The organism is Streptomyces durhamensis (genome assembly GCF_000725475.1).
In the GTDB taxonomy this organism is placed as follows: Bacteria; Actinomycetota; Actinomycetes; order Streptomycetales; family Streptomycetaceae; genus Streptomyces; species Streptomyces filipinensis.
Genome location: NZ_KL647046.1, coordinates 1 through 115,343, shown reverse-complemented (window position 1 = coordinate 115,343; position 115,343 = coordinate 1). Strand labels below are relative to the sequence as shown.

Annotated in this window: 94 protein-coding genes, 1 rRNA gene, 1 pseudogene and 1 riboswitch; of the genes and pseudogenes, 65 read left to right on the top strand and 31 right to left on the bottom strand. The window is 72.6% G+C overall.

The window, feature by feature from the left end; genetic code table 11:
* Positions 1 to 5 precede the first annotated feature (5 nt).
* Positions 6 to 2,165: a primosomal protein N' gene (locus tag IO33_RS0142995; protein WP_031174483.1), complete on the top strand. Its 2,160-nt coding sequence runs from the start codon at positions 6 to 8 to the stop codon at positions 2,163 to 2,165.
* A 201-nt stretch (positions 2,166 to 2,366) separates the two neighbouring features.
* Here IO33_RS0142995 and IO33_RS0142990 read toward each other — a convergent pair whose 3' ends face one another.
* Entirely contained in the window at positions 2,367 to 2,900 is a 534-nt protein-coding gene (locus IO33_RS0142990) for a hypothetical protein (protein WP_031174482.1), read from the bottom strand.
* Between the two features lie 261 nt (positions 2,901 to 3,161).
* Here IO33_RS0142990 and fmt point away from each other — a divergent pair, with 261 nt between their 5' ends.
* Positions 3,162 to 4,094: a methionyl-tRNA formyltransferase gene (gene fmt / locus IO33_RS0142985; RefSeq protein WP_031174481.1), complete on the top strand. Its 933-nt coding sequence runs from the start codon at positions 3,162 to 3,164 to the stop codon at positions 4,092 to 4,094.
* Positions 4,095 to 4,174: 80 nt separating this feature from the next.
* Positions 4,175 to 5,602, top strand: coding sequence for an RsmB/NOP family class I SAM-dependent RNA methyltransferase (locus IO33_RS0142980; protein ID WP_031174480.1), 1,428 nt, complete (start codon positions 4,175 to 4,177; stop codon positions 5,600 to 5,602).
* Between the two features lie 20 nt (positions 5,603 to 5,622).
* Here the strand turns inward: IO33_RS0142980 and IO33_RS46475 are convergent, their stop codons facing one another.
* From IO33_RS46475 to IO33_RS0142960, 4 genes are read right to left on the bottom strand one after another with little or no spacing between them, the layout of a single operon-like run.
* The gene (locus IO33_RS46475; RefSeq protein ID WP_157858103.1) at positions 5,623 to 8,358 is read right to left on the bottom strand and encodes a lipase family protein; all 2,736 of its coding nucleotides are present in this window, start codon (positions 8,356 to 8,358) and stop codon (positions 5,623 to 5,625) included.
* Positions 8,355 to 9,329 (bottom strand): hypothetical protein, encoded by a 975-nt coding sequence (locus IO33_RS45580; RefSeq protein ID WP_051927321.1) that lies wholly within the window; start codon positions 9,327 to 9,329, stop codon positions 8,355 to 8,357. Before IO33_RS45580 ends, IO33_RS46475 begins: the two co-directional genes overlap by 4 nt.
* A complete protein-coding gene (locus tag IO33_RS0142965; protein WP_051927320.1) occupies positions 9,329 to 10,285 on the bottom strand; it encodes an AAA family ATPase in 957 nt (318 codons plus the stop codon). Before IO33_RS0142965 ends, IO33_RS45580 begins: the two co-directional genes overlap by 1 nt.
* Before the next feature lie 16 nt (positions 10,286 to 10,301).
* Positions 10,302 to 11,546, bottom strand: coding sequence for a toll/interleukin-1 receptor domain-containing protein (locus IO33_RS0142960; protein WP_157858102.1), 1,245 nt, complete (start codon positions 11,544 to 11,546; stop codon positions 10,302 to 10,304).
* Positions 11,547 to 11,695: 149 nt separating this feature from the next.
* On the opposite strand from IO33_RS0142960, the gene IO33_RS0142955 reads away from it, so the two are divergent.
* The 8 genes from IO33_RS0142955 to IO33_RS0142920 all read left to right on the top strand — a co-directional run bounded on the left by IO33_RS0142955 (position 11,696) and on the right by IO33_RS0142920 (position 20,211).
* The gene (locus tag IO33_RS0142955) at positions 11,696 to 12,781 is read left to right on the top strand and encodes a hypothetical protein (RefSeq protein ID WP_157858101.1); all 1,086 of its coding nucleotides are present in this window, start codon (positions 11,696 to 11,698) and stop codon (positions 12,779 to 12,781) included.
* 159 nt (positions 12,782 to 12,940) lie between these two features.
* Positions 12,941 to 13,627: a ribulose-phosphate 3-epimerase gene (gene rpe, locus IO33_RS0142950; protein ID WP_031174474.1), complete on the top strand. Its 687-nt coding sequence runs from the start codon at positions 12,941 to 12,943 to the stop codon at positions 13,625 to 13,627.
* Between the two features lie 90 nt (positions 13,628 to 13,717).
* Positions 13,718 to 14,761 carry a sugar-binding transcriptional regulator gene (locus IO33_RS0142945; protein ID WP_031174473.1) on the top strand — a complete coding sequence of 348 codons (1,044 nt, stop codon included), beginning with the start codon at positions 13,718 to 13,720 and terminating at the stop codon, positions 14,759 to 14,761.
* A gap of 829 nt (positions 14,762 to 15,590) precedes the next feature.
* Positions 15,591 to 16,001: a guanyl-specific ribonuclease gene (locus IO33_RS53360; protein WP_037687744.1), complete on the top strand. Its 411-nt coding sequence runs from the start codon at positions 15,591 to 15,593 to the stop codon at positions 15,999 to 16,001.
* A complete protein-coding gene (locus IO33_RS0142935; protein WP_031174471.1) occupies positions 15,998 to 16,336 on the top strand; it encodes a barstar family protein in 339 nt (112 codons plus the stop codon). Before IO33_RS53360 ends, IO33_RS0142935 begins: the two co-directional genes overlap by 4 nt.
* A 132-nt stretch (positions 16,337 to 16,468) precedes the next feature.
* Positions 16,469 to 17,911: a GuaB1 family IMP dehydrogenase-related protein gene (locus IO33_RS0142930; protein WP_031174470.1), complete on the top strand. Its 1,443-nt coding sequence runs from the start codon at positions 16,469 to 16,471 to the stop codon at positions 17,909 to 17,911.
* Between the two features lie 332 nt (positions 17,912 to 18,243).
* Positions 18,244 to 19,731, top strand: coding sequence for an amino acid permease (locus IO33_RS0142925; protein ID WP_031174469.1), 1,488 nt, complete (start codon positions 18,244 to 18,246; stop codon positions 19,729 to 19,731).
* 27 nt (positions 19,732 to 19,758) lie between these two features.
* Positions 19,759 to 20,211: an Lrp/AsnC family transcriptional regulator gene (locus IO33_RS0142920; protein WP_031174468.1), complete on the top strand. Its 453-nt coding sequence runs from the start codon at positions 19,759 to 19,761 to the stop codon at positions 20,209 to 20,211.
* Between the two features lie 101 nt (positions 20,212 to 20,312).
* On the opposite strand, the gene IO33_RS0142915 is transcribed toward IO33_RS0142920, so the two are convergent.
* Positions 20,313 to 21,053: a GntR family transcriptional regulator gene (locus tag IO33_RS0142915; protein ID WP_031174467.1), complete on the bottom strand. Its 741-nt coding sequence runs from the start codon at positions 21,051 to 21,053 to the stop codon at positions 20,313 to 20,315.
* 213 nt (positions 21,054 to 21,266) lie between these two features.
* Between IO33_RS0142915 and IO33_RS0142910 the strand changes: the two genes are divergently transcribed.
* The 8 genes from IO33_RS0142910 (at position 21,267) to IO33_RS0142875 (ending at position 30,713) form a co-directional block, all read left to right on the top strand.
* Positions 21,267 to 22,427 carry an ABC transporter substrate-binding protein gene (locus tag IO33_RS0142910; RefSeq protein ID WP_031174466.1) on the top strand — a complete coding sequence of 387 codons (1,161 nt, stop codon included), beginning with the start codon at positions 21,267 to 21,269 and terminating at the stop codon, positions 22,425 to 22,427.
* Positions 22,424 to 23,323, top strand: coding sequence for an ABC transporter permease (locus IO33_RS0142905; RefSeq protein WP_031174465.1), 900 nt, complete (start codon positions 22,424 to 22,426; stop codon positions 23,321 to 23,323). Before IO33_RS0142910 ends, IO33_RS0142905 begins: the two co-directional genes overlap by 4 nt.
* The gene (locus tag IO33_RS0142900; RefSeq protein WP_031174464.1) at positions 23,308 to 24,126 is read left to right on the top strand and encodes an ABC transporter permease; all 819 of its coding nucleotides are present in this window, start codon (positions 23,308 to 23,310) and stop codon (positions 24,124 to 24,126) included. The genes IO33_RS0142905 and IO33_RS0142900 overlap by 16 nt, the downstream gene beginning before the upstream one ends.
* A gap of 5 nt (positions 24,127 to 24,131) precedes the next feature.
* Positions 24,132 to 25,202: an ABC transporter ATP-binding protein gene (locus tag IO33_RS0142895; protein WP_107069514.1), complete on the top strand. Its 1,071-nt coding sequence runs from the start codon at positions 24,132 to 24,134 to the stop codon at positions 25,200 to 25,202.
* A gap of 14 nt (positions 25,203 to 25,216) precedes the next feature.
* A complete protein-coding gene (locus IO33_RS0142890; protein ID WP_031174462.1) occupies positions 25,217 to 26,683 on the top strand; it encodes an HAD-IA family hydrolase in 1,467 nt (488 codons plus the stop codon).
* A 95-nt stretch (positions 26,684 to 26,778) separates the two neighbouring features.
* Positions 26,779 to 29,895 (top strand): sensor histidine kinase, encoded by a 3,117-nt coding sequence (locus IO33_RS0142885; RefSeq protein ID WP_078964173.1) that lies wholly within the window; start codon positions 26,779 to 26,781, stop codon positions 29,893 to 29,895.
* The gene (locus tag IO33_RS0142880; protein WP_078964172.1) at positions 29,885 to 30,322 is read left to right on the top strand and encodes a roadblock/LC7 domain-containing protein; all 438 of its coding nucleotides are present in this window, start codon (positions 29,885 to 29,887) and stop codon (positions 30,320 to 30,322) included. Before IO33_RS0142885 ends, IO33_RS0142880 begins: the two co-directional genes overlap by 11 nt.
* Before the next feature lie 7 nt (positions 30,323 to 30,329).
* Positions 30,330 to 30,713, top strand: a complete 384-nt coding sequence (locus IO33_RS0142875) for a DUF742 domain-containing protein (RefSeq protein ID WP_031174459.1) — start codon at positions 30,330 to 30,332, stop codon at positions 30,711 to 30,713.
* A gap of 31 nt (positions 30,714 to 30,744) precedes the next feature.
* On the opposite strand, the gene IO33_RS0142870 is transcribed toward IO33_RS0142875, so the two are convergent.
* A complete protein-coding gene (locus IO33_RS0142870) occupies positions 30,745 to 31,296 on the bottom strand; it encodes a hypothetical protein (RefSeq protein WP_031174458.1) in 552 nt (183 codons plus the stop codon).
* Positions 31,297 to 31,633: 337 nt separating this feature from the next.
* On the opposite strand from IO33_RS0142870, the gene IO33_RS0142865 reads away from it, so the two are divergent.
* Both IO33_RS0142865 and IO33_RS0142860 read left to right on the top strand, forming a co-directional pair.
* The gene (locus IO33_RS0142865) at positions 31,634 to 32,422 is read left to right on the top strand and encodes a carbon-nitrogen hydrolase family protein (protein ID WP_031174457.1); all 789 of its coding nucleotides are present in this window, start codon (positions 31,634 to 31,636) and stop codon (positions 32,420 to 32,422) included.
* A 50-nt stretch (positions 32,423 to 32,472) separates the two neighbouring features.
* Entirely contained in the window at positions 32,473 to 34,170 is a 1,698-nt protein-coding gene (locus IO33_RS0142860; protein ID WP_031174456.1) for a flavin monoamine oxidase family protein, read from the top strand.
* Positions 34,171 to 34,209: 39 nt separating this feature from the next.
* On the opposite strand, the gene IO33_RS0142855 is transcribed toward IO33_RS0142860, so the two are convergent.
* Positions 34,210 to 35,139: a TIGR03619 family F420-dependent LLM class oxidoreductase gene (locus IO33_RS0142855; RefSeq protein WP_031174455.1), complete on the bottom strand. Its 930-nt coding sequence runs from the start codon at positions 35,137 to 35,139 to the stop codon at positions 34,210 to 34,212.
* Between the two features lie 95 nt (positions 35,140 to 35,234).
* Positions 35,235 to 35,921 carry a DUF5995 family protein gene (locus IO33_RS0142850; protein WP_031174454.1) on the bottom strand — a complete coding sequence of 229 codons (687 nt, stop codon included), beginning with the start codon at positions 35,919 to 35,921 and terminating at the stop codon, positions 35,235 to 35,237.
* A 179-nt stretch (positions 35,922 to 36,100) separates the two neighbouring features.
* On the opposite strand from IO33_RS0142850, the gene IO33_RS0142845 reads away from it, so the two are divergent.
* Complete coding sequence (locus IO33_RS0142845; RefSeq protein ID WP_031174453.1) at positions 36,101 to 37,240, top strand: glycoside hydrolase family 6 protein; 1,140 nt, start codon at positions 36,101 to 36,103, stop codon at positions 37,238 to 37,240.
* Here the strand turns inward: IO33_RS0142845 and IO33_RS0142840 are convergent.
* Positions 37,213 to 38,607, bottom strand: a complete 1,395-nt coding sequence (locus tag IO33_RS0142840) for a uracil-xanthine permease family protein (RefSeq protein ID WP_031174452.1) — start codon at positions 38,605 to 38,607, stop codon at positions 37,213 to 37,215. The genes IO33_RS0142845 and IO33_RS0142840 overlap by 28 nt on opposite strands.
* 134 nt (positions 38,608 to 38,741) lie before the next feature.
* Between IO33_RS0142840 and IO33_RS0142835 the strand changes: the two genes are divergently transcribed.
* Together IO33_RS0142835 and IO33_RS0142830 are read left to right on the top strand one after the other, a co-directional pair.
* On the top strand, positions 38,742 to 39,998 hold the full coding sequence (locus IO33_RS0142835) for an alginate lyase family protein (protein ID WP_031174451.1): 1,257 nt from the start codon (positions 38,742 to 38,744) through the stop codon (positions 39,996 to 39,998).
* A gap of 75 nt (positions 39,999 to 40,073) precedes the next feature.
* The gene (locus tag IO33_RS0142830; RefSeq protein WP_031174450.1) at positions 40,074 to 40,532 is read left to right on the top strand and encodes an acyl-CoA thioesterase; all 459 of its coding nucleotides are present in this window, start codon (positions 40,074 to 40,076) and stop codon (positions 40,530 to 40,532) included.
* Here IO33_RS0142830 and IO33_RS0142825 read toward each other — a convergent pair.
* Positions 40,492 to 41,706 carry an MFS transporter gene (locus tag IO33_RS0142825; protein WP_031174449.1) on the bottom strand — a complete coding sequence of 405 codons (1,215 nt, stop codon included), beginning with the start codon at positions 41,704 to 41,706 and terminating at the stop codon, positions 40,492 to 40,494. The two genes, IO33_RS0142830 and IO33_RS0142825, sit on opposite strands and share 41 nt — an antisense overlap.
* A gap of 130 nt (positions 41,707 to 41,836) precedes the next feature.
* Here IO33_RS0142825 and IO33_RS0142820 point away from each other — a divergent pair, with 130 nt between their 5' ends.
* Positions 41,837 to 43,117, top strand: coding sequence for an ROK family transcriptional regulator (locus IO33_RS0142820; protein ID WP_031174448.1), 1,281 nt, complete (start codon positions 41,837 to 41,839; stop codon positions 43,115 to 43,117).
* A gap of 456 nt (positions 43,118 to 43,573) precedes the next feature.
* Here the strand turns inward: IO33_RS0142820 and IO33_RS0142815 are convergent, their stop codons facing one another.
* A complete protein-coding gene (locus tag IO33_RS0142815; protein WP_031174447.1) occupies positions 43,574 to 44,317 on the bottom strand; it encodes an SDR family oxidoreductase in 744 nt (247 codons plus the stop codon).
* 359 nt (positions 44,318 to 44,676) lie between these two features.
* A riboswitch (FMN riboswitch) is annotated at positions 44,677 to 44,807 on the top strand.
* A gap of 162 nt (positions 44,808 to 44,969) precedes the next feature.
* Between IO33_RS0142815 and IO33_RS0142810 the strand changes: the two genes are divergently transcribed.
* The 9 genes from IO33_RS0142810 to IO33_RS0142770 all read left to right on the top strand — a co-directional run bounded on the left by IO33_RS0142810 (position 44,970) and on the right by IO33_RS0142770 (position 52,308).
* Positions 44,970 to 45,578, top strand: coding sequence for a riboflavin synthase (locus IO33_RS0142810; RefSeq protein ID WP_031174446.1), 609 nt, complete (start codon positions 44,970 to 44,972; stop codon positions 45,576 to 45,578).
* A complete protein-coding gene (locus IO33_RS0142805; RefSeq protein ID WP_031174445.1) occupies positions 45,575 to 46,216 on the top strand; it encodes a nicotinamide mononucleotide transporter family protein in 642 nt (213 codons plus the stop codon). The genes IO33_RS0142810 and IO33_RS0142805 overlap by 4 nt, the downstream gene beginning before the upstream one ends.
* A complete protein-coding gene (locus IO33_RS0142800; protein ID WP_031174444.1) occupies positions 46,213 to 47,502 on the top strand; it encodes a bifunctional 3,4-dihydroxy-2-butanone-4-phosphate synthase/GTP cyclohydrolase II in 1,290 nt (429 codons plus the stop codon). Before IO33_RS0142805 ends, IO33_RS0142800 begins: the two co-directional genes overlap by 4 nt.
* Before the next feature lie 22 nt (positions 47,503 to 47,524).
* Positions 47,525 to 48,010 carry a 6,7-dimethyl-8-ribityllumazine synthase gene (gene ribH / locus IO33_RS0142795; protein WP_031174443.1) on the top strand — a complete coding sequence of 162 codons (486 nt, stop codon included), beginning with the start codon at positions 47,525 to 47,527 and terminating at the stop codon, positions 48,008 to 48,010.
* Between the two features lie 34 nt (positions 48,011 to 48,044).
* Complete coding sequence (locus tag IO33_RS0142790; protein WP_031174442.1) at positions 48,045 to 48,317, top strand: phosphoribosyl-ATP diphosphatase; 273 nt, start codon at positions 48,045 to 48,047, stop codon at positions 48,315 to 48,317.
* A 54-nt stretch (positions 48,318 to 48,371) separates the two neighbouring features.
* Complete coding sequence (gene hisG, locus IO33_RS0142785; RefSeq protein ID WP_031174441.1) at positions 48,372 to 49,220, top strand: ATP phosphoribosyltransferase; 849 nt, start codon at positions 48,372 to 48,374, stop codon at positions 49,218 to 49,220.
* Between the two features lie 15 nt (positions 49,221 to 49,235).
* Positions 49,236 to 49,700: a PH domain-containing protein gene (locus IO33_RS0142780; protein ID WP_031174440.1), complete on the top strand. Its 465-nt coding sequence runs from the start codon at positions 49,236 to 49,238 to the stop codon at positions 49,698 to 49,700.
* 203 nt (positions 49,701 to 49,903) lie between these two features.
* Entirely contained in the window at positions 49,904 to 51,238 is a 1,335-nt protein-coding gene (locus tag IO33_RS0142775) for a hemolysin family protein (protein ID WP_031174439.1), read from the top strand.
* Entirely contained in the window at positions 51,235 to 52,308 is a 1,074-nt protein-coding gene (locus IO33_RS0142770) for a hemolysin family protein (protein ID WP_031174438.1), read from the top strand. The genes IO33_RS0142775 and IO33_RS0142770 overlap by 4 nt, the downstream gene beginning before the upstream one ends.
* A gap of 78 nt (positions 52,309 to 52,386) precedes the next feature.
* Here the strand turns inward: IO33_RS0142770 and IO33_RS0142765 are convergent, their stop codons facing one another.
* Together IO33_RS0142765 and IO33_RS0142760 are read right to left on the bottom strand one after the other, a co-directional pair.
* On the bottom strand, positions 52,387 to 54,249 hold the full coding sequence (locus IO33_RS0142765; RefSeq protein ID WP_031174437.1) for an AAA family ATPase: 1,863 nt from the start codon (positions 54,247 to 54,249) through the stop codon (positions 52,387 to 52,389).
* A 427-nt stretch (positions 54,250 to 54,676) separates the two neighbouring features.
* Positions 54,677 to 55,297, bottom strand: coding sequence for a uridine kinase family protein (locus IO33_RS0142760; RefSeq protein WP_078964171.1), 621 nt, complete (start codon positions 55,295 to 55,297; stop codon positions 54,677 to 54,679).
* Between the two features lie 260 nt (positions 55,298 to 55,557).
* Between IO33_RS0142760 and IO33_RS0142755 the strand changes: the two genes are divergently transcribed.
* From IO33_RS0142755 to IO33_RS0142735, 5 genes are all read left to right on the top strand, one after another.
* Complete coding sequence (locus IO33_RS0142755; protein ID WP_209439029.1) at positions 55,558 to 56,514, top strand: hypothetical protein; 957 nt, start codon at positions 55,558 to 55,560, stop codon at positions 56,512 to 56,514.
* A 76-nt stretch (positions 56,515 to 56,590) separates the two neighbouring features.
* The gene (locus IO33_RS0142750; protein WP_245236086.1) at positions 56,591 to 58,120 is read left to right on the top strand and encodes an amino acid permease; all 1,530 of its coding nucleotides are present in this window, start codon (positions 56,591 to 56,593) and stop codon (positions 58,118 to 58,120) included.
* A 293-nt stretch (positions 58,121 to 58,413) separates the two neighbouring features.
* Positions 58,414 to 59,784, top strand: coding sequence for a peptidase C39 family protein (locus tag IO33_RS0142745; protein WP_031174433.1), 1,371 nt, complete (start codon positions 58,414 to 58,416; stop codon positions 59,782 to 59,784).
* Between the two features lie 101 nt (positions 59,785 to 59,885).
* Positions 59,886 to 60,026: an SCO1431 family membrane protein gene (locus IO33_RS50135; RefSeq protein ID WP_107069516.1), complete on the top strand. Its 141-nt coding sequence runs from the start codon at positions 59,886 to 59,888 to the stop codon at positions 60,024 to 60,026.
* A gap of 74 nt (positions 60,027 to 60,100) precedes the next feature.
* Complete coding sequence (locus tag IO33_RS0142735) at positions 60,101 to 60,796, top strand: TetR/AcrR family transcriptional regulator (protein ID WP_390991228.1); 696 nt, start codon at positions 60,101 to 60,103, stop codon at positions 60,794 to 60,796.
* Between the two features lie 54 nt (positions 60,797 to 60,850).
* On the opposite strand, the gene IO33_RS0142730 is transcribed toward IO33_RS0142735, so the two are convergent.
* Complete coding sequence (locus IO33_RS0142730; RefSeq protein WP_031174431.1) at positions 60,851 to 62,083, bottom strand: glycoside hydrolase family 18 protein; 1,233 nt, start codon at positions 62,081 to 62,083, stop codon at positions 60,851 to 60,853.
* 357 nt (positions 62,084 to 62,440) lie between these two features.
* On the opposite strand from IO33_RS0142730, the gene IO33_RS0142725 reads away from it, so the two are divergent.
* The 3 genes from IO33_RS0142725 (at position 62,441) to IO33_RS0142710 (ending at position 66,167) form a co-directional block, all read left to right on the top strand.
* Positions 62,441 to 63,613, top strand: coding sequence for an acyl-CoA dehydrogenase (locus IO33_RS0142725; RefSeq protein WP_031174430.1), 1,173 nt, complete (start codon positions 62,441 to 62,443; stop codon positions 63,611 to 63,613).
* 342 nt (positions 63,614 to 63,955) lie between these two features.
* Positions 63,956 to 65,056, top strand: a complete 1,101-nt coding sequence (locus IO33_RS0142715) for an Rv3169 family protein (protein WP_031174428.1) — start codon at positions 63,956 to 63,958, stop codon at positions 65,054 to 65,056.
* Between the two features lie 13 nt (positions 65,057 to 65,069).
* Positions 65,070 to 66,167 (top strand): phosphotransferase family protein, encoded by a 1,098-nt coding sequence (locus IO33_RS0142710; RefSeq protein ID WP_031174427.1) that lies wholly within the window; start codon positions 65,070 to 65,072, stop codon positions 66,165 to 66,167.
* Between the two features lie 7 nt (positions 66,168 to 66,174).
* On the opposite strand, the gene IO33_RS0142705 is transcribed toward IO33_RS0142710, so the two are convergent.
* Positions 66,175 to 66,594, bottom strand: a complete 420-nt coding sequence (locus tag IO33_RS0142705) for a hypothetical protein (RefSeq protein WP_031174426.1) — start codon at positions 66,592 to 66,594, stop codon at positions 66,175 to 66,177.
* A gap of 244 nt (positions 66,595 to 66,838) precedes the next feature.
* Here IO33_RS0142705 and IO33_RS0142700 point away from each other — a divergent pair, with 244 nt between their 5' ends.
* The 4 genes from IO33_RS0142700 to fxsA all read left to right on the top strand — a co-directional run bounded on the left by IO33_RS0142700 (position 66,839) and on the right by fxsA (position 71,086).
* A complete protein-coding gene (locus tag IO33_RS0142700; protein WP_031174425.1) occupies positions 66,839 to 67,279 on the top strand; it encodes an Lrp/AsnC family transcriptional regulator in 441 nt (146 codons plus the stop codon).
* A gap of 134 nt (positions 67,280 to 67,413) precedes the next feature.
* On the top strand, positions 67,414 to 69,036 hold the full coding sequence (locus IO33_RS0142695; protein WP_031174424.1) for an amidohydrolase: 1,623 nt from the start codon (positions 67,414 to 67,416) through the stop codon (positions 69,034 to 69,036).
* A gap of 554 nt (positions 69,037 to 69,590) precedes the next feature.
* Complete coding sequence (locus IO33_RS0142690) at positions 69,591 to 70,388, top strand: polyprenol monophosphomannose synthase (RefSeq protein ID WP_031174423.1); 798 nt, start codon at positions 69,591 to 69,593, stop codon at positions 70,386 to 70,388.
* Positions 70,389 to 70,528: 140 nt separating this feature from the next.
* Entirely contained in the window at positions 70,529 to 71,086 is a 558-nt protein-coding gene (fxsA, locus tag IO33_RS0142685) for an FxsA family membrane protein (RefSeq protein ID WP_031174422.1), read from the top strand.
* A gap of 96 nt (positions 71,087 to 71,182) precedes the next feature.
* On the opposite strand, the gene IO33_RS0142680 is transcribed toward fxsA, so the two are convergent.
* The 4 genes from IO33_RS0142680 to yczE form a co-directional block, all read right to left on the bottom strand.
* A complete protein-coding gene (locus tag IO33_RS0142680; RefSeq protein ID WP_003977404.1) occupies positions 71,183 to 71,557 on the bottom strand; it encodes an RNA polymerase-binding protein RbpA in 375 nt (124 codons plus the stop codon).
* Between the two features lie 278 nt (positions 71,558 to 71,835).
* Positions 71,836 to 73,185, bottom strand: a complete 1,350-nt coding sequence (locus IO33_RS0142675; RefSeq protein ID WP_031174421.1) for an MFS transporter — start codon at positions 73,183 to 73,185, stop codon at positions 71,836 to 71,838.
* Positions 73,186 to 73,239: 54 nt separating this feature from the next.
* Positions 73,240 to 74,016 (bottom strand): glycerophosphodiester phosphodiesterase family protein, encoded by a 777-nt coding sequence (locus IO33_RS0142670; RefSeq protein WP_031174420.1) that lies wholly within the window; start codon positions 74,014 to 74,016, stop codon positions 73,240 to 73,242.
* Positions 74,013 to 74,666, bottom strand: a complete 654-nt coding sequence (gene yczE, locus IO33_RS0142665) for a membrane protein YczE (protein ID WP_031174419.1) — start codon at positions 74,664 to 74,666, stop codon at positions 74,013 to 74,015. Before yczE ends, IO33_RS0142670 begins: the two co-directional genes overlap by 4 nt.
* A gap of 101 nt (positions 74,667 to 74,767) precedes the next feature.
* Here yczE and IO33_RS0142660 point away from each other — a divergent pair, with 101 nt between their 5' ends.
* The gene (locus IO33_RS0142660; RefSeq protein WP_031174418.1) at positions 74,768 to 76,276 is read left to right on the top strand and encodes an SCO1417 family PLP biosynthesis transcription factor; all 1,509 of its coding nucleotides are present in this window, start codon (positions 74,768 to 74,770) and stop codon (positions 76,274 to 76,276) included.
* A 162-nt stretch (positions 76,277 to 76,438) separates the two neighbouring features.
* Here IO33_RS0142660 and IO33_RS0142655 read toward each other — a convergent pair whose 3' ends face one another.
* Positions 76,439 to 78,040, bottom strand: a complete 1,602-nt coding sequence (locus tag IO33_RS0142655) for a P-loop NTPase family protein (protein WP_031174417.1) — start codon at positions 78,038 to 78,040, stop codon at positions 76,439 to 76,441.
* Positions 78,041 to 78,080: 40 nt separating this feature from the next.
* Complete coding sequence (locus tag IO33_RS0142650) at positions 78,081 to 78,275, bottom strand: hypothetical protein (protein ID WP_031174416.1); 195 nt, start codon at positions 78,273 to 78,275, stop codon at positions 78,081 to 78,083.
* Between the two features lie 311 nt (positions 78,276 to 78,586).
* On the opposite strand from IO33_RS0142650, the gene IO33_RS0142645 reads away from it, so the two are divergent.
* The 9 genes and pseudogenes from IO33_RS0142645 to IO33_RS0142605 all read left to right on the top strand — a co-directional run bounded on the left by IO33_RS0142645 (position 78,587) and on the right by IO33_RS0142605 (position 92,691).
* Complete coding sequence (locus IO33_RS0142645; protein WP_031174415.1) at positions 78,587 to 78,979, top strand: ankyrin repeat domain-containing protein; 393 nt, start codon at positions 78,587 to 78,589, stop codon at positions 78,977 to 78,979.
* 301 nt (positions 78,980 to 79,280) lie between these two features.
* Complete coding sequence (locus IO33_RS0142640) at positions 79,281 to 80,699, top strand: hypothetical protein (RefSeq protein WP_031174414.1); 1,419 nt, start codon at positions 79,281 to 79,283, stop codon at positions 80,697 to 80,699.
* 185 nt (positions 80,700 to 80,884) lie between these two features.
* Positions 80,885 to 82,012, top strand: coding sequence for a glycosyltransferase family 4 protein (locus IO33_RS0142635; protein WP_031174413.1), 1,128 nt, complete (start codon positions 80,885 to 80,887; stop codon positions 82,010 to 82,012).
* Positions 82,009 to 83,184, top strand: a complete 1,176-nt coding sequence (locus IO33_RS0142630) for a glycosyltransferase (RefSeq protein ID WP_031174412.1) — start codon at positions 82,009 to 82,011, stop codon at positions 83,182 to 83,184. The genes IO33_RS0142635 and IO33_RS0142630 overlap by 4 nt, the downstream gene beginning before the upstream one ends.
* Positions 83,181 to 84,008: pseudogene (locus tag IO33_RS0142625) on the top strand (SGNH/GDSL hydrolase family protein); the annotation flags it as partial. The gene IO33_RS0142630 and the pseudogene IO33_RS0142625, both read left to right, overlap by 4 nt.
* Before the next feature lie 525 nt (positions 84,009 to 84,533).
* Complete coding sequence (locus IO33_RS0142620) at positions 84,534 to 85,223, top strand: GntR family transcriptional regulator (RefSeq protein WP_031174410.1); 690 nt, start codon at positions 84,534 to 84,536, stop codon at positions 85,221 to 85,223.
* A 132-nt stretch (positions 85,224 to 85,355) separates the two neighbouring features.
* Positions 85,356 to 86,885, top strand: a complete 1,530-nt coding sequence (locus tag IO33_RS0142615; RefSeq protein WP_031174409.1) for a hypothetical protein — start codon at positions 85,356 to 85,358, stop codon at positions 86,883 to 86,885.
* A gap of 133 nt (positions 86,886 to 87,018) precedes the next feature.
* Positions 87,019 to 87,897 carry a hypothetical protein gene (locus IO33_RS0142610; protein ID WP_031174408.1) on the top strand — a complete coding sequence of 293 codons (879 nt, stop codon included), beginning with the start codon at positions 87,019 to 87,021 and terminating at the stop codon, positions 87,895 to 87,897.
* 57 nt (positions 87,898 to 87,954) lie between these two features.
* Entirely contained in the window at positions 87,955 to 92,691 is a 4,737-nt protein-coding gene (locus IO33_RS0142605) for a collagen-like triple helix repeat-containing protein (protein WP_031174407.1), read from the top strand.
* Positions 92,692 to 92,796: 105 nt separating this feature from the next.
* Here IO33_RS0142605 and IO33_RS0142600 read toward each other — a convergent pair whose 3' ends face one another.
* Complete coding sequence (locus IO33_RS0142600) at positions 92,797 to 93,327, bottom strand: hypothetical protein (RefSeq protein WP_031174406.1); 531 nt, start codon at positions 93,325 to 93,327, stop codon at positions 92,797 to 92,799.
* A gap of 419 nt (positions 93,328 to 93,746) precedes the next feature.
* Between IO33_RS0142600 and IO33_RS45575 the strand changes: the two genes are divergently transcribed.
* The 4 genes from IO33_RS45575 to IO33_RS0142580 all read left to right on the top strand — a co-directional run bounded on the left by IO33_RS45575 (position 93,747) and on the right by IO33_RS0142580 (position 98,897).
* On the top strand, positions 93,747 to 97,163 hold the full coding sequence (locus IO33_RS45575; protein WP_031174405.1) for a nitrate- and nitrite sensing domain-containing protein: 3,417 nt from the start codon (positions 93,747 to 93,749) through the stop codon (positions 97,161 to 97,163).
* Positions 97,160 to 97,594, top strand: coding sequence for a roadblock/LC7 domain-containing protein (locus IO33_RS0142590; RefSeq protein ID WP_031174404.1), 435 nt, complete (start codon positions 97,160 to 97,162; stop codon positions 97,592 to 97,594). Before IO33_RS45575 ends, IO33_RS0142590 begins: the two co-directional genes overlap by 4 nt.
* Positions 97,595 to 97,603: 9 nt before the next feature.
* On the top strand, positions 97,604 to 97,999 hold the full coding sequence (locus tag IO33_RS0142585; protein WP_031174403.1) for a DUF742 domain-containing protein: 396 nt from the start codon (positions 97,604 to 97,606) through the stop codon (positions 97,997 to 97,999).
* A 292-nt stretch (positions 98,000 to 98,291) separates the two neighbouring features.
* Positions 98,292 to 98,897, top strand: coding sequence for a GTP-binding protein (locus IO33_RS0142580; RefSeq protein WP_031174402.1), 606 nt, complete (start codon positions 98,292 to 98,294; stop codon positions 98,895 to 98,897).
* An 87-nt stretch (positions 98,898 to 98,984) separates the two neighbouring features.
* On the opposite strand, the gene glpK is transcribed toward IO33_RS0142580, so the two are convergent.
* The 5 genes from glpK to IO33_RS0142555 all read right to left on the bottom strand — a co-directional run bounded on the left by glpK (position 98,985) and on the right by IO33_RS0142555 (position 105,099).
* Complete coding sequence (gene glpK, locus IO33_RS0142575) at positions 98,985 to 100,505, bottom strand: glycerol kinase GlpK (protein WP_031174401.1); 1,521 nt, start codon at positions 100,503 to 100,505, stop codon at positions 98,985 to 98,987.
* Between the two features lie 85 nt (positions 100,506 to 100,590).
* Complete coding sequence (locus IO33_RS0142570) at positions 100,591 to 101,340, bottom strand: MIP/aquaporin family protein (protein WP_031174400.1); 750 nt, start codon at positions 101,338 to 101,340, stop codon at positions 100,591 to 100,593.
* A 342-nt stretch (positions 101,341 to 101,682) separates the two neighbouring features.
* Complete coding sequence (locus IO33_RS0142565; RefSeq protein ID WP_031174399.1) at positions 101,683 to 103,332, bottom strand: GGDEF domain-containing protein; 1,650 nt, start codon at positions 103,330 to 103,332, stop codon at positions 101,683 to 101,685.
* A 133-nt stretch (positions 103,333 to 103,465) separates the two neighbouring features.
* On the bottom strand, positions 103,466 to 104,656 hold the full coding sequence (locus tag IO33_RS0142560) for a lipid-transfer protein (RefSeq protein ID WP_031174398.1): 1,191 nt from the start codon (positions 104,654 to 104,656) through the stop codon (positions 103,466 to 103,468).
* A complete protein-coding gene (locus IO33_RS0142555; protein ID WP_031174397.1) occupies positions 104,653 to 105,099 on the bottom strand; it encodes a Zn-ribbon domain-containing OB-fold protein in 447 nt (148 codons plus the stop codon). Before IO33_RS0142555 ends, IO33_RS0142560 begins: the two co-directional genes overlap by 4 nt.
* 166 nt (positions 105,100 to 105,265) lie before the next feature.
* Here IO33_RS0142555 and IO33_RS0142550 point away from each other — a divergent pair, with 166 nt between their 5' ends.
* The gene (locus tag IO33_RS0142550; protein WP_031174396.1) at positions 105,266 to 106,075 is read left to right on the top strand and encodes a M15 family metallopeptidase; all 810 of its coding nucleotides are present in this window, start codon (positions 105,266 to 105,268) and stop codon (positions 106,073 to 106,075) included.
* Positions 106,076 to 106,121: 46 nt separating this feature from the next.
* Positions 106,122 to 106,658, top strand: a complete 537-nt coding sequence (locus tag IO33_RS0142545) for an NUDIX domain-containing protein (protein ID WP_031174395.1) — start codon at positions 106,122 to 106,124, stop codon at positions 106,656 to 106,658.
* Between the two features lie 174 nt (positions 106,659 to 106,832).
* On the opposite strand, the gene IO33_RS0142540 is transcribed toward IO33_RS0142545, so the two are convergent.
* Positions 106,833 to 109,193, bottom strand: coding sequence for a glycoside hydrolase family 31 protein (locus IO33_RS0142540; RefSeq protein ID WP_031174394.1), 2,361 nt, complete (start codon positions 109,191 to 109,193; stop codon positions 106,833 to 106,835).
* Between the two features lie 215 nt (positions 109,194 to 109,408).
* Between IO33_RS0142540 and IO33_RS0142535 the strand changes: the two genes are divergently transcribed.
* Positions 109,409 to 111,385, top strand: coding sequence for an acetoacetate--CoA ligase (locus IO33_RS0142535; RefSeq protein ID WP_031174393.1), 1,977 nt, complete (start codon positions 109,409 to 109,411; stop codon positions 111,383 to 111,385).
* Positions 111,386 to 111,526: 141 nt separating this feature from the next.
* Positions 111,527 to 112,420, top strand: a complete 894-nt coding sequence (locus IO33_RS0142530; RefSeq protein ID WP_031174392.1) for a hypothetical protein — start codon at positions 111,527 to 111,529, stop codon at positions 112,418 to 112,420.
* Between the two features lie 115 nt (positions 112,421 to 112,535).
* Here IO33_RS0142530 and ptsP read toward each other — a convergent pair whose 3' ends face one another.
* Together ptsP and IO33_RS0142520 are read right to left on the bottom strand one after the other, a co-directional pair.
* Entirely contained in the window at positions 112,536 to 114,206 is a 1,671-nt protein-coding gene (ptsP, locus tag IO33_RS0142525; RefSeq protein ID WP_031174391.1) for a phosphoenolpyruvate--protein phosphotransferase, read from the bottom strand.
* Between the two features lie 79 nt (positions 114,207 to 114,285).
* The gene (locus IO33_RS0142520; RefSeq protein ID WP_031174390.1) at positions 114,286 to 114,735 is read right to left on the bottom strand and encodes a PTS sugar transporter subunit IIA; all 450 of its coding nucleotides are present in this window, start codon (positions 114,733 to 114,735) and stop codon (positions 114,286 to 114,288) included.
* Between the two features lie 531 nt (positions 114,736 to 115,266).
* Here IO33_RS0142520 and IO33_RS0142515 point away from each other — a divergent pair.
* Positions 115,267 to 115,343 (top strand): 16S ribosomal RNA (locus IO33_RS0142515); the annotation flags it as partial.

Genomic DNA, 115,343 nt, shown 5'->3' with positions numbered 1-115,343 from the left:
CAAGGGTGAGCAGCGAGAACGGGGTGCCCCGGGCAGAGGGGGACGGCGGGGCCGAAGGGGCGCCGCCGGAGCAGCTCGCGCTCATCCGGGAGAGTGTGCGCAAGGCCCGGACACCCCGGGCCAAACCGCGGACCTGGCGGGGGGCCGCGCTCGCCAAGGAGCTGCCCGTCGCCCGGGTCCTGGTCGACAAGGGTGTGCTGCACCTCGACCGGTACTTCGACTACGCGGTGCCCGAGGAACTGGACGAGCAGGCCCAGCCCGGCGTGCGGGTGCGGGTGCGGTTCGGCGCCGGGCGCGGCCGGGTGCGCGAGGGACGCCGCGAGGGCGGCGGACTCATCGACGGGTTCCTCGTCGAGCGCCGGGCCGAGTCCGACTACTCGGGGCCGCTGGCCGCGCTGGCCCAGGTCGTGTCACCGGAGCCGGTGCTCGGCGAGGAACTGCTCGCACTCGCCCGGGCCGTGGCCGACCGGTACGCCGGAAGCCTCGCCGACGTGCTCCAGCTGGCCGTGCCGCCGCGCAGCGCGCGAGCCGAACAGCGACCGTCGCCCGCGCCGCTGCCACCGCCGAAGGCGCCCGAGGCGGCCTCCTGGCGGCGGTACGAGCACGGGGGAGCGTTCGTCGAGGCGCTGGCCTCCGGCGGATCGCCGCGGGCTGTCTGGAACGCGCTGCCGGGTCCGCTGTGGAGCGAGGAGATCGCCGTCGCCGTCGCCGCCACCCTCGCCTCGGGACGCGGCGCCCTCGTCGTCGTACCGGACGGGCGGGCCGCCGCCCGGGTCGACGCCGCGCTCACCGCGCTGCTCGGCGAAGGCCGGCACGCGCTGCTCACCGCCGACGCCGGGCCCGAGAAGCGGTACGGCCAGTGGCTCGCCATACGCCGGGGCTCCGTACGGGCCGTGGTCGGGACGCGGGCGGCGATGTTCGCGCCCGTGCAGGACCTGGGACTCGTCGCCCTCTGGGACGACGGCGACGACAGCCACAGCGAGCAGCACGCCCCGCAGCCGCACGCGCGCGACGTGCTGCTGTTGCGCGCCGCGCTGGACAAGTGCGCCTTCCTGCTGGGCGGAGTCGCCTGCACCGTGGAGGCCGCACAGCTCGTGCAGAGCGGCTGGGCCCGGCCGCTGGTCGCCGGACGGGACCAGGTGCGCCGGGCCGCGCCGCTGGTCCGGACGGTCGGGGACGAGGACCTCGCCCGCGACGAGGCCGCGCGTGCCGCCCGGCTGCCGACCCTCGCCTGGCAGGCGGCCCGCGAGGGGCTGCGGCACGGCCCGGTGCTGGTGCAGGTCCCCCGGCGCGGCTACGCCCCCCGCATGGCCTGCGACCGGTGCCGGGCGCCCGCCCGGTGCCGGCACTGCGCGGGACCGCTCCAGGGACAGGACGCGGGAGTTCTGGGGTGCGGCTGGTGCGGACGAGAGGAGAGCGCGTGGCACTGTCCGGAGTGCGGCGGCTTCCGGCTGCGCGCCCAGGTCGTGGGGGCGCGGCGGACGGCCGAGGAACTGGGGCGCGCCTTTCCCGCCGTCCCGGTGCGCACCTCGGGGCGGGAGCACGTGCTGGACACGGTGCCGGGCACCCCCGCGCTGGTCGTCAGCACCCCGGGGGCCGAACCGGTCGCCGAGGGCGGCTACGCGGCCGCCCTCCTGCTCGACGGCTGGGCCATGCTCGTCCGGCCCGACCTGCGGGCCGGTGAGGACGCGCTGCGCCGGTGGCTCGCGGCGGGAGCGCTGGTGCGGCCGCAGAGCGAGGGCGGCACGGTGGTCGTGGTGGCCGAGCCGACGCTGCGTCCCGTGCAGGCGCTGGTGCGCTGGGACCCCGTCGGGCATGCGGTGCGGGAGCTGGCCGAGCGGGCCGAGCTGGGCTTCCCGCCGGTGTCGCGGATGGCGGCGGTGTCGGGGCCGCCCGCGGCCGTCGCCGATTTCCTGGGCTCGGTCGAACTACCGCCGGACGCCGAGGTGCTGGGCCCGGTGCCGATGCCGGCCACGCCGCCCGGCCGGCCCCGCAGGCCCGGAGCGCCGCCGCCGGGCGAGCACTGGGACCGGGCCCTGGTCCGCGTACCGCCGGGCAGTGGGGCCGCGCTGGCTTCCACGCTGAAGACCGCTCAGGCCGCGCGCATGGCCCGGGGGAGCGAGGAGCCGGTGCGGGTGCGGATCGATCCGGTGGACATCGGGTGAGGGGAAGTCCGGTGGACATCGGGTGGGGGGTCCGGTGGCTATCAGGTGGGGGACTTCCGGCGGACTTCGGGTGAGGGGGAGGCCGGCGGACTTCGCACGAGGAAAGGCCGACTGTTCCGTGCCGCTTCCTCGGTGTCCGTGCGCTCCCGCGCAGGTGCGTCAGCCCTCCCGGACGCTCCCGGGAGGGCGGGGACAGGACCGTCAGCCGTTGCGCGGACCGGGGAAAGCCGTCGAGCGGGCGTCGTCGCGCAGGGTCTGGCTGCCGGCGGTCGGCTGCTGGGGCATCGAGCGGGCCGCGGGGACCGTGGGCAGGCCGGTGTTGACGCTGAGCGTGCGGGTACCGGACGGCTCCGTGCTCCGCTCGGCCTCGGCGGCCGCCTGGGTCGCGGCGCGGCGGGCGCCGTAACGGCGGTGCACCGCCTGCTTGGTGACACCGAGCGCGGAGCCCACAGCGTCCCACGAGAAGCCGAGCGAGCGGTCGAAGTCCACGGCGGCCGTGACCAGGGTTTCGACGCTGTCCCGGAGTTCCTGGGCGAGGCGCACCGTCGGGGCGGGAGCGCGTCCGTAGACGACGAAGCCCGTGGACGGGCCGGAGCGGCGCGGGCGGTAGACGTTGCCCAGCTGGGCGGTGAGCGTGCGCAGCGCGTCCACCTGCCGGCGGACCCGCTCGATGTCCCGCACCAGCAAGTGCAGGCTGGCCCGGGCCTGGGCGTCGTGGGTTGCGTGGTCGGCCATGAACAAGCCTCTCGAACCGGCGTTGAAAGGAATCGGGCCACGAAAAGGCCCTGGGTGGTCAACTCTCTCTTGACCAACGCGTGTGCGCTCCGCTGGTCACGGGGTGGGGGCGTACGGGCATATGCATACGCCGGGCGGTGGCTCGCGCGCCCGCCTGCGGTGCCAGGTGCGTGCGTCCGTGGGCATGACCCGTCCCGCCGCCGGTGGTCATAGACTGGTGCGCTGCCCGTCGACCCCCGCCCGAGAGGCCCGATCCCGCCCATGAAGCTTGTCTTCGCCGGTACCCCCGAGGTCGCCGTTCCCGCTCTGGACGCCCTGATCGCCTCCGGGCGGCACGAGGTGGCCGCCGTCGTCACGCGGCCCGACGCGCCGGCCGGGCGCGGGCGCAGGCTGGTCGCGTCACCCGTGGCCCAGCGCGCGGAGGAGGCCGGGATCGAGGTGCTGAAGCCCCTCAGGCCGCGCGACCCGGAGTTCCTGGAGCGGCTGAAGGAGATCGCCCCGGACTGCTGCCCGGTCGTCGCCTACGGCGCCCTGCTGCCCAGGGTCGCCCTCGACATCCCGGCCCACGGCTGGGTCAACCTGCACTTCTCGCTGCTGCCCGCCTGGCGTGGGGCGGCGCCGGTGCAGCACGCCCTCATGGCGGGCGACGAGATCACCGGCGCCTCCACCTTCCTCATCGAGGAGGGGCTCGACTCGGGGCCGGTGTACGGCACCGTCACCGAGGAGATCCGGCCCACCGACACCAGCGGCGACCTGCTCACCCGGCTCGCCTTCGCCGGTGCCGGACTGCTCGCCGCGACCATGGACGGCATCGAGGACGGCACCCTGAAGGCCGTACCGCAGCCGGCCGAGGGCATCACCGCCGCACCGAAGATCACCGTCGAGGACGCCCAGGTCGACTGGGCCACGCCCGCGCTGCGCGTCGACCGGGTCGTGCGCGGCTGCACCCCGGCGCCCGGCGCCTGGACCACCTTCCGCGGCGAGCGGCTCAAACTCATCCACGTCACGCCCGTGCCCGAGCGCACCGACCTCGCGCCGGGGCGGATGGCGGTCGGCAAGAACAGCGTGCACGTGGGCACCGGTTCGTACGCCGTCGAGCTGCTCTGGGTGCAGGCGCAGGGCAAGAAGCCGATGCGCGCCGCCGACTGGGCACGCGGCGTGCGCATCGCCGAGGGCGAGACGCTCGGCGGCTGAGCCCGGGCGGCGGTGGTGACGGTGTCCCGACGTACGCTGGACACCGCACCCTCCTCTTTCACATCCGGAGCACCTTTTTCGTGAGCGAGCAGTCCCGGCGGCCGCGCAAGCCTGCCAAGCCCTATCGCCGTCCCCAGAAGGACCCCGTCCGCATCCTGGCCTTCGAGGCGCTGCGCGCGGTCGACGAGCGGGACGCGTACGCCAACCTCGTGCTGCCCCCGCTGCTGCGCAAGGCGCGCGAGAAGGAGGGACCGGAGAAGTTCGACGCGCGGGACGCCGCCCTCGCCACCGAGCTGGTGTACGGCACGCTGCGGCGCCAGGGCACGTACGACGCGGTGATCTCCGCCTGTGTCGACCGGCCGTTGCGTGAGGTCGACCCGCCGGTCCTCGACGTGCTCAGCCTCGGTGTGCACCAACTGCTCGGCACCCGCATTCCGACGCACGCCGCCGTGTCCGCCTCCGTGGAGCTGGCGCGCGTCGTGCTCGGCGACGGGCGGGCCAAGTTCGTCAACGCCGTGCTGCGCAAGGTCGCCCAGCACGATCTCGACGGGTGGCTGGAGAAGGTCGCGCCCCCCTACGACGAGGACCCCGAGGACCACCTCGCCGTCGTGCACTCGCATCCCCGGTGGGTGGTCTCCGCGCTCTGGGACTCGCTCGGCGGTGGCCGCGCCGGCATCGAGGACCTGCTGGAGGCCGACAACGAACGGCCCGAGGTGACGCTCGTCGCGCGGCCGGGGCGGGCCACCGCCGAGGAGCTGCTGCGCGAGGAGGCCGCCGTACCGGGGCGCTGGTCGCCGTACGCCGTGCGGCTCGCCGAGGGCGGTGAGCCGGGCGCCGTGGAGGCCGTGCGCGAGGGCCGGGCCGGGGTGCAGGACGAGGGCAGTCAGCTGGTCGCGCTCGCGCTCGCCAACGCGCCGGTCGAGGGCTCCGACAGCAGATGGCTGGACGGGTGCGCCGGTCCCGGCGGCAAGGCCGCGCTGCTGGCCGCGCTCGCCGCCGAGCGGGGCGCCACGCTCCTCGCCTCCGAGAAGCAGCCGCACCGGGCGGGCCTGGTCGCCAAGGCGCTGGCCGGCAACCCGGGGCCCTACCAGGTCATCGCCGCCGACGGCACCCGGCCGCCGTGGCGGCCCGGCACCTTCGACCGTGTGCTGATGGACGTGCCCTGCACCGGGCTCGGCGCGCTGCGCCGACGCCCCGAGGCCCGCTGGCGGCGGCGCCCGGAGGACCTGGACAACTTCGCGCCCCTCCAGCGCGCCCTGCTGCGCACCGCGCTCGACTCGGTGCGTGTCGGCGGAGTCGTCGGCTACGCCACCTGCTCGCCGCATCTCGCCGAGACCCGCGCGGTCGTCTCCGACGTCCTCAAGCAGCTCCCGGGGGCCGAGCTGATCGACGCCCGTCCGCTGCTGCCGGGTGTGCCGGCGCTCGGCGAGGGCCCGGACGTACAGCTGTGGCCGCATCTGCACGGGACCGACGCGATGTACCTGGCGCTCATCCGGCGCACCGGCTGACCCGGCGCCGGCCTGCGCGGTCAGCGGATGGACGGGGAGCGGGCGGTGATCGCCGCAGCGACGGTGTCCAGTACGTGCGGGTGGGCGTGGAGGTTGTCGCTCCGAGCCTGAACGCGGAAGAGCGGGGGGAGGGATTCCCCTGGGCGGAGGGTGCTGAGCAACGGCACCGTCGAGTCGCCGGAGAAGTCCTCTCCCTGGTACGTGTCGAGCAGGGTGACCACGCCGTCCGTGATCCGGATGGTCGTGGGGGTGGGCTGACCTGTGCCGATGATGCGCCGCTCGCTGGGCCGGTCGTCGGCGGAGGAGGACTCGGCCACCAGGAGCTCTTCGGTGAAGAGCATGCCGTCCCGCACCCGCGCGGGGTCGAGCGGGGGAAGGGACACCTCGTCGATGCGGAACAGCTCTTCGCCGCGCTCCACGCACGCGTACTGGGGCAGTACCTGGTACGCGGCCGGCAACGTGCGCAGGAGGGAGCCGATGCGCTCCCCGAACACGCGCGGTCCGCTGCCGTGGACCATCTGGCGCACCATCTTGGGAACGCCCCGCAGGGGAGTGCCGATCGTGATCACGCGCCGGGTGATGGCGGCCCCGCCGAGCACCGAGACGTACCAGCGCGCGGGAAGACCGCCCGTCCCGTGGCAGACGAAGACGACCTTCGCGTCGTCGTAGGGGCCGCCCTGGGCACGCCAGCGCTCCAGCGCCGGCTCCACGAGCGTGCCCAGCCACCTCCCGACCCATCGGTGGGACAGCCTCCAGTCGTAGGCGATCGGCAGGAGGTTCCCCGGCGGCGAGGCGCGATCGGCGGAGACGTCACGACAGCCGAGATGGCGAAGACGGGCGAGCAGTCTGTCGTACCCCGTGGACAGGGTGACCAGGCCGGGCAGCAACTGCGCCGTGGGCTGCAGGCGCACCGGCACGATCCCGTCGTCGGCCGGCCCGTCGCCGATGCCCGGGGCGAGCGAGAGAGCGCGCAGGGATCGATCGGGCCGGGTTCCCCAGCGCAAGGCGGTTCGGGAACTGAAGTCCCAGACCGGTTCGTCTCCGCGCCGCAACGTGCTGCCCATGAAGGTCGGCAGGACCACCACCAGGTCCGTCACCGCCGGGAGGTCCGCCCGCCGACCGGGTGCGGGCCGGGACGGTTCCGCAGCGGCAGGCGGTCGTACCGTGGGGCGGAACAGAGGGTTCCGGAAGAGTGCCACGGGCTGTCCGGCCGTGAACTGGGCGCTCCACCGGCCCGAGCGGGTGCTCGCGTCATCTGAGCGGAGCGCCTGGAACAGCTCCTCACCGGTGATGTACTCCTGGTCCGGGGCCCAGCCGACGAGCCCTGGCGAGGACGGGCCGTCGCTGAGGAGCGCGCAGAGCTGTCCGGCCAGGGACGGGACACGGTCGCTCTCCGGCGCATGGTGAGCGACGATCACACCACGCCATTCACTGTGTCCTTCCGCGGTCGGCCGGGCGATTTCGGGCGCGTCGCCGCCGGGGGTGTCACGCAGGTCCAGGAGCAGCAGGCCCCGCTCCGCGGACGCGGGGCTGAAGCGCGCGCGCAGTTCGTCTAGGACGATCGACCGGCCGCGACCCGTCGAACGGGCGGTGGGGACCTGGCCGTCCGAGCCGTCCAGGGTCACGAACTTCTGTCCGTCGGCGGTTTGCCGAAACGCGTGACCGCTGATCAGGACGACGAGGGACGACAGACTTTCCAGGAGGCTCCGCAGGTTCCGCAGGCCCAACAGGTCATCCGCCATGCGCGTCTCGTACCCCGAGTCCCGCAGGACGGCCGCCAGGCGCTGCACGTCGGAGTGCTCGCGTGCGCCGGGGCCCGAGTCCGCCCACGTGCCGATCGCGAGGAACAGCCGACGACCGCCCCGCGGGGCGAAGAGCTCGTACTCGACGCCGCGTGCCGTGCGCAGGCGAAGCGGCTGTGGGCCCACCGGACGGCTGACCACCGCGCCGGGGTCGATGACAAGGTGCTGGTCGGCGGTGCCGGAGGGGGCCACGAGGGTCAGGAGCCTCGGTGAGGTGTCGGGTACGGCGATGGAGTACCCGTCGGTCCCGGCGCGCAGGTCGCCGACCTCAAGGCGCTCCGCGGTCCTGCGTACACCGATGTCCACGTCCTGCAGCAGATGCACCACGTCGTAGAGATCGGAGGCTGCCATGGCGGGTGGGGGGACGAGCGGAGTCACCGTCGACGGGCGACGGTCCAGGGCCACATGGGCCAGCTTCCAGGCGGCGGGCGTCTGCTGGGCGGCCGGGGGCAGGCGGTCCCAGGCCGAGGCGAACCACTTGGCCACACCTCCGCGTTCCTGGACGATCACCGCCTTGAGGGCGGGGGCGAGCGCGGCGTCGATCTCGTCCGGGCGGCCCGACAGGGCCAGCCAGGTGAGGTGCTCCTCCAGCCGCAGCGCCGGGGACAGGTGGGCGTGCACACGGTCGATGCAGGACCATGCGGTGTGCAGGCGGTCGGCCGGCGGCCGGGCCGCCAGCAGCTGGGCCAGATGGGCATGCAGGTTGCGCCGCGCCTGCGGTTCGAGGAGGACGCCCTTCGTACCCCGCGAGACGACCAGGTCGCTGAACCAGAAGTCCGCCTCCGCGTCCACGTCCAGCCAGGGGAACAGGCTCCTTCGGACGGTTCTGACCAACTCGGGCTCGATACGGACCGCGACGCTCAGCACCGACGCCATGTCGTACAGCGGACGTGGCAGCCCTGGCGACGTGCTCTCCAGGGCCCGCCGCAGACCGGGAGACGGCCGGCTCGTCACCGGCGCTCCGCGGCGAGCGCGGCGGCGACCGTGTTGACCGTGGTCCGTTCGGACCAGGGGATGACCGGCACCCGCGAACGCAGCCGGTGCGGGACGCGGTGCTTCGGATAGGGGACGAGCGCGACCGGGGCACAGCCCGCTCGCCTGACGAGGTGCGTCAGCCGCGACCACTCGGCGGCCGAGGCGCGTCGCGGATCGAGCGGATCACCGCCGATCCCCAGGTCGGACACGATGAGGACGCGGGTCCCCCGGGACGGCGGACGGTAGGGCCCCCAATGACGCCGTTGTCCCGGGCCGGCGCCGCGCAGCGGTGAGTCGGAGAAATAGCGGACACCGACGAGGTCGGGCCCCATCAGCGCCCGTATGTCGTTCAGCAGCCGCCTCTGGTCCCTCAGGAAGGGCCGCATGCCCTCCCCGAGATCCATCAGCACCTGCACGCCGAACCGCAGGGTCGGACGCGGGGTCCGTGGCAGACGCGCACATGGCTTTCCCTGCGCACAGGCCTTCACCAGGGCGTCGACCCGTACGGGTCCGCTCCGGCCGTCCGGCATGGTCAGCGTGGTCTGCAGGATGGCCCGGGCGGACCGTGCCGGGAACAACGGCTCCGGGTCAGGCGGGGAGGCCGCCGCCTGTGGGGGCACCTCCGGCAGGGATGGCACCGCCGTCCAGTCGGGCCCGGCCGGTGCGTTCCGGGCCACCGGGACGAGGGCGGGCAGCGCGGCTCGCGGATGTCCCTCCCGCGGTGGGCTGTCGTGCCCCGCCGCGGCGGACGCCGGCCACTCGGCGTCGAACGCGGCGCTCCAGGTGTCCCCGGCCGCGTCCGCGAGCGGATCCTCCTCGGGCTCCACGGCGTCGGCCGGATCACCGAGAAGACCGAGGAGCCGTGCGATGTCCCCGGTGGCGGAGCGGTGGGGGTGCGATGCCAGGGCGCGCACGAGATCGCCCAGCCACACCTGCGAGGAACGCGGCATCAGTCCATACCCGGGTCCTTGATCAAGGCCATTTCCTTCAGCCACGTCCACTCCTTGCTCCGAGGGGTGATGCGCAGGCGCAGGCACGCGTGCAGCGCGTCGAGGTATTCGGCGGTACTGGGGGCCCGCACACCTGCCGCGTGTGCTTCGGCGCGCAGCACGAGCACCGTCCGCGCCAGTTCGTCAGCCAGTTCCAGGGCGTCGGCGGACACCTCACCCGCGGACACCTTCAGATGGCGGCGGGCGATGTCCACCAGCTGTGGCGCGTCCGGCGCCGGCAGTGTCACGGTGAGGCAGCGGCGCAGGAACGCCGTCGGAAGTTCCCGTTCCTCGTTCGTCGTCACCACGATGAGTGGGGAGCCGGACGGCCGGGTGGCGGCGTGCCCGCGTTCGACGTGGATCGCGTCGCCCGTCTCGCTCACGACGAAGGAACGGCAGCCCAGCGGGGACAGCAGGCCGTTGGGTACGTCCGGGTCCGCCTTGTCGATCTCGTCGATGAGGACGACGGCTCCTTGCCCGGGCGGCCGGCGGTGGCCCGTGGGCATCCGGGGATCGTGAGCCACCCGTTCGACGAGGTTCCGCGCGTGGCCCCGGAGCATGGCGGACCGCGGGGCCAGAGCCCACCACAGCACGCCGGGCTCGACGTACGCGCGGTCGTCCTCCGCCAGGCGATGGGCCTGGGCATCCGCGAGACGACGCACCAGGTCGAAGGTCCACAGCAGATCCCGTGCCTCGGTGCGGGAGGTGACGACGTGCTCGTAGTACCGCCAGTTGCGCCGGTACGCCGCGTAGGACGCGAAGGAGGACTTCCCCGTGCCCGGTTCGCCGCGCAGCAGGAGCGGCCTCCCGGTGGCGAGAGCCACCTTGACGGCCAGACGCAGCTGTTCCGACGGGACGTACGTCCTTCCGTCGCGCGCGTCCGGACCGGCCATGCCGTCGATGGGGCCTGTCGTCACAGTGCGGACTCCCTCGTCATGCTCCGGCCCTCCTCATGAGACTCTCCATGGCCTTCGCCGCCCGTTCCGCCTCGGACTCGTCCTTCGCCCTCATGGCGGGCCGCAACACCTTCAGCCAGTCCAGACCCAGGTCGGCGGCCCATACGTGGTCCCGCGACGGGTGGCCGGTGAGAACCACGATGTTCAGCCAGGGGAACCGGTCACCGAGGACGGTGACCAGGACTCCCACGTCGTCCAGGGGCACGCTCTGCGGGTCGATGACGAGATACACGACCTCGTTCGCGAAGGGCTCCACGTCGTCGAGGGGATCGTCCTCGCCCAGGTGGGCGAGCCGCCTGATGGCGTCCTCGCACGCGGCCATGAACTCCTCCTGCTGACCCTCCCCGGCCACGAGGCTCACCGTCTCGAACCAGTGGCTGTACGAGCAGCAGGCCGCCCGGTCTATGTACTGCCCCGCGGTGGCCGGGCGCGCGGTGTTCAGCGCCGCGATCACGCGGCCGTTGGAGGGCAGCAGCCACCTGGCCGCCTCGGCGTCGATCCACACGGGCCGGAGCAATCGCCCGAGCCGCGGCAGGTCGGCCGTCCTGATCTTCCCGACGAGGCGGGTCAGCGCCTCGTGGACCAGTTCGCCGTTCCGGTGGCCGAGGAGCTGGTGGGCGACGCAGCGGCGCCCTTCGTGCGCCGTCGGGAAGTGCCGGTCGTCGTTCGCGGTGAGCAGCCGAGCCGCGGCGTGCAGGGGGTCCTCGGGGACGCCGTTCAGGTAGCAGATGATGTCCTCGGTCCAGTTCCTCATCCGCGACAGCTCGGCGCTGTCCCGGACGAGGTCGGGGATCTGCGGGAGCAGGCCGACGACCCGCGAGGCGATTCTCGTCGGGGTCCCGCCTCGCTTGCCGGGACGCTGGACCAGGAGCTGCAGTGCGGAGAGCTGCGACAGCTCCGACCTTCGGACGTCGGCCGGCGCCATGTCCTCCAGCAGGACGGGAATCAGGGTGACCGGCGAGCCGAGGGCCCGGCGCCAGAGAAGGAAGTTCGCCTCCCTGCGCACCCAGGTCGACTTCATGGCGGCGGAGCTGAGCAGGATCACCGCCGCATCGCATTCGGCCACCCAGTGGTAGAGAACGGACCGCCAGTCGTCCCCCGGCTGCAGCGCGTCCATGTCGACCTTGACGGTCCAGCCGTTCTTCTCGAGGGCGGCCTGGACGGCCTGGCGGACCGCGTTGGCGTTCGCGTCCCCTCGTGAGCTGTGGCTGATGAAGGCCATCACCATCGAACGCCGACCACCCCGCTTGTCCCCCTGGTGCGACGAGATTCCCAGCTCCCGGCTCCTGCAGTCAATCGGAACACGGCTTTTGACGGTTCATCATGAAAACGGGGGCGGTCGGGGTGCCGGTTCGCTAGGCTCCCGAGCCGATGACATCGCAGCCGCGCAGCAGACCGCTCATAGCGGTGGTCGGCAGTATCGAGCCCGACAGCCGCATCACCCCACCGATCAAGGCGGCGGACGGCGCACGCGCGGCCTGCCGCGCGCTGGGCGGCGAACTGGCGAGGGCGGGCTGCGATCTGGCTGTCTTCTCCAGCAAGCCGCACTATGCCGAACCCCATGTGGTCGAGGGCTATGCGGCGCCCGGCGGTGAGGGGCGGTCCGGCGTCGTCTTCGCGCACGTTCCCCGGCAGCGCGACCTCGGGTTCGCGCTTCCCGAGGGAAGCCCCGCCGAACTGAGGACGGTCAGGGACAGCAGCACCGAGTGGGAGGTCTCCTTCTACCGCACGCTCCTGTCCTGTGACGGCGTGATGCTGATCGGTGGCGGACAGTCCACCCGTGCCGCCGGCGTGGTGGCGATGTCGCAGCGGATCCCGGTGCTGCCCGTGGCCGCGTTCGGCGGCGGTGCCAGCCTGGTGTGGGCCAACCTGGACAAGGTGCGCAACGACACCCTCGACGAGGACATCTCCCTCCTGGGCGGCGACTGGACCGAGACGTCGGCCGCCGACCTGACGGCCTGCCTGTTGCGGCAGCGGGACCGGCGCCTGGCAGCCCGGCGACGGGAGGAGGAAGGGCTGCACCGGCGGGTGGTGCGGGAGAGACTCGGACTCGGCGTGGCCGTTCTCTTCGTGCTCGCCTCGCTCGTGGCCCTGGTGCTGGCCGGGGACCCCGGTCCCGCCGACGGCCGTTCCCTGGCGACCCTGGTGAGCGCGCCGCTGCTGGCGTCCATGGGCGGAGCGATCATTCGCAACTCCTTCGAGGAGAACGCCCGCGGACTGCTCGCGGCCGTCCGAGGGCTGGGCGCGGGGCTCGTCTCCGTCTTTCTGTACGTGGCCTCCCAGCTCCTCGCGCTCCCGGGTCTCCTGGACCAGCTCGACGTCCGCAGACTGCTCTTCTTCGTGATCCCCCTCGGTTTCAGTTCGGGTTTCACTTTCGACCTGGTGTACGAGCGGCTGCGCAACGGCGGCACGCCGCCGTCGCTGGATCCGCCGCCCGGGACCTCTGCCGGTGGCTGACCCCGCGCTCCGGTGCTCCCGGGCCCGTGGAGCCGGGCAGGTGATCGCTCGGCCGCACGACCCCGGCGGCATGGACACCAGGCCGGGCGGGCATCGGTCGAAGGCCCGGCCTGTGGACCGGCGCGAACATCAGTGCTCCGGACATGGCAGGCTTGGGGCATGGCCGTGCAGATCAACCCCAGCATCCTGTCCGCCGACTTCGCCCGCCTCGCGGAGGAGGCCAAGGCGGTCCAAGGCGCCGACTGGCTCCATGTCGACGTCATGGACAACCACTTCGTCCCGAACCTCACGCTCGGCGTGCCGGTCGTGGAGTCCCTGGCCCGTGCGACGGACACCCCGCTGGACTGCCACCTGATGATCGAGGACCCCGATCGCTGGGCGCCCCAGTACGTCGAGGCGGGCGCGTCCTCCGTCACCTTCCACGTGGAGGCCGCCGCCGCCCCCGTCCGGCTCGCCCGGGAGATCCGTGCCAAGGGCGCCCGCGCGTCCATGGCGCTCAAGCCCGCGACACCGATCGAGCCGTTCGAGGACCTCCTGCCGGAACTCGACATGCTGCTGATCATGACGGTCGAGCCCGGCTTCGGCGGCCAGGCCTTCCTCGACATCATGCTGCCCAAGATCCGCCGCACCCGTGAGCTGATCAGCAAGCACGGCCTGCAGCTGTGGCTCCAGGTGGACGGCGGTGTCTCGGCCTCGACCATCGAGCGGTGCGCGGACGCGGGAGCGGACGTGTTCGTGGCCGGCTCGGCCGTGTACGGGGCGAAGGACCCGGCGGATGCGGTCCACGCACTGCGCGCACAGGCGGCGGCGGCCACCGCCAAAGCGTCCTGGGCATGCGACCACTGAGCCACAGGTACATGAACGGTTAAGTGAACGGCGCCCTTCAGGGCGGATCAGTCGCCCCGAATCTGCAAGGATGAACGGCGAATCCAGAGTGTGAACAGCAGTGAGGAGATCGCCGTGTCGGGTATGTCGGCGGGCCGGTCAGCCATGCGGATGGGACCCGCTGAGCTGGTGCAGGCGGCGGCCATGGCCCGCCGCTTCTACCTCGAGGGCAAGTCCAAGATCCAGATCGCGGAGGAGTTCGGCGTCAGCCGCTTCAAGGTGGCACGGGTCCTGGAGACGGCTCTCGAACGGGATCTCGTGCGCATCGAGATCCGTGTCCCGGCCGAGCTGGACGCCGAGCGCTCCGACGCGCTCCGCGCCCGCTACGGCCTGAGGCACGCCGTCGTGGTCGAGTCCCCGGCCGAGGCCGAGGAGACCCCCGACCCCGAGAACCTCGGCGAGGTCGCCGCCGACCTGCTCGGCGAGCTCGTCAACGAGGGGGACGTGCTCGGGCTGGCCTGGGGCCGGTCCACCATTCACATGGCGGCGGCGCTCGACCGGCTGCCGCCCTGCACGGTCGTGCAGCTGACGGGTGTGTACGACGCCGGCACCTCGGAGCGCGGCTCGGTCGAGGCCGTACGCCGCGCGGCCCAGGTGTCGGGCGGCGACGCCCACCCCATCTACGCGCCGATGCTGCTGCCGGACGCGGCCACCGCGGTGGCGCTGCGCAGCCAGACCGGGCTCGCCCGGGCCTTCGAGTACTTCGACAAGGTCACGGTCGCCTGTGTCTCCATCGGCTCCTGGGAGCCGGGCATCTCGACCGTGCACGACATGCTCAGCGACGAGGAGCGCGCCCACTACGCCTCGCTCGGGGTCGCCGCCGAGATGGCCGCGCACCTCTTCGACGCCGAGGGGCGCCGGATCGGGCGTGACCTGGGGGAGCGGTGCATCACGGTCAAGGCCGACCAGCTGCGCCGTATCCCGGAGGTCGTGGCGATCGCCGGCGGGCAGCGCAAGGCGTCCGCGATCGACGCGGTGCTGCGGTCCGGGCTGGTCACCAGTCTGGTCACGGACACCTCCGCCGCGGACTACCTGATGACGGCCGGCCCGGCCCCGAAGCCCGCGCTCAGCCGCTCGGACCCCGACGGGGCCTGAGGGCCGCGCAGCGGGTTCCGCGGCGGCGCCGTGACGCTCGGGCCCGGTGAGCCGCGTCGACACGGTCCACGCCGGGCGACGTCCGCCGGCCCGCCACCGTCCGGTGGCGGGCCGACGTAGCGGCGCCGGTCCGACTTCCCGGCGGCCGCTCTGTCGTCCAGCGGCTGGGCGGCTGGGCCGAGGGCTGGCTGGGCCGTTAGATCGTTCGCCGGACTGGCGCGCCTGGACAGCCGTGGCAGCCATGGCGCTGAGAGGCCTGACGGGGCCCTGGTGCTGGTCGTGGACGGGATGCCGTGCGGTGCTGGTCGTGGGCGGAACGCTGTGGCCGGAACGGCCGTGGGCAGGACAGCCGCGGCGGGGTCGGACGTGACAGGACGGGCGTGGCAGCATCGTCGGCATGCTGCCGCGGTACGTTCCCCACGCACCCAGAAGGTCCCCGACACCGCCCCCTCGGCAGAACCTGCCGCCGTCCCACGCTCCCGGGCGGCCGCCGTCGTCGTCCGACATGCCCGGGCCGTCCTCCACGCCGGCCCGCACACCGTGCTTGCCGCCGCCCGCCCCCGCGTCCAGGGCGCTCGGCACGCCTCTCCAGACCCCCACACCGAGCCTGCCTCCCGACCCTGCGCCTGCGCCCAGGCCGCTCCTCACGCCACCCCACGCACTCACACCGCCCCTGCCGCACACCCACCCGCCCACGCCGGCCCCCACGCCGCCCCGCGGGCCCAAACGGACCCCCGCACTGCCCCGCGGGCCCCAACGGACCCCGGCACCGCCCCGCGCGGCCAAAGAGACCCCCGTACCGACCCGCGCGCCCAAGCGGGCCCAGGCGCTGACCCGCGTGCTCGCGGGGCTGCTGGCGTTCGTGCTTGCCGTGCTGCTCGGCGGATGCTCGTCCGGGGCGCACCCGGGCCCGGGCTCGCGTCCGTCCGGTACCGGCGTGTCCGGCCCGGCGTGGGCGCACGGAACGGCCACGGTCAGGGAGGCGCAGCTGCCGGCCGAGGCCCGCGGGACGCTCGCCCTGATCGACAAGGGCGGCCCCTACCCGTACGCCAAGGACGGTGTCGTCTTCGGGAACTTCGAGGGCCGGCTGCCGAGGCACCAGCGCGGCTACTACCGCGAGTACACCGTCACGACGCCCGGCTCCCACGATCGCGGGGCCCGGCGCATCGTCACCGGCCAGGGCGGGGAGATCTACTACACCGATGATCACTACAACTCGTTCCGGGCGGTGCTGAGATGAACGAAGACCCGACAGAGCTGACGGGGCGGCTCGTCGTGACCCTGGACCTGGACGGCGTCACCGACAAGGCCGGACTGATGGACCGCACCGCGCGGGCCCTCACGCTGCCCGACTGGTTCGGCCGCAACTGGGACGCCCTGGTCGACTCCCTCTCCGACCACGGCGTCTGGCCCGAGGGAGCCGTCGAACAGGGGCTGCTGATCGTGGTCCGCGGCTGGCAGCCGTACGCCGAGGCGCGTCCGGGTGAGTGGCGGACCGCCCAGGACGTGTTCGCCGAGGCGGTGGACCGGACGCCCACGCTCGCCGTCGTCCTGGCCCTTGGAGGATCCTCCTAGGTGATCGGCGCTCACCCTGGAGGTTCCGTGGGGGCGTCGCAACGGCCCCGACATGGGACAATGAAGTACGTGCTCTTTCCCCCTGGCGCACCCGTCCGGGGGTCACCTCTGATCGACTGGGATGTGCAGCACGTGCGTTTCCTCAATGACATCCAGCCCGCGTACGACCTGACGTACGACGACGTGTTCATGGTGCCGAGCCGCTCCGCGGTGGGCTCGCGTCAGGGCGTGGACCTCGGCTCGCCGGACGGCACGGGCACCACCATCCCGCTCGTCGTCGCCAACATGACCGCCATCGCCGGCCGACGCATGGCCGAGACGGTGGCCCGCCGGGGCGGCCTGGTGGTCATCCCGCAGGACATCCCCATCGACGTCGTCACCGACGTCGTCTCCTGGGTGAAGAGCCGCCACCTGGTGCTCGACACTCCGATCGTGCTGGCCCCGCACCAGACCGTCGCCGACGCCCTGGCCCTGCTGCCCAAGCGTGCCCACAACGCCGGTGTGGTGGTGGACGAGAACCAGCGGCCCGTCGGTGTCGTCACCGACCAGGACCTGACCGGCGTCGACCGCTTCACCCAGCTCGAAGTGGTCATGTCCAAGGACCTGCTGCTGCTCGACGCGGACATCGACCCGCGCGAGGCCTTCAACACCCTCGACCAGCACAACCGCCGCTACGCCCCCGCCGTCGACCAGGACGGCAAGCTGGCCGGCATCCTCACCCGCAAGAGCGCCCTGCGCGCCACGCTGTACACGCCGGCCGTCGACGCGCAGGGCAAGCTGCGCATCGCCGCCGCCGTCGGTATCAACGGCGATGTGGCGGGCAAGGCCAAGCAGCTGCTCGACGCGGGCGTGGACACGCTCGTCATCGACACCGCGCACGGCCACCAGGAGTCGATGATCAGCGCCATCAAGCTGGTGCGCGCGCTCGACCCGCAGGTGCCGATCGCCGCCGGCAACATCGTCTCCGCCGAGGGCGTGAAGGACCTGATCGACGCCGGCGCGGACATCATCAAGGTCGGTGTCGGCCCCGGCGCCATGTGCACCACCCGCATGATGACCGGTGTGGGCCGGCCGCAGTTCTCCGCGGTGCTGGAGTGCGCCGCCGAGGCGAAGAAGTACGGCAAGCACGTGTGGGCCGACGGTGGTGTCCGCCACCCGCGCGACGTGGCCATGGCCCTCGCGGCCGGCGCGTCCAACGTGATGGTCGGCTCCTGGTTCGCGGGAACCTACGAGTCCCCCGGCGACCTCCAGCACGACGCCAACGGCCGTGCGTACAAGGAGTCGTTCGGCATGGCCTCCGCGCGTGCCGTGGCCAACCGCACGTCCGACGAGTCGGCGTACGACCGCGCCCGCAAGGCGCTGTTCGAGGAGGGCATCTCCACCTCCCGGATGTTCCTCGACCCGGCCCGGCCGGGCGTCGAGGACCTGATCGACTCGATCATCGCGGGCGTCCGCTCCTCCTGCACCTACGCCGGTGCCGCCTCCCTGGAGGAGTTCGCCGAGAAGGCCATCATCGGCATCCAGAGCGCCGCAGGCTATGCCGAGGGCAAGCCGCTGCACGCCAGCTGGAGCTGACCCTGCGCGTCCCGCACGGCCCCCGTTCTTCCCGCGCCGGGAAGGGCGGGGGCCGTCGGCTTTCCCAAAGGCTCATCCGTGCGGGCGGGGATGCCTGCGAGGGGCCGTGCAACGGTCGACAGCCCGCGCGCAACGATTTGGCGTTCGGGGCGGATGAACGCAATGATCATCCGGGGACGCGCAAGGTTGCTGCATTACGCCCGTGAAGGCCCGCCTCATAGGGTGCTCGTCTGTACGTGGTGTGGCGGGGACCCCGCTCGGTGGGCTCCTGCCTTCGCAGGGCTGCCATCGGTCCCCGTCCGCAATGACCGGCAGGAATAAGGAGCCAGCGCGTGCTCGATCAAGGCGCACCCTCGCACGACCGCACAGCGACCGCCCCCGCGTCCCCGGGCCTCGCCGCGCGCCTCATGCGGCGCAAGCCCGTGGAACACCTGGTCGCTGAGGGCGGCCAGGGCGAGGGGGGCTCGCTGCGGCGCTCCCTCGGGCTGTGGCAGCTGACCATGATCAGCATCGGTGCCACGCTCGGCACCGGCATCTTCGTCGTCCTCGGCAACGCCGTCCCGAAGGCGGGCCCGGCCGTCACCCTCGCCTTCGTGATCGCCGGTCTCACCGCGCTGTTCTCGGCCCTGTCCTACGCCGAGCTGGCGGGCACCATCCCGGTCTCCGGCTCCTCGTACTCGTACGCATACGCAACCTTGGGCGAACTGATCGCCTGGGTCTGCGGCTGGTGTCTGCTGCTGGAGTACGGCGTCTCGGTGGCCGCCGTGGCCGTCGGCTGGGGCGAGTACCTGAACGAGCTGCTGGACGGCACGATAGGCGTGACCATTCCGACGGCCCTGTCGGCGCCGCCCGGCGACGGGGGCATCTTCAACCTGCCGGCGCTGATCGTCGTGATCCTCGCGATGGTGTTCCTGCTCGGCGGCGCCAAGGAGTCCGCGCGGGCCAACACCATCATGGTGTGCGTGAAGATCGCCGCGCTGATCCTGTTTTGCGCGATCGGCTTCATGGGCTTCAAGTCCGGCAACTACTCGAACTTCATGCCGCTCGGCATGGCGGGCGTCAGCGGCGCCGCCGGCACGCTGTTCTTCTCCTACATCGGCTTCGACGCCGCCTCCACCGCCGGTGAGGAGGCGAAGAACGCCCAGCGCGACCTGCCCCGCGCGATCATGCTGTCCCTCGTCATCGTGACCGCCCTGTACGTGCTGGTGGCCGCCGTCGCCGTGGGAGCCAAGCCGTGGCGGAGCTTCAACGGCTCCGAGGCCGCGCTCACCGAGATCATGAAGGACGTCACCGGGCAGAGCTTCTGGGGCACCCTGCTGGCCGCCTGCGCCGTCGTCGCCATCGCGAGTGTCGTCCTGACCGTGGTCTACGGCCAGACCCGCATCCTGTTCGCCATGTCCCGCGACGGCCTGGTGCCCAAGATCTTCTCCAAGGTCCACCCGAAGACCGGTGCGCCCCGTGCCAACACGGTGATCGTCTCCGTGTTCTGCGGTGTCCTCGCCGCCGCGATCCCGCTCGGTCAGCTGGCGGACGCCACCAGCATCGGCACGCTGTTCGCCTTCGCGCTGGTCAACGTCGCGGTCGTGGTGCTGCGCCGGACGCGCCCGCAGATGCACCGCACCTTCCGCGTCCCGCTGTCGCCGGTGCTGCCCGTGCTGGGCTTCGCCTTCTGCATCTGGATGATGGGCAGCCTGTCGACCGTCACGTGGATCGTGTTCGGTGTCTGGATGGCTGTCGGGCTCGTGTTCTACTTCGTGTACGGCTATCGCCGTTCCCGTCTCGCGGCCGGTGAGGATCTCGCGGTGGCGGCAGAGAAGTGACCGAACCGAAGAAGTGAACCACCCCCTGTGCTGAACGATCTCGACGAACGCATCGTGCACGCCCTCGCCGAGGACGCCCGCCGTTCCTACGCGGACATCGGGCAGATGGTCGGCCTGTCCGCGCCCGCCGTGAAGCGGCGCGTGGACCGGCTGCGCGCCACCGGAGCGATCACCGGATTCACCGTGCGGGTGGATCCGGCGGCGCTCGGCTGGGAGACCGAGGGGTACATCGAGATCTACTGCCGGCGCAACACCTCGCCGGACACCATTCAGCGGGGGCTGGAGCGGTACCAGGAGGTCGTGGCCGCGTCGACCGTCACCGGTGACGCGGACGCGATCGCCCAGGTCTTCGCGTCCGACATGCGTCACTTCGAGCGGGTGCTCGAGCGGATCGCCGGGGAGCCGTTCGTCGAACGGACCAAGTCGGTGCTGGTGCTGTCGCCGCTGCTGCGCCGCTTCTCCTCCGGGGCGCCGGGGTAAGGGCGGCTTCCGGCTCGGGCGCGTTGCCGTGTGGGGTGCGGTCGACCGTGGCGAGGAACCACCACGCACCGGCACTCGGCGACGGCGAATTGGCCCGAGCTCTATTCCGCCGTCTTCCGAGCCAACGCGTTGTTCCCGATCGAGTTGTACACACTGAAACTCACCGCGTCCGAGCGGTACCGGTCGTCCGACCACTCCACCGGGCGCCCCTCGCGGGTCGTCGTCACGCGCCGCACCCGCAGCAGCGGGCTGGTACGGCGCACACCCAGCAGCTCGGCGTCCTGCGCACCGGCGGCGACCGCGTCGATCACATGCTCCCCGTACGCGAAGACCAGGCCCGTGTCGTCGTACAGCCGCTGGGTGACCGAGGGGCACTCCGGCTCGATCGCCTCGACCGCCGGGGAGATCCAGTCCGCGTACACGGTCCGTTCCAGCAGCACCGGTTCGCCGTCCAGGCCGCGTACCCGCAGCACGTGCAACACCGGCGTGCCGGAGGGAAGTTGGAGGCGTACGGCGTCCTCGTGGGTGGCCGGGCGGTACTCCTGCGTCACCACGTGGCCCGTGGCCTCGCGGCCCATCGCGCGGGCCCACTGGGCGAAGCTGCGCAGTTCCTCGAAGCTCTGGCTGCGGCGGCTGGCCAGCACGACGCGCCGGGCGCCCTGACGGGAGCCGATCAGGCCCTCGGCGGTCAGGGTCGCGACGGCCTGGCGGACCGTGCCGCGTGAGACGCCGTAGTGCGTGGCGAGTTCCGACTCCGAGGGCAGGCGGCTGCCGACCGTGTACTGCTCGCGGTCGATCGCGCGCCGCAGTTCGTCGGCGATCTCCTCGTGTCGCGCCGTCATGCTTCCCCTCTGCTCAGGTCGCTGTGCACAGCGTGACCAGCCTAATCGAGACCGGAGCGTGATCTGCAACGGTCTGGATTGTGCAGCCAACCAGGGCCCAGAGTTTCGCTCCCGTTTACAGACAGGACACCGTGAGCGGGCGTACTGTGACGCAACTTGTTCAGACAAGTTCTCCGCACTGCCTCAACCCTCGTGTGCACCCCTGGAGAGACCGTGACCGTGTCCCTGCCGAGAAACGCCGTCCTCGGCGGCTGTATCGCCGTCGTCGCCGCGTTCGCGCTCAGCGCCTGCGGCGCCGCCCCCGACAACGCGTCGACCACCACCAAGGACGGCAAGAGCGCCGCCACCGCCACCTCCGCGGCCGACTTCGGCGGCATGGACGCCCTGGTCAAGGCGGCCAAGAAGGAGGGGACGCTGCACATCATCGCGGTGCCCCGCGACTGGGCCAACTACGGCGCCCTCATCGACGGATTCCAGAAGAAGTACGGCGTCAAGATCGACGACGAGAGCCCGGACGGCACCAGCCAGGACGAGATCAACGCCGTCACCTCCCGCAAGGGCCAGGACCGCGCCCCCGACGTCCTCGACCTGGGCAGCTCCTTCGCGCTGAGCGCCGCCCAGCAGGGCCTGCTCGCGCCCTACAAGGTCGCCTCCTTCGCCGACATCTCCTCGGCCCAGAAGGACCCGCAGGCCCGCTGGTACAACGACTACGGCGGCTACATCTCCATCGGCTGCGACGCCAAGCGCGTCAAGCAGTGCCCGACCAGCTTCAAGGACCTGCTCCAGCCCCGCTACAAGGGCCAGGTCGCCCTCAACGGCAACCCCACCAAGTCCGGTTCGGCCTTCGGCGGCGTCTACGCGGCGGCCCTCGCGAGCGGCGGCTCCTTCGACGACATCCAGCCCGGCCTGGACTTCTTCGGCAAGCTGAAGAAGAACGGCAACTACACGCCCGTCGAGTCCACCCCGGCCACCGTCGAGAAGGGCGAGACGCCCATCTCCATCGACTGGGACTACCTGAACGCCGGCTACGCCGACGAGTTCAAGTCCAAGGGCCTCGACTGGAAGGTCGCCATCCCGGGCGACGGCCAGTACGCCCAGTACTACTCCCAGGCCATCAACAAGGACGCCCCGCACCCGGCCGCCGCCCGGCTGTGGCAGGAGTACCTCTACAGCGCCGAGGGCCAGAACCTGTGGCTGGGAGGCTACGCCCGCCCGGCCCTGATGCCCGCCATGGACAAGGCCGGCACCCTCGACAAGACCGCCGCCGCCAAGCTCCCGAAGGTCACCGGCACGCCGTCCTTCCCGACCGAGGACCAGCAGAGCAAGGCCAAGACGGTCATCGCCCAGGGCTGGGGGAAGGCCGTCTCCGGATGACCACCGCTCTTTCGCGCGTGGACGTGGCGCCCGTCGCTTCGGCGAAGCGGCGGCGCCGCGCCCCCGGCTGGCTCGCCGTGCTGCCGCTGCTGGTGTTCACGGCCGTCGCCTTCGGGCTGCCGGCCGTCGCCATCCTCGACGGCGCCTTCACGGCCAAGGACGCCACCACGGGCGCCACCTCCTACACCGGCGCCAACATGACGGCCTCACTGCAGGGCCCGTACCTCACCGCCCTGCTCGGCAGCGTCAAGCTGTCCGCGATCTCCGCCGCACTCGGCGCCCTGATCGGGCTGCCGCTCGCGCAGGCCGTGGTCAGCTCCCGCTCGCGCTGGCTGCGCGAGGCCGTGCTGACCGCCTCCGGCGTGCTGGCCAACTTCGGCGGGGTCCCGCTGGCCTTCGCCTTCGTCGCCACCCTCGGCAACGCGGGTGTGCTGACCGTGCACCTCGGCCTGAAGGACAGCGGCTGGGACCTCTACAGCTTCTGGGGCCTGATCCTCGTCTACCTGTACTTCCTCATCCCGCTCATGGTCCTCACCATCACCCCGGCGCTGGACGGACTGCGCTCCCAGTGGCGGGAGGCCGCGCTGAACAACGGCGCCACCGGCGTCCAGTACTGGCGGCACGTGGCCCTGCCCGTGCTCGCGCCCTCGCTGCTCGGCGGTCTCGTCCTGCTCTTCGGCAGCGCCTTCGCCGCCTACGCCACCGCCGCCGCCATGGTCGGCAGCGCGGTCCCGCTGGTCACCCTGCAGATCGCCGACGCCCTGTCCGGCAACGTCCTGGTCGGCCAGGAGAACGTCGCCCTCGCCCTCAGCCTCGACATGGTCCTGGTGGCGGGTCTGGTGATGGCCGTGTACCTGCCCCTTCAGCGACGGAGTGCCCGATGGCTCGACGCCTGACCCTGTGGCGGTGGGTCGTCCTCGGCCTCGCCGCCCTGTACTTCCTGGTGCCGCTCGGCGCGTCCGTGATCTTCACGGTGGACGTGCCCGGCCAAGGTGTCACCTTCGACGCCTACACCAAGATCCTCTCCACCGACGGCTTCCTGACCAGCCTGCTGCTCTCGCTGGAGCTGGCCGTGGCCACCATCGCGGTCGTCCTGCTGCTGATGGTGCCCGCCATGGTCGCCCTGAGGCTCGGCGCGCCCCGGCTGCGGCCGGTGGTGGAGGTGGTGTGCTCGCTGCCGCTGGTGGTGCCGCCCATCGCGTTCGTCGCCGGGATCGCCACCGTCCTGAAATGGGGCCCGGAGTACTTGTCGCGGACACCGCTGTTCGAGACCTTCGTGGTGATCCAGGACGACAGCTTCCCGGTCGTGCTGGTCCTCGCGTACGTCGTGATGGCCCTGCCGTTCGTCTACCGCGCCCTGGACGCCGGACTGCGCGCCATCGACGTACGGACCCTCGTCGAGGCCGCCCGCAGCTGCGGCGCCTCCTGGCCCCAGGCCCTCGTGCAGGCCGTCCTGCCCAATCTGCGCGGGGCCCTGCTGAACGCGGCCTTCCTCACCCTCGCCCTGGTGCTCGGCGAGTTCACCGTCGCCAGCCTGCTCGGCTTCCGGCCCTTCGCCGTGTGGATCTACGACGTCGGCGGCTCGCAGGCCCAGATGTCCGTCGCCGTGTCCGTGCTCAGCCTGCTCGTCACCTGGGCCCTGCTCCTCGCGCTCGCCGGTGCCGGCGGCCGCAACCGAACCGCTTCCTCCCGGGGATGACACACATGACCGCCACCCTGCCCGAGACCCTCGAAAAGGCCGCCACCGTCGAATTCCGGGGGCTGCGCCGCGAGTTCGGGACCACCGTCGCCCTCGACGGGCTCGACCTGACCGTACGCCCCGGAGAGTTCCTGGCCCTCCTCGGCCCGTCCGGCTGCGGCAAGACCACCGCGCTGCGCATGCTCGCGGGGTTCGAACACCCCGACTCCGGAGCCGTACTGGTGGACGGCGAGGACGTCACGCACGTCCCGGCCCACCGCCGCGACGCCGGCATGGTGTTCCAGTCGTACAGCCTCTTCCCGCATCTGAACGCCGTCGACAACGTGGCCTTCGGACTGCGCATGCGCAAGGTCCGCACGGCCCAACGGCGCGCCCGCGCCGCCGAGTTGCTGGAACTGGTCGGCCTCGGCGACAAGGGCGAGCGCTACCCGCACCAGCTGTCCGGCGGCCAGCAGCAGCGCATCGCGCTGGCCCGGGCCCTCGCCCTGCGCCCGCGCGTGCTGCTGCTCGACGAGCCGCTGTCCGCCCTCGACGCCAAGGTGCGCCTGACCCTGCGCGAGGAGATCCGGCGGCTCCAGCAGGAACTCGGCATCACGACGCTCTTCGTCACCCACGACCAGGAGGAGGCCCTGTCGGTCGCCGACCGGGTCGCCGTCATGCGCGCCGGCCGGCTCGAACAGTGCGCGGAGCCCGCCGAGCTGTACGGCCGCCCCGCCACCGCCTTCGTCGCCGAGTTCGTCGGCACCATGAGCCGGATCCCGGGCGAGCTGACGGACGGCACGGTCCAGGTGCTCGGGCAGCGGCTGCCGGCCGACGGCGAGGTGTCCGACGGCGCGGTGGACGTGCTGGTGCGGCCCGAGGCGGTCCGGGTCCACCCGGACGAGCAGGGCGGCGCCCGCGTCGTCGCCACCGCCTTCCTCGGCGCGGTCGTCCGCGCCACCGTCCGGCTGGCCGACGGCACCGAGGTCAAGGCCGACCTGCCCGCGCACGACGCCACGGGGCTCGGCGCCGGAACCGCCGTCGGCGTGTCGCTGCCGGAGCGGCCGGTGCTCGTGTCCGAACGTATCCAGAAGTGAGGAATGACCCGAACGTGACCCCCCACACCTTCGAACTCCCGCTCCAAGCCGTCCTGTTCGACATGGACGGCACGCTCGTCGACACCGAGCGGCTGTGGTGGGAGGCGGTCGAGCAGGTCGCCGGACGCGCGCTGACCGAGGCCGACCAGCCGGACGTGCTCGGCCGCCCGGTCGAGCACACCGCCGCCTGGCTCGCCGCGCCCACCGGCAGAGAGGCCGCCGATCTCGCGGCCGACCTGCACCGCGAGTTCGCCGACCGCGTCCGCACCGGCATCGTGCCCCGGCCCGGCGCGCTGGAGCTGCTGGACGCGCTGGCCGCCACCGGCGTCCCCGCCGCCCTGGTCACCGCGTCCCCGCGGGCGGTCGCCGACGTCGTCCTCGACGCCCTGGGCGCCGAGCGTTTCTCGGCGTCCGTCACCGCCGACGACACCGCCCGCACCAAGCCCGCTCCCGACCCCTACCTCGCAGCCTGCCGCGCCCTCGGCGTCGACCCGGGCGGCTGCGTGGCCGTCGAGGACACCGAGACCGGTGTGGCGTCGGCCGAGGCCGCCGGCTGCGCCGTGCTCGCCGTGCCGTCCCTCGCGCCGATCGGCACGGCACCCGGCCGGACCGTGCGGGAGAGTCTCGCCGGGGTCACGGTCGAGGAACTGCGGGAGATGGCCGCGCCCGAACTCCGGGTCATGAGCTGGAACCTGTGGCTGGGCGGCAGCGAGGTCGACGACCACCGCGCCAAGCAGCTCAAGGTCATCCTGGACAGCGGCGCCGATGTCGTCGGACTCCAGGAGACGGGCGGAACCGCCGCCCAGGAGCTGGCCGAGGCGCTCGGCTGGCACCACCACCGGGCCGGCGAGAACCTCGGCGTCATCAGCCGGCACCCGATCACCGCCCGCTTCGGCGATCCGGACGTCGGCTTCTACGGCGCCGCGGGCGTCCGGATCGCCGTCGCCCCCGGCCGCGAGGTCGACGTGTGGACCGCGCATCTGCACTACACGCCGTACGGCCCCTACGAGTCCGCCTTCGACGGGCTGCCGGCCGCCGAGCTGATCGCCCACGAGGAGCTGCGACTGGCCCAGATGCGGGACGCGCTGGGCCGGATCGCGAAGTCCTCGGCCCCGGGTGTCCCGGCCGTCCTCGTCGGCGACTTCAACTGCCCCTCGCACCTGGACTGGCCGGACGTCGCCTGGCCGGTGACGCAGGCCGCCGAGGACGCGGGCTTCAGCGACTCCTATCGTGAGGCCCACCCGGACCCCACCGCCGAGCCCGGCCACACCTGGTCGCCCATCCACCCCGTGCACGAGGACGGCAGCGGGCGGCCCGAGCCGCAGGACCGGATCGACTACGTGTTGCACCGGGGTCTGACCGTGCGTGAGGCGCGAACCCTCGTCACCGGCGACCCGCGGCCGTGGCCGGACGTCGCGGACAACGACTGGCCCTCCGACCACGCGGCGGTCCTCACGACCTTCGCCGTGACCCGGATGTGACCGGGGGTTACCGCAGGTCACCGTTGCGGTACGGGGCGACCATCCCGTAGGTTGTGCCGAACTTTCTACTGACTGGTAACACCGGCAGGTACTCCATGCGCTGGCCCCTCGGCCGTCCCACCACCGTCCGCACGCGGATCGTGGCGCTCGCGCTCGCCCCGGCCGTCGCGCTGATGGCGCTGTGGAGTTTCGCCATGGTGTCCGTCACCGCCGAACTGCGCGCGCTGATCCGGCTCCAGGGGGTGTACGAGGACTTCGGCACCCCCGTGGACACCGCGATCGGCCAGATCCAGATCGAGCGCCGGATGTCCGCCGCCTACCTCGGTGCCCGTCTGGACACGGCCGCCGCCGGCGACCTGCTCGGACAGCAGCGCCGCACCGACCGTGCCGTCGAGGCGATGCGGGAGGCGGTCCGGGACGGCGACCGCAGCCGGCTCACGGCACGGCAGCGCCAGGCACTGGACACGATGGTCACCGCCACCGGCGGGCTGGAGGAGCTGCGCACACAGGTGCTGTCCCGGCACATCACCTGGGACCGGGCCGTGGACCGGTACAGCGCGCTCGTCGAGCCCGGCTTCGACGTGCAGTCCACGCTCACCGCCCTGCAGGCCGGACAGCTCGCCCGTGAGGCACAGGTCGTCATCGAGCTGGTACGGGTACGGGAGTTCGTCTCGCGGGAGGACGCGCTGGTCGCCGGGGCACGTGCGGCCGGCACGCTGACCGACCGGCAGTACGACAGCCTGACCGCGACCATCGAGGACCGGCGCGTGTTCCAGCGCACGTACGTGCCGGACCTGCCCGCCGACTCGCGGGCGCTGTTCGAGGACTTCCAGCGCGCGGAGCAGTACGGCTCGCTGGTGCGCGGGGAGGACGCGCTGCTGCGGGCCGGGGCTGCCGGCGCCGGGAAGGCCGTCGCCGCGGACACCTGGCGGTCCACCACCGACCGGGCCGTCGTGCGGTACCGGGAGCTGTGCACCACCGCCGCCGAGAACTCCGCCGCACGGGGCCGGGCCTTCGCCTACCGGGAGCTGACCAAGGCGGCCGTGGTCGGCGTGGTGGGACTCGGCGCCGTCGGGCTTTCCCTGTGGTTCGCGGTGCGCGGTGCGCGGCGCATCTCACGGCGCCTGGAGACCCTGCGGGACGCGGCCGACGTCCTGACCCGAGACCAACTCCCGGACGTCATGCGCAGACTGAGCGCCGGCGAGGAGGTGGACGCGCTCGCCGAGGCGCCGCCGCTGGCCGCCGACGAGGTCCGCGACGACGAGATCGGACAGGTCGGCCGTTCCTTCAACACCGCGCGGCTCGCCGCCGTCGACGCCGCCGTCAGACAGGCGGGCCTGCGCCGCGGTCTGTTCGCGGTGCTGCTCAACATCGCACGGCGCAACCAGGCCCTCGTCCACCGGCAGCTGAAGCTGGTCGACACCCTGGAAAGGCGCACGGACGACCCCGATGTGCTGCGCGAGCTGTTCCGCATCGACCACCTCACCACGCGTATGCGCCGGCACGCGGAGAGCCTGATCATCCTCTCCGGCGCCACGCCCGGCCGGCGCTGGCGCCGGCCCGTGCCGCTCGCGGACGTCGTCGCCTCGGCCGTCGGCGAGATCGAGGACTACGCGCGCGTGGTGGTGCCGCCGATGCCGGAGACCGGCGTCGCGGCGGACGCGGTCGCCGACGTCGTCCACCTCGTCGCCGAACTGCTGGAGAACGCCACGGTGTTCTCGCCGCCGCACACCCAGGTCACCCTGCGCACGGGGCCGGTCGGCGGCGGGTTCGTGCTGGAGATCGACGACCGGGGGCTCGGCCTCGACGCCGAAGCGCGCGAGGAGGCCCACGGTACGCTCACCGACCCGGACGCCTTCGACCCCACCCGCCACGACCGGCTGGGCCTCTACGTCGTCGGCCGCCTCGCCGCCCGGCACGGCATCGAGGTGACCCTGCGGGACTCGCCGTACGGGGGGACGACGGCGGTGGTCCTGCTGCCGGAGGCCGTGCTGGCACCCGTGGATCCGGTGGTGCCCGCGCCACGGGAGCAGGGGGCCGCCGTACACGCCTTGCCGTCCAGGACGCGATCCGCTGCACGGGCCGGGCAGCAGAGCCCGGCCGCGGCGGAGCCGCCGACGCGGAACCGGCTCGTGTCCCTGCCCACGCCGGGCCCTGGGTCCGGGCCCGAGCCGTCGCCTCCCGGGACGCCGTCACCGGACGGGTCGACGCCCGCTTCCACCCCTGGTCCGCAGGACACCTCCGAGTCGCCGACGGCCCCGCCCGCCCTGCCCACCCGGATCCGGCAGGCGTCGCTCGTACCGGAGCTGCGGGACGACCCGCCGGCCCGGGAGAGCACGGCCGGGGCGGAGCTGGACGCCGAGGAGATGCGGGCGATCTTCGGCGCCTTCCAGCGCGGCCTCGACCGTGGCCGCAAGGGCCTGCCGGCGACCGATACGGCCGTCCGCAGCTCCGACCCGGCAGAACCGACGGCCCCGCCGCCCCACCAGACCCCGGACACCCGGACCCCGGACACCAGCGAGACCAGCCCCCAGCTCGCCGCACCCACTCCCCGTGGCGTGCAGGCGTCGGTCGACGGGTCCGCGGCTGACGTCGCGCCCGTCTCCCGCGATGCGCAGGCGTTGGTCGACGGATCCGTCTCTGATGCCGCGCCCGCTTCAGGCGATGAGCGGGCGCCGGTGGACGGGTCCGCGGCTGACGTCGCGCCCGTCTCCCGCGATGCGCAGGCGTTGGTCGACGCACCTGTCCCTGACGGCGTGCCCGCTCCCCGCGATGCGCAGGCATCCGCCCATGGGTCCGCGCTTGACGCTGCGCCCACGCCCCACGATGCGCAGGCACCGGTCCACGCGTCCGCGTCCGACGGCGTGCCCGCTCCCCGCGATGCGCAGGCATCCGACCGTGTGCCCGCTCCCCCCACCGCGCAGACACCCGACCGCGCGCCCGCCGCCCGCGCCGGGCAGGCACCCGACGATGCCCCCGCTCCCCGCGCGGGGCAGGTGCCCGACCGCGCCCCCGCAGCCCCCACCGCACAGGCGCCCGACCGCGCTCCCGTACCCCCCACCGGGCAGCGCCAAGCCCCCGTACCCCCCAGCGCGCAGGCGCCCGCCGAAGCCCCCGTGTCCGATGGTGCGGGCGGCGCGTTCACCGGCGCCGACTGCCGCTCCGTGACCAGCCACGCCGACGAAGGGACCGACACCGATCATGACCGGTGACGACCAGACCCCCGAGCCGCAGGGTGTGCCCGCGGCCGCGCCCGGCGCGGACCTCGGCTGGCTGCTGGACGACCTCGTGGACCGCACCGACCACGTCCGCCAGGCCGTGCTGCTCACCGCGGACGGCCTCCCGCTCAGCAGCTCGCAGGGGATGCGCCGGGCGGACATCGAGCACCTGGCCGCCGTCTGCTCCGGCTTCCACAGCCTCGCCCGCTCCGCGGGCGAGCGGTTCGCCGCGGGCGGGGTACGGCAGACCATGGTGATGCTCGAAGACGCCTACCTCTTCATCACCCCGGCCGGACACGGCAGCCGGCTCGCCGTGCTCAGCGAGGCCCGCACCGATGTCGGCCAGCTCGGCCACGAGATGGCCCTGCTCGTCCGCCGCCTCGGCCGCCACCTGGACGCGGCCGTCCGCAACCCCAGCTGATCCCGCGGTGAGCGACGAACACTGGTACGAGGACGAGACCGGGTCGATGGTGCGCCCCTACACGGTGACCCGCGGCCGCACCCGGCCCTCGGGCACGCACGCCATCGACCTGATGTCCCGGGTCACCGCGCTGGACACCGACACGCCGGGGCCGGATCAGGTCGACCACGCCCGTGCCGCCCTGCTCGACCTGATCCGGCGCGGCCCGCGCCCCGTCGTGGAGCTGGCCGCGGACGCCGACCTGCCGCTCACCGTCGTCAGGGTCCTGCTCGGCGACCTGGCCGAGGCAGGCCTGGTCCGCATCGACGAGCCGCGCCGCCTCCCGGCCGGCGGCCCGGCCGCCGACCCGGGGCTGCTGCGGGAGATCGTGCAGCGCCTGCGGGAGATCTAGGCGAGCCGCGGCCGGCGTCCGGTGGCCGGACCTAGAGCTTCGGCTGCCAGGGCACGACAGTGAAGTCGCCCGTCCCCTGCTTGACCTTCTCGAACGGGGCGGACGACACACACGGCGGCAGATCCTTGGTGTCCGTGGGGCTGCCCACCCCCGCCCAGCTGTAGCCCAGCCGGTCGTGCCGGCCGAGGTCGTGGACGGTGACCCCGACCCGCTTGCCCTTCGCACCCGGCAGGTCGGACGCGGTGATCACACCGGAGACGACGGCGACCGGGCCGCCGGTGACCAGGCAGTCGACCCTGGCCTTGGCCCAGGCCCCCTGACCGTGCAGGTAGTGGCTGAACTCGAAGGTGCCGGTGGCCTTGCGCGGGTTCATGTCGTCCTTCCGCGCCAGATGCGCGTCGAAGCTGAAGGTGATGTCGTCCCCGGCCGACCGGTACAGCTTGGCCGTACCGGTCAGGGCGGCGGCCTCCCGCTGGGGGTGATAGGCCCCGCCACCCGAGGCCAGGGCCGCCCCGGCCGTTCCGGCGGTGATCAGCAGGGCGGCGGTGAGGGTGACGGCAGCGATCTTCGTACGACGCTTCATGGCGGTCCTTTCCGCAGGTCAAAAGCGTGAACTGAACGCTCACCACTCTCCCGGCGGCGGGCCGCCCGCACATCGCCCCGCGGGCGGGACCCCACCTCCGCCGTCCGGCGGGGAACCCCGGCCGTGACCTGCGCCCCAGGGAGGACGGGAACCGGCACCGAGGGCGCGCAACGAATCGCCGCCCGACCCTCCCGTCACGCAACGAACCGCGCACAGGCGCGCAACGGCTCCTTCTTGTCCGGCCGAGCGCGCCGACCGTACCTTCTTCATGGCCCCGAAAAACCTTCCCGGCCCGCTGTTCCGTCCCCCAGAACCCTCTTTCCGGTGAGGAACCCGCATGCGCACCGCCCTGCTCCAGAGCTCCGGCCGCCCCGGCTCGATCGCCGAGAACCTCAAGGTCCTCGACGCCGCCGCGGGCCGTGCCGCCGCCGGGGGAGCCGCGCTGCTCGCCGCACCGGAGATGTTCCTGACCGGCTACGCCATCGGCGACGACATCGCCCGCCTCGCCGAGCCGGCCGACGGCGACTCCGCCGACGCGATCGCCGAGATCGCCACCCGGCACGGCCTGGCGATCACCTACGGCTACCCGGAGCGGGACGGCGAGACCGTCTACAACTCCGCCCAGCTCGTGGCGGCCGACGGCTCCCGCCTCGCGAACTACCGCAAGACCCACCTCTTCGGCTGCACCGAGCGCGTGCACTTCACCCCCGGCGAGCAGTCGCTCGTGCAGGCCCGGCTGGGTGGTCTGACCGTCGGCATCATGATCTGCTACGACGTCGAGTTCCCGGAGAACGCCCGCGCCCACGCCCTGGCCGGCACCGACCTGCTCGTCGTGCCGACGGCGAACATGCACCCGTTCCAGTTCGTCGCCGAAGCCATGGTGCCGGTACGTGCCTGGGAGAACCAGATGTACGTCGCGTACGTCAACCGGGTCGGCCACGAGGGCGAGTTCGAGTTCTTCGGGCTCTCCGCCCTCGCCGGGCCCGACGGCATCGCCCGCAGCCGCGCCGGCCGCGGTGAGGAACTGGTCCTCGCCGACGTCGACCCCGCCCTCCTGGCCGCCTCCCGCGAGGCGAACCCGTACCTGAAGGACCGCCGCCCCGGTCTGTACGGGTCCCTGGTCTGACCCCCCCGAGCCTTCCCCCGAGTCACCCCCGCGCAAGGAGTCCGTACCCCATGACGTCCACGGTGCCCAACGCCGTCGAGCACACCGACGAGCAGCAGCCGCCGATCACCATGTTCGGCCCGGACTTCCCCTACGCCTACGACGACTTCCTCGCCCACCCGGCGGGCCTCGGCCAGATACCCGCGACCGAGCACGGCACGGAGGTCGCGGTCATCGGCGGCGGCCTGTCCGGCATCGTGGCCGCGTACGAGCTGATGAAGATGGGCCTCAAGCCCGTCGTCTACGAGGCCGACCAGATCGGCGGCCGGCTGCGCACCGTCGGCTTTGAGGGCTGTGACGAGTCGCTCACCGCCGAGATGGGTGCGATGCGCTTCCCGCCGTCCTCCACCGCCCTCCAGCACTACATCGACATGGTCGGCCTGGAGACGCAGCCCTTCCCGAACCCGCTGGCCGAGGCCACCCCGTCCACCGTCGTGGACCTCAAGGGCGAGTCGCACTACGCCGAGACGATCGACGACCTGCCCCAGGTGTACCGGGACGTCGCCGAGGCCTGGAACAAGTGCCTGGACGAGGGCGCCGACTTCTCCGACATGAACCGCGCCATGCGTGAGCGGGACGTGCCGCGCATCCGCGAGATCTGGGCGAAGCTGGTCGAGAAGCTCGACAACCAGACCTTCTACGGCTTCCTCTGCGACTCCGAGGCCTTCAAGTCCTTCCGGCACCGCGAGATCTTCGGCCAGGTCGGCTTCGGCACCGGCGGCTGGGACACCGACTTCCCGAACTCCATCCTGGAGATCCTGCGCGTCGTCTACACCGAAGCCGACGACCACCACCGCGGCATCGTCGGCGGCTCCCAGCAGCTGCCGCTGCGCCTGTGGGAGCGCGAGCCGGAGAAGATCGTCCACTGGCCGTACGGCACCTCGCTGAAGTCCCTGCACGTGGACGGCGAGCCCCGCCCGGCCGTGACCCGGCTGCACCGCACCGCGGGCAACCAGATCACCGTGACGGACGCGAACGGCGACATCCGCACCTACCAGGCCGCGATCTTCACCGCCCAGTCCTGGATGCTGCTGTCCAAGATCGCCTGCGACGACTCGCTGTTCCCGATCGACCACTGGACGGCGATCGAGCGCACCCACTACATGGAGAGCTCCAAGCTCTTCGTCCCCGTCGACCGGCCGTTCTGGCTGGACAAGGACGAGGAGACGGGCCGGGACGTCATGTCGATGACGCTGACCGACCGCATGACCCGCGGCACCTACCTGCTGGACGACGGCCCGGACAAGCCCGCCGTGATCTGTCTGTCCTACACCTGGTGCGACGACAGCCTGAAGTGGCTGCCGCTGTCCGCGAACGAGCGGATGGAGGTCATGCTGAAGTCGCTCGGCGAGATCTACCCGAAGGTCGACATCAGGAAGCACATCATCGGCAACCCGGTGACCGTCTCCTGGGAGAACGAGCCCTACTTCATGGGCGCGTTCAAGGCCAACCTGCCCGGCCACTACCGCTACCAGCGGCGCCTGTTCACGCACTTCATGCAGGACCGGCTGCCCGAGGACAAGCGGGGCATCTTCCTCGCCGGCGACGACATCTCCTGGACGGCCGGCTGGGCCGAGGGCGCGATCCAGACCGCGCTGAACGCGGTCTGGGGCGTCATGCACCACTTCGGCGGCACCACCGACGCGGCCAACCCCGGCCCGGGTGACGTCTACGACGAGATCGCCCCCGTGGAGCTGCCCGAGGACTGACACAGGAGCGAGCAAGGACCAAGGCGCGGGCGGCCGGACTCAGATTCCGGCCGCCCGCGCCTTTTCAAACACCTCCGCGGCGACGTCCTTGAGCTCCTGCGCGTCCCGAGCGGTGCCCTGGAGGTCGACGAGGATCTCCTCCAGGCCGATCGCCGCGTGCTCCGCCAGGTCCTCGACGATCTGGTCGACGCTGCCCTGGAAGGGCCGGCGGGCCGCGCCCTCGTACGCCTTGGGCAGGAGGACGGTGTTCACCCGCAGGACCGTCCGGATCGGTTCCGTACGCCCCCGCTGCTCGGCCAGCTCCCGCACCTGGCGCCACTGGGCGGCGACCTGCTCGGCGCCCATGCCCACCGGGAGCCAGCCGTCGGCGTGGTCCACCAGCCGACGCCACGCCCGCCTGTTGCCCGCGGCCAGCATGACCGGGATCGGCCGCGCCGGCTTGGGACCGACGACGGCGGAGGCGATCCTGGTCAACTGCCCTTCGTACACGACCGGATCCGGCCCCCACACGGCCCGGCACACCTCGATGATCTCGTCCAGTGCGGCGCCCCGCTCCTCGAACGGCCGAACGGCCGAGGCCGCGTACTCGTCCAGGGACCAGCCGGTACCGAAGCCTGCGATCACCCGGCCCCCGCTCGCCGCGTCCAGCGAGGCCAGGGCCTTGGCGAGCTGGAACGGCATGTGCAGCGGTGCCACCAGGACGCTGGAACCCAGCTCCGCCCGCTCCGTGGCCGCCGCCGCCAGGGCGAGGGTGACCAGCGGGTCCGCCACGTCCCGGTACTGGTCGGGCCAGGGCAGGCCCTCGATGCCGTACAGGCCCTGGGTGGCCGGCTCGGGGAACAGGGCGCGCTCGAAGACCCACAGGCTGTCGTAGCCGATGGCCTCGGCGGCGCGTGCCACGTCGGGCACGTCCCTTCCGATGGAGTACTGGCGCATCTGGGGGAGGCTGAGGCCGAGCCTGGTCGCCATACCGCTGCTCCTCTGCGATCGGGTACGCACCGGTCAACGTACGGTCCGCACCGGGCAGTTCCGGAGACGGCGCGCGGCGAAAGGACCAGGCCACCTCAGTCGGTCAGGGGGGTGAGCAGCATCCGCCCCGCGAACCCCACCGCCGCGTCCAGCCGCTGCGTGAACTCCTCGGCCACGTCGTCGCAGTGGCGCAGCGCCCACAGGGCCCGTGCCGTCACCCAGGTCGCGTCCCGGGCCCGCTCCAGGCTCCAGGAGCCCAGCAGATGGGTGAGCGGATCGGCGATCTGGAGCAGGTCGGGACCCGGCATCAGATCCTCGCGGATGCGCTCCTCCAGCGAGACGAGGAGTTCCCCCACCCGGTCGAACTCGTCCTCCAGATCGGGTGGTTCGCAGCCGAGCGTACGACAGGCGTCCACCACGGCGAGCGCCAGGTCGTGCCCGATGTGCGCGTTGATGCCCGCCAGCGCGAACTGCAGCGGCCGTACCCCGGGATGGCGGCGCAGCTGGAACAGCGGACGCCAGCAGGCGGGTGGCCGGCGGTCCCCGGCCGACGCGTCGACCGCCGTCAGATACCGCTCGGCGAACCGCACGTCCAGCGCGGTCGCCGCCCGTGGGTCCGGGAACTCCCCGGCGTTCAGGCGCCGGTCGATCTCCTCGGTGACGGTGAGGTAGACGCGGTTGAACACGGCGACACCGTCCCGCTCGGGCAGCGCCGCGTCGAGGGCGCGCATCCGTAAGACGACCGTGTCGACCGGAGTGGTGAAGTGTTCCAACTGCGTCATGGGGGAAGGGTCCCAGCCCTGGGCCGACGGGCGTGCCGACCGGCCCGGTGCTTCGCCGGAACGGGGGAACGGACGGCGAGCCGCGGATGCGAGGGGGGAACGGCACCGTGTCAGGCTTACGTACCCGGCGTCTTGCCGAGCGCCGGGCAGCGCGCAGGCGTGCCGTGCGGCGCGGCGTGATGGTCGCGGCGGCTTCGGTGGTGACCCTGGTCGGCTCGGTCACCGGGACCGTCGCCGCGCTCGGCTCCGGCCACGGCACCGGCCGGCCCCGTACCGAGGTGGCCCGCCCGCCGGTCCTGGCATCCGCGCCGGGGCCGTCCACCCCGTCGCCGAGCGAGCCCGCCGCGGGCAGGCCGACGCCGGCTCCACCGAGCCGGACACCCACCCTCATACCCCGGCCCACTCCCACCGCCGCCCCCACGCCGACCGGCCGGAAGCAGCGCACCGGCCCCGTGTCGCCCTTCCTCTACCGCCACCCCGGCTCCCAGGTGCTGGACTGGGTCCGCGCCCACCCCGGCGACCCGCGCACCGCCGTCATCGCCTCCCGGATCGCCGACCGGCCGGCCGCGGTGTGGTTCACCGACCCGGACCCGGACGCCGTCACCGCCGGGGTGCGCACGGTCACCGCGGACGCGACGGCTCGGGGCGCAGTCCCGGTGCTCGTGCCGTACGCGATTCCCGACCGCGACTGCGGCGGCGCCTCCGCGGGCGGCGCGCCGGACCTCGTGGCCTACGACGCCTGGATCGACGCCTTCGCGCGGGGGCTGGGCCGGGGCGAGGTGATCGTCGTCCTGGAGCCGGACTCGATCGCCCAGTCCGGCTGTCTGCCGGAGACCGTTCGCGCGGCCAGGTTCGCCTCGCTGGCCCGCGCCGGCCGGGTGCTGAAGGCCGCCGATCCGCGGGCGCGCGTCTACTACGACGCCGGCCACTCCGGCTGGAACCCGCCGGCCGAGCAGGCCGCCCTGCTGCGACGGGCGGGAGCGGCGGCCGCGGACGGTGTCTTCAGCAACGTCTCCAACTTCCGCACCACGGCCGACGAGATCACCTACGACCGTCAGGTCCTCGACGCGCTCGCCGGCCCGCCGAGCCTCGGAGCGGTGATCGACACCAGCCGCAACGGCAACGGCGCCCCGCCGGACGGCCGGTGGTGCGACCCGGCCGGCCGGAAGCTCGGCCGGGCCCCGACCCTGGACACCGGTGAGCCGCGGATCGACGCCTACCTGTGGGTCAAACTGCCGGGGGAGTCCGACGGCTGCCGGGGCGCGGCCGGCACGTTCACCCCGTCGTACGCCTACGACTTGGCGCGCGGAGACTCCTGAGCGTCGTAGGCGGAGGTGCCCTCGTCCAGCAGGGGCTCATGCGTCTTCAGATGCGCCGGGGCGAAGGCGCGCAGCGCGTGGTAGCCGGTGATGACGACCAGGGTGCCGAGGGCGATGCCGCTGAGCGAGAAGGTGCTGGCGAACTTCATGCTCACGTTGCCGACGCCGATGATGATGCCCGCGGCGGCCGGCACCAGGTTCAGCGGGTTGCGCAGGTCGACCCTGGCGTTGAGCCAGATCTGGGCGCCGAGCAGGCCGATCATGCCGTAGAGGATCACGGTGATGCCGCCGAGGACACCGCCGGGGATCGCGGCCACGACCGCGCCGAACTTCGGGCAGACACCGAAGAGCAGGGCGAAACCGGCGGCGGCCCAGTAGGCGGCGGTGGAGTAGACGCGGGTGGCGGCCATCACGCCGATGTTCTCGGAGTAGGTGGTGTTCGGCGGGCCGCCCACCGCGGTGGACAGCACGGACGCGACGCCGTCCGCCGAGATCGCCGTACCGAGCTTGTCGTCCAGCGGGTCGCCGGTCATCTCGCCGACCGCCTTGACGTGGCCCGCGTTCTCGGCGACCAGGGCGATGACGACGGGCAGCGCCACCAGGACCGCCGACCACTGGAAGGACGGCCCGTGGAAGTGCGGCAGGCCGATCCAGTCGGCCTTGGAGACACCGGAGAGGTCGAGCCGCCAGTGGTCGGTGACCTTGCCGCTCGGGCTCATGGAGTGGATCTTGCCGAAGATCCGGTCGAAGGCCCAGGAGACGCCGTAGCCGAAGACCAGTCCGAGGAAGATCGCGATCCGGGACCAGAAGCCCCGCAGGCAGACCACGGCCAGGCCCGTGAACAGCATGACCAGCAGGGCCGTCCACTGGTCCTGCGGCCAGTAGGTGGTGGCGGTCACCGGGGCGAGGTTGAAGCCGATCAGCATGACGACCGCACCGGTGACGATCGGTGGCATGGCCGCGTGGATGATCCGCGCGCCGAAGCGCTGCACGGCGAGGCCCACCAGGAACAGCACCACGCCGACGACCAGGACCGCGCCGGTCACGGTGGCGCTCGTACCGCCCTGTGCGCGGATGACGGCGGCCACGCCCACGAAGGACAGGGAGCAGCCCAGATAGCTCGGCACCCGGCCGCGGGTCGCCAGCAGGAAGATCACGGTCGCGACACCGGACATCATGATCGCGAGGTTGGGGTCCAGGCCCATCAGTACCGGGGCGACGAAGGACGCGCCGAACATGGCGACCACGTGCTGGGCGCCCAGGCCCACCGTTCGGGGCCAGGAGAGCCGTTCGTCGGGGCGTACCACCGCTCCGGGTGCGGGCGTGCGCCCGTCACCGTGCAGTTTCCAGCGCACGCCGAGATCCATGGTGGGGTTTCGCTTTCTTACGTACGTGAAGACGGTCCGAACCATTGTCACGGGTAACGAGCGGTTCTACGCTCGCACGGTCCTACTCATGAACTGGGTTCACATATCTGATCATCGAGAGATCGGAGTGCTTGATGAGGGGAAGATCCCGTGCGGCCGTGCTGCTCGCCGCGGTGGCCACGTTCGGGGCCACGCTCGTGCCGGCCGCGCACGCCGCGGCCAAGGAGCCGAAGACCGTCGTCCTGGACGGCACCCGCCTCCAGCAGACCCGCGCCCGCCTGGGCTACGACCCGCGGCTGCGGCGTGCGCTTCAGGACCTGACCGCCCGCGCCGACACCTGGCTGGCCCAGGGCCCCTGGACGGTCGTCGACAAGCCGAGGCCGGCGCCCGGCGGCGACGTCCACGAGTACCTGAGCCAGGCCCCCTACTGGTGGCCCACGACCACCCCCACCGCCGACAACCCCTGGGGCTGCCCGTACGTCCAGCGGGACGGGCAGCGCAACCCCGAGGTCGACAGCGGAACGGACCGGCAGGACGTCGAGAAGGTCTTCGACTCGACCTACGACCTCTCGCTCGCCTGGTACTACACCGGCAACCGTGCCTACGCCGTCAAGGCCGGGCAGATCCTGCGCACCTGGTTCCTCGACCCCGCCACCCGGATGAACCCGGACCTGGACCACGCCCAGTTCATCCCGTGCAAGTACGACGGCCGGGCCATCGGCATCATCGACTTCTCGCAGTCGTACACCAGCGTCCTCGACGCCCAGGCGCTCCTGGCCACCGGGGCGCCCGGCTGGAGCGCCGAGGACCGCACCGCGATGGGCAGGTGGAACACGGACTTCCTGGACTGGCTGAGGAACAGCGCCTTCGGCAAGGAGGAGGGCGCGGCCGCCAACAACCACGGCACCTTCTACGACATGCAGCTCGCCGCCCTCGCCTGCGCCACCGGCGACACCGCCCTGGCCCGGCGGACCGTGCTGGACGCGCGTGGCAAGCGGATCGACCCGCAGATCGCGGGCGACGGCAGCCAGCCGCAGGAACTCGCCCGGACCAGGAGCTGGCACTACTCCACCTTCGACCTGGTCGCCTACACCCGGCTCGAGGCCATCGGCCGGCACGTGGGTGTGAACCTGTGGTCCTACCGGGGGCCGGGCGGGCAGAGCCTGTTCAAGGCGGTCGACTATCTGCTGCCGGCCGCGACCGGGGCCGCCGCGTGGTCGCATCCGGAGCTGGAGTACCACCGGTACGCCGCCAGTGACGTCGTGCACGCGGCGGCCGACGCCGGTGACGCGGCTGCCGAGGCGGCCGTGCCGAAGCTCCAGGAGCCGCCCGGGGGAGACTTGTGGGCGCTGCGGCCCGCCGCCGAGCAACTGGACTCCATCGTCGGCTGACGGGTGCCAGCAGGGGCTCCTGAGCGGTCGCTTAGTATGAATCGTCAACATCAGCGATGTTCAGGAGCCCCTCCCGTGACCGCCGAAGCCCCGATCGCGCCCGCCGTCGCCTACGGCCGGCTGATCCCCGTCACCGTCCACTTCGACGACCTCGACGCCCTGGGACTCCTGCACAACGCCCGCTACCCGCTGATGGTCGAGCGCGCCTGGACCGAGCTGTGGAACGAGCACGGCGTCCGCTTCGACGGCGACTGGCATGCGGCCGGCGACGCCTGCAACGCGGTCCGCGAGCTGCGTATCGGCTACGAGGCGCCGGTGACCCGCCCCGGCACCTACGCCGTCCACCTCTGGCTGGAACGGCTCGGGACCACCGGACTGACCTACGGCTTCCGGTTCTGCTCGGCCGACGGCACCCGGACCTACGCCCAGGGAGCCCGGGTGCTGGTCCGGCTGGACGCCACGACCCTGCGGCCCACGCCGTGGACCGACGCCTTCAGGGCCGTGGGCCGGGAACTGCTGCGGCCTGCGGACTGACCTCCTCGCGGCCGCCGGGTCCGGCGGTGCGCAGCACGCCCGCGCACACCACGAGCCCGCACGCCAGCGCCGTCACCACGCAGAACGACACCACCAGGCTGGTCGCCTGCGCCACCCCGCCGATCAGGCTCGGCGCGATCAGCCCCGAGGTGTAGGTGATCGTCGCCACGCCCGCTATGGCCTGGCTCGGGTTCGGCCCGGCGTGCCCGGCCGCCGCGAAGCACAGCGGGACGACCACCGCGATGCCGAGCCCCATCAGTGCGAACCCGGCCATCGCCACCGCCGGCCGGCCGGCGAGAACGATCAACAGCCCGCCCAGCACGGCCAGGACGCCGCCGGCGCGGACGGTGCGGACCGCGCCGTACCGGTTCACCATCGCGTCCCCGGCGATGCGGGCCACCGCCATCGTCAGCATGAAGCCGGTCGTGCAGGCCGCCGCCACCGCGGCCGAACTGCCCAGCCGGTCCCGCAGGAACACCGCCGACCAGTCCAGGCTCGCGCCCTCCGCGAAGACCGCGCAGAAGCCGACCGTGCCGATCAGCAGTGCCGAGCGCGGCGGCAGCGCGAACCGCGGCGGCGGCTCCTCGTCGTCGGCCGGCTGCAGGTCCAGCACCCAGGTGCAGGCCACCAGGCCGAGCACGGTGAGCACGGCCGCGGAGAGCGCGAAGTGCAGTCGGGCGTCCGAGCCGAGGTGCGCCGCGAGCGTGCCGGCCGCCGAGCCCGTCAGGGCACCCGCGCTCCACATGCCGTGCAGCCCCGCCATGATCGACTTGCGGAGCAGCCGCTCGACCTCGACGCCGAGCGCGTTCATCGCCACGTCGGCCATGCCCGCGCTCGCCCCGTACGCGAACATCGCCAGGCACAGGGTGTACAGGTTCGGCGCGAGGGACGGCAGCACCAGGCAGAGCGTCCACAGCGCGAGCAGCCCGCGCAGGGCCGTACGGCTGCCGAAGCGGTGGCTGATCCGGCCCGCCAGCGGCATCGCGCACGAGGCGCCGAACGCCGTGAAGGCCAGTGCGAAGCCCAACTGGCCCGCGCCCAGCGAGGCGTGGTCCTGGATCCACGGCACCCGTGTGGCGAACGTGCCGGTCACGGCGCCGTGCACGGCGAACACGGCCGCCACGGCGTACCGGGCGCGCCTCACCTCGTCGCGCGCGAAGCCCACGTCACCCATGTTCCGTTCCCTCCCCACGGTCGCCCTTGCGGCACGCGCCGTAAACTATCAGGGACCCTGCCTGATAGATAGACGGTTCTACGGCCACCGTCGGCGTTCCCCGGCGCGTGGATCTGGGAGGATTCCCGCCATGCCTGCATCACCCAGCACCGCCCGGGCCATCAACGACCGCTTGGCCCTGCGGCTGTTGCAGCAGCAAGGCCCGCTCACGGCAGGGCAGTTGAAGCAGCTGACAGGTCTGTCCCGGCCCACGGTCGCCGACCTCGTGGAACGGCTCACCGCCGCCGGACTGATCACCGTCGTCGGCGAGGCCGGCGAACAGCGCCGCGGCCCCAACGCCCGGCTGTACGGCATCGTCGCCGACCGGGCCCACCTGGCCGCGCTCGACGTCCGCACCGGGGGCGTCTTCGTGCTCGTCTCCGACCTGGTCGGACGGGTCCTCGCCGAGGCGTCCGTGCCGATCGGCGGGGACACCGGGACCGGACCCGCCGTGGAACAGGCGGTGGCCACGGTGGAGCGGACCGCGAAGGAGGCCGGGGCGGACCGGCTGCACACCGTCGGCATCGGCGCGCCCGGGCTCGTCGACCCGGCCACCGGCGATCTCCGTGACTCCGGTGGACTGCCCGCCTGGCACCGCAGCCTGGCCGCCGCCCTGCAGGAACGGCTGTCCGGGGCCCGCGTCACCGTGGAGAACGAGACCAACCTCGCCGCCCTGGCCGAACAGCGCGAGGGCGCCGCCCGGGACCGGGAGACCTTCGTCCTGCTCTGGCTGGGCCATGGCGTCGGCGCGGCGGTCGTCCTCGACGGCACGCTCCGCCGCGGCGCCTCGGGCGGCACGGGCGAGATCGGCTTCCTGCCGGTCCCGGGCACCACCTCACTGCCCTCCGCCGGTGACTGCGACGGAGGCTTCCACTCGCTGGCCGGCGCGGCGGCGATCGGTGCCCTGGCGGCCGACTGCGGCCTGCCGGTACCGGCCGCGATGGACGGACCGGGCGCGGCGGAGGTGCTGCGGGCGGCCGTGGCGGAGCTGGCCGGGCAGGAGAGCGGTTCGGCTGCGGTCCCGGCGGGGGAGCCGGGTACGCCTCGGCCGGAGGAGGAGAGCGCGGCAGGCACGGCCCCTCCGAAAGCGGCACGGCCCGCGGGCCGGTTCCTGCACGCCCTGGCCGACCGGATCGCCCTCGGCGCCGCGTCCGTGGTGGCGGTGCTCGACCCCGGTTGCGTGGTGCTCGGCGGGGAAGCCGGGCAGGCCGGCGGCGCGGTGCTCGCCGGACTGGTCCAGGACCGGCTCCGCCGGATGTCGCCCCTGCTCACCGAGGTCCGGGCGAGCACCCTCGGTGGCGCGGCGGTGCTGCGCGGAGCCCTCCTGACGGCCCGGGACCGCGCCCAGGAGGAACTGTTCGCGCGGCCCTAGCCCGGTGCGGCCGGCGAACCGGATCGCCGCGCGCCCGCCGACGGACGCGACTCCTCCCGGCGCCGGTCGACCGGTCTCCGTCCCGATGGGGCGCCCGGTCACCCCCCTCTCCGTATCATCTGCCGAGCTGGATCGCCTGGGCCGTGCCCGCCGATGGATGTGATTGCCGCGGCGCCGGTCGACGGGTCCTCGTCCGGAAGGGGTGCTTCCGGTCGCCCGCTTCTCTGGATCGGCTGTCGAGCTGGATCGCCTGGGCCGTGCCCGCCGGCGGACGCGACTGCTCCCGGCGCCGGTCGACCGGTCTCCGTCCCGAGGGCGCCCGGTCACCTGCCTCTTTGGATCGGCTGCCGAACTGGATCGCCCTGGGCCGCGTGCCCGCCGGCGGACGCGACCACCCCCGGCGCCGGTCGACCGGTCCCCGACCCGAAGAGGCGCCCGGTCACCCGACTCTCTGTGTCAGCCGCCGAACCGCCGCCCCAGATACTCCTCGAACGTGGTCTTCCCCACGGCCTGTTCCGGCGCCAGCAGTCCGCCCGCGCGGGCGGCGCGATAGGTTCCGCCGAACAGCGGAACCCGCCCGACCGCCCGGCGCCGGCCGGTCGCGCGGAGGTAGGAGCGGGCCAGGGATTCCAGGGTCCGCACCTCGGGGCCGCCCATGTCCGCCACCCGCCCGGCCGGAGGCGCGAGCGCCAGCCCGGCCAGACGGTCCGCGACTTCCTCCACCTCCACCGGCTGGTCCTGCACGCCGGCCGGGACCAGCAGCACGGGCGCCTTGGCCAGCCCGCCCAGGACCGAGACCAGCAGGTCGTGGAACTGGGTCGCGCGCAGGACGGTCCAGCCGAGCCCGGACGTCTCGATCTGCCGCTCCACGGCCAGCTTGCTCTTGTAGTAGCCGAGCGGCACCCGGTCGACACCGACGATGGAGATGTAGACCAGATGCCCCACCCCGGCCCGCCGCGCCGCCGCGATCAGCTGTTCGGCCGCCTCCTCGTCCCCGCCCCGCGGGCTGCTCGCGCAGTGCACCACGGTCTCCACGCCGGCGAGCGCCGCGTCGAGGCCACTGCCGCCCAAGCGCAGATCGACGGCGTACGGCCGCGCGTGCCGGCTGAGCACCCGCACCTCGTGTCCGTCCGCCCGCAGCCGCGCCGTCACGCACCGGCCGAGCGTGCCGGTGCCGCCGGTCACCAGGATCGTGGTCATGCCGTACCTGTCCCTCCGGACTCGGGGCGCCCCCGGTCGGGGCACCCTCCTCCGGATGAGACCGGGCGCGCCTCCGTAAACGTGACATGCCTCGGTGGCCCCGCCCGGCCGACGGCAGTTGGTGGCGGTCCGGCGGCGGGCAAGGGCCGTCGTCACCGCCGCCGGACCCGTCCGCACCCTAAAAGGACTAGACCAGTATGGTCAATGGGTCCGGACCAGGGTCAATCCGCCCTGCTCTCCCGGCAGTTGTGCGGGGTGACTGCGCCGCGCAAGAGGGGAGACACGCGCTGTGAGGGAGCCCACACTCCGCACCTGTCTGAACGGTCATCCGGCGTGGCACACTGGCCCTGTACCAGAAGCAGCGCACTCCGGGGTCGGTGAAAGTCCGAACCGGCGGTTACAGTCCGCGACCCGGCCGCTTCCAGCGGCCGGTTGACCAGGTGAAATTCCTGGACCGACGGTTAAAGTCCGGATGGGAGGCAGTGCGCGGCGGGCGGGCATGCGTTTTCCGTGTGCGCGCCGCCGTATCGGGACTCGTCCGTGCGCGGACGTGTCTCCTGTCGGCGACGCCTCCGGTGTGTGCTCACCCGTGACTCTGTCGTCATCGACAGGCCCCGGAGTCCGTGCCCGAAGAGGCAGGAGGACCCGGGAAGTGTTCACCGGAATCGTCGAAGAGCTGGGTGAGGTCACCGCCGTCGAGAACCTCGGCGACGCCTCCCGTTTCCGGCTCCGCGGCCCCGTCGTGACCAAGGGCGCCCAGCACGGCGACTCCATCGCCGTGAACGGCGTCTGTCTCACCGTCGTGGAGCACGAGGGCGACGAGTTCACCGCCGACGTCATGGCCGAGACCCTGAACCGCTCCAGCCTCGGCGCGCTCGCCGTCGGCTCCCGGGTCAACCTCGAACGCCCCACCGCCGTGGGCGCGCGCCTCGGCGGGCACATCGTGCAGGGCCACGTCGACGGCACAGGCCGGGTACTGGAGCGCAAGCCCTCCGAGAACTGGGAGATCGTCAAGGTCTCGCTGCCCGCGGACCTCTCCCGCTACGTCGTCGAGAAGGGCTCCATCACCGTCGACGGCATCAGCCTGACGGTCGTGGAGGCCGGCCCGGACCACTTCACGGTCAGCCTCATCCCGACCACGCTCGACCTGACCACGCTCGGCCACAAGCAGCCCGGCGACCCGGTCAACCTCGAGGTCGACGTCATCGCCAAGTACGTCGAGCGGCTCCTCGGCGACCGCGCCCAGGGAGCCACCCGGTGAACTGGATGAACTCCGAGGCCTTCACCCTCTTCGGCCAGCGCATCATCTGGTCGGACATGGTCGGCAACATCCTCGGCCTGATCACCCTCGCCCTCGGCTGGCGCCGCTCCCTGTGGACCTGGCCCGTGCAGTTCCTGTCCGGCCTCGTCCTCTTCGTCGCCTTCTACGGCCACCTGACCGGCAGCGCCGGCAAGCAGGCCGTCGTCATGGCCGTCGCCCTGTACGGCTGGTGGCAGTGGCAGCGCAACCGGCGCCGGTCCGCGGACGGCCACATCGCCCCGCGGTTCGCCACCTGGCGCGAGCGTGCGGCGATGCTCGGCGCGGCCGCCGCCGGCACGGTCGCCGTCGCCCTGCTCTTCACGGCCTACCCGTCCCTGTCCTGGGACCCCTGGCCCGACGCCTACATCTTCGTCGGCACCATCGTCGCCATGTACGCCCAGGCCAAGGGCATGGTCGAGTTCTGGATCGCCTGGCTGCTCGTCGACCTCGTCGGCGTGCCCCTCAACTTCGCCAACCGCTACGCCTTCTCCGGCTTCGTCTACGTCATCTACGGCGCGCTCGTCCTGTGGGGCATGCGCGACTGGTGGCTGCGCTCCCGCCGGACCGCGCAGCCGGTCCTGGAAGGAGCACCGGCATGAGCACGGCCCCCATCCTCTACAACGCCGAGGACATCGAGGACTTCACGCTCGACCCCGTCGAACAGGCCATCGCCGACATCGCGGCCGGCCGCCCGATCGTGGTCGTGGACGACGAGGACCGGGAGAACGAGGGCGACCTCGTCATCGCCGCCGAGAAGGTGACGCCCGAGATCGTCGCCTTCATGATGAGCGAGTGCCGCGGCCTGATCTGCGCTCCCATGGAGCCCGAGGAGCTGGACCGGCTCCAGCTCCCGCAGATGGTCCAGGACAACACCGAGTCGATGAAGACCGCGTTCACCGTCTCCGTGGACGCCTCCGCCGCCCACGGTGTGAGCACCGGCATCTCGGCCGCCGACCGCGCGACGACGCTCCAGCTGCTCGCGAGCGGTACGGCCGAGCCGACGGACTTCGTCCGCCCCGGCCATGTCTTCCCGCTGCGCGCCAGGCCCGGCGGCGTCCTCGTCCGCGACGGCCACACCGAGGCCGCGGTCGACCTGGCCCGGCTCGCCGGGCTCCGCCCGGCCGGGGCCATCGTCGAGATCGCCGGCGAGGACGGCCGTATGCTCCGCCTGCCCGAGCTGATCCCGTTCGCCCGCAAGCACGGGCTGACGATCATCTCCATCGAGGACCTGATCGCCTACCGCCGCAGCAGCGAGCCGACGGTCCGCCGTGAGGCCGAGACCCGCCTGCCCACCCGGCACGGCACCTTCCGGGCCTACGGCTACCGCTCCACCGTCGACGGCGTCGAGCACGTCGCCCTCGTCCACGGCGAGATCGGCGACGGCGAGGACGTCCTGGTCCGCGTCCACTCCGAATGCCTCACCGGTGACGTCTTCGGCTCCCTGCGCTGCGACTGCGGCCCCCAGCTGGACACCGCCCTGCGGCGCATCCAGGAGGAGGGCCGCGGCGTGGTGGTCTACCTGCGCGGCCACGAGGGACGCGGCATCGGCCTGCTGTCCAAGCTCCGGGCGTACGAACTCCAGGAACAGGGCCACGACACCCTCGACGCCAACCTGGAACTCGGCCTGCCCGCCGACGCCCGCGACTACGGCGCCGGCGCGCAGATCCTGGCGGACCTCGGCGTCCGCAGCGTGCGCCTGATGACCAACAACCCCGAGAAGACCGACGCGCTGCTGCGGCACGGCCTGAAGGTCGGCAGCCGGGAACCGATGCCGGTCCAGGCGGGCGAGCACAACCTCCGGTACCTGCGCACCAAGCGGGACCGGATGGGACACGACCTGCCCTGGCTGGACACGCCGGCCACGGCAGCCTGCGGCAACAAGTAAGCAAGAAGCACTGAGGAGAGACGTGAGCGGCAAGGGTGCACCGGAGCTGTCCGTACGCAATGCGAGCGACCTCAGGGTCGCCGTCATCGCGGCGCAGTGGCACGAGAAGGTGATGGACGGCCTGGTGAACGGCGCCCTGCGCGCCCTGCACGAACTGGGGATCGACGAACCGACCCTGATCCGGGTTCCCGGCAGCTTCGAACTGCCGGTCGCCGCCAAGGTACTGGCCGGACGCGGCTACGACGCCGTGGTCGCCCTCGGTGTCGTCATCCGCGGTGGCACCCCCCATTTCGACTACGTGTGCCAGGGCGTCACCCAGGGCCTCACCCAGGTCAGCATCGAGACCGGCGTCCCCGTCGGCTTCGGCGTGCTCACCTGCGACACCGAGGAGCAGGCCCTGGACCGGGCCGGCATCGAGGGCTCGAACGAGGACAAGGGACACGAGGCGGTGACGGCCGCCGTGGCGACCGCGGCCACGCTGCGCTCAGTATCTGAACCCTGGCACTAGGCAGACGCCCGAACCGCGTAGGGTGGGCACCACCATGTCCAAGAAGACGTTCGAGGAGCTCTTCACCGAGCTCCAGCAGAAGGCCGCCCACGGCGACCCCGCCACCTCCCGTACCGCCGAGCTGGTCGGCAAGGGCGTCCATGCCATCGGCAAGAAGGTCGTCGAAGAGGCCGCCGAGGTCTGGATGGCCGCCGAGTACGAGGGCAGGGAGGCGGCCGCCGAGGAGATCTCGCAGCTGCTGTACCACGTCCAGGTGATGATGGTCGCCCGCGGGATCTCCCTGGACGACGTCTACGCCCACCTGTGAGCCCGCCCGCCGTAACAGCCGTAGAAAACCCTTCACGCAAAGGAAGCCGACCTCATGCTGCGCATCGCCGTCCCCAACAAGGGTTCCCTGTCCGGCCCTGCGGGGGAGATGTTGCATGAGGCCGGCTACCAGCAGCGCCGTGAGTCCAAGGAGCTGCGGATCGTCGACCCGGTGAACGAGGTCGAGTTCTTCTACCTCCGCCCCCGCGACATCGCGATCTACGTCGCCTCCGGCCGCCTCGACGTGGGCATCACCGGCCGCGACCTGCTGATCGACTCCGGCGCCGACGCCGAGGAGATCCTGCCGCTCGGCTTCGCCCGCTCCACCTTCCGCTTCGCCGCCAAGCCCGGCACCGCAAACGGCGTCGAGGACCTCAAGGGCCGCACGGTCGCCACCTCGTACGAGGGCATCGTCGCGGGGCACCTCGCGGACAGCGGCGTCGACGCCTCCGTGGTCCACCTGGACGGCGCCGTGGAGACCGCCATCGAGCTGGGCGTCGCCGAGGTCATCGCCGACGTCGTGGAGACCGGCACCAGCCTGCGCAACGCCGGTCTGGAGGTCTTCGGCCAGCCGATCATGAAGTCCGAGGCCATCGTCATCCGCCGCACCGGCGCGGACGGCGAGGAACCGAAGGTCCAGCAGTTCCTGCGCCGCCTCCAGGGCGTCCTGGTCGCCCGGACCTACGTGATGATGGACTACGACTGCCGGGTCGAGCAGCTGGAGAAGGCCGTCGCGCTCACCCCCGGCCTGGAGTCCCCGACCGTCTCCCCGCTGCACAACGAGGGCTGGGTCGCGGTCCGCGCCATGGTCCCCGCCAAGGAGGCGCAGCGGATCATGGACGACCTCTACGCCATCGGCGCGCGCGCCATCCTCACCACGGCCATCCACGCCTGCCGCCTGTAAGGGGTACGCACCGCGATGTCCGACGCTCCCACCCTTCCCTCGCTTCCCGTCACCTTCCGGCCGGGTCACACCCGCGTGATCCTGCTCACCGCCGGTGTGGCGATCTTCCTGACCATCTCCGGGGTCGCCATGCTGCTGGAGCAGCTCGGCCCGGGCGAGCGGGCCAGCTTCGTCGTCACCGGAGCGCTGATCTTCTGGGTGCTCGCCCAGCTGGCCCGGGTGAAAGTCGTCGCCGACGAATCCGGCGTCACCGTGGTGAACATCGCCAGCAAGCGGCGCCTGGACTGGGCGGAGATCCTCCAGGTGAACCTCCGTCCGGGCGATCCGTGGGTCTTCCTCAACCTCAGCGACGGCACCAGCCTGCCCGCGCTCGGCATCCAGCCGGGCCTCGCCAAGCAGCGCGCCATAGCCGACGCGCAGGCCCTGAGGGCCCTCGCCGAAGCCCGCTCCCCGGCCCATCCGGCGGAAGATCAGGGCTGACTCGGGGGCGCCCACCCTGCCCGAGTGGGCCCTGTCTTGATTAATCTGGTGACGGAGGCCTGTTCGCTGCGCCTCCACCCCTGCGTGCCAACCGGTGCACAGGGGTTCCTGCTACCCGAGGAGTGACTCCCTCCAGCGATGGACGGATCGTCCTGTAGTACCTGCGCCGCCCCGACCCGACATACCGGGAAGGCGGTGGCAGCGTGACCACCCCCCTGCTGCTCCTCGGAGCGGCTTTCCTGCTGATCCTCGCCAACGGCTTCTTCGTGGCCGCCGAGTTCGGCCTGGTGACCGTCGAGTCGACGGACGCCGAGAAGGCCGCCGCCGAGGGCGACCGCCGGGCCCGCAGGGTCGCGGAGTCGCTCAGGGAGCTGTCCTTCCAGCTCTCCGGCACCCAGCTCGGCATCACCATCACCTCCCTGGTCGTCGGCATGCTCGCCGAACCGGCTCTGGCCCGGCTGCTGCACGGCCCGTTCGCCGCCCTCGGCATCCCGGGCGGTGCCGTCTCCGGCGTCGCCGTGGTCGTCGGCATGCTGCTGGCCTCCGCGATCCAGATGGTGATCGGCGAACTCGTGCCCAAGAACTGGGCGGTGTCCAAGCCGCTGCAGGTCGCGCGGTTCGTGGCCGGCCCGCAGCACCACTTCTCCCGCCTGTTCCGCCCGGTGATCGCCGCGCTCAACACGGTCGCCAACCGGCTGGTGCGCGCGCTCGGCGTCGAACCCGCCGACGAGCTGGCCTCCGCCCGCACTCCGGGGGAACTCGTCTCCCTGGCCCGGCACTCCGCCCAGGCCGGAGCCCTGGAACAGGACACGGCCGACCTGTTCGTGCGCACCCTCTCCCTGGGCGAGCTGACCGCGCAGCACGTCATGACCCCGCGCGTGAAGGTCAGCGCCCTGCAGGACTCGGCCACCGCCGAGGACGTCGTCAACCTCACCCGGGCCACCGGCCTGTCCCGCTTCCCCGTCTACCGGGAGAAGATCGACGAGATCGTCGGCATGGCCCACCTCAAGGACGCGCTGGCGATTCCCGTGCACGACCGGCTGCGCACGCCGGTCAGCCGTATCGCCCGCAAGGCGCTCCTCGTCCCGGAGACCCTGCCCGTCCAGCCGCTCCTCGCCCGGCTCCGCTCCGAGCAGCCCATCGCGGTCGTCGTCGACGAGTACGGCGGCACGGCCGGCGTGGTCACCCTGGAGGACATCGTCGAGGAACTCGTCGGCGAGGTCCGTGACGAGCACGACGCCAAGGACATGCCGGAGCTGGCCCCCGCCGCGCCCGAGGACGGCAGGCCCGCCTGGGACGTGGACGGCAGCTGCCGCGTCGACATCCTGCTGCGCATAGGCCTCGACGTGCCCGAGGGGCCGTACGAGACGGTCGCCGGACTGGTCGCCGACCTGCTCGGCCGGATCCCGGCCCCCGGCGACCGGGCCGAACTGCCCGGCTGGCGGCTCTCCGTCCGCCAGGTCGGCCACTACCGCGCCGAACGGGTCCGCCTGGTCAGGACCGCCCCGGCGGCGCACATGATGGAGGCCGCCCGATGAGCGTCCTCCAACTGGTCTTCGCCGCGCTGCTCGTGCTCGCCAACGGCTTCTTCGTCGGCGCCGAGTTCGCGCTGGTCTCCGTGCGCCGCAGCCAGATCGAACCGCTCGGCACCGCCCGGGCCCGCCAGGTCCTGTACGGCCTGGAGCGGCTGCCGCAGATGATGGCCGCGGCCCAGTTCGGCATCACCGTGTGCTCCCTGACGCTGGGCGCGGTGGCCGAGCCGACCGTGGCACATCTGCTGGAACCGGTGTTCGAGGCGGTGCATCTGCCGGACGGCATGGTCCATCCGCTCGGCTATGTGATCGCGTTGGCGGCGGTGGTCTTCTTCCACCTGGTCATCGGCGAGATGGTGCCGAAGAACCTGGCGATGGCGGCCCCCGAGAAGGCGGCGCTCTGGCTGAGCCCGGGCCTGGTCTACTTCGCCCGGCTGTGCAAGCCGATCACGGTGTCCCTCGGCGCCTGCGCCCAGGCGATCCTGCGCCTCTTCCGGGTCGAGCCCAAGGACGAGGTGGAGGCGGTGGTCACCAGCGAGCAGCTCAACCGTCTGCTGGAGGACTCCGGCCAGGCGGGCCTGCTCGACCCCGAGGAGCGGGAACGGCTGGAGGACGCGCTGGAACTGGGCTCCCGCCCGGTGACCGACGTCCTGCTGCGCCGGGAGTCCCTGGTCACCGTGAACCCTGCGGTCACCCCGGGACGGATCGTCGAGCTGACGGCCCGCACGGGGTACTCCCGCTTCCCGGTCGCCGCCACGGACAAGGGCCCCTTCATGGGGTATGTGCACGTCAAGGACGTCCTGGACCTGGAGGACTCCGACCGTGCGGTGCCGCAGCACGTGTGGCGCCCGATGGCCACCCTGCGGGCCGAGCTGCCGCTCGACGACGCGCTGACCGTGATGCGCCGGGCGGCGACGCATCTGGCCCAGGTGGCGGATGCGTCCGGCAAGGTGCTGGGTCTGGTGGCCCTGGAGGACGTCCTGGAGATGCTGGTGGGCGAGGTCCGCGACCCGGCGCACCGGGAGATGCCGGAACCGCGGCTGAGCGGGGAGCCGGAAGAGGTACTCGCCACCTAGCTCAGGCCGTTGCGGGGAGCTGTGCGGCCGCGGGGGTGTGTCGTGGCCGCGCGGTTCCCCGCACCCCTTCGCGGCGCCCTACATGCCCGACGGATCGTGCGGCCCCCGCCCCGACAGGACCTCTCCGTACGCCTGCATCAGGTCCGGCAGCCGCAGCGTCGCCAGGTCCTCCCGGGACAGGGAATCCGCGTACGTCGATAGCCGCAGATCCCGGTACGCGCAGCTCTTCTCGTACAGCGTCCGCAGGAACCGCCCGTTGCCCAGCTCGTCGATCCAGCCCTGGTCGACCACGTGCCCCGCGATCGAGCGCAGCTCCTCCAGCGCCTCCTCGTCCCACACGTCCCCGTTCTCCGCCGCGAGTACCCTGCCGATCTCGGTGAGTTCCAGCGGCCGGTAGGAGGGGAAGTCCACCCGGCTCGTGAAACGGGACGACAGCCCGGGGTTCGCCGCCAGCAGCCGGTCCATGCCCTCCGGGTAGCCGGCGAGGATCACCACGAGATGGTCCCGGTTGTCCTCGGCCCGCTTCAGCAGCACCTGCAAGGCCTCGTCGCCGTACGCGTCCCCCTTGCCGTAACCCGAGTTGGACAGCGAGTACGCCTCGTCCACGAACAGCACCCCGCCGATCGCGGAGTCGATCAGCTCGTTGGCCTTCACGGCCGTCTGCCCGAGGTACTCGCCGACCAGATCGGCCCGCTGGGCCTCGACCAGGTGGTCACCGCCGAGCAGCCCGAGGGCGTAGAAGACCCGGCCGAGGATCCGGGCCACGGTGGTCTTCCCGGTCCCCGACGGCCCCGAGAAGACGAAATGCCGTTTCGGCGGCTGCACCGGCAGTCCCTGCCCGGCCCGCAGCCGGGCCATGTTCAACTGCGCGGACAACGCCTTGACCTGGCGCTTCACCGGTTCCAGACCCACCATGCGCTCCAGTTCCGCGAGCGCCTCCTCAAGGAGCGCGGGATCGGTCGGACCGGCCGGGATCGGCGACGAGGAGACACCCGTCTTCAGCCGCACCGCCGGATCGGTCACCGAGGGCAGGGGCCCGGTCGGCAGATCGGGCTCCGGCAGCCGCAGATCACGGCCCTCGGCGCCGAAGACGGGGTCGTACGCGTCCGGCCCGTCCACGCTGTCCTGCCCGGCCCCCGTCAGGGTGATCGCGGCGAGGTCGGTAGCGTCGTCGTACCCGTCGCCCTCGGCGATCGCCGCGAGCCGCGCCGAGGTGTCCATGAACGCCGGGTCGACGCGGTGCACCGCACGGTACAGGGGGAGCGCGGCGGCGCTGCGGCCCGTGCCCTCGTGCGCCCGGGCCAGCCAGTAGCGCAGCTCCTTGCGCTGGGGCTGCTCGCTGCGGCAGCGCATCAGCGCCGCCGACAGCAGGGGTTCGGCTTGTCCGTACGTCTCCAGCCGGACCCGGGCCATGCCGCCGAAGAGTCCGGCCTCGATGCCGAGCATGGGATCGTCCAGCAGCGGGTCGGTGTGCCGCACCAGCTGCTCCCAGTCCTTGACCAGATAGGCGCGGCACGCGTGCAGGAAGCGGACCTGGGGGTCGGTGTCGACCGGGGGCAGCCCGGCGAGGGCCCGGTCCAGCTCGGGCACATGCCGGCCGTCCAGCCAGTGCGAGGCGTGCGCCAGCAGCAGATCGCGCGGGCTCTCCAGCACCGGCTGGACCCACCAGCCCAGCCAGTACCAGGAGTTGAGGGTCCGGCGGTGCCGGGCGCGCTGTTCGCCGAAGCGGTCGCGGTGCCGGTACATCCTGAGCAGCGCGGTCGTCGTGTCGACCCGGAGCGCGTGCAGCCCGAGCCAGCCGTCGGCCATCCCCGGGTCCATCCGCACCGCGATGCGGAACTCCTCCTCCGCCTGCGGATAGGCGCCCATCGTGTAGGCGTCCACCCCGCGCAGCCAGGCCAGGTCGGCCGGGGCCTCGGGGCCCTGCGTGCCGAAGTCCATCCCGTCCCCCCACAGACCGTGCCCCCGTGGTTCACCACCGGGCAGTCGCCCGACGGCCGCCGCAGTCGAACCGCCGTGCCGCGGACCGGAGTTGCCGGTGCGCGAGGCAGCCTCGAAGGTCGCACCGAGGGCATCGTACCCGCGCGATGACCGCGTGCCGAAGGGTGCCGCGCAGGCCGTTCGACGAGGTGGGAGCAGACGGGGCGCACAGTCTTTCGTGACCGACGGTGAGCGGATCGGTGCTCGGGGCGCCCGGAAAATCGTCCGCGGGCAGAACGAAGCCCCCGATCACGGGGGAACAACCGGGGGCTTCGCGTCTGGGGGCGGCGCCGATTGCCGCACATTGAGAACGTAAGTCCTGTACGGGCCCCCGGTCAAGCCGAGTTGAGGCCTTCGGGGAAGTTCCTCCGTACGGGTCTTCACGGTTTCACCACAATGACGACGGCCCGTTACTCTGGGTCACGCTTTGGTCCGGTCCACGGGTTGACGCGGGCCCCGGCAGTACCTCGTACCCCTCCGGCGTCTGTCGCACCAGGAGATCGGCATGGGGGCGAGAGGGGTCCTCGGCGAAGTGCGCGTGCTCCGCCTTCACCCAGCCGTCCCAGAACTCCCGCTGCTCCGCCCCGTCCCGCCGCCGGCCGCGCGCCCAGGACTCCTGTCGGGGCAGCTCCATCCACAGCAGCAGGGCCAGGTGCGGGCGCAGTGCCCGGCGCCCGGCCCCCACGCCCTCGACGAGGACCACGGGCGCCGCGGGCAGGGGGAGCGGCGCGGTGAACGTACGGGCCTGCCAGTCGTACGGCGTGTAGTGCGCGCTCTCGCCGCGGGCGAGCGGCCGGATCACCTGGGCCATGAGCCGGTCGGTCCACTCGAAGAGCTGCTCGTGGCTGGCGATGTCGTCGAGGTGCAGCACCGGAGCCCCGCCGAGCGCGGCGGCCACCTGCCCGGCGAAGGTGGATTTTCCGGAGCCGGCGTGCCCGTCGACGCCGATCAGCCGGACCGGGCCGAGGGAGGGGGGAAGCCCGCGCAGCCGGGCGGCGAGGTCGAGAATGGTGGGTCCCCGGTGTGGGTCGGTGTGGGCGGTTTTCCGGAAACAGTCTAGTAGTGGCCCGTAGCGGCCGGAGCGTCGAGGCCGCCGGACCGGAATAGGTGGGAGCTTGAACCATCGGCTGGCGGCCAGTCAATGAGCCGGATAAACATTCGCGAATCCCCTGACCGATATGTCGAATTCGGCGTTCCGGGTGTGCCCGTAACTGAGTAGGGTGCCTCCAGCGCAACCGGTGTGCGTCGTACGGGGACTGGCGGGGGGACATGGCCGCGGAGTTATTCGAAGGGCACTATGTGTGGCATCCGGCGGCCGACGACCGTGTCCTGGCGAGCGTATGCGTCGATGTGCGCGCCGGACGTTATCGATACGCGTACGAGGCCCTCGCCGAGACGCGTTCCGACTTCGCCCTGCGCGCGCATCGCTCGCTGGTCCTCGCCTCCGAGGCCGCCGGAACCGATCTGGTCGAGCGCTGGCTCGCCGAGGAGCCGACGCCCGAGGCTGCGCTGATGTGGGCCCGGGTCGCGGTCCAGCGCGCGCTGCGGGCCGCCGACGCGCGCGACGAGCGGGCCGAGGCGCTGGAGCGGATCGCCCTGACCGCCTGCGACCGGGCGGCCGCCCTGGCCCCCGAGGACCCCACGCCCTGGGTCGCCAAGCTCGCCATGGCCCGGCTGCACCAGCTGCGCGAGCCGGCCCCGCAGGGCCTGCTCACCGCCCCGCCGGGGCCCTGGCGGCTGTTCGCGCACATCCTCTCGCTCGATCCCTGGCACCGCGAGGCCCATCACCGCTTCCTGTCGTTCTTCTTCACGCGCCACGGCGGTTCGGTCAACGCGGCCTGGGACGTGGCCGCCTTCCTCAGCCAGCGGGCGCCCGCCGACTGCGCCCTCCGGCTGCTGCCCCTGGTGGCCCTGGTGGAGAGCTACAACCCCACCCAGCTGCTCGCCGACCGCGTCTGGGAACAGCCGCAGTGGCGCTCCACCGCGCTGGCGATCTACCACAACTGGCTGCCGGCGGTCGCCGGTTACCGCTTCACGCCGGTGCTCGACCTGGCCTACCTCGCGCACGCGCTGGTCATGGCCCAGCGCGAGTTCGAGGCCCGGGCGGTGTTCGCGGCGATGGGTCCGTACGCCTCGCGCATGCCCTGGAGTGCCTTCGGCGACCCCGCCGAGCAGCTCTCCCGGGCCCGGCGCGCCTGCGGCCTGCCCGTCCCGCGGCCCGACTGATCCGGCGGGCCGGTCCCGCTCGTTCCTGTTCGTCCCCGCTCCCCAACGAGAGAAAGGCCGATCTGTGTCGGAACGGATGTCGACGCCACGGGCCAAGGCCCGCGGCGGTGAAGACCCGGTCGTGCTCGACGACGACGCCACCCTGCATGCGATGGGTTATCCGCGGAAACTCACCCGGCGCTTCCAGGCGTTCGACAATTTCGCGATCTCCTTCACCATCATCAATATCCTCTCGGGTATTTTCTCGTCCTTCGGATTCGGCATGAACGCGGGCGGCCCCCGTATTCTCGTGTTCGGCTGGATCGGTGTCTGCGTCATGGTGCTGCTCATTGGTGCGGCCATGGCGGAAGTCGCCTCCGCCTTTCCGACGAGCGGCGCGCTGTATTTCTCCGCCGGTAAACTCGCAAAGCGGCACAAGGGTGCCTGGTCCTGGTACACGGGCTGGCTGAACTTCGTCGGACAGATCGGCGGCACCGCCGCCACCGGCTATGCGGCCGCCACCTTCGTCCAGGCCTTCGTGCAGCTGCAGTGGCCCTCGTACCAGGCGACGGCGCACCAGACGGTGCTGATCACGGCCCTGATCATCGTCCTGCAGGGCCTCGCCAACACCTACACCGTCCAGCTCGTCGCCGTCCTGAACCGCATTTCCGTGTGGTGGCTGCTGATCGGACTCGTGGTGATCGTGGGGGCACTCATAGTGATGCCGGATCACCATCAGCCGGCGTCGTTCGTGACGCATTTCGAGAACAACACCGGCTTCACGAGCGGACTTTACGGAGGCATGCTCGGGCTGCTGGTCACCAGCTGGACGTTCACCGGGTTCGACGGCAGCTTCCACATGTCCGAGGAAACGGTCCGCGCGACGGTCAACGCGCCCCGGGGCATCACGCGCGCCATCGGCTATTCGGCGATCACCGGTCTGATCCTGATGCTGGCACTGGTCTACAGCATTGGCGACTACTCCAAGGTGGCCGGTTCCGATGCGCCGCCGGTCCAGATTCTCATCGACGGCCTCGGACTGGGCGCCGCCAAGGTCATGCTCCTCATCGTCATCGGCGCGATGCTCTTCTGCGGTCTCGCCAACCTCACCAGCAACACCCGGCAGATCTTCGCCTTCTCCCGGGACGGTGCCATGCCCGGCTCCCGCTGGTGGCACTCCGTCTCGCCGCGCACCCGTACGCCCGTGAAGGCGGTGTGGCTCGCGGTGGTCTGCTCGCTGGCCCTGGTCGTGCCCGGCTGGTGGTCCCACACCGCCTTCACGGCCATCGTCAGTGTCAACGTGGTCGGTCTCTTCCTGGCCTACGCCGTGCCGATCTTCCTGCGGCTGCGGCTGGGCGACGGGTTCCAGCCGGGGCCCTGGCACCTGGGCCGCTGGGGCCGGCCGGTCGGCTGGCTGGCGGTGGTCTGGATCGTGCTCAGCAGCGTGCTGTTCATGCTGCCGCAGGCCTCGCCCATCACCGCCGACTCCTTCAACTACGCGCCGATCGCCCTCGCGGTCGTGCTGGTCGTGGCGACGGTGTGGTGGTTCGCCACGGCCCGCCGCCGCTTCCAGGGGCCGATCAGCTACGGCGGCCCCGACGAGGTCGCGGCGATGGACCTCGTCTGAGGGAGGTACGGCCCGGGCGGGTGCGAGGGGGGCTGCTCGTGCGGCATCCCGCGCCCCCGGGGAGCCGCACCGCCGTAGGTCTCCGGGGCGCGGCGCCCCGGCCGGCGCCGCCGTCCCGGGGGCCGCGCAGGCGCCGCGCAGCCGCTCAAGAGATCTTCCACTGGATCAGACCAATATTCATCGCGCGGCATGCGCCGAAGTGCTGGCAGGGGCATGCCCGCTGCTCCATAGTTGGCGCACACGTGCAGCAGATCAGCCCCGACCGCACCACACACCTGGGGGTAATCGCGCCCATGAGCAGAGCCGAACAGCCGTCCCGCAGAACCGTCCTGACCGCCGCCGTCGCCGCGGCGGTGGCCGGCGGAACGGCCCCCGCTGCCGCCGCCGCTCAGCGGCCCGCCGCCGAGGCCGACGCCCCCGGCGGGCTGCCGGCCCGCCCGATCGACTACCACGCCTGGACCACGTACAGCGAGTGGCGCCTCGGCACCGGCCAGGGCGTGCGGGCCGTCGCCGGGCCCCGCCCCGGCCTCGTGATCGGCGCCCCCGCCGGCCGCAGCGACTACACCGACCCGCACACCGGTACGACCGCCACCTGGGAATACGCCGTCTGGACCTCTCCGGTCCACCGGCTCACCGCGCCCGCCACCGAGGCCGTCGCCTCCTGGAACGCCCACACCCCCGAGGGCACCTGGCTCCAGGTGGAACTGCAGGGCACGTACTCCGACGGCACCGACACCCCGTGGTACGTGATGGGCCGCTGGGCGGCCGGCGACCAGGACATCAAGCGGACCTCGGTGGACGGCCAGACCGACGGCAAGAGCAGCATCTGGACCGACACCTTCGCCATCGACGACGCGAGCACCGGCCTGCGGCTGGCGTCGTACCGGCTGCGCCTCACCCTGTACCGCCGGCCCGGCACGCGTCTGACGCCCACCGTCTGGCGGCTCGGCGCCATGGGCTCCGACATCCCCGACCGCTTCACCGTCCCCGCCTCCACCCCCGGCCTGGCCCAGGAACTGGTCGTCCCGCGCTACTCGCAGGAGATCCACAAGGGCCAGTACCCCGAGTACGACAACGGCGGCGAGGCCTGGTGCAGCCCCACCTCCTCGCAGATGATCGTCGAGTACTGGGGCGGCCGGCTCACTCCCGAGCAGCTGTCCTGGGTCGACCCCGCCTACGCCGACCCGCAGGTCGACAACGCCGCCCGCTTCACCTACGACTACCAGTACGAGGGCTGCGGCAACTGGCCGTTCAACGCGGCCTACGCGGCGACCTTCGAGGGCCTGCAGGGTGTGGTCACACGGCTCGCCTCGCTCACCGACCTGGAGACGCTGATCGCGGCCGGCATCCCGGCCATAACGTCCCAGTCGTTCCTGAAGACGGAGCTGACCGGCGCCGGCTACGGCACTTCCGGCCATCTGATGACCGTGATCGGCTTCACCGCGGACGGCGATGTGATCGCCAACGATCCGGCCTCGCCGGGCGACGACGCGGTACGGCGGGTCTATCTGCGCCGCGAGTTCGAGAACATCTGGCTCAGGACCAAGCGGTACAACGCCTCCGGGAAGGTCGTCTCCGGCAGCGGCGGGATCTGCTACCTCTACTTCCCGGCCCATCCGAGCCCGCGCCGGCGCAAGGCGCTCGAGGCGGTGGGCGTGCGCTGACCGTGTGAGCAAGCTCATCGCCGCACAAGGCGCCGCGGGTGGCAAGGTGGATGAACGGGTGGGGGGCCCGCTCTGTACGTCCGACCTCTGTGAGCACCACGATGACCGCACACCCGGCCACCGCCACCCGCGTCCGCACCGGCGGCCCCCAGGAAGACGGCCCGAAGATCCTCGAACACGTCATGGGCTGGGTCCTCGTGGCCGTCGTCGCGATGTTCGTGACCCAGCTCGGTCTGCTCTGAACCGACCGCTCACGTGTGCGGCATGTTCTGACATACTGCGGAAGTCCCGCCGACCGCCTGGAACAGGGCCGAAATTGAATATGCCGCAGCAGCGTGCCGCCGTCCGCCGCCCAGCCCCCGACTCCGCGCGCGCAGGGACCCCCGCCCGGATACGCGGCACCGAGCGTTCGGCGGCGCGTCGCGCCGAACTCATCGCCATCGGGCGGAAGCTGTTCGCCGACACGTCCTACGACGCGCTGTCCATGGACGACATCGCCCGCCAGGCCCATGTCGCCAAGGGGCTGATCTACTACTACTTCCGGTCCAAGCGCGGCTACTACCTGGCGATCATCCAGGACTCCGTCACGGACCTGGTCACCTTCGCGTCCAGCGCCCTGGGCCTGCCCGCCGTGGACCGAGTCCACCGCACCATCGACAGCTACCTCCGCTACGCCGAGCACCACCAGGCCGCCTACCGCACGATCGTCAGCGGCGGCGTCGGCTTCGACACCGAGGTGCACGCCATCCGGGACGGGGTGCGCGAGGCGATCATCACCACCATCGCGGAGGGCGCCTACGGCCGCGGTGACATCCCCCCGCTGGTGCGGATGGGGCTGCTCTCCTGGGTGTGCGGCGTCGAGGGTGCCGCCCTGGACTGGATCGACCGCCCCGAGCTGTCCCGCGAGACGATGCGCGAGCTTCTGGTGAAGACGCTCGGCGGGGCCCTGCGCGCCGTCGAGGAGCTGGACCCCGCCTACCCGGCGCCGCGGCCGGCCCGCCGCGACGGCTGACCCGCCGGGAGCGGAGGCTCGTGGTCCCCCGCTCCCGGGTGCCCCTGCCGGGGTCTAGTTGATCGCCTTGATCAGTTCACCGTTCGCGGTGTCGCCGCTCAGCTCCCAGAAGAAGGTGCCGCCGAGGCCCTGCTGGTTCTTGTACGCCATCTTCGTGGCGATGGTGGACGGGGTGTCGTAACTCCACCAGTCGCTGCCGCACTTGGCGTAGGCCGTGCCGCCCACGGTGCCGGTCGGCGGGCACTTGGTCCTGAGCACCTTGTAGTCGTCGATGCCCTGCTCGTACGTCCCCGCCGCCGGGCCGGTGGCCGTTCCGCCGGGTGCCGCCTGGGTGACCCCCGTCCAGCCGCGGCCGTAGAAGCCGATGCCGAGCAGCAGCTTGGACGCCGGGATGCCGAGGCCCTTGAGCCGGGCGATGGTGGCCGAGGTGTTGAAGCCCTCCTTCGGGATGCCCGCGTAGGAGGTCAGCGGGGAGTGCGGGGCCGTCGGGCCGCTCGCGTCCCATGCGCCGAAGTAGTCGTAGGTCATCGGGTTGTACCAGTCGACGTACGGGGCGGCGCCCGCGTAGTCCGCCGCGTCGATCTTGCCGCCGCTGGAGGCGTCCGCCGTGATCGCGGCCGTCACCAGGCCGCCGGAGCCGAACTTCGACCGCAGTGCCGCCATGACGTTCCGGAACGCCTCCCGGCCGCTGGTGTCGCAGGTGTTGCCGCAGGCGTTCGGGTACTCCCAGTCGATGTCGATGCCGTCGAACAGGCCCGCCCACTTGGAGTTCTTCACCAGGTCGTAGCAGGACTGGGCGAACGCGGCGGGGTTCTTCGCGGCCTCGCCGAAGCCACTGGACCACGTCCAGCCGCCGAAGGACCACAGGATCTTCAGGCCCGGGTGCTTCTTCTTCAGCTTCAGCAGCTGGTTGAAGTTGCCGCGCAGCGGCTGGTCCCAGGTGTCGGCGGCCCCGTCCACCGACTCGGCGGCGGTGTAGGCGCGGTCGGTCGCCGCGTAGGAGTCGCCCATGGCGCACTTGCCGCCGGTGACGTTGCCGAAGGCGTAGTTGATGTGGCTCAGCCGGGCCGCCGAGCCGGAGGTCTCGATGTTCCTGGCGTAGTACTTGCGGTCGTAGGTACCCCATTCGGTGAAGTAGCCGACGACCTTCGAGCCGGCCTTGGCCTGGGGTGCGGCAGGGGCCGCCGCGGTCGCGGTGCCGGCTCCGGCCAGCAGTCCGGCACCGAGGACGGTGGTACACGCGGCGGCCGTGAGCGCCCGCAGGCGGGAGCGGTGGGGAGTGTGCATCGGGTGTCTCCTCGTGGGGGGAGGGGAACGCGCGCCGATTGGCATGAACGCGGTAAAGCGTTGGTCATGCACAGTAGGAGGACTAGACCACTGCGTCAATGGTTCGGACCAATTTCGGCGGCATTGCGGCCGCGCTGCCTGAGTCGCGAGCAGTTCCGGCTGGATTCTTGAAGTAAGCGGTCGTTAACTGGTGACGGGAGGTCGCTGATCGGGCATACTCACAGCGCACAGCCGCTGGTCAGCCGCTTCCGAGACCCGGGAGCGGGGCGCCTTCGGCCATCACGGAACGACCAGGCGGACCCGCCCCCACCCGACGGGCCGGACCGCCGGTGCCCGAACAGGGAGGAGATCGACGCCATGTCCGACCGCGACCCGCAGCCGGTGGAGCGTCAGCTGCCCACGGAGGAGGCGCGGGATCTGCTCGCGCTCGTCCGGGACATCGCCCAGCGCGAGATCGCGCCGAAGGCGGCCGAGGAGGAGGACGCGGGGCGCTTCCCGCGCGAGGTCTTCACCCTGCTCTCCGAAGCGGGCCTGCTCGGCCTGCCCTACGACTCCGAGTACGGCGGCGGCGACCAGCCCTACGAGGTCTACCTCCAGGTCCTGGAGGAGCTCGCCGCGGCCCGGCTCACCGTCGGCCTCGGTGTCAGCGTGCACACGCTCGCCTGCTACGCGCTCGCCACCTACGGCACCAAGCAGCAGCAGGTCGAGCATCTGCCCGCCATGCTCGGCGGGGGCCTGCTCGGCGCCTACTGCCTCTCCGAGCCGTCCGCCGGCTCCGACGCGGCCTCGCTGCGCACGAAGGCCCTCCCGGAGGGCGACGAGTGGGTGATCAACGGGACCAAGGCCTGGATCACGCACGGCGGCATCGCCGACTTCTACACCGTGATGGCCCGCACCGGCGAGGACGGCCCGCGCGGGATCAGCGCCTTCCTGGTCCCCGGTGACGCGCCGGGTCTGAGCGGTGCGGTGCCCGAGAAGAAGATGGGCATGAAGGGTTCGCCCACCGCGCAGGTCCACTTCGACGGCGTCCGGGTCGGCGACGAGCGCCGGCTCGGCGAGCAGGGCCAGGGCTTCTCCATCGCCCTGTCCGCCCTCGACTCCGGCCGGCTCGGCATCGCCGCCTGCGCGATCGGCCTCGCCCAGGCCGCACTCGACGAGGCGGTCGGCTACGCCACCCAGCGCCGGCAGTTCGGTCATCCGATCGCCGACTTCCAGGGCCTGCGGTTCATGCTCGCCGACATGGCCACCCAGATCGAGGCCGGCCGGGCGCTCTACCTCGCGGCGGCCCGGCTACGCGATGCCGGCAAGCCGTTCGCCAAGCAGGCCGCCATGGCCAAGCTGCACTGCACCGACACGGCCATGAAGGTCACCACGGACGCCGTGCAGATACTCGGCGGCTACGGCTACACCACCGACTTCCCGGCCGAGCGCTATATGCGCGAGGCCAAGGTCCTGCAGATCGTCGAGGGCACCAACCAGATCCAGCGGATGGTCATCGCCCGTCACGTGGCGGGACCCGAAGGTCGCTGAACTGGCCCGTGAGGACCGTCGGGGCCGCCAGCCTGATCCACTCCGGGTCGTGGCGGCCCGGCAGGGTGCGGCCCCGGTCGGCCCAGACCCGCATGAGGTCGCGGTAGATGGGCGGGTCCTGCGGCATGGGCGGCGGAACCGATTCTGCGGGCCGGGGCACAAAGATGCGGCGCTGACGCCCGATGGCCGTGTACGTGGGGGTCATACCCGGGCAACGCGGCAGTGGCCGGACAGGTCACCGGTACGCGGTATAGAGCGTCAGTTCAGGCACGTCCGGTTCCGTCTCTGGCCACCTCCCCTCCTCTGACGTACCGTCAGCTGACCATCGTTCAGGGGGTGTCCGTGGCCGACGACCGTCCCGTACCGCTCGACGAATACCCGGTGCACCAGGTGCCGCTGTCCATGAAGCACGTGGCGACCGGCGACCGCAACGCCTACGACCGCTGCATCTTCCACGTCTTCGACCACACCGGCCGCGCCCTGCTCATCCTCGGCCTCGGCGTCTACCCCAACCTGGGCGTGATCGACGCCTACGCCACCCTGCGCACCGGGGACACCCTGCACGCCGTCCGCGCCTCCGACGCCCTGGGGGAGGACCGGATGCGGCTCGCCGTCGGCCCCCTGCGCGTCGAGGTCCCGCGGCCGCTCCAGGAGCTGCGTCTGATCTGCGAGGACGAGCAGCTGTCGTACGACCTGACCTGGACGGCCGCCTTCCCCGCCCTCTGGGAGCCGCACCACCTCCAGCGCCGGGGCGACCGGCTCACCCTGGAGGGCCGCCGCTTCGTCCAGGCAGGCACCCCGGAGGGCGTGATCCGGGCCGGGGGAGAGGAGTTCCGGGTCACCGCCGACGACTGGACCGGTACCCGGGACCGCAGCTGGGGCGTGCGGCCGGTACCCGGCGAGGACGGCGGGCGGCTCGCCGCGGACCACCCCACCGAGGGTTTCCACTGGATCTGGTGCCCGGTCCGCTTCGAGGACCGCTTCCTGATGGTCATCACCCAGGAGGACGCCGACGGCTACCGCTCGCTGAACGACGCCACCCTCGTCCGGCCCGGTCAGCGGGACCGCCAACTGGGCTGGCCGCAGGCCGAGATCGGCTACCGCCCCGGCACCCGTCATCCGGAACGGGCGGTCATCCGTCTCGGCGACGCCCGGGGGCCGCAGAAGCTGGACGTCGAGATCCTGGCCTCCTCGCCGCTCGCGCTCGGCGCGGGCTACCCGCCGGCGGACGACTGGCAGCACGGCAGCTGGCGGGGGCCCGGATGGACCGACCGCCGCACGTACGACATGACCCTGCCCCATCCCCTGGCCGGTTACGGCGTCACCGACCACTCCGCCCGCTTCCGGCTCGACGGGCGCACCGGTCACGGCATCTTCGAGCACGGCTCGTTCGGCCGGCACGACCCGAGCGGCTTCACCGGCTTCGACTCGGTCGCGCCCTGAGGGAGGACCCGCTATGGCCACGGCACCGCGTCCCCGCACCACGACCCGCGACCCCGAGGACCTGGACCGGCGCCTGACCGCCTGGCTCGGCACCCGGCTGCCCGGCGCCAAGGCCACCGGCGTCACCGTCCCGGCCTCCAACGGCATGTCCAGCGAAACCCTGCTGTTCGACCTCGAACACCCCCGGGCCCCCGTACGGGCCTGTGCGTTGCGGCTGGCCGCGGACCCGCGGGCGTACACCGTCTTCCCCGAGTACGACATGGGCCGCCAGTACCGCACCCTGCGCCTGGTGGCCGAGCGGACGGACGTGCCCGTGCCCCGGGTGCTGTGGCTGGAGGAGGATCCGGGTCCGCTCGGGGCGCCCTTCCTCGTCATGGAGCGGGTCGCCGGGCGCGTGCCCCCCGACGTCATGCCGTACACCTACGAGGGCAGTTGGCTGCAGAGGGCGAGCGATGCCGAACGCGCCCACCTGGAGGGCGCGACGATCGGGCTGCTGGCCCGGCTGCACGACCAGGTGCCGCCCGGAGAGGCCGCTTTCCTGACGGTGCCCGGGGAAGGCGACGCGTTGCGCCGGCACGTGAGCGCCCAACGCGCCTACTACGCCTGGGTGACCGACGGCCTGCCCCGCTCACCCCTCATCGAGGCCGCCTTCGACCGGCTGGAACAGCTGTGGCCGCGCGAGCCCGGCGAACCGGTCCTCAGCTGGGGGGACGCGCGCATCGGGAACATCGTCTACGACGGCTTCGAGCCCGTCGCGGTGCTGGACTGGGAGATGGCGGCGCTCGCCCCGCGCGAGGTCGACCTGGGCTGGACCATCTATCTGCACCGCTTCTTCCACGACCTCACGGTCGCCTCCGGGCAGCACGGGCTGCCGGACCTGCTGCGCCGCGACCGCGTCGAGGCCCGCTACGCACGGCTGACCGGTCACACCCCGCGGGACATGGACTTCCACACCCTCTACGCCGCGCTGCGGCACGCGATCGTCATGCTGCGCGTCGCCTACCGCCAGGTGTACTTCGGTGAGGCCGCCGTACCGGCGGACCCGGACAGGCTGATCCTGCACCACGACAGTCTGCGTGCCATGGTGCAGGGCACCTACTGGAAGCGGTGAGGCAGGCTCAGGCGGCCAGGCGGCGCATCGGGCGCGACCCCGGGCCACCGGCGTGCGAGAAGGGCTGCGTCCGCCAGTTCAGCCCCTGGGGGAGCGTCAGCAGCAGGGCGGTGTCCTGCTCCTGCGGCTCGACGGACTCGTCCGCGGGACGGGCCTCGGCGGCCGGACGGCCCGTACCCGCACAGACCGTGAGACCGAACGGGTTCCACGGCGAGGCGCACAGCGCGTGCTCCGGCAGGACCTGCTCGTCCGCCAGCAGCGCGATCGGCTGGGCGCAGTCCGGGCAGATCACCCGGTACATCTCGAAGGTGTCGTAGGCGTCCGGTCCGTCGTCGAAGGCGTCGGGTTCGACGCCCTCCGGCTCGGGCTCGGCGACCTGCTGCTGCCGCTTGGACGTGGATCGACCAGGGCGATGGACACTCTGCATGGGATTCTCCCCCTAAGGCTGGGCCGTGAAGGCGCTGCGGCCTCGACCACAGCAAGCACTTCCCGTCCGCCCTCGACGGTAATCACGAGAACATCACGGAGCCCGTTCGGGCCGTGTGGCGTTCGTCACATGCCGTGTGCAGGTGCCCGCTGCGGGCCTTATGCGGTGCTTTTTGTATCGAACCGGCCATGACCTGCGCTCTCGGCTATCGGAGGAGATCAAGCGCACTGTAGGTTTTGGCGCCATGGAGGAGCTGGACCGACAGATCGTGCAGCTGCTCGTCAAGGACGGGCGGATGAGCTACACAGACCTGGGCAAGGCCACGGGCCTGTCCACGTCGGCCGTGCACCAGCGGGTGCGCCGGCTGGAACAGCGTGGCGTCATCCGCGGCTATGCCGCGGTGGTCGACCCCGAGGCCGTCGGGCTGCCGCTCACCGCGTTCATCTCGGTGAAACCGTTCGACCCCAGCGCCCCCGACGACATCGCGGACCGCCTCGCCGGCGTCCCCGAGATCGAGGCCTGCCACAGCGTCGCCGGCGACGAGAACTACATCCTCAAGGTGCGCGTGGCGACACCGCACGAACTGGAGGAACTGCTGGCGAGGCTGCGCTCCCTGGCCGGCGTCTCCACCCGGACCACGGTCGTGCTGTCGACCCCGTACGAGGCGCGGCCGCCGCGGGTGTGAAGCGGCGCGCCGCGGCCGCCCTTCCCGCCCCGGGCGGTCACACCGCGGGGTGGAACGGGCGGGCGCGCCCGGCGGGACCGGGCTGAGCCGCCCCAGGTGCCGCAGCCGGCGGCCGGCAGGAGAAACTGTCCGCTATGAGCGACCGCACCGCCGACCCCCAGCCCCCCGGGACCGTCCTCCTCCGCCGCGGCGAGGTGCACAGCCCCGCCGACCCCTTCGCGACCGCGATGGTGGTGGAGCGCGGCCAAGTCGCCTGGGTCGGCTCCGAGGGCGCGGCCGACGCCTTCGCCGACGGCGTGGACGAGGTGATCGACCTCGACGGCGCCCTCGTCACCCCCGCCTTCACCGACGCCCATGTGCACACCACCGCCACGGGGCTCGCCCTGACCGGACTCGACCTCTCCGGCGCGCCCTCCCTGGCGGCAGCCCTCGCCCTGGTCCGCGACTTCGCCGCAGCCCGCCCGGACGACCGCGTCCTGCTGGGCCACGGCTGGGACGCCGCCCGCTGGCCCGGTGGCCGCCCGCCCACGCGTGCCGAACTCGACGAGGCCACCGGTGGCCGCCCCCTGTACCTCTCCCGCATCGACGTGCACTCGGCGGTCGTCACCACCGCCCTGCTCGACCTGGTCCGCGGCGACGTCCCGCGCGAGGACGCGCCGCTCACCCGGGACGCCCATCACGCGGTACGCGCGGCCGCGCTCGCCGCCATCACCCCCGCCCAGCGCGCGGAAGCCCAGCGCACCGCCCTCGCCCACGCGGCCTCCCTCGGCATCGGTTCGGTGCACGAGTGCGGCGGGCCACAGATCTCCTCCGAGGACGACTTCACCGGCCTGCTGAAGCTGGCCGGCGAGGTGCCCGGCCCCCGCGTCGTCGGGTACTGGGCCGAGCGGGCCGACGAGGGCGTGGCGAAGGCACGGGAACTGGGCGCCGTCGGCGCCGCGGGCGACCTCTTCGCCGACGGCGCCCTCGGCTCGCACACCGCCTGCCTGCACCAGCCGTACGCCGACGCCGACCACGCGGGCACCGCCTACCTGGACGCCGAGGCCGTCGCCGCCCACGTCGTCGCCTGCACCGAGGCGGGCCTGCAGGCCGGGTTCCACGCCATCGGCGACGCCGCCGTGAGCGCCGTCGTCGAGGGCGTGCGCGCCGCCGCCGAGAAGCTCGGCCTCGCCCGGATCCGCGCCGCCCGCCATCGCGTCGAGCACGCCGAGATGCTCACCCCCGAGACCGTCGCCGGCTTCGCCGAGCTGGGGCTGACCGCCTCGGTCCAGCCCGCCTTCGACGCGCTGTGGGGCGGTGAGGACGGCATGTACGCCCGGCGTCTCGGCGCCGAACGGGCCCGCACCCTCAACCCCTTCGCGGCCCTGCTGCGGGCCGGTGTGCCGCTCGCCTTCGGCTCCGACAGCCCGGTCACCCCGCTCGACCCCTGGGGCACCGTCCGCGCCGCCGCGTTCCACCGCACGCCCGAGCACCGGGTCTCCGTAAGGGCCGCGTTCACGGCGCACACCCGCGGCGGCTGGCGGGCCGTGGGACGGGACGACGCGGGCGTCCTGGTGCCCGGCGCGCCCGCCGACTACGCGGTCTGGCGCACCGACGAGCTGATCGTCCAGGCCCCCGACGACCGCGTCGCCCGCTGGTCGACCGACCCGCGCTCCGGCACGCCCGGCCTGCCCGACCTCACTCCGGGCCGCGACCTGCCGGTCTGCCTGCGCACCGTGGTGGGCGGGCGGACGGTGTTCGTACGGCCGGGCGAGTGATCTACGGGGGTGGCGCGGCGCCGGCGGGGCGCCGCCGCCCCGCCGCCCGACCTGCGCATCCTCTGCGGCGGTCGGCCCATCCGGGCTGTCGTAGCAGGTCAGAGGACTGTTGACAGTCGGCGGCCGCGGGCCGGTAGGTTCGTCCGAGTCCACCACCGGACGCCCGACCGGGGGCGTTCACGCAACTCGTCGCAGCGCCGCTGGGTCAGGACGGTGTGCCGTACCGGGGCACCGTCGCTGGGAGCCAGGCTCAGCGTCCGCGCCGCCGAGGGAACGTTCCGGCCCGGCAAGGTGTGACCCGGGTGGGGCCCGTGCGCTCAGTAGACAACGGCTTTCGGTCGATCCGCAGCCAGCGGGTCCCAGGTCGGCCCGAAGGGCGCCGGGCCCCCATCCGCCGTGGCGGGAAGTCGTCGAGCGCACGGCTCGAACATGCCGAAAACCGCATTCTTACCCCACTCTTGTGGAATCGACACCGCCATACGCACAAGTCGGCACGTCTATCCCTGCGGGCGGCCACTATGGTGGATCCCTGCGTACAACCAGAAGGGGCAGCAGTGAACGACGGCGACGGGACTCTCGAGGCCAAGGCCCAGGGGAGGCAGTTCGGTCCGATCGGCACGGCCTTGGTGATCATCCCGACCTACAACGAGGCGGAGAACATCAAGACCATCGTCGGCCGGGTACGCAAGGCCGTCCCCGAGGCGCACGTGCTGATCGCGGACGACAACAGCCCCGACGGCACGGGCAAGCTCGCCGACGAGCTGGCCGCCGACGACGACAACGTCCACGTGCTGCACCGCAAGGGCAAGGAAGGCCTCGGCGCCGCCTACCTCGCCGGCTTCCGCTGGGGCCTGGAGCGCGACTACGGCGTGCTGGTCGAGATGGACGCCGACGGCTCCCACCAGCCCGAGGAACTGCCCCGCCTGCTCACCGCCCTCAAGGGCGCCGACCTGGTGCTCGGCTCCCGCTGGGTGCCCGGCGGCCGGGTGGTGAACTGGCCCAAGTCCCGGGAGTTCATCTCCCGCGGCGGCAGCCTCTACTCCCGGCTCGCCCTCGACCTGCCGCTGCGTGACATCACCGGCGGCTACCGCGCGTTCCGGCGCGAGACGCTGGAGGGTCTGGGACTGGACGAGGTCGCCTCGCAGGGCTACTGCTTCCAGGTCGACCTGGCCCGCCGCTCGGTCAAGGCCGGCTACCACGTGGTCGAGGTCCCGATCACCTTCGTCGAGCGCGAACTCGGCGACTCCAAGATGAGCAAGGACATCCTGGTCGAGGCGCTGTGGCGGGTCACCGCCTGGGGCGCGGGGGACCGGATCGCCAAGATCACCGGCAAGAACAAGCGGACCCCGTAGGTCAGCGCCGGCTCCGAGCCCCCGGCGGTTCCGGGTATTCCGGCGGTGCCGGGCGTCCCCGCCGTTCTGGGCCGCTCGGGGCCGTTCTGGTCGATCATCCCCTTATCCCGTGCTGAGCCGCGGCCAGGCACACTGGGAGCATGACGACTGGCGCTCCGACCTCTCCCTACCCCACCACCCGGCCCCGGCGCTCCCGGCTGCGCAGGTATCTGCCGCTCGGGGTCGCGGCCTGGCTGGTGCTGGAGATCTGGCTGCTGACCGTGGTCGCGGGCGCGGCCGGGGGACTTACCGTGTTCCTGCTGCTCGTCGCGGGCGCCGTGGTCGGTTCCGTGGTCATCAAGCGGGCGGGCCGGCGCGCCTTCCAGAGCCTCAACGAGGCGCTGCAGCGCGGGGGTTCACCCGAGCGCGGCGGTGGCAACGGCCTGATGATGCTCGGCGGCCTGCTGCTGATGATCCCAGGTCTGGTCTCCGACGTGGCCGGACTGCTCCTGCTGCTCCCGCCGGTGCAGCAGGCCGTGAGCCGATACACCCAGAACGCCCTGGACAAGAGGCTGCGCGCGGCCGCCCCGGGCGGCTTCGGTGACGCCTTCCAGCAGGTCCGCATCCACCGCCCCGACGGCAAGGTGGTGCCGGGCGAGGTCATCAGGGAGGACCGGACCGAGCCGGGAGACCAGCAGCGCCCGCCGCTGTCCCGCTGAGCCCGTCTCCGGACATGCGAAAACCGCGGGCGCCGTACGGTCTCGTACGGCGCCCGCGGTTGTTCGTGCGGTGTGTCTTCGCCCAGCCCGCAGGGACTAGGCCGACTTACGGCTGTCCCGGGGGTGAACCGCGATGTTCATCGCCCCCGAGCGCAGAACCGCCAGGCGCTCCTCAAGGACCTCTTCGAGTTCCTCACGGGTGCGCCGCTCCATCAGCATGTCCCAGTGGGTACGCGCGGGCTTGGCCTTCTTCTCCTCAGGGCCGTCGCCGTCGACGAGGAGTGCCTGGGCTCCACAGACCTTGCACTCCCACTCCGGCGGGATCTCCGCCTCGACCGAGAAGGGCATCTCGAAGCGGTGCCCCTTCTCACATGCGTACTCCACGGCCTGGCGCGGGGCCAGGTCGATACCGCGGTCCGTCTCGTAGCTGGTCACCACGAGGCGCGTACCGCGAAGAGCTCGCTCACTCATGAATCGTGCCTCCCGGGCTTGTCGCCCACAGGACAGGTGTCGCTGTCGTCGTCATCCGGTCAACGTCCGGTCGGCGGTAAAGATTCCCGTTCCGTGTCCCGTTCCGGGTCATGCGTCGCCGTCGTAGCCGCCCCTTGTTGTACCCACCGGCGCCCGGTTTGTCACATCTGCTAGCAGATGTCACCCAGCGTTTCGGCATCTTTGACGCGCAGTAACGGTACGCCTGGCAGGCCAAAGGCGTACACTACCGCCCTTTTGTGTTGAGCGCTAAATCGAGGCTAAATCTTTTCCGGAACCGGATTGCCCGCCTCGCCGATCGCCCGGCGCACCGGCACGCGCGCCAGCAGCGCGAATCCGATGACGAAGAACACCACCAGGGAGATGATCGCGGAGCGGTAGCTCCCGGTGAGCTGGTAGGTCACGCCGAACAGCAGCGGTCCGAGCCAGCTCATCCCGCGGTCGCTCATCTCGTACGCCGAGAAGTACTCGGCCTCCTTGCCGGGCGGTACGAGATGGGAGAACAGCGACCGGGACAGCGCCTGGCTGCCGCCGAGGACCAGGCCGATCCCGGCGGCCAGCACGAAGAAGAACACCGGTGCCTTCGCGGGCAGGAAGTATCCGGCCGCCAGCGTGACCGTCCAGGCCACCAGCGAGCCCAGGATCGTCCGCTGGGCGCCGTAGGTCCGTGCCAGCCGCCCCATCGCCAGTGCCCCGGCCACGGCCAGCACCTGGACCAGCAGCACGGCCACGATGAGCGTCGACTGGCCCAGTCCCAGTTCCTGCGAGCCGTAGACGGAGGCCTGCGAGATCACCGTCTGGATGCCGTCGTTGTAGATGAGGTACGCCAACAGGAAGGCGAGCGTCAGCGGGTGCCGGCGCATGTCCCGGACCGTCGCCGCGAGCTGCTTGAGCCCCGGCGCCGTGGCGCGCTCCACGCGTGCGTGGTGCTGGTCGCGCAGCGTGCGCAGCGGCACGAGCGTGAAGGCGCCCCACCACAGGCCCGCCGAGGCCAGACAGACGCGGACGGCGGTCGTCTCGGTCAGTCCGAAGGAGTCGTGCGCCGAGTAGAGGACCAGGTTGGCGACGAGGACCGTGGAGCCCGCCGCGTAACCGAAGGCCCAGCCCCGCGAGGAGACCGCGTCCCGCTCCTCGGGCGGGGCGATCTGCGGCAGATAGGAGTTGTAGAGCATCATCCCGACGGACTGCGCCGCGTTGGCCACCACCAGCAGCACCCCGCCGAGCAGATACCGGTCGCCGTCCAGGAAGAACATGCCCGTGGTCGCGGCGGCCCCGGTGTACGCCGCCGCCGCGAGCAGCGGCTTCTTGCGGCCGCTGCGATCGGCCGCGCTGCCCACGAGCGGCATCACCACGACCGCCAGGATCACCGACAGGGACACCGTGTAGGCGAAGAAGGAGCCCGCCCGGACCGGGACGCCGAGCGGGTGCACATAGCCGTCGCCGTCCGCGGCCCGCTCGGCGACCGCGGTCAGGTAGGGGCCGAGGAAGACCGTCACCACGCTCGTCGAGTAGACCGAGCAGGCCCAGTCGTAGAAGTACCAGCCGCGTTGCTCGCGCCGCCGGCCGGCGGCCTCGTCCGGCGCCTGCGTCCGCGCGGTGTCGGTTGCCACCCGTGCCCTCGCTTCCCCGCTTGAACTGCGAAGGCTCGGACGCGGCGGCCGGGGTCAGACCCAGACGCCGCGCTCCTCCATGACCTTGCGCAACGTGTCGATGTGATCGGTCATGATGCCATCGACACCCAGGTCCAGGAGCCGGTGCATGCGCTCCGGTTCGTTGACCGTCCACACGTGCACCTGCAGCCCGCGCGCGTGGGCGGCGCGGACGAAGCGTTCGTCCACCACCGGGACGCCCGACTGGGCCTCGGGCACCTGCGCGGCGACGGCGGACCGGCGCACGGCGGCCGGCAGGCCCCATGAGCGCAGCCGCAGACTCAGCACCCCCCGGGTGCCGAACGAGGTGGCCAGCCGCGGCCCGGCCAGCCGCTGGGCGCGCAGCACCCGCGCCTCGGAGAACGAGCCCACGCAGACCCGCCCCCAGGCGTCCGTGCGCTCGATCAGCTCCAGGAAGGGGCGCAGGGCCGGCTCCGCCTTGACGTCGACGTTCCAGCGCACCTCGGGGAAGGTCTCCAGCAGCTCCTCGAACAGCGGCACCGGTTCCCGGCCGCCCACGCGCGCCTGCCGTACGTCCTGCCACGGCAGGTCGGCGATGCGGCCGGCGCCGTCGGTGACCCGGTCGAGGGTCGAGTCGTGGAAGGCGACGAGCCGGCCGTCGGCCGTGGCGTGGACATCGGTCTCGATGTAGCGGTAGCCCAGTTCGACCGCGCGCCGGAACTGCGCCACGGTGTTCTCCAGCCCGTCGGCGGCCCCGCCGCGGTGGGCGAAGGCGATCGGGCCGGGATGGTCGAGGTAGGGGTGGCGTACGGGCGGTGTCGTGAGGGTCACGGCCGCAGTATGACTCCCTCGGGTGTCGCGGCGGCAACCACCGTGCTGCCGCCCGATGCCGCCGGGACGGCGAACACCCGCAGGAACAGCTGCGCCAGCGGCCCGATGGACACCGCGTACAGCACGGTGCCGATCCCGACGGTGCCGCCCAGCAGGAACCCGGTGACCACCACCGCCACCTCGATCCCCGTCCGCATCAGCCGGATCGACCGGCCGGTGCGCCGGTGCAGCCCCGTCATCAGCCCGTCGCGCGGACCGGGTCCGAAGCGCGCCGAGATGTACAGGCCGGTCGCCACGCCGTTCAGCACGATGCCCGCGAACAGCAGCGGGACGCGTACGACGACGGAACGGGCGTCGGGGACGAGCGCGAGCGTGCCGTCCATCGCGAGGCCGACGGCGAAGACGTTGGAGACCGTGCCGAGACCCGGGCGCTGGCGCAGCGGGATCCACAGCAGCAGGACCGCCGCGCCCACGATGATCGAGACCACGCCGATGGTCAGCCCGGTCAGCTTCGCGAGCCCCTGGTGCAGTACACCCCAGGGCTCCATGCCCAGGCCCGCCCGCAGGAGCAGCGCGGCACTGGCCCCGTAGAGCGCGAGACCGGCGTACAGCTGGATCAACCGTCGTCCGAGACGGTGCCGAGTGGACACGAGATACCCCCTGGGTGGTGGCGGTGGCCTGACGCATGTCACTCTGTGGCTTGGGATGAATCGCCATCCATGGCCAATTCGGGGAAGGTGGACTGATCTTCATGGCGCAGTGGACCTCTGCCATGGGGGCCGCGCAGCTCGGCCGGCTCCTCAACTCACAGCAGGAACGCCCGGCCGGTCCCGGCACCCGCCGTCCGCCCGCCTACCGTGCCCTCGCCGACGGCATCCGGCTGCTGGTGCTCGAAGGCCGCGTGCCCGTGGCCGCCCGGCTTCCCGCGGAGCGCGAGCTGGCCCTCGCCCTGTCCGTGAGCCGTACGACGGTGGCCGCCGCCTACGAGGCGCTGCGCAGCGAGGGCTTCCTGGAGTCCCGGCGGGGCGCAGGCAGCTGGACGGCCGTACCGGCCGGCAACCCGCTGCCCGCCCGCGGCCTGGAACCCCTGCCCCCCGAGGCCCTCGGCTCGGTGATCGACCTCGGCTGCGCCTCGCTCCCGGCGCCTGAGCCCTGGCTCACCCGCGCCGTGCAGGGCGCCCTGGAGGAACTGCCGCCGTACGCCCACACGCACGGCGACTACCCGGCCGGTCTGCCCGCCCTGCGGTCGATGATCGCCGAGCGCTACACCGCCTCCGGGATCCCCACCATGCCCGAGCAGATCATGGTGACCACCGGCGCGATGGGCGCCATCGACGCGATCTGCCACCTCTTCGCGGGCCGCGGTGAACGCATCGCGGTCGAGTCCCCGTCCTACGCCAACATCCTGCAGCTGATGCGGGAGGCCGGCGCCCGCCTGGTCCCCGTCGCGATGGCCCAGGGGCTGTCCGGCTGGGACATGGACCGCTGGCGCCAGGTCCTGCGCGAGGCCGCGCCCCGGCTCGCCTACGTCGTCGCAGACTTCCACAACCCCACGGGTGCGCTCGCCGACGAGGACCAGCGGCGCCGGCTGGTGGACGCGGCGCGTTCGGCCGGTACGGTGCTCGTCGCCGACGAGACGATGAGCGAGCTGTGGCTGGACGAGGAGTTCGCGGGCGGCGGGATGCCGCGCCGGGTCTGCGCCTTCGATCCGTCCGGCTCGACCGTCATCACGGTCGGCTCGGCCAGCAAGGCGTTCTGGGCGGGCATGCGCATCGGCTGGGTACGGGCGGCTCCGGACGTCATCCGCAGCCTGGTCGCCGCGCGGGCCTACGCCGACCTGGGGACGCCGGTGCTCGAACAGCTCGCCGTCAACTGGCTGTTCAGTACCGGGGGTTGGGAGCAGGCGGTGGAGCTGCGCCGTGCCCAGGCCCGGGAGAACCGGGAGGCGCTGGTGGCGGCGCTGCGCCGTGAACTGCCGACGTGGGAGTTCGACACCCCGAAGGGCGGCCTGACCCTGTGGGTCCGCGCCGGCGGCCTGTCCGGCTCGCGGCTCGCCGAAGCGGGTGAGCGCACCGGGGTCCGTGTTCCGTCCGGCCCTCGCTTCGGGGTGGACGGCGCCTTCGAGGGCTATGTGCGGCTCCCGTTCACCGTCGGGGGAGCGGTGGCGGAGGAGGCGGCGGTCCGGCTGGCCGCGGCGGCCCGGCTGGTGGAGAACGGGGGCGCGGGGGGCACGGAGGCGCCGCGCACCTTCGTGGCCTAGAGCCTCCCTTGGATCTTGCCGGCGTCAGAAGGCACCGTCACCCGGAAGCCGGCCGGATCCGAAAGGCCCTGGGCCGACGCCGCGCGGCGTCCCGACGGGCCGCGGGGTAGCGCGCGAGCGGCCGGGCGGACCCGCGCCGGCAGACGGCCTGAACCCGACGGGCTACCCGGCCGCCTCCGCGGTTGCCGGCGCCCTTCCCGCCGCCGGCTTCGTGAGATCCGTCCGCTCCGCCGCCACGGCCGTGGCCCGTGGCGGCAGCAGCTCCAGCACGGCCTGCCGGTCGGCGTCGCTGGTGGCGTCGTCGTAGGGGTCCGGCGTGCGCGGCACCTGGAGCCGGTGCACCGCTCCCACCCCGAGCCGGGCGTACCCCCGCCCGGGAGGCACGTGCCCCACCGGCGTGGTGTGCGGCGGAGCCCCCAGCGCGGCCTCCACCTGCCGGGGCGCAGCGGGCCCGAGCACGACACGCGCGCGCGTGTGCTGCCGTACCGCGTCGCTCAGTACCTCCGCGCTGTCGAACTGCTCGGCCACCGCGACGGTCACGTTCGCCGCCCGGCCGTGCCGCAGCGGCACCTGGAGCAGTGTCTGCGGGTCCGGGCGGCCGTCGGTCCCGGCGAGGTGGGTGAAGACGGACGGGCGGTCCAGCAGGATCCACAGCGGGCGCCGGGCGTCGGCCGGCGGCGGGTCGCCCGCCTGCCGGGCCAGGTTGATGGCGATGAGCCGCCGCTCGGTCTCCTGCGCGGCCCACTCCAGGCTCGCCAGCGCACCGGGCAGCGCGCACTCCACGGCCAGCACACCGTCCCGGCCGGTCAGACACGCGTACTCGCCGGTGCCGCCGCCGTCGACGATCAGGACGTCCCCGTACCGCAGGGCCTGCAGGGCGATCGAACGCAGCAGGGTCGAGGTGCCGCTGCCGGGGTGGCCCACGGCCAGCAGATGCGGCTCGGTGGAGCGCACGCCGGTGCGCCAGACGACCGGCGGGACGTCGATCTGCTCCTCGCCGTAGGAGAGCGGGAGCGTGCGGTGGACCTCGCTCGGGTCGGTGAAGCCGAGGACGGTCTCGCCCGGCGCGGTGACGAAGTGCTGGGCGGGGATGTCGGCGGGCAGCGGCGGAAGGACCGTGAGGGTGAGCTGGTTGCCCTCCTCGTCCCATGCGAAGTGGTACTCGCGGCCCCGGCCGGCCTTCGCGGTGAGCAGCTGCTCGATGCGCGCGCGGGCGTCGGGCTCGCCGTCCGGGAAGTAGGCGGGGTAGCGGATCACGAGCTGACCGACGCGCCCGGAGTCGTCGAACTCGTGGGCGGGGAAGGCCTTCTCCCACTCCCCGCCGTGCGCGTACAGCGGCGCCGGGTCCTCGGCGCCGGAGAAGTACGGCACCAGGGCCTCGTAGAGGGACTGCAGGCGTACGGTCTGGGACTCGTCGGGCCCTTCGGGGGCCGGGGGCGTGCGGTCGCGGCCCTGCCAGGCCGCCGCCGACATCAGGGTGATGACGGCGAGCAGCGGCCCGTATGGCGCCAGCACCACGACCAGGATCACGGAGGCCACCAGGAACAGCAGCGGCCCGCGTTTGTCCTTCGGCGTGTCCACCCATCTGCGCCGCCCGGCCGAGGCCAGCCGGCGCAGCCCGCGCGTGACGGTGATCAGCGGGTGGAGGACGTCGGTGGCGCTGTCGGCCGCCGTCCGGGCCAGCTCCCGGCTCCGGGCGAGCTGCATCCGGGCGATCTGGGCGCTGTCCTTGCTCAGGATGCGGGGGAGAGGACGCCGGGCCACTGCTGACTCCTGGTCGTGCGTGCGGGTGGGACGGGCGGGATCAGAACTTGAGGCCGCCCAGGAGACTGGCCAGGCTCTCGCCGCCGGCCTTGATGCTCGGGGCGATGGCCGTGCTCGACAGGTAGAAGCCGAACAGGGCCGAGACCGTGGCGTGCGAGCCCTTCAGTCCGTCCTTGCGGAAGAAGAGGAACACGACAACGCCGAGCAGGAACACGCCAGACAGGGAGAGGATCATTTCGGGCCTCCTGGTGTCGAAGGTGGGGGACAGTCACCATGAGTTCTTCCAGGATCACAGGATGTATCCATACGATTAAAGGTGCAACTGGGTGAAATGTGGCTGATTTCGCCCACCCGGCGGCGTCGCCCCGGCTTCGGCGGGCCAGGCCTGTTGCCTCCAGGGGCGTCTGTCGCTGATCTTTACCTCCGGCACATCGGGTCATGTGCCGCGCCAGCCAGTACGCTGGCGATTCACTCGTACGGCCGTGTTCCGCTCGCTGTCGTACGCTCCCTGCAGTCCCCGAAGTTTGAGGAGAGGCGGTCCCGCCGATGAGTGAAGCCCCCGACCCCGAGGTCGTGGAGCTGGCGACCAAGATCTTCGATCTGGCCCGGCAGGGGCAGACCGAAGCGCTCGTGGCGTACGTCGACGCCGGCGTTCCGGCCAACCTCACCAACGACCGAGGCGACTCCCTGGTGATGCTCGCCGCCTACCACGGCCACGCCGACGCGGTGCGCGCCCTGCTCACCCGGGGCGCCGCGGCGGACCAGATCAACGACCGGGGTCAGACCCCGCTCGCGGGTGCCGTCTTCAAGGGCGAGACCGGAGTGATCAAGGCGCTTCTGGAGGGCGGGGCCGACCCCGCCGCGGGCACGCCGTCGGCGGTCGACACCGCCCGCATGTTCGGCAAGACGGAACTCCTGGAGCTGTTCGGCGCGCACTGACGCGCATGTCCTGACCAGGTACGACACAGAAAACGGGGGAGGCGGTAAAGGGCCGCCGGAAATACGGTCGCGGCAGCGCAAACGGCCGGGTCATCATGACGACGTGATTCACGGACGCGATGGCTGGGCAGGTGATGCCGCACCGCGCGGACCGTGATGCGGTCCGCCTGGGCCACAGACGAGAGGCAGAGAGAAATGGTCTTCAGCAAGCAAGAGACGGCGGGCGCTCCGACGTTGTGTCACGCGGCCAGGTAGTGCGTGTTCTCCGGTTGCGTCGACGCTTGATGTGAGGCTGTTTCCCATGTTCGATCCGGTCATAGCGCCCAGCGGTACGCTGCTCGGCCTGCTCCAGCGGGGCCGCGGCGACGGCACGCTGCACGCGCTCACCGCCCCGCGCGCCGAAGCGCTCGCGGCTCTGAACCACTGTGTGCTGCGCGATCCCCGCCACGACTGGCAGGTGGAGAACCGCTCCCTCTACTACGCCCGGCTCTACCTCGACCTGAACGGCGAGCTGGACGCCATCGAGGCGCACCTCTTCGACTCCGAGGACGTCCTCGACACCGACGAGTCCCGCACCGGCCTCGCCCTGGCCGTCCTCGGGCACCTCGCCTCCTACGGCAGGCGCGACGCGCTCGAACTCCTGCGCCGGTACGCCGCCCACGGCTCGAACTGGGCCTGGGCGCTGGACGAGCTGGCCCTGCGGGACGACGACGCCGGCCTGCGGGCCCTCGCCGCGCCCGTCCTGGCCCGCTTCACCACCGACCCCGAGGGCGAGGCCGAGCTGGCCGCCGCCGTGCGCGACGCCTTCGAGCCGAGGCCTTGGCGGCTGTGGGCGGAGGATCCGCGCGAATCGATCGCCACGCGCGTGCGTGCCGCACAGGAGACCGGCTGTTTCGACCGCTGGCAGCGTCAGATGCGGCCCAGCGGTCCGCGCCCCGGCTGGAGTGTGCGCGCCGTGTTCGAGTGGGCCCAGCAGGGCATGGAGCGCGGTGCCGCCCTCCATGTGCCGGCCGCCCGCTGCCTGGTGGCCGTGGCGGGCCCCGAGGACCGGCCGGAGATCGTCCAGGCGGCACGGACCGGCATGGACGGGGCCCGCTGCACCGCCCTGCGCTATCTCGCCGACAGCAACGACCCCGACGCCCTCGACCTGGTCGAGGCCGCGGTCGCCGACGGCACGGCCGTCGTCGTGGAGGCCGCCGTCGACGCCTTCGAACGGATGCGCAGTGTCGCCGCCGTCGACCGCGCGCGCCGCTGGGCCCAGCGCCCCGACGCGCTCGGTGCCGCCGCCGGACGCATGCTCGCCTGCCGCGGCGGCGTCCAGGACCGCGACCACGTCCTCGGCGCCCTCCGGGAGGCCGTGCGCGGCGAGGGTCCCGACGCGCCGACCCTGTGGACCCTCGTCGACGGCGCCGGACGCCTCGGCATCGCCTGCGCGGCCCCCGTGCTGCGCCATGTCTACCGCGAGACGGCCTCCTCCCATCTGCGCGGCCGCGCGGCCCGCGCCCTGGCCGCCACCGACCCCTCCTTCGCCACCGGCTTCGCCGTCGAATGCCTGTGGGACTGCGAGGAGACCACCCGCGAGATCGCCGCCCGGCACGCCGAGACCGGTGACGCCCGGGTCGCGGAGCGCCTTCGCCGCCTGGCCGCCGATCCGGCCGAGGAGGCGGAAGTGCAGACGGCGGTCCGCAGCCGCTTCGGACCCGACGCCGCCCTCGGCTGACCCCGCACCGCACATCGGTCCGGGCGGACGACCGCCCGCCGTGTGAACACCGGGTGTCCCGCAGGTCAGGCGGTCATGACGGCCGTCTGACCTGCTCGGGTGTGCAGCCCAACGCTCATGGGACGTTCCCCGGGCGGAAAGATCGAAGTTGACGCGGCCACGTCCTGCGCGGCGACAACACCCGTATGCGTGTCGTCATCGTGACCGAATCCTTTCCCCCCGATGTGAACGGCGTGGCCCACTGCGCGCTCCAGACCGCCCGGCACCTCGTAGATCGCGGTCACCATCCGCTCGTCGTCGCCCCCGCCCCCGCTCCCGGCAGCGGACCGGACACGGACGCCCCGTGCCCGGTCGTCCGGATCCCCTCCCTCCCGCTCCCCGGCTACCCCCAGGTCCGGGTCGCCCTCCCCAGCCGACGGCTCGCCGCGGCGCTCCTTGCGCACCGCGCCGACCTGGTGCACCTCGCCAGCCCCTTCGTCCTCGGCGTCCGCGGCATGGCCGCCGCCGCCCGGCTGGGCATCCCGGCCGTCGCCGTCTACCAGACCGACCTGGCCGGATACGCCCGCACCTACATGGGCGCCGGCGAAGCGGCCGCCTGGCGGCGGATCCGCTCCGTGCACGCCGCCGCCGACCGCACCCTGGCCCCCTCCAGCGCCGCCCTCGGTGACCTGGAGGCGCACGGTGTGCCCCGGGTCCGGCTGTGGCCGCGTGGCGTGGACACCGTACGTTTCCGGCCAGAGCACCGTGACGAGGCGCTGCGCCGCGAACTCGCCCCGAACGGCGAACTGATCATCGGCTACGTGGGCCGGCTCGCCCCCGAGAAGCACGTCGAACTCCTCGCCGGTGCCTGCGGCCTGGAGGGCGTCAAGGTCGTGGTGGTCGGCGACGGCCCCAGCCACGCCCCCCTGACCGAGGCGCTGCCCGGCGCCGTCTTCCTCGGCCGCCGCACCGGCCACGACCTCGCGCGGATCTTCGCCTCACTGGACCTGTTCGTGCACACCGGCCCCTTCGAGACGTTCTGCCAGACCGTCCAGGAGGCCATGGCCAGCGGGGTACCGGTCGTCGCACCCGCCGCCGGCGGCCCGCTGGACCTGGTCGCCCACGGCCGCACCGGACTCCTCGTCCCGCCGCGCGAGGCCACCGCCGTGACGGAGGCCGTCCGCACCCTGGCTGCCGACCCGGCCCGGCGGACCGCGTTCGGCGCCGCCGCCCGCACGATGGTCGAGGGCCGTACCTGGGCCGCCGTCGGCGACCAGCTGATCGCCCACTACGGCGACGTCCTCGCGGCGCGCAGGACGGCGGTGGCGGCATGACCGGCCAGTCCCTGCGCATCGTCCGGCTCGCCAACTTCGTCGCCCCCGCCTCCGGCGGCCTGCGCACCGCCCTGCGCGAGCTGGGCAGGGGTTTCCAGGCGGCGGGCCACGAACCCGTGCTGATCGTGCCCGGCGAACGGCACACCGACCGCGACACCGACCAGGGCCGGGTCATCACCCTGCCCGGCCCGCTGTTGCCCGGCACCGGCGGCTACCGCGTCCTGACCGACAAGCGCCGCGTGGCCGCCCTCCTGGAGCAGCTGGCCCCGGACCGCCTGGAGGTCTCCGACCGCACGACCCTGCGCTGGACCGGCCGCTGGGCCCGTCGCGCGCGCGTGCCCGCCGTGATGGTCTCCCACGAGACCGCCGACGGCGTGCTGCGCACCTGGGGCCTGTCCGAGAACCTCTCCCGCCGGGCGGCCGACGCCCTCAACACCCGCACCGCGCACGTCTACTCGCGGGTGGTGTGCACCACGGAGTTCGCCGCGCGCGAGTTCGTGCGCATCGGCGCGCGCAACGTCGTACGCGCCCCCCTGGGCGTCGACCTGATGGAACGCCACCCCGCGCTGTACGACCCGGGCCTGCGCACCCTGCACGCGCGCGGGGGAGAGGCGCTGCTCGTGATGTGCTCCCGGCTGTCGGTCGAGAAGCGCCCCGGCACCGCGCTGGACGCCCTGGACGCCCTGATACGGCGCGGGCGGCAGGCGGTGCTCGTGGTGGCCGGGGACGGGCCGCTCAGGGCCCGGCTGGAGCAGCGCGCGCGGGAGCGCGGGCTGCCCGTCACGTTCATCGGGCACGTCTGCGACCGGGCCGCGCTCGGCGCCCTCCAGGCGACCGCGGACGTCGCCCTCGCGCCCGGTCCCGCCGAGACCTTCGGGCTCGCCGCCCTGGAGGCCATGGCCTGCGGTACGCCCGTCGTGGCGAGCGCGTCCTCCGCGCTGCCCGAGATCATCGGCTCCGCCGGGGCGACCGCGGCGGACCGCGGCGAGGCGTTCGCGGACGCCGTGGAGCTGCTCCTGGACCGCGACGGGCGCGCCCGTCGCGACGCGGCACGCGCGCGTGCGGAGTGCTTCGGCTGGGGAGCGGCCGTGGAGGCGTTCCTGGCGGCGCACGACGCGGAGGTGCTCCGTCCCGCCGCCGTACGTCGCACGCTGCCGGAGGGCGTGGCATGAGACCCGTCCGTTTCGTCGCCCTGGGGGACTCGCTGACCGAGGGCGTGGGCGATCCCGTCGGTGACGGCTGGCGGGGCTGGGCCGCGCTGCTGGCGCCCTCCCTCGCCGGGACCCCCGGCACCGTGGAGTTCACCAACCTCGCGGTCAGCGGTGCGCAGACCCATGACGTACTGGAACGGCAGACGCCGGCCGCCCGCGGACTCGGCCCCGACCTGGTGTCTGTGGTGATCGGCGTCAACGACACGCTGCGCCGCACCTTCGACATCCGGGCGGTGGCCGCCCACCTCGACGAGGTCTACGCGGCCTTCACCCGCGAGGGCGCCACCGTGCTCACCGCCTGCCTGCCCGACCCCGGCGCGATGCTGGGCCTGCCGAGCGCCCTGGCCCGCCCCCTGGCCCGCCGGCAACGGGCCGTCAACACGGTCGTCCACGCGCTGTCCGAACGCTACGGGGCCGTACACCTGCATGCCGCGGACGGTGCCTGGATCACCGACCGGTCCCTGTGGAGCGCGGACCGGCTGCACCCCGGCGAGCGCGGCCACCGCCAGCTCGCCGTCCGCTTCCACGCGCTGCTCACCGAAGCGGGCCGTGCGACGGGACAGGCACCGTCGGCCGTTCCGGAGTTCCCCGCTCCGACCCGGGCGGCGAGCCTGCTGTGGCTGGCCACGGCCGGCACCGCCTGGGTGGCCCGGCGCTGCAGGGACCTGCTGCCGCAGCTGCTGCACCTGGCCGCCGACGAGCTGCACCACCGGGCCCGGGGCACCAGCGCTCTCCTCGACCTGCGGGCCTCGGTGGCGGCCTCCGCCGCGCTGGCCGCCCTGGCGGAGCGCGACGGCGAGAGCGTCGGGTCCCGGCGGCACCCTGTCGGCCCGAGACCGGTCCCTGCTCCGGGGCGTGCGGGTGTGATGCCGGGCGCGGCCACCGCGCAGGCTCAGCTCGGCGGGGCCGCGGTGCCGGCCGCGGCGCACGCGGTCACGCTGCCCGTCCGCGAGGCCACGCCGGCGGTCATGGCCCCTGAGGCACCGGTCCCGGATGCGGCCGGTGCGGTGAGCGGGAGGCCGGTGGCGGGGACCGGCGCGATCACCGGATAGGGTCCAGCGGCCGGGGGCCGGCCGGGAACAGCACCGGGACACGGTCCTGGTGGCACCAGGACCGTGCCGAGCGCGGGCGGGACCCGACGCGCCGGATCGGCGCACCCGCCCGGGCCGGCGCCCGGACCGTGGCCCGGCCGTGGCCGGGGAGCACCGACACCGGACGGCGGCGTGGCGGCAGGTCGTTGCAGGGGATCGTTGAACGATCCCCCGATACGCATGTTGTTTCGTCCTGGTGCGTGCGATTGAATTCCGGGCATGGCAGAGCAGCTGACGGCACTGGCCGACGACCGGTCGCTCCTGGGGCGTACGAGCACGGCGGAGCGGGTTTCGGACATCCTCCGCAGTCGTATCGCCGACGGGTTCTTCCCGCCCGGCACCCGGCTGTCGGAGGACGGCATCGGCGGGGCGCTCGGCGTGTCCCGCAACACCCTGCGCGAGGCGTTCCGGCTGCTCACGCACGAACGCCTGCTGGTGCACGAACTCAACCGCGGGGTGTTCGTGCGGGTCCTGACCGTCGAGGACGTCGAGGACATCTACCGCACCCGTGCCCTGGTCGAATGCGCCGTCGTCCGGGGGCTCGGCGAGGCGCCGTACCGGCTGGACGGTGTCGCCGCGGCGGTCGCCGAGGGAGAGGCCGCGTCCGCCGGCACGGACTGGAAAGCCCTGGGCACCGCCAACATCCACTTCCATCGGGAACTGGTCGCCCTCGCCGGCAGCGAACGCACCGACGAGCTGATGCGCAGCGTCTTCGCCGAACTGCGGCTCGCCTTCCACGTCGTCGACGACCCGCGCCGGCTGCACGAGCCCTACCTGGTCCGCAACCGGCAGATCCTGCAGGCGCTGCAGGACGGGGACAAGGGCGAGGCGGAGCGGCTGCTGGAGACCTACCTCACCGATTCGCTGGAGCGGGTGGTCGAGGTGTACCGGCGGCGCGTCGCCCCGTAAGGAGCGCGGGACCGTGTCCATCCGCGGCTCCGTCGCGGGGCGGGGCCGGCGACGACGCACAGCCCTGTCGGCCGAACCGGTGGACCCGCACCGTTTGGGTCGATGTCAGACCAAGGACCTAGTCTGTGCACCGTGACTTCGCCTGCATCGACGGACAGCGTTCCGCCCCAGCTCAGCGCGGTGCCGCGCCCGGCACCGGGCCCGGCCGCCGACGAGGGGCTGGCACGTCGGCTGCGCGCGCTCGCCTGCACCGCGCCGCTGCACGACCTCGACGCGCGCAAGGCCAACCTGGCCGGTGAGTACTCGGTGTACGGCATGGCCGAGGTGGCCCTCGCCGCCATCGACCTGGTCACGCTCAACATGGACTTCGACACCGGCGCCGACCACGAGCAGATCGTGGCCCGCCTCGTCCCGCGCATCGCCGCCCAGGCCCCGCACCGGCCGACCGCCGAGCACGAGCGCGTGGCCCGCTGGGTGCTGGAGAACCTGATCAACGTCGGCAGCGTCGACCGCGGCTTCCGCGCCGTCTACGGCACCTTCGCGCCGGACGGCACGTACGTCCGCAGGGACTACGACTTCAAGCTGATCGAAGAGGTCCCCGGCCCCGGCGGCACGGTCTACCTGCGCACCACGGACGAGGCGGTCAACGTCCTGGTCGGCGCCCTCGACACCGACGTCACCAGCGCCCAGATCGCCGCCGAGGTCAAGCTGGAGGTGCTGATCAACCGCGGCCGGCTCGCCGACGCGCAGCTCGCCGCCGAACAGGCCCGCTACCGCACCGTGCAGTACTCCGAGACGCTGCGCCGCGCCCTGGAGGCCACCCGGCGCAACGTCCGCGCGGTCGACTGGCTCAACACGGTGCCCGACATGATCGCCGAGGCCCTGGACCACGTCGCCGACCGCTATCGCCACGAGAACGCGATCCTCACCAACATCCGCAAGGCCCGCGACGAGACCGAGGAGCCCGAGCACAAGCGCCGGGCCGCCGAACTCGTCGACATCGTCAAGGACTGCATCCGGCGGCACACCCAGCTCCAGTCGCGGCTGCTGGAGGCGGGCCCGCTGTTCCGCGCCGAGCAGGACCGGCAGGCCTTCGCGACCCCGGCGACGACGTCCGGGATCGACCTGTACGGCCACCTCGTCGCCCCCGTCCTGCCGCTGCCCCTGGAGCAGGCGATCCACGTCACCGACGCGTTCTTCGCGCACGGCACAGGGTTGCGCACACCCGTGTCCGTACGGGTGGCCGACCTCGTCGACATACTGCTGACCCCACCGGTGGAGCGGGAGCATCTGGGTGCGGAGATGCCGGAGCCGGATCTGATCGCCACACCGGACGACAGCCGGTTCAGCGAGGAGCAGCTCGCCGCTGCGACGGAGCTGCTGGATCTGCCGGCCGACGCACCGCGCAGACTGTCGGGCCTGCTGGCCGAGGCCCGCCGGACCGGCGATCCCGATCTGGCGTACCTGGTCGCGCTGCTGGCCGTCCACGCGGCCAGCCCAGCCGTGGGCACCGCCTACCGGCAGGGCGAGGAGAAGCTGCTGTTCGCCGTGGACGACGGGACCGAGCTGGACGATCCCGAGTTCGGCGGGGCGGATCTCATCGTGGGGACCGCGTTGCTGGACGCGGTGGGGATGGCCGCGGACAGGACGGAGGCGGCGTGATGGCTGCGCCGGTGGGCGCGCGCGGGTGCGCCGCGGCTCGCCGCGCCCCGCGCCACAGCCGCAGTCCGATACCGTCCCGCGCCCCTGAACACGCCGCCACCGCCCGCAGTTTCAAGATCAAGGAGTTGTGTCCGTGACCGAGCACGTCGACCGGAGTGAGCCCGAGCCCGCCGCCGCGCCGGCCGGTTCCGCCGTCACCCCCGCCGACGCCGCCGACGCGGCGCGGCTCGTCGCCTTCGGGCTGCAGCCCAAGCTGCAGCCCGCGCGGGACCAGGAGTACACCGAGCTGCTGCGCCGGTACCGCGACGACCCGGCGTTCGCCCGGCTCGCCGACGCCGTCGCCGCCGGTCTGGGGCTCGTCGTGCTGGAGGTGTCCCCGCGCGCGGGCATGGCCGTGACGGCCGCCGAGGACTCGGTGTTCGCCGTCCGCATGGGTGACTACGCGCGTCGCACCACCGCCGACTCCGGCGACCGCTTCCTGCACGGCCTCGCCCACCTCGCCGCAGCCGCACTGGCCTTCCCGCGCCCGGAGGACCTGGCCGACGACTCCTACATCGGCCGCGTCTCCGTCAACGGCGTCGACGCCTTCGTACGGCAGGCCTGCCGGCGCCTGGAGGAGCGCGCCGAGGAAATGGGCGAGAACACCGACCCGGCGACCGACACGCCCGGCCTTGAGGCCGCCTGGCGGATCTGGGCCAGACGCAGCGCCACCGGCGCCACCAAGGACGCCCGCCGGCCCGCCGCCTCCACCACCGGCATCGTGGCCAAGGCCCTCGCGTTCCTCACCGACTCGGGCTTTCTGCAGCGCACCGGCGAGGACAGCGGCGGCACATACCGCACCACCGCCCGCTACCAGCTCCAGGTCCGCGACCTGGCCGGCAGCGCCGCCCTGGCCGAACTGCTGGAGCTGGGCGTCGTACCGGTGACCGACGGCACGGCCAGCCTGCTGCCCGCCGAGGACACCGAGGACCTGGAGCTGGTGGCCGACGCCGGGCTGCCGTTCCACTCCTGACCCCCGCACCACCGCACGTTTTTGCACACCTACGAAGACTTACGACGAGAGTCCGCCATGTACGAGCTGTCCCGGGTCCGCCTCTACTCCATCGGTCCCGCCGGTGCGCGCTACGCCGACACCGTGCTTGACCTGCGGGGTGTCGGAGAGCCCGTGCCCGACCCGGCGCCCACGCAGGCGGAGTTCTTCGAGGAGGAGCCGTCCGGCCCGCCGCGCCGGCCCGCGCCCGCGGGTGTGCTCTTCCTGGAGAACGGCGGCGGCAAGTCCGTCCTGCTCAAGCTGATCTTCTCGGTGATGCTCCCGGGCCACCGCAACACCCTCGGCGGCGCCAGCTCCGGTGTGCTGCGCAAGTTCCTGCTCGCCGACGACTGCGGGCACGTGGCACTGGAGTGGCAGCACGTGCAGACCGGCGAGTGCGTCGTCGTCGGCAAGGTCAGCGAGTGGCGCGGGCGGCAGGTCTCCAACGACCCCCGCAAGTTCGCCGAGGCCTGGTACTCGTTCCGGCCCGGCCCGGGGCTGAGCCTGGACGGTCTGCCCGTCGCCGAGTCCACCGCGGTACGGCCGTCCGCCGAGGGCACCTCGGGTGCCCAGGGCCGGCGCCGCACCATGAAGGGTTTCCGGGACGCCCTGACCGAGGCGGGCAAGGCCTACCCGCACCTGGAGGTGCACTGGGAGGAGATCCACGACCGCTGGATCGAGCACCTCGGCGACCTCGGCCTCGACCCCGAACTCTTCCGCTACCAGCGGGAGATGAACGCCGACGAGGGAGAGGCGGCCGGCCTCTTCGCGGTCAAGAAGGACTCCGACTTCACCGACCTGCTGCTGCGCGCGGTCACCGACACCCGGGACACCGACGGCCTCGCCGATCTCGTCAGCGGGTTCGGCAACAAGCTGGGTCGGCGCGCCGAGCTGATCGCCGAGCGGGACTTCACCGCCGGGTCGGTCGACCTGCTCGGACGGATCGTCGAGGCCGCAGACGCCCGCTCACGCGCGCGTGACGTGCACGGCGGCGCCGAGCGCCGTACCCGCACGCTCGCCCGGCGGCTGTCCGCCCGGGCCGTGCGGGAGCGGGTGCGGGCCGCCGACCTCGCCCAGCGGGTCACGGCCGCCGCGTACGCCGTCACGCACTCCGAGGGCGCGCGGGAGCGCAGCGCCCTGATCGCCGCCGAACTCGCCTACCGGCACGCCTCCCTGGCGCTGGCCGCCGCCGAGAAGTCCGCCGCCGCGCAGAAGCGCGAGCTGGCCGACGCGCGCACCCTGCACTCCGCCTGGCAGGCCGCCGAGGCCGTGCTGCGCCACCGCGCCGCCGCCGACCGTGTCGCGCGCGTGTCCGCCGCCATCCAGGAGGCCGAGCGGGACGCCGCGCCCGCCCTCGCCGCGCGTGCCAAGGCCGCCGTGGACCTCGTACGGGCCCTGCACACGGCCGCCGGCAGCGCCGAGGCCCTCGCCAACGAGGAGGAGGAGCGCTCCGCCGCGCTCCAGGAGGTCAGCGACTGCGCCTACCGCGACTCCACCACCGCCGCGACCGAGGCACAGCGCGCCCGCAGTGAGGCCGGACATCTGCGCCAGCGTCTCACCGAGGTCGAGCAGGAGACCGCCGAGGCCGTCCGCGCCGGCTGGCTCGACGACAGCGCACCGGACGCCGACCCGGCCCGTGCCGCGCTCGCCGCCAGCGACGCCGAGAAGACCGCCGTCACCGCCTGGGACGCGGCCCGCGAGGCCGCCCGCAAGGTCACCGAGCACGCGCGCGAGGCGGCCGCCGCCGAGTCCCGTGCGGAGCTGACCGCGGCCCGCGCCGCCGACGCCGCGACGGCGACCGAGCGCGCCTACGAGGCCGAGCGGCGCCTCGCCGAGTCCCTGGCCGCCGAGGAGCGGCTCGCGGAACTGCTGAGCCTGCCCGGCGCGCCCGCGGCCGCGCACGCCGGGGTGCCCGGTCCACGGTCCGGCGCCGACGACACGATGGGGGCCGCAGGCGGCCCGACCGAGGCGGGACCCGGCCGGCAAGCGGACGGCTCCGCGGGCGGGCGCGCCGGAGAACCGACGGGACCGGGCGCCGACGGCACCCCAGGTGCCGAAGGACCCCTCGCCCCCGAGGAACTCGACCGCTTCGCCGACGAGTTGCGTGCGCTTCTCGACGACGCCGTGTCGACCGCCGAACGGCACCTGTTCGACCTGCGCACCGCCGCCGCCGACGACTCCCGCATCCTCGGCGCGCTCGGCGACGGCGGACTGCTGCCGCCCGGCCCGGACGTGCTGGCCACGGTGGAGTTCCTCGGCGAGCACGGTATTCCGGCACTGCCCGGTTGGCGCTATCTCGCCCAGGCCGTCGACCCCGCCGACCACGCGCGCGTGCTAGCCGCCCGGCCGGAGCTCGTCGACGGTGTGATCATCACCGACCCGGACACACACGCGCGTGCCCGTGACGCGCTCGCCGACGCCGCCCTGCTGCCGCGCTCCGCCGTCGCCGTCGGCACGGCGGCCGCCCTGCTCGCCCCGACCCCCGCCGCCGACGCCACCCCGGGCGACGTGTTCCTCGTGCCGCCGAACCCGGCCATGCACGACGAACACGCCGCCGACGAGGAACGCCAGGCGCTGCGCGCGCGGGCCACCGCACGCGACGAGGAGATCCGCGCCCTGGCCGCCCGCCTCGGCAAGGACCGCGAACTGGCCGCCCGGCTCGCCTCCTGGCGCACCGGCTGCCCCGCAGGCCGCCTCACCGAACTGGCCCGGACCGCCCAGGAAGCCCGCGCGTTCGCCGAGGAGGCCGAGGCCGAGCTGGCCGAGGCGCGCACCCTGCGCGCGGAGGCCGACGAGGTCGCCGCCGAGGCCGTACAGGTCCGCGACGAGCGGCAGGAGGCCGCGCAGCGGGCCCGCCGCGCCGCCGACGCCCTCGCCGGACTCGCCTACCGGCTGCGCGAGCGGGCCGGCTGGCAGGCCCGCCTGCGGGAACTCGCCGACGAGGCAGCGGAGTCCGAAGCCCGCGCCCAGGCCTGCCTGGAGCGTGCCCGCGCCGCCGACGAGGACCGCCGCGCCGCCCAGCGCGCCGCCGACGACACCCGCCGTACCGCGCGTGCCCTGCGGGCCGAGCGCTCCGAGATCGCCGGCGCCCCCGACGACGTACCGGAAGAGGACACGGACGCCCCCACGGCGTCCCTGCCCGCCCTCCGCGAGGCCTACCGGGCCGCCTCCCAGGTGTACGAGAAGGTCGGCGTCGGCGCGGACCTGCGCGCCGAACAGGCCCGCGCGGAGAGCGACGAGAGCGCCGCCCGCGCCGAACTGGACCGGCTCAGCAACAAGGTCCGCACCCGCGCCGAGCAGCTGCTTCAGTCGCCCGACGGCTCCGACGGGCCGTCCCGGCAGGCGGCCGCCGCACGCGCGGAGGAGCTGGTGCAGCTCCTGGAGACCCGTATGTCCAGCGCGAGCGAGCAGCTCGGCCGGCTGCGCGGCGAGGCCGAGCGACACGCCCCCGAGGACGGCGAGGCGCACACCGAGCTGCCCGAGGAGCTCGTCCCGCGCGACGCCGAGCACGCCCAGGCGCTGCTGCGCACCGCCACGGGCGAACTCGCCGCCCGCACCGGGGCCCTGGCCGAGGCCCGCGAGGCGCACGCCGAGCTGCTGGAGGCCCACCGGGCCGCCGAGGACGCGGCCGGCGGCTTCGACGAGATCGCCGCGATGCTCCGGGACCTGCTGCGCGAACACTCCGCCGAGGAGGAGCAGGAGGAACCCGAGCCGTACCCCGGGAGCCTGGAAGAGGCCCGGCAGTCCGCCGCCGAGGCCCGCCGCTCACTGCGTGGCTGCGCCGCCGACCTGTCCGCCGCCGAGGCGGCCGTGCGCGAGGCGAGCGACGTACTCGTCCGGCACGCCAACTCCACGCGCTACGAGCAGGTCCGCACCCCGGCCCGGCAGCAGATCCGCGAGCTGCCCGCGTCCGCGCTGCCCGAGCACGCCCAGAAGTGGGCCGACGCCTTCGCACCCCGACTGCGCGTCCTGACCGACGAGCTGGCGCAGCTGGAGCGCAACCGCGACTCGATCGTGGACCGGCTGCGGGGGCTCGTGGAGTCGGCGCTGGCCACACTCAGGTCCGCCCAGCGGCTCTCCCGGCTGCCGGAGGGGCTCGGGGAGTGGTCGGGACAGGAGTTCCTGCGCATCCGCTTCGAGGAACCCGATCAGGCCACCCTCACCGAACGCCTCGGCGAGGTCATCGACGAGGCCACGCGCGCGGCCGTGAAGAAGAACTCCGACCTGCGCCGCGACGGCGTGTCACTGCTGCTGCGCGGCGTCGCGGCGGCGCTGCAGCCCAAGGGCGTGGCCGTCGAGATCCTCAAGCCCGACGCCGTACTGCGGGCCGAGCGCGTCCCGGTCGGACAGATGGGCGACGTGTTCTCGGGCGGCCAGCTGCTCACGGCGGCCATCGCGCTGTACTGCACGATGGCCGCGCTGCGCTCGAACGACCGGGGGCGGGACAAGCACCGTCACGCCGGCACGCTGTTCCTGGACAACCCCATCGGCCGCGCCAACGCGACGTACCTGCTGGAGCTCCAGCGCGCCGTGTCCGACGCGCTGGGCGTGCAGCTGCTCTACACCACCGGTCTGTTCGACACGACCGCCCTGGCGGAGTTCCCGCTGGTCATCCGCCTGCGCAACGACGCCGACCTGCGGGCGGGCCTGAAGTACATCAGCGTGGAGGAACACCTTCGGCCCGGCCTGCCCCAGCAGCCCCAGGCGGGAGAAGCGGGGCACAGCGAGATCACGGCGACGAGGATGTACAAGAAGCCGGCCCCGAGCGCTCCGTAGGGCGCCCGGGTACCGGCCGGGCCGCGCCGGCGGCCCGGCCCGTGATCGCCCAACCCGTGATCGCCCGGCGCGCAGGCGGCCGGCGCCATGCCTGAGCACCCCGCCTCAGGGGTGCGACAACTGCCCGGCGCCGCCCCGCCGGCGTATCCGCTCCTGCTCGCTCAGGGCCGCGCGCTCCTCGCGGCGGCGGGCGCGTCGCTCACGGCGCAGTGAGCGGGCCGTACTGCTCGGCTCGGACACCACGCCGTACCGCTGGCTCCACACCTGGCGGGTCACCCACACGTCGACCACGGCCCAGGTGGCCACCACCGTGCTCGCCACACTGCTGATCACCATGGGGAAGGCCAGCCAGGTCCCGGCCAGCGTGCACAGGAACGCCACCATCGCCTGGATCAGCGTCACCGCGATGATCAGGACCGCCCGCACCGCCGCCGTACGCACCGGGTCCGGCAGCGGGTGCCGCCGGGCGGGCTCCTCGACCCACAACGGCCGGTAGTCCTGCTGCTGTTCACCGGCGGCCTCCCTGGCGCGCCCGGGCGCCGGAACGTCGCGATCCGGGGCCTCCACGCCCCACCGTGCCGTCGAGCGTCCCGCCACGCTCTCCTCCGGCGCCTCGCGCCGCTCCGCCGTGCCCATCACCGTGTCACTCCCCACCGCCAGCAGACCGCTCGCCCCGGAGTCACAGGACTCCGACTCCCCAGTGGCTGCCCGGCTTGCGCTGTTTTACGCCGCCGGGGTGCGGGATGCGGCTCCTGTGGCCGATTCCGCCCCCATTTCCCGTAGAGAAGGACGCACGGGAGCGCGGGAAGATTCCCTGTCGGCGAAAAAAACAAGCCAACCGCCCGGCCGTGACATCCCGGTCGGGCCGGGCGCGGGTACCGGATCGCGGTGGCAATCTCCCGTAATGCCCGGACAACTCGCCTTCTCTCGCGGCGGGAGCGGAAGTTCACCTTCCGGACGTGCCTTCGAGTTAACTGTGAGGCGGTAGTAGGCTCGCGCCGTTTGTTGACGTACATGTGCGCCCCCGACCTGCGGGGGTCGAGCTGGGGGAGGCCATGCGCTTTCGCGGGAAGTCCATCCGCCGGAAGATCGTGGCGCTGCTTCTCGTGCCGCTGGTGTCCCTGACCGCCATCTGGGGTTTCGCAACGGTACTCACCGGGCGTGAAGTCGCCCGGCTGTTCCACGTGACGGACGTCAGACAGGACATCGGCTACCCCGCCGAGGACACCGTCCGCGTCCTCCAGCAGGAACGCCGGCAGACCCTCGTCTACCTCGCCGACCCGCGGGCCGCCGACGCCCTCTCCGCGCTGCAGCGCACCCGCACCGCCACCGACCGGGCGATCGCCAGGATCCGGAAGAACGCCGGTGACCACGACGTCCTCGACGCCATGGACGCGGACGACAGCGAACGCCTCACCGCCGCCCTCGACGCCTTCGACGGCCTCGACTCCCTGCGCCGCACCGTCGAGGCGGGCACGGTCACCCGCGCTCAGGCCCTGCGCCTCTACAACCGCCTCGTCGACCCCTGCTTCACCCTGCTCGGCGCGCTCGAAGGCATCGACGACGTCGAACTGGACGCGCAGGCCCGCGCGATGGTCAACATCAGCCGCGCCCGCGAACTGCTCTCCCGTGAGGACGCGCTGCTCGGCTCCTCCCTCGTCGTCGGCCGGCTCACCCGCCACGAGACCCGCGACATCTCCGACCTCGTCGCCCAGCGCACCGTCCTGTACGACGTCAGCCTGCCGCTGCTGCCCGCCGCCGAACGAGAACGCTACGAACGCTTCTGGAACAACGCCACCACGGCCCCCCTGCGCGCGGCCGAACAGACCGCCGCCGGCACCGATTCCGGCACGCCCCGCGGTGTCACGGCGCAGAGCTGGGACGCCGCCGCCGCGAGCGTGCTGGACGACCTCGGCACCCTTGACGACCAGGTGGGCGACCGCTTCCAGGACCGCACCCGCCCCGTGGCCGTCGAGGTCATCGTGCAGGCGGCCGTCGCGGGCCTGCTCGGGCTGGTCGCGCTCGTGCTCTCCCTCGTCCTGTCGGTCCGGGTCGGCCGCGGCCTCATCCGCGACCTGCGCCAGCTGCGCCTGGAGGCGCACGAGGCCTCCGGGGTCCGGCTGCCCAGCGTGATGCGCCGCCTGTCCGCCGGCGAGCAGGTCGACGTCGAGACCGAGGCGCCGCGCCTGGAGTACGACAAGAACGAGATGGGCGAGGTCGGCCAGGCCCTCAACACCCTTCAGCGGGCCGCCGTCGAGGCCGCCGTCAAACAGGCCGAACTGCGCTCCGGCGTCTCCGAGGTCTTCGTCAACCTCGCCCGCCGCAGCCAGGTGCTGCTGCACAAACAGCTCACCCTGCTCGACGCGATGGAACGCCGCACCGAGGACACCGACGAACTCGCCGACCTCTTCCGCCTGGACCACCTCACCACCCGCATGCGGCGGCACGCCGAGGGTCTGGTGATCCTCTCCGGCGCCGCGCCCTCCCGGCAGTGGCGCCGCCCCGTGCAGCTGATGGACGTCGTGCGGGCCGCCGTCGCCGAGGTCGAGGACTACGAACGCATCGAGGTCCGGCGGCTGCCCCGCGTCGCCGTCACCGGCCCGGCCGTCGCCGACCTCACCCACCTCGTGGCCGAACTCCTGGAGAACGCCACCGTCTTCTCGCCGCCGCACACCGCCGTACAAGTCCTCGGTGAGCGGGTCGCCAACGGCTTCACGCTGGAGATCCACGACCGGGGGCTCGGCATGACGGCCGAGGCACTCCTGGACGCCAACCTGCGCCTGGCCGAGACCCCCGAGTTCGAACTCTCCGACACCGACCGGCTCGGCCTGTTCGTGGTCAGCCGGCTCGCCCAGCGCCAGAACGTCCGGGTCTCCCTCCAGCCGTCGCCCTACGGCGGTACCACCGCGGTCGTCTTCATCCCCGACGCGCTGCTGAGCGACGACGTACCGGACACCAACGGCCTCGGTTTCCGCCTCGACCGGGACCGCCCCGCGAAGGGCACCGGGCAGGCGGCGGGTGCCGTCGGACGCTCCGCGGTGCCGGCGCAGCTGCCCGGCGGGCCCACCTCGCTGCTGGACGGCCCCGTCGAGCTTGAGGCGCCCGTGGATCTCGACGCCATCGACGACTTCCCCGGTGTCCTGGCCGACGAGGAGAGCGAGCGCGGCGGACTGTTCCGGCCCCGCCGCTCCCGTTCCCGCGCCGACGACCCGGCGTCCGCCTCCGCGTCCGTCGACCGCATGCCGCGCGACGACGCCGGTGAGCGCGGCCCCATACCGTTGCCGCGGCGGCAGGCCCCCAAACTGGTCAGCTCGCACGGCAAGCCCGTCACCGACCAGCGCACCCGGCGCGACGAAGGGGACGAGCAGGCCGTCACCGCGTCCCGCCGCCCCGAGACGGGCGGGCCGGCCCCGCTGCCCGCCCGCCGGCGCACCACGGCTTCCCGGCGCCCCGCCGAACTCACCGACCGCGCTGCGGACCGCGGCGCGGCTCCCGCCGACGGCACCGGCCCGCCCCCCGGCGTTCCGGCGCTGCCCCGCCGCCCCCGGACCGGGGCGGCCATCGGTGACGGCGCGGATGCCGCGCCGCGGTCGGACGGCGGCGTGACCGGCCGGCCGGACGGGGACGTCACGGGCCGACCGGCCGTCGGCGCCAGGGAGTGGTCGGAGCCGGGCTTCATCGAGCCGTTGGACGAGGGCCTGGCGCTGCCTCCCGGCGAGCGGGGCCGTTTCGGTGACGGCGCGGCCGAACCCGCCGATGAGCGGGGCCGTTTCGGTGACGGCGCGGCCGAACCCTCCGATGAGCAGGGACGTTTCGGCGGGGGAGCGGTGGACCCCGCGGGCAGGCGGTACCGCTTCGGTGAGCCGGCCGAGCCGACCGGCGAAAGGTTCCGGCAGGATGCCGGCCCGGCCGAGCCCCCCACCGCGGGAGCCTTCCGGCCGGGTGCCGGCCCGGCCGCGCTCACCGGCGAGGAGTCCCGTCCCGGCGGTGGCCCTGTCCGGCCGGCCGGCGAGACAGCCGGGTTCGGCGGCAACGCGGCGGGATTCGACGGCCCGGCGGCCGGCTTCCGCACCGGTCCGAGCCGGCCCGGCGGCGCGCCCCCGACCACCCGCGACACGACCCCACCGGCCGAAGCCACCGGACTCTCCGAAGCCACCGGCCTCTCCGAAGCCACCGGCCTCTCCGACGCCACGGGCACCGGCGGCCCCGCGGGCACCGGGTCGGGCGCGGAGGCGCCCACCGGAGCCCTGCCCCGGCGGGTTCGCCAGGCCAGCCTGGCCCCTCAGCTCAAGCAGGACACCGTACGGCGCGCCGAACGCGCCGCGCAGCCCGCCGACCGCGACGCCGAGGAGGTCCGCAGCCGGATGGCCTCGCTCCAGCGTGGCTGGCAGCGTGGCCGGCGGGAGAACGCCGCGGGCGACGGGGCCCACAACGGCACAGCACAAGGAACGACTAAGGGGGACGGTCGATGACCGCACCGAAGGCGACCGGCCACACGGCGACGAACAAGGGGGAGCTGAACTGGCTCCTGGACGACCTTGTCGACCGCGTCGCCAGCATCCGCAAGGCCGTCGTCCTGTCCGGCGACGGCCTGCCAACGGGTGTGTCCAAGGACCTGACCAGGGAGGACAGCGAGCATCTGGCCGCCGTCGCCTCCGGCTTCCACAGCCTCGCCAAGGGCGTGGGCCGGCACTTCGAAGCGGGCAGCGTCCGGCAGACGGTGGTCGAGCTGGACGACGCCTTCCTCTTCGTCACCGCCGCCGGGGACGGCAGCTGCCTCGCCGTCCTCTCCGACGCCGACTCCGACGTCGGGCAGGTCGCCTACGAGATGACGCTCCTGGTCAAGCGGGTCGGCGTGCATCTGGGCGCGGCGCCGCGCACCGATCTCCCCGCAGGCGGGTAGTGGGATGACATGAGCGGAGACGGTCAGGGAAGAAACCACTGGTTCGACGACGACGCCGGACCGGTCGTCCGTCCGTACGCCATGACGCGCGGCCGTACGGCGAGTACCGCGCAGCACCGGCTGGACCTGATCGCGGTGGTCGTCACGGAACCCGAGGGCGGCGATCCGGAAACGGATCCGACGCTGTCGCCCGAGCATGTGGAGATCGTCGGGCTCTGCCGCGACGAACCGCAGTCGGTCGCCGAACTCGCCGCCGACCTCGACCTGCCGATCGGCGTGGTGCGCGTCCTCATCGGCGACCTCGTGCACGCGGAGCTCGTCCATGTCTCGCGTCCGGTGCCCCCGGCCGAGCTGCCGGACGAGAGCATTCTGCGCGACGTGATCAACGGTCTCCGGGCCCTGTGACCGGTACGGAAGCGGAGTACGGAGTGCTGCCGTGACAGGCCGGCACCCGCCGCACGGACCCCGGGTCCCGGCACGGCGGCCGCCGTGCCGGCGCGAGGATCCGGGACTGCGGCGAGGAGCGGCGGCGACGGCCGGGAACGCCGGCCCGGTCGTACGGCCGTCGGACCCGGCCCGCACGGCCGGACCGACGCCGGCCCGGGCGGCGTACCCGGCCTCGCCACCCCCGGCGGACCCCCTGGCGGCGGCCACGGCCGGCCGTCGCCCGACCCCCATCTAGCAGGAGAAGAGACCGATGATCTTCGGGCGTTCTGAGCGAGGCAAGCCCCCGGTCGAGCCGGTCACGCTCAAGATCCTCGTGGCCGGTGGCTTCGGCGTGGGCAAGACGACCCTCGTCGCAGCGGTCAGCGAGATCAGACCGCTGCGCACCGAGGAACTCCTCACCGAGGCCGGGCGTCCGGTCGACGACACCAGCGGGGTGGAGGGCAAGCACACCACCACGGTGGCCATGGACTTCGGCCGCATCACGCTGCGCGAGGACCTGGTGCTGTACCTCTTCGGCACACCGGGGCAGGAACGGTTCTGGTTCATGTGGGACGAGCTGTCCGAGGGCGCGCTCGGCGCCGTCGTCCTCGCCGACACCCGCCGTCTGGAGGACTGCTTCGCCGCCGTGGACTACTTCGAGCGGCGCTCCATCCCCTTCGTCGTGGGGGTCAACTGCTTCGAGGGAGCGTCCCGTTACCCGGCGGGGGCCGTCCGGCAGGCCCTCGACCTGGACGAGGGCGTCCCCGTCCTGCTGTGCGACGCGCGTGACCGGGAATCGGTGAAGGACGTGCTCATCGGGGTGGTCCAGCACGCGATGGACTACGCGGCCGACCGCCGCCAGGCCGCCCTCGGCTGACCGGCGGGCACGGCCCGTACCCCCGCCGACCGGGGTACGAGCCGTGGTCAAGAGAGGGCGGCACGTACGCGCGCGTGCCGCGAACCGCTACACGCCGTCCTCCTCCAGCCAGCCGAAGCTCTTCTCCACGGCCTTGCGCCAGTTGCGGTACTCGCGGTCGCGTACCGACGGCTCCATCGCCGGCGACCACTGCGCGTCCCGCTGCCAGTGCGACTTCAGCTCGTCCAGGTCGTTCCACACGCCCGTCGCCAGACCGGCCGCGTAGGCGGCGCCCAGACAGGTCGTCTCCGACACCCGGGGCCGGATCACCGGCACACCGAGGACGTCCGCCTGGTGCTGCATGAGCAGGTTGTTCTTCGTCATGCCGCCGTCGACCTTCAGGGTGGTGATCCGCACCCCGGAGTCCTGGTACATGGCGTCCACGACCTCCCGGGTCTGCCAGCTCGTCGCCTCCAGCACCGCGCGCGCGAGATGGGCCTTCGTGACGTACCGGGTGAGACCGGTGACCACACCGCGCGCGTCGGAGCGCCAGTAGGGCGCGAACAGGCCCGAGAACGCGGGCACGATGTAGGCTCCGCCGTTGTCCTCGACGCTCGCCGCCAGCGTCTCGATCTCGTCGGCGGTGCGGATGATCCCGAGCTGGTCGCGGAACCACTGGACCAGCGCGCCCGTTATCGCTATGGACCCCTCCAGGCAGTACACCGGCGCCTCCCCGCCGATCTTGTAGCCCATCGTCGTCAGCAGCCCGCTCTTGGACGGCACCGGCCGGTTCCCGGTGTTCAGCAGCAGGAAACTGCCGGTGCCGTAAGTGTTCTTCGCGGTGCCCACGTCGTAGCAGGCCTGCCCGAAGACGGCGGCCTGCTGGTCGCCCAGCGCGGAGGCGACGGGCACGCCGGCGAGCTGCCCGACCGCCGTGCCGTACACCTCGGCGGACGACCTGATCTCGGGCAGGACCGCCTCGGGCACGTTCATGGCGCTCAGGATGCCCGGATCCCACTGCAGCGTCTCCAGGTTCATCAGCAGGGTGCGGCCGGCGTTGGTGACGTCGGTGACGTGCCGGCCGCCGTCGGGGCCGCCGGTGAGGTTCCAGATCAGCCAGGAGTCGATGGTCCCGAAGGCGATCTCGCCGCGTTCGGCCCGCTGCCTCAGGCCGGGCACATGGTCCAGCAGCCAGGCCGCCTTGGGCCCGGAGAAGTAGCTCGCCAGCGGCAGTCCGGTCGGCTCGCGGAAGCGGTCCTGGCCGTCCGCGCCGCCCAGTTCCCTGCACAGGGCCGCGGTGCGGGTGTCCTGCCAGACGATCGCGTTGTGCACGGGCTTGCCCGTGGCGCGGTCCCACAGGACCGTCGTCTCCCGCTGGTTGGTGATGCCGAGGGCGCTCAGCTGGTCGGCGCGCAGCCCGGCCTTGGCGAGTGCTCCGGCCACCACGGCCTGCACCTTGGACCAGATCTCGGTCGCGTCGTGCTCCACCCAGCCCGGTTGGGGGAAGATCTGGCGGTGCTCGCGCTGGTCGACGGCGACGACGGCACCGCCGTGGTCGAAGACGATGCAACGGCTGGATGTGGTGCCCTGGTCGATGGCGGCGACGTACTTCTCGGCGGTGTCCGTCATGGCTGTCCCTGGGTCGCTGGGTCGCTGGGTCGGATCGCTGGGCATGCGGCGTGATGGGCGGGAGGCCGCGTCGCGGTCGCTGGGGTCAGAAGGCCAGGTTGTAGACCAGGCCCGCGAGCGCCCCGCCGATCAGCGGGCCGACCACCGGGATCCAGGCGTAACCCCAGTCGGACGTGCCCTTGTTCGGGATCGGCAGGAACGTGTGCACGATGCGCGGGCCGAGGTCGCGGGCCGGATTGATGGCGTAACCGGTGGGCCCGCCGAGGGACAGGCCGATCCCCACCACGAGCAGCGAGACGATCAGCACCGTGGTGCCGGACTCGCCGAGCCCCTTCGTCAGCCCGAAGGCGAGAACGGGCAGCACGAGGGCCATCGTCGCGATGATCTCGGTGACGAGGTTGGCGACCGGGTTCCGGATCTCCGGGATGGTCGAGAAGATGCCCAGCGTCGGCACCGGTTCGTCGGCCGTGCCCTCGGTGGTGCCCTCCTTGCGGACGTTGGCCTGGAACTGCGCGAAGTACACCAGGTAGGCGAGAACGGCACCCAGCATCGCGCCGACGGTCTCGCCCAGAAGATAGACCCAGACCTTGTCCCATTTTCCGGTGTCCACGGCGATGCCGATGGTGACCGCGGGATTGAGCTGGCCCCCGGAGAGGGGAGCGGCGGTGTACGCGCCCGCGAGGACGCCGAAGCCCCACCCGAACGCGATGACGACCCAGCCCGAGGCCCGCGCCTTGGAATACCTGAGGGTGACGGCGGCACACACACCGGCACCGAACAGGATCAGGATCGCGGTTCCGATGACCTCGCCGACGAAAATGTCTCCATTGCTCATGGCGGCTCCCTTGGCGCCGGCCGTGGGCGCTCGGCCCCGGCCTCCGTGCAGGAAAGTTCGTGGCGACTTCAGCCGGAGGCAGGGAGGCCCCGCGCCCCGCCCGGCGTCCGTGACGAGCGTGCCGTCGCAGCCGTATCGCCAGGAGGGACGGGCCGTGAGCAGGACAGACCCGTGGCGCAGTGCCTGATAACGCCGAGAATGTACGGCGATGTCGGCTGACACCGGGAAGTGTTCACCGGCGCCACGGGGGCGTCAAGGCTGCCGACGGCAGCGGTGACGGCGACGCGCCCGGCGGCCCCGTCACCGCTGGCGGGTCCCGACGGACAGATACGGGAAGGGAGTTCACCACCCTGGCTCAGCGGCCGCGTACCCGGCCTGGGCCGTCGCCGCGCCCGAGCCGCGCCGGACCTCATGGCCCGGCAGTCCGGCGCGTCCCAGCACCCAGCTCGCCCCGCGCAGCGCCTTGGCCGCCTTCTTCAGCGGAGCGAGCTGAGCGGCGGCCTGGCGATGGTCGCTCACACTTCCCGGTGCGCACACGACGGTCGCGAGGGAGAGCGTGACCGGCCTGCCACCCGCCGACCAGGGCGCGTCGAGCACGGTGGCGACCAGCGGATCGAGTGCCTGCTCCTCGGCCAGCACCAGGAAGTCGTCCCCGCCGATGTGCCCCACGCGCGCGTGCCCCGACGCGGCCTGCTGCAACGCCCGCCCCACCGACCGGATCAGCTCGTCGCCCGCGGCGAACCCGGCACCGTCGTTGACCTCCTTGAAGTGGTCGATGTCCAGCCAGCTGAGCGCGAACGTCCGGCCGTCCGCGAGCCACCGGTCCACCTCGCCCGTGATCGCGTCCGAACCGGGCAGCCGGGTCAGCGGATTGAGCCCGGCCGCCTCCTCGACCCGGCTCTCGGCCAGCGCCCGCACCAGGTCCGCGAGCCGTACGACACCCACGCACCGGCCATGCCGGTCGACCACCGCGACATCGTCCGAGGTCCGGTCCCGGCAGCCGATCGCGACGACGTCCAGCACCTCCCAGGCGGTGGCGTCGACACCGACCGTGCGGGGCGCGTCCCCCAGCTTGAACGCCGGCCGGTCGGCGTACAGCGCGTGCCCGTAGCGGCCGGACATCGACAGCAGGAAGCGGGAGCGGTGCACCGACCGCACGGGCCGGCCGTACTGGTCCGCCAGCAGCACACCGGAGACGTCCGGCGAGCCGGTCAGCAGCGCGCGCACCTGCCCCGCCGAGGCGGTCACCGGCAGCACGGCGGCAGGGCGCACGAACTCCCGCACCGACGGCCCCGAGCGGGGCTCACCGATGGCATCAGGGGAGCGGGGCGGAACGTATACGTCCGCGGCGGGGATCCGGGCCGGCGGCGCGAACAGCTCGCCCTGGGCCAGCTGCGCCCCGGCCGACAGCGCCCCCGCGCACTGCAGTTCCGTCTCGACCCCCTCCACCGCGACCAGGGCACCCAACTCCTCGCACAGGGTGCGCATCGCCCGTACCGCGGCGGGCCGGGCCAGCAGCGAGGCGTCGAGCTTGACCAGGTCGGGGGCGAGGTCGGTGAGCAGCCGCAGCGGTACGTCGCCGTCCCCGATGCCGTCCGCGCTGATCCGGAACCCCTGCTCGCGCAGCGCGGCCACCGCCTCCAGCAGGGCCTGCTGCGGCACGTGCGTGTAGGGCGGAACCACGTCCAGCGTCACCTCCCAGGGCAGCCGCCCGGCCGCACGCACGGCGTCGTGCAGCGGGGTGAGGCCGCCGAGGTCGGCGAGGGTGGCCGCGAACACGTTGAGGTGCAGCGGCAGCAGGGTCTCCTTGCGTGTCGCGGCATGGAGCGCCAACACCGTGAGGTGCCCGTCGAGTTCGGGATCCCGGCGGGCCTCGGCGAGGACGTCACCGGTCTCCGGGCGGGCGAGTGTCTCCAGTGCGGCGACCGCGCCCGTCCTCAGGTTGACCACCGGCTGGAAGGCGAAGCGGAGAGTGTCCGTCCAGGAGTGCACGGGAGCATGATTGCGCCGCACGTGTGCTCCCAGGCCCAGTTCATAAGACGTTCACGCAGCATTCCGGGGTGATCACACAGCGTGGACGACATCTCTGGTCACTCGTGTCACACGACGGGTTCCCGGGTCTGCGTCACCGCACCGCGACCACCGCCGAACCATGCCCGAAAAGCCCCTGGTTGGCGGAGATTCCCACCCGCGCCCCGGCGATCTGCCGGTCGCCCGCCGTGCCTCTCAGCTGCCAGGTCAGCTCGCACACCTGGGCGATGGCCTGGGCCGGCACCGCCTCCCCGAAGGAGGCCAGCCCGCCACTGGTGTTGACGGGTGTCCGGCCGCCCGGGGCCGTCGCGCCCTCCCGCAGGAGCTTCGCCCCCTCGCCCTCGCCGCACAGCCCGAGATCCTCGTACCACTGCAGCTCCAGCGCGGTGGACAGGTCGTAGACCTCGGCGACGGACAGGTCCTCGGGGCCCAGACCAGCCTCTTCGTAGGCCACCCGGGCGATGGACGCCCGGAAGCTCTCGTCCGCGGGCCGCACGGCGAGCGCCGAGTCGGTGGCGATGTCCGGCAGGTCCAGCACCGTGCTGGGGAAGCACGGGGTCACCGTCGACACCGCGCGGATCCGAACCGGATGGGCCGCACCGTGCCGACGTGCGAAGTCCAGGCTGGAGAGCACCAGGGCCGCGCCGCCGTCGGAGGTGGCGCAGATGTCGAGCAGCCGCAACGGATCGGCGACCACCGCGGACGCGGCGACCTCCTCGGCGGTGACCCGCTTGCGGTAGCGCGCGAACGGGTTGAGCGCGCCCATGGCCGCGTTCTTCACCTTGACCAGGGCGAAGTCCTCCGGTGTGTCCCCGTGCACCGCCATCCGCCGCCGCGCGTACAGACCGAAGTACGTCGGGTTCGTCGCGCCCAGCAGACGGAAGCGCAGCCAGTCCGGGTCGTCGGGGCGGTCCCCGCCGGCGGGCCGGAAGAACCCCTTGGGTGCCGCGTCCGCCCCCACCACGAGGACGACGTCCGCGAGCCCGGCGAGGATCTGCGCCCGTGCCGCGGCGATCGCCTGGGCTCCGGAGGCGCATGCCGCGTACACACTGGTGACCCTGGCCCCCTGCCAGCCCAGGGCCCTGGCGAACGTCGCTCCCGCCACATACCCGGGATAGCCGCCACGCACCGTGTCCGCGCCCACGACCGAACCGACGTCGGCCCAGGCGAGACCGGCGTCCGCGAGCGCCGCACGGGCCGCCGCCGTCCCGTACTCCACGAAGGGGCGTCCCCACTTGCCCCAGGGATGCATGCCCGCGCCGAGCACCGCCACGTCCCTCGTCACACCCTCACCCCCGTCGGCCGCCAGTGCCAGGTCGTCCAGGTGGTCTCCGCGTCCTCGTGGAGCACTCCGGGGACGACCTCCACCTCCATGCCCACCGTCAGATCGGCGACGGTGACCCCGGGAGCCGCCTGCCCCAGCACCACGATCCGCTCGGCCTCCAGCTCCACCGCGATCAACGCGTAAGGCTCCCAGGGAAGTTCCCGGTCGCTCACATAGGGTGACGGCGGACGGTAGTGGCTGTCCGTATACGACCAGATTCGCCCCGTTCGTGACAGCGGTGCCTCCTCCAGTGAGGCGCCCTGGCAGTGCGGATTGCGGCAGTACGTGTCCTCGCGCGGGAAGAAGACCGTGGCGCAGGACGGGCAGCGGGTGCCCAGGAGCCGGAAGTCGTCGTCCTCGCCGGCGAACCAGCCGGCCACCGCGGGTGTGCGTGAGTGCGGCACAGGTCCTCCTCGCCAACTTTCTGACGTAGCGTCAGGAGTGTGCCACGGGCGACCGGAAAACGGCAGGGTGCCCACCGCGGTGTTGCCGGCCGCCCCGCCGTGCTTCCGGGGGAATCGCCTCCGATCGCTTCCCGGCCGGAACGCCTGCCTGGTAGATGCAGGAGGCATGACACGACTCACCCGGGCGGTCCGCGGTCTCGTTACCGCACTCGCCGCCCTGCTGGCCGTCACCGCCTCCTCCGCCACGGCCCACGCGAAGACGGAGCCCGGAGCGCCGAAGGACTTCGTAGCCCTGTCCACCGTGGACCCCACGATCCTCCAGGAGATGCGCTACTTCACCCCGCACAACTTCGTCGGCGAGCGCATCGACGGCTACGAGCAGCCGATCTGCATCCTCACCCGCCCGGCCGCGGACGCCCTCCACAGGGCCCAGCTGAAGCTGCTGCGCAAGGGCTACACCCTCAAGGTCTACGACTGCTACCGGCCGCAGCGAGCCGTCGACCACTTCGTCCGCTGGGCCAAGGACCTCGACGACCAGGCGATGAAGGGCGAGTTCTACCCGAACGTCGACAAGACCCGTCTGTTCGAGGACGGTTACATCGCCGAGAAGTCCGGCCACAGCCGCGGCTCGACCATGGACCTCACGATCGTGAGACTTCCGGCGAGGCCGACCCGGCCCTACCACCCCGGAGAGCCACTCGTCCCCTGCTTCGCGCCCAAGAACGAGCGTTTCCCCGACAACTCCGTCGACATGGGCACGGGGTTCGACTGTTTCGACCCCCTTGCGCACACGATGGACCCGCGCATCCAGGGCGAACAGAGGACCAACCGACTGCTGCTCAAGAACACCCTCGAAAGCCTCGGATTCGTGAACCTCGCGGAGGAGTGGTGGCACTTCACCTACCAGCCCGAGCCCTATCCGGACACCTACTTCGACTTCCCCGTGTCCTGGAAGTCGCTCATCAGCGGGCGCTGAGCGGACAGCGGAAGACGCCCTTCTTCTGATCGGATACAGTCCGCGCGTGTCCGAAACTCAGCACTCCACTGCCAACTCCGTACCGGACTCCCACTGTTCGAGCTGCGGGTCGCCCTATGGAGAGGGCGTTTCCGGCTGGCCGCGCACCTGCCCGTCGTGCGGGACCGTCGCCTACCGCAATCCGCTCCCCGTGGCGGTCGCGCTCCAGCCCGTGTACGACACCAAGGGCACCGCCCTCGTCGTGATCACCCGGACTGTCGCCCCCGCGCGCGGGGGCACGGCACTGCCCGGCGGCTACGTCGACGACCGGGAGGACTGGAAGCAGGCCGTCGTACGCGAACTCAAGGAGGAGACCGGTATCGACGCGGCCGCGCGCGATGTGCGGCTGGTGGACGCCATGAGCTCGCCCGACGGCCACCTGCTGCTGTTCGGACTGCTCCCGGAACGCCCGGTGGAGGCACTGCCGCCCTCCGCTCGCACGAACGAGACCGAGGGCTGGCAGCTGCTGCGCCGACCCGAGGAACTCGCCTTCCCGCTGCACACCGCGGCCGTACGGGCCTGGTTCAGCGGCCGGTACGTCTGAGGCACGCGGCTCAGCCGAGCCGCGCACCGCACCGCAAGGACCGGCCCCGCCGAACCGCTGGGCCGGAACCCACGGGGCCGGCTCAGCGCAGCCCTCGCACGGGGGCTGCTCAGCGACGGCCTTCGTACCCGGCCGGGCAGGCGCAGCGCAGTCCTCGCACCCGGCCGGGCAGGCTCAGCCCAGACCCCGTACGCGCACCGGGTAGGACGGCTCGGCGGAACCGTCCACCCGCTCCCGGGTGACCGCCACCGCACCGCCCTGCCGGCGGGCGACGTAGCGCTCGATCTCCGTCTCCTCCCAGCCGTCGCCCGCGTCCGCCACGACCAGACCGCCTCCCGTCCGGCCACGCGCGGGCGCCCACACCTCCAGCTCCAGGCGCCCGTCGGCACCGCGCACCGGGATGACCGCTCCCGCCCTCGCGAACACCGGTATCCGCGCCAGCGGCGCGTCGACCAGGACCCGCGCCGGCCCCTCGTAGGCCTGCTCCGTCACCGTGTCGTACCAAAGGCCCCGCGGCAGCTGCACCGCACGCCGGTCGGCACCCGGGTCCAGTACCGGGGCGACCAGCAGACCGTCCCCCAGCAGAAACGTGTCCTCGCAGTCGCGCAGCGCCCGGTCCTCCGGTGCCCCCCACCACAACGGCCGCACATAGGGCGCGCCGGTGCGCCGCGCCAGATGAGCCAGCGTGACGAAGTACGGCAGCAGCCTCCGCCGTTCGAGCAGCGCCACACGCGCGTGCTCCAGCACCTCGGGACCGAACTCCCAGGGCTCCCTGCGTCCCGCCCGCAGACTCGCGTGCGTGCGGAACAGCGGCAGATACGAGCCGAGCTGGAACCACCTGAGGTACAGCTCCGGCGACGGACTGCCGTCGTAACCGCCCACGTCCGGACCCGAGTACGGCACCCCGCACAGACCGAGGCCCAGCACCAGCGACAGCGACGCCCGCAGCCCCGGCCAGCCCGTCGCCACGTCCCCCGACCAGGTCCCCGCGTAGCGCTGCATGCCCGCCCAGCCCGAGCGGGAGAACAGAAACGGCCGCTCCTGGGGCGACAGCCGGCGCAGCCCCTCGTAACCTGCCCGCGCCATGCACAGCGCGTAGACGTTGTGCGCCTCCCGGTGGTCGCCCCCGCGCCCCTCCAGGGCGTGCCGGGCCGACCGCGGCAGGGTCGGCTCCCCGAAAGCGTTGAACGACGTCGGCTCGTTCATGTCGTGCCAGAACCCCGCGAAGCCCTGCCCCAGCCGCTCCTCGTACAGCCCGCCCCACCACGTGCGCACGCGCGCGTGCGTGAAGTCGGGAAAGACCGACTCCCCGGCCCACACCACGCCCCGCACCTCGCGCCCCGAGCCGTCCCGCACGAACGCGTCCACGGCCGCGCCACCGTCGTAGACGGCGTTGCCCGGCGCGGCCCGCACGGCCGCGTCGACGATCGACACCAGCCGGATCCCGTCCCGCCGCAGCTCGTCGGCCAGCTGGGGCAGCTTCGGGAAACGCTCCTCGTCGACCGTGAACACCTGGTGGTCGTCATAGTGGTCGATGTCCAGGTGCACGGCGTCCAGCGGCAGACCGCGCTCCTGGTAGCCCGCGACGATCCGGCGCACCTCCTGCTCGCTGCCGAAGCCCCACCGCGCGTGATGGTGACCCAGAGCCCACGACGGCGGGAGCGCGGGCGCCCCGGTCAGCGACGCCCAGGTGTGCAGCACGCGCGCGGGAGTACCCACCATCACCCAGCAGCGCAGCGGACCGCCGTCCATCCGCACCTCGCAGCGCCCCGCCCGGTCGTGCCCGGACCCGGCGCCCTCCTCACCTTCCCGCAGGACCACGGTGCCGTCCCACGTGGAGTCGTGGAACACCAGGTGCGTACCGGCGTCGGCCACCACCAGCTGCACCGGCATCGTCAGATACAGCGGATCGTCGCCGGGCCCGAACGCCCTGCCGGGATCGGTGTTCCACAGCCGGTACGTGCCGTCCCGCAGCCGGGGGCCCGACGCCCGGCCGCCCAGACCGAAGAAGCGAGCGTCCGCCGCCACCTCGGACCGCTGCATCCACCGTGCCGTGCCCCCGCCGACCGGCTCCCACCAGCGCGGCGGCAGATCCCGCCGCAGGGTCACCCCGCCGGGCGTGCAGACCTCCACCGCGCCGTGCCGCGAGACGGTGACCGTCACACGCTCGGCGACCACCCGCCAGCCACCGTCCTTGTCCGGCTCCAGCACCGCCCGCGGATCCGGCTCCGGACAGCTCACCGCGAGCGCGTACGACGGCTGCGGACCCGCCCCGTCCCACCCCCAGAACACGGCCCCGTTCACCGCGACGGTGATCCGCAGCTCGGACCGGCCGAACCGGATCAGCCCACCACCGGGCCCCGGCTCCACGTCCTCCACCTGACCCGGCACCCGTGCCCGCTCGGCCCCCCGCCGCGGCAGCCCGGCGGCATCGATCCGCCTCCTGCGCCACGCGGCCCGCACGGTACGCAACCCCCGAGCCGCCCTCCCCGAACCGACCACACTCACCGAACGCACCAGGTCACGACCGTCCATGCTGCTCACCCTGCCACTGAGCACCCCACGCGCGCGTGTCGTTCAACTGCCGTTCACCCGTGCCAGGACCACATCTTCACGACACCGACTATGTGGGGCGCACCCTGGTGTAGAAGTCGATCACATGGCATCGTCCCTGTCAGCCGCGTCACGCGCACACCCCAGCCCGTGCGCGGACCGACGCACACGACGCGCACAGCCCGGGAGCCGCACCCATGTCGACCGCGAACCCTCAGCCGCTCTGGCAGCCCGATCCCGAGCGGATCGCCCAGGCCCGCATCACCCGGTTCCAGGGATGGGCCGCCCAGCACCACGGCGCCCCGGCCGAAGGCGGCTACCCCGCCCTGCACCAGTGGTCCGTGGACCAGCTGGACACCTTCTGGAAAGCCGTCACCGAGTGGTTCGACGTACGCTTCTCGACGCCCTACGCGCGCGTCCTCGGCGACCGCGCCATGCCCGGCGCCCAGTGGTTCCCCGAAGCCACCCTCAACTACGCCGAGCACGCCCTGCGCGCCGCGGCCGACCGCGCGGACCAGCCCGCCCTCCTGCACGTCGACGAGACCCATGAGCCACGCCCCGTGACCTGGGCCGAGCTGCGCCGCCAGGTCGGCTCGCTCGCCGCCGAGCTGCGCACCCTCGGCGTCCGCCCCGGAGACCGCGTCAGCGGCTACCTGCCCAACATCCCGCAGGCCGTCGTCGCCCTCCTCGCCACGGCCGCCGTCGGCGCCGTCTGGACCTCCTGCGCCCCCGACTTCGGAGCCCGCAGCGTCCTGGACCGCTTCCAGCAGGTCGAACCCGTCGTCCTGTTCACCGTCGACGGCTACCGGTACGGCGGCAAGGAGCACGACCGCCGCGACATCGTCGCCGAGCTCCGCCGCGAGCTGCCCACCGTGCGCGCCGTCGTCCACATCCCGCTGCTCGGCACCGAGGCACCCGAGGGAGCACTGGAGTGGTCGGCGCTGACGGCCGCGGACACCGAGCCCGTCTTCGAGCAGGTCCCGTTCGACCACCCGCTGTGGGTGCTGTACTCCTCCGGCACCACCGGCCTGCCCAAGGCCATCGTCCAGTCCCAGGGCGGCATCCTCGTCGAACACCTCAAGCAGCTCGGCCTGCACTGCGACCTCGGCCCCGAGGACCGTTTCTTCTGGTACACCTCGACCGGCTGGATGATGTGGAACTTCCTCGTCTCCGGCCTGCTCACGGGCACGACGATCGTCCTGTACGACGGCAGCCCCGGCTACCCCGGCACCGGCGCCCAGTGGAAGGTCGTCGAGTGCACGGGAGCCACCCTCTACGGCACCTCCGCCGCCTACGTCATGGCCTGCCGCAAGGCCGGCGTCCGCCCCGCGCGTGACCACGACCTGTCCACGGTCAAGTGCGTCGCCACGACCGGATCCCCCCTGCCCCCCGACGGCTTCCGCTGGCTGCACGACGAGTTCGCAGACAGCGGGGCCGACCTGTGGATCGCCTCCGTCAGCGGGGGCACCGACGTCTGCTCCTGCTTCGCCGGCGGCGTCCCGACGCTCCCGGTGTACACCGGCGAACTCCAGGCCCCCGGCCTCGGCACCGACCTGCAGGCCTGGGACCCCAGCGGCAAGCCCGTCGTCGACGAGGTCGGCGAGCTGGTCGTCACCAACCCCATGCCCTCCATGCCGATCCACTTCTGGAACGACCCCGACGGCAGCCGCTACCACGACAGCTACTTCGACACCTACCCCGGCGTCTGGCGGCACGGCGACTGGATCACGGTCACCTCGCGCGGCACCGTGATCATCCACGGCCGCTCCGACTCCACCCTCAACCGGCAGGGCGTGCGCATGGGCTCGGCCGACATCTACGAGGTCGTCGAGCGCCTGCCCGAGATCAAGGAATCCCTGGTCATCGGCATCGAACAGCCCGACGGCGGCTACTGGATGCCGCTCTTCGTGCACCTCGCGCCGGGCGCCGTCCTCGACGAGGCACTCCAGAACCGCGTCAAGCAGGCGATCCGCGAGCAGCTCTCGCCACGTCACGTACCCGACGAGATCATCGAGGTCCCCGGCATCCCGCACACACTCACCGGCAAGCGCATCGAGGTCCCGGTCAAGCGCCTGCTCCAGGGCACCCCGGTCGAGAAGGCGGTCAACCCGGGCTCCATCGACAACCTGGACCTGCTCGACTTCTACCAGGAACTCGCCCGCAAACGCGCCTGAACCCCCGCACCCCTTCGCTGCCGGCCCCGGACTCGCCAGCACAGCGGCGAAGCCCGGGGCCGGCCGCGCAGCACCGGCCCATTGTCAGTGCCGCCGGTTACGCTGAGTGAGCATTGATCGACTGCGCACTCAGGGGGAAACATGGCGCACACCGACCACCAGACCATGCGACGCGTACTGCGCCGCGAGATCGCCGGCACCATCGGTCTGCTCACCGACGAACACGACTTCCGCGCCATGCGGCGCTACCGCACCTTCACCTTCGACGACCACGCGACCTACCTCCAGCAGGTCGAAGCCGTACTCAGGACCCGCGCCGACCAGGGCACCCACACCACACTGGCTTTGTTCGACCCCGAGGACTACGCCGCCTACTGCGCGGAAGCCGGCCTGGACCCGGAAGCCCCGGCAAGCCGGACCCGGTTCACCGCGCAACTTGCGGCCACAGGCCCCACCATCCCCTACGACGGCCGACCCCTCACCACCCTCGTACCCGCCCTCGTGGACGAGGCCGTACGCCAGGCGACCTGGGAATACGCCACCACCCTGCTGTCCCGCCTCGGCCCCTGCCCCACCTGCGGCGAGGACATCGGCAGGGCAGCCTTCACCCGCGCCTCCGACCTCCTGATCCGCATCCTCGACACCGCACCACCCGGCGACCGCCACCTCGTGTGCAGCGTCTCCGGACCACCGGACACCCTGATCTCCGTCCTGCACGGCGACCAGGACGGCCACGGCGGGACCCGACTCGACGACGCCGAGGCCCTGGAATTCACCAGCGTCCTCGCACTGGGCCTCGCGACCCGCAGCCCCGGCGGACTCGTCCTGCGCACCAGCGCCCCGGACACGACCGACCGCGTCTACGGCTGGCGCCTGCGCGCCGGCACCCTCGAACCACTCACCGCCTCGGAAGTCTTCGACGCCTACTGCACCGACGTCGAATCCGGCGACCTCATCTCACCTGAGCCCGGCGTCGACTACTGCCGGCCCCCTGACCTCGGAGACGAGAGCGCGACACCGGACCACCGGCACTGAACCAGCCGACGCGACGGACGCGCTGACCACGCCGCCACCCGCGCGAACGCACCAGGGGCGCCCCACCCGAAGGCGGGACGCCCCTGCACCCGGCACATCGCATGCACCGGTACGGCTACTCGCCGGACAGCACCGCCTGTGCCGCGCCGCGCGCCTCCTCGGCGCTGTCCGCGGCACGCGCGGCAGCCGCCGCCCGCTCGCACTGCGCCAGCGTGTACTTCGCCAGCGTCGCCCGCACATAAGGAATCGACGCCGCACCCATGGACAGGGAGGTGACACCCAGACCGGTCAGCACACACGCCAGCAGCGGGTCGGACGCCGCCTCGCCGCACACACCACAGCTCTTGCCCTCGGCCTTGGCCGCCTCGGCGGACAGCGCGACCAGATCGAGCAGCGCCGGCTGCCACGGGTCCTGAAGCCGGGACACCGCACCGACCTGCCGGTCGGCCGCGAACGTGTACTGCGCGAGGTCATTCGTCCCCAACGACAGGAACTCGACCTCCTGAAGAATCGAACGCGCCCGCAGCGCGGCCGACGGGATCTCCACCATCGCGCCGAACTTCGCCCGCAGCCCCGCCGCACGGCAGGCGTCCGCGAACGCCCTGGCGTCCGCCCGGTCCGCCACCATGGGCGCCATGATCTCAAGGTAGACGGGCAGCCCCTCGGCGGCCTTCGCCAGCGCCGTCAGCTGCGTGCGCAGGATCTCGGGGTGGTCCAGCAGCGTCCGCAGACCCCGCACACCCAGCGCAGGGTTCGGTTCGTCGGCCGGCGTCAGGAAGTCCAGCGGCTTGTCGGCCCCGGCGTCCAGCACCCGCACGACCACGCGACTCTCGGGGAACGCCTCCAGCACCTGCCGGTAGGCCTCCACCTGCTTCTGCTCGGAAGGAGCGTTCTTGCTGTCGTCCAGGAACAGGAACTCGGTACGGAACAGACCGACACCCTCGGCCCCGGCCTCCACCGCGGCCGGCACGTCCGCCGGGCCGCCCACGTTGGCCAGCAGCGGCACCTTGTGACCGTCCGCCGTCGCACCCGGCCCGGTCGAGGCGGCCAGCGCGGCCTTCCGCTCGGCGGCCGCGGCCTCCAGCTCCGCCTTCTTCGCCTCGGTCGGGTTCACGAAGATGTCACCGGTGCTGCCGTCGACGGCGATCACCGTGCCCTCCGTCAGCTCACCGGCACCCGGCAGCGCCACGACCGCCGGCACACCCAGCGCCCGCGCGAGAATCGCGCTGTGACTGGTCGGCCCGCCCTCCTCGGTCACGAAACCGAGCACCAGGGACGGATCCAGCAGCGCGGTGTCAGCCGGAGCAAGATCCCGCGCCACGAGCACATACGGCTGGTCGCTGTCCGGTACACCCGGCATCGGAACGCCCAGCAGCCGGGCGACGATACGATTCCGCACGTCATCAAGGTCGGCCACCCGACCGGCGAGGTACTCACCGGCACCCGCCAGCAGCTCCCGGTACGCCGCGAACGCGTCGTACACCGCGCGCTCGGCCGTGCTGCCGACGGCGATCCTCCGGTCCACGTCCGCCATCAGCTCGGGGTCCTGGGCCATCATGGCCTGCGCCTCGAGCACGGCCTGGGCCTCGCCCCCAGCCAGATTGCCGCGCGCCATCAGATCGGCGGCGACGGCGTCCACCGCCTGGCGAGCCCGCCCCTGCTCCCGCTCGGCCTCCTCCGCGGGGATCTGCTTGGCCGGCGGCTCCAGCACCGCCGTACCCATGTGCCGAACCTCGCCGATGGCCACGCCATGGCTCACGCCGACGCCTCGCAGCGTTGTCTCCATCTCACCCGTCTCCGATAGTGCGGCCCGGTTGTGCCGCCGTGGTGGTTGTCCTGTTCGCCGTCCTGCGACGGCGGTGCCGTCAGTTCCAGGAGAAAAGGCTGTCGCCGGCCTTCACGTCACCGCTGTCACGGAGATCGGAGAGGGACTCGGCCGTGGCTTCGAGCGCGACGACGGGGCAGACGGGGGACTTGCCGGCGGCCTCTACGGCGGCGGGGTTCCAGCGCACGATCGCCTGACCGCGCGTCACGGAGTCGCCCTTGCTGACGAGGAGCTCGAAACCCTCGCCGTTGAGCTGCACGGTGTCGATACCGAGGTGGGTGAGCACGCCGTGCCCGCTCTCGTCGACCACGACGAAGGCGTGCGGGTGCAGGGAAACGATCACGCCGTCGACGGGTGCGACGGCCTCGGAGAACTCACGCACGGGGTCGATCGCGGTGCCCGGGCCGACCATGGCCCCGGAAAAGACCGGATCCGGCACTTCGGCCAGTCCGATGGCACGTCCAGCGAGAGGGGACGTCACGGTGGTCATGGGAAGCCTCCCAAGGAGTGGAGCTGCGCACTGAGCAGCAGCGTATGTCATGTGAACGGGCGGTTCCGTATGGAAGCTACCAGCTAGTGGTCTAGACCAGCAACCCCGCTGATTTGCACCCCGTTCACGGCCCCGTGTACAGTCGTACTCCTGCCTAGGGCGAAGGGAGCGAAAGCATCCTTGCTCGGCAGAACCCAAACTCGTCAGATCCTAATCTCTGGATCCACTTCTGCATGTCTGCAGGAGGGTGGTCAGAGAGACGGAAAAACCCTGGTAGAGTTTGAAACGCCGAAGGGAAGCCCGGAGGAAAGCCCGAGAGGGTGAGTACAAAGGAAGCGACCGTTCCTTGAGAACTCAACAGCGTGCCAAAAATCAACGCCAGATATGNNNCCAGATATGTTGATACCCCGTCTCCGGTCATCACGATCGGGGCGAGGTTCCTTTGAAAAACACAGCGAGGACGCTGTGAACCATCGGATCATTCCTCCGATGGTTCCGCTCTCGTGGTGTCATCCCGATTACGGGAAAACATTCACGGAGAGTTTGATCCTGGCTCAGGACGAACGCTGGCGGCGTGCTTAACACATGCAAGTCGAACGATGAAGCCC

Bases quoted from the DNA above. Each gene is read 5' to 3' on its own strand.
- IO33_RS0142990 (WP_031174482.1), bottom strand. From the start codon at position 2,900: ATGGCCGACCACGCAACCCACGACGCCCAGGCCCGGGCCAGCCTGCAC.
- fmt (WP_031174481.1), top strand. From the start codon at position 3,162: ATGAAGCTTGTCTTCGCCGGTACCCCCGAGGTCGCCGTTCCCGCTCTG.
- IO33_RS45580 (WP_051927321.1), bottom strand. From the start codon at position 9,329: ATGCCGCGTTCCTCGCAGGTGTGGCTGGGCGATCTCGTGCGCGCCCTG.
- IO33_RS0142960 (WP_157858102.1), bottom strand. From the start codon at position 11,546: ATGGCCTTCATCAGCCACAGCTCACGAGGGGACGCGAACGCCAACGCG.
- IO33_RS0142955 (WP_157858101.1), top strand. From the start codon at position 11,696: ATGACATCGCAGCCGCGCAGCAGACCGCTCATAGCGGTGGTCGGCAGT.
- rpe (WP_031174474.1), top strand. From the start codon at position 12,941: ATGGCCGTGCAGATCAACCCCAGCATCCTGTCCGCCGACTTCGCCCGC.
- IO33_RS0142935 (WP_031174471.1), top strand. From the start codon at position 15,998: ATGAACGAAGACCCGACAGAGCTGACGGGGCGGCTCGTCGTGACCCTG.
- IO33_RS0142915 (WP_031174467.1), bottom strand. From the start codon at position 21,053: ATGACGGCGCGACACGAGGAGATCGCCGACGAACTGCGGCGCGCGATC.
- IO33_RS0142905 (WP_031174465.1), top strand. From the start codon at position 22,424: ATGACCACCGCTCTTTCGCGCGTGGACGTGGCGCCCGTCGCTTCGGCG.
- IO33_RS0142900 (WP_031174464.1), top strand. From the start codon at position 23,308: ATGGCTCGACGCCTGACCCTGTGGCGGTGGGTCGTCCTCGGCCTCGCC.
- IO33_RS0142895 (WP_107069514.1), top strand. From the start codon at position 24,132: ATGACCGCCACCCTGCCCGAGACCCTCGAAAAGGCCGCCACCGTCGAA.
- IO33_RS0142885 (WP_078964173.1), top strand. From the start codon at position 26,779: ATGCGCTGGCCCCTCGGCCGTCCCACCACCGTCCGCACGCGGATCGTG.
- IO33_RS0142880 (WP_078964172.1), top strand. From the start codon at position 29,885: ATGACCGGTGACGACCAGACCCCCGAGCCGCAGGGTGTGCCCGCGGCC.
- IO33_RS0142870 (WP_031174458.1), bottom strand. From the start codon at position 31,296: ATGAAGCGTCGTACGAAGATCGCTGCCGTCACCCTCACCGCCGCCCTG.
- IO33_RS0142865 (WP_031174457.1), top strand. From the start codon at position 31,634: ATGCGCACCGCCCTGCTCCAGAGCTCCGGCCGCCCCGGCTCGATCGCC.
- IO33_RS0142860 (WP_031174456.1), top strand. From the start codon at position 32,473: ATGACGTCCACGGTGCCCAACGCCGTCGAGCACACCGACGAGCAGCAG.
- IO33_RS0142855 (WP_031174455.1), bottom strand. From the start codon at position 35,139: ATGGCGACCAGGCTCGGCCTCAGCCTCCCCCAGATGCGCCAGTACTCC.
- IO33_RS0142850 (WP_031174454.1), bottom strand. From the start codon at position 35,921: ATGACGCAGTTGGAACACTTCACCACTCCGGTCGACACGGTCGTCTTA.
- IO33_RS0142845 (WP_031174453.1), top strand. From the start codon at position 36,101: ATGGTCGCGGCGGCTTCGGTGGTGACCCTGGTCGGCTCGGTCACCGGG.
- IO33_RS0142840 (WP_031174452.1), bottom strand. From the start codon at position 38,607: ATGGATCTCGGCGTGCGCTGGAAACTGCACGGTGACGGGCGCACGCCC.
- IO33_RS0142835 (WP_031174451.1), top strand. From the start codon at position 38,742: ATGAGGGGAAGATCCCGTGCGGCCGTGCTGCTCGCCGCGGTGGCCACG.
- IO33_RS0142825 (WP_031174449.1), bottom strand. From the start codon at position 41,706: ATGGGTGACGTGGGCTTCGCGCGCGACGAGGTGAGGCGCGCCCGGTAC.
- IO33_RS0142820 (WP_031174448.1), top strand. From the start codon at position 41,837: ATGCCTGCATCACCCAGCACCGCCCGGGCCATCAACGACCGCTTGGCC.
- IO33_RS0142815 (WP_031174447.1), bottom strand. From the start codon at position 44,317: ATGACCACGATCCTGGTGACCGGCGGCACCGGCACGCTCGGCCGGTGC.
- IO33_RS0142800 (WP_031174444.1), top strand. From the start codon at position 46,213: ATGAGCACGGCCCCCATCCTCTACAACGCCGAGGACATCGAGGACTTC.
- IO33_RS0142790 (WP_031174442.1), top strand. From the start codon at position 48,045: ATGTCCAAGAAGACGTTCGAGGAGCTCTTCACCGAGCTCCAGCAGAAG.
- hisG (WP_031174441.1), top strand. From the start codon at position 48,372: ATGCTGCGCATCGCCGTCCCCAACAAGGGTTCCCTGTCCGGCCCTGCG.
- IO33_RS0142780 (WP_031174440.1), top strand. From the start codon at position 49,236: ATGTCCGACGCTCCCACCCTTCCCTCGCTTCCCGTCACCTTCCGGCCG.
- IO33_RS0142770 (WP_031174438.1), top strand. From the start codon at position 51,235: ATGAGCGTCCTCCAACTGGTCTTCGCCGCGCTGCTCGTGCTCGCCAAC.
- IO33_RS0142765 (WP_031174437.1), bottom strand. From the start codon at position 54,249: ATGGACTTCGGCACGCAGGGCCCCGAGGCCCCGGCCGACCTGGCCTGG.
- IO33_RS0142755 (WP_209439029.1), top strand. From the start codon at position 55,558: ATGGCCGCGGAGTTATTCGAAGGGCACTATGTGTGGCATCCGGCGGCC.
- IO33_RS0142750 (WP_245236086.1), top strand. From the start codon at position 56,591: ATGTCGACGCCACGGGCCAAGGCCCGCGGCGGTGAAGACCCGGTCGTG.
- IO33_RS0142745 (WP_031174433.1), top strand. From the start codon at position 58,414: ATGAGCAGAGCCGAACAGCCGTCCCGCAGAACCGTCCTGACCGCCGCC.
- IO33_RS50135 (WP_107069516.1), top strand. From the start codon at position 59,886: ATGACCGCACACCCGGCCACCGCCACCCGCGTCCGCACCGGCGGCCCC.
- IO33_RS0142730 (WP_031174431.1), bottom strand. From the start codon at position 62,083: ATGCACACTCCCCACCGCTCCCGCCTGCGGGCGCTCACGGCCGCCGCG.
- IO33_RS0142725 (WP_031174430.1), top strand. From the start codon at position 62,441: ATGTCCGACCGCGACCCGCAGCCGGTGGAGCGTCAGCTGCCCACGGAG.
- IO33_RS0142710 (WP_031174427.1), top strand. From the start codon at position 65,070: ATGGCCACGGCACCGCGTCCCCGCACCACGACCCGCGACCCCGAGGAC.
- IO33_RS0142705 (WP_031174426.1), bottom strand. From the start codon at position 66,594: ATGCAGAGTGTCCATCGCCCTGGTCGATCCACGTCCAAGCGGCAGCAG.
- IO33_RS0142700 (WP_031174425.1), top strand. From the start codon at position 66,839: ATGGAGGAGCTGGACCGACAGATCGTGCAGCTGCTCGTCAAGGACGGG.
- IO33_RS0142695 (WP_031174424.1), top strand. From the start codon at position 67,414: ATGAGCGACCGCACCGCCGACCCCCAGCCCCCCGGGACCGTCCTCCTC.
- fxsA (WP_031174422.1), top strand. From the start codon at position 70,529: ATGACGACTGGCGCTCCGACCTCTCCCTACCCCACCACCCGGCCCCGG.
- IO33_RS0142680 (WP_003977404.1), bottom strand. From the start codon at position 71,557: ATGAGTGAGCGAGCTCTTCGCGGTACGCGCCTCGTGGTGACCAGCTAC.
- IO33_RS0142660 (WP_031174418.1), top strand. From the start codon at position 74,768: ATGGCGCAGTGGACCTCTGCCATGGGGGCCGCGCAGCTCGGCCGGCTC.
- IO33_RS0142650 (WP_031174416.1), bottom strand. From the start codon at position 78,275: ATGATCCTCTCCCTGTCTGGCGTGTTCCTGCTCGGCGTTGTCGTGTTC.
- IO33_RS0142645 (WP_031174415.1), top strand. From the start codon at position 78,587: ATGAGTGAAGCCCCCGACCCCGAGGTCGTGGAGCTGGCGACCAAGATC.
- IO33_RS0142640 (WP_031174414.1), top strand. From the start codon at position 79,281: ATGTTCGATCCGGTCATAGCGCCCAGCGGTACGCTGCTCGGCCTGCTC.
- IO33_RS0142635 (WP_031174413.1), top strand. From the start codon at position 80,885: ATGCGTGTCGTCATCGTGACCGAATCCTTTCCCCCCGATGTGAACGGC.
- IO33_RS0142630 (WP_031174412.1), top strand. From the start codon at position 82,009: ATGACCGGCCAGTCCCTGCGCATCGTCCGGCTCGCCAACTTCGTCGCC.
- IO33_RS0142620 (WP_031174410.1), top strand. From the start codon at position 84,534: ATGGCAGAGCAGCTGACGGCACTGGCCGACGACCGGTCGCTCCTGGGG.
- IO33_RS0142605 (WP_031174407.1), top strand. From the start codon at position 87,955: ATGTACGAGCTGTCCCGGGTCCGCCTCTACTCCATCGGTCCCGCCGGT.
- IO33_RS0142600 (WP_031174406.1), bottom strand. From the start codon at position 93,327: ATGGGCACGGCGGAGCGGCGCGAGGCGCCGGAGGAGAGCGTGGCGGGA.
- IO33_RS45575 (WP_031174405.1), top strand. From the start codon at position 93,747: ATGCGCTTTCGCGGGAAGTCCATCCGCCGGAAGATCGTGGCGCTGCTT.
- IO33_RS0142590 (WP_031174404.1), top strand. From the start codon at position 97,160: ATGACCGCACCGAAGGCGACCGGCCACACGGCGACGAACAAGGGGGAG.
- IO33_RS0142585 (WP_031174403.1), top strand. From the start codon at position 97,604: ATGAGCGGAGACGGTCAGGGAAGAAACCACTGGTTCGACGACGACGCC.
- IO33_RS0142580 (WP_031174402.1), top strand. From the start codon at position 98,292: ATGATCTTCGGGCGTTCTGAGCGAGGCAAGCCCCCGGTCGAGCCGGTC.
- glpK (WP_031174401.1), bottom strand. From the start codon at position 100,505: ATGACGGACACCGCCGAGAAGTACGTCGCCGCCATCGACCAGGGCACC.
- IO33_RS0142570 (WP_031174400.1), bottom strand. From the start codon at position 101,340: ATGAGCAATGGAGACATTTTCGTCGGCGAGGTCATCGGAACCGCGATC.
- IO33_RS0142550 (WP_031174396.1), top strand. From the start codon at position 105,266: ATGACACGACTCACCCGGGCGGTCCGCGGTCTCGTTACCGCACTCGCC.
- IO33_RS0142540 (WP_031174394.1), bottom strand. From the start codon at position 109,193: ATGGACGGTCGTGACCTGGTGCGTTCGGTGAGTGTGGTCGGTTCGGGG.
- IO33_RS0142535 (WP_031174393.1), top strand. From the start codon at position 109,409: ATGTCGACCGCGAACCCTCAGCCGCTCTGGCAGCCCGATCCCGAGCGG.
- IO33_RS0142530 (WP_031174392.1), top strand. From the start codon at position 111,527: ATGGCGCACACCGACCACCAGACCATGCGACGCGTACTGCGCCGCGAG.
- ptsP (WP_031174391.1), bottom strand. From the start codon at position 114,206: ATGGAGACAACGCTGCGAGGCGTCGGCGTGAGCCATGGCGTGGCCATC.
- IO33_RS0142520 (WP_031174390.1), bottom strand. From the start codon at position 114,735: ATGACCACCGTGACGTCCCCTCTCGCTGGACGTGCCATCGGACTGGCC.